This window comes from Natrialba aegyptia DSM 13077, from assembly GCF_000337535.1.
GTDB lineage: Archaea > Halobacteriota > Halobacteria > Halobacteriales > Natrialbaceae > Natrialba > Natrialba aegyptia.
Map to the genome: position 1 here is coordinate 1 of NZ_AOIP01000016.1, position 112,640 is coordinate 112,640.

Annotated in this window: 111 protein-coding genes, 5 tRNA genes, 1 other RNA gene and 3 pseudogenes (1 of these 120 running past the window's edge); 55 read left to right on the forward strand and 65 right to left on the reverse strand. The window is 60.5% G+C overall.

All coding sequences use genetic code 11. The features are described from left to right. Positions 1 to 56: 56 nt before the first annotated feature. Positions 57 to 440, reverse strand: a complete 384-nt coding sequence (locus C480_RS06690) for a nascent polypeptide-associated complex protein (protein ID WP_006664861.1) — start codon at positions 438 to 440, stop codon at positions 57 to 59. Between the two features lie 181 nt (positions 441 to 621). Between C480_RS06690 and C480_RS06695 the strand changes: the two genes are divergently transcribed. Then, positions 622 to 1,236 (forward strand): HD domain-containing protein, encoded by a 615-nt coding sequence (locus tag C480_RS06695; protein ID WP_006664862.1) that lies wholly within the window; start codon positions 622 to 624, stop codon positions 1,234 to 1,236. A 118-nt stretch (positions 1,237 to 1,354) separates the two neighbouring features. Continuing rightward, positions 1,355 to 2,038 (forward strand): TetR/AcrR family transcriptional regulator, encoded by a 684-nt coding sequence (locus C480_RS06700; RefSeq protein ID WP_006664863.1) that lies wholly within the window; start codon positions 1,355 to 1,357, stop codon positions 2,036 to 2,038. Between the two features lie 887 nt (positions 2,039 to 2,925). Here C480_RS06700 and C480_RS06705 read toward each other — a convergent pair. Together C480_RS06705 and C480_RS06710 are read right to left on the reverse strand one after the other, a co-directional pair. Further along, on the reverse strand, positions 2,926 to 3,684 hold the full coding sequence (locus tag C480_RS06705; RefSeq protein ID WP_006664864.1) for a glucose 1-dehydrogenase: 759 nt from the start codon (positions 3,682 to 3,684) through the stop codon (positions 2,926 to 2,928). Between the two features lie 263 nt (positions 3,685 to 3,947). Beyond that, positions 3,948 to 4,436: a PUA domain-containing protein gene (locus C480_RS06710; protein ID WP_006664865.1), complete on the reverse strand. Its 489-nt coding sequence runs from the start codon at positions 4,434 to 4,436 to the stop codon at positions 3,948 to 3,950. Positions 4,437 to 4,556: 120 nt separating this feature from the next. Between C480_RS06710 and C480_RS06715 the strand changes: the two genes are divergently transcribed. Continuing rightward, the gene (locus C480_RS06715) at positions 4,557 to 4,745 is read left to right on the forward strand and encodes a hypothetical protein (protein ID WP_006664866.1); all 189 of its coding nucleotides are present in this window, start codon (positions 4,557 to 4,559) and stop codon (positions 4,743 to 4,745) included. Positions 4,746 to 4,894: 149 nt separating this feature from the next. Here the strand turns inward: C480_RS06715 and C480_RS06720 are convergent, their stop codons facing one another. Continuing rightward, positions 4,895 to 5,392, reverse strand: a complete 498-nt coding sequence (locus C480_RS06720; RefSeq protein ID WP_006664867.1) for a LabA-like NYN domain-containing protein — start codon at positions 5,390 to 5,392, stop codon at positions 4,895 to 4,897. A gap of 96 nt (positions 5,393 to 5,488) precedes the next feature. Further along, on the reverse strand, positions 5,489 to 6,313 hold the full coding sequence (locus C480_RS06725) for a M48 family metallopeptidase (protein WP_006664868.1): 825 nt from the start codon (positions 6,311 to 6,313) through the stop codon (positions 5,489 to 5,491). Positions 6,314 to 6,714: 401 nt separating this feature from the next. On the opposite strand from C480_RS06725, the gene dapA reads away from it, so the two are divergent. From dapA to C480_RS06760, 7 genes are all read left to right on the forward strand, one after another. Continuing rightward, positions 6,715 to 7,677 (forward strand): 4-hydroxy-tetrahydrodipicolinate synthase, encoded by a 963-nt coding sequence (dapA, locus tag C480_RS06730; RefSeq protein ID WP_006664870.1) that lies wholly within the window; start codon positions 6,715 to 6,717, stop codon positions 7,675 to 7,677. Then, positions 7,674 to 8,447 carry a 4-hydroxy-tetrahydrodipicolinate reductase gene (gene dapB / locus C480_RS06735; protein WP_006664871.1) on the forward strand — a complete coding sequence of 258 codons (774 nt, stop codon included), beginning with the start codon at positions 7,674 to 7,676 and terminating at the stop codon, positions 8,445 to 8,447. The genes dapA and dapB overlap by 4 nt, the downstream gene beginning before the upstream one ends. Further along, a complete protein-coding gene (locus tag C480_RS06740) occupies positions 8,444 to 9,280 on the forward strand; it encodes a 2,3,4,5-tetrahydropyridine-2,6-dicarboxylate N-succinyltransferase (protein ID WP_006664872.1) in 837 nt (278 codons plus the stop codon). The genes dapB and C480_RS06740 overlap by 4 nt, the downstream gene beginning before the upstream one ends. Positions 9,281 to 9,370: 90 nt before the next feature. Then, positions 9,371 to 10,147, forward strand: coding sequence for an aldo/keto reductase (locus C480_RS06745; RefSeq protein WP_006664873.1), 777 nt, complete (start codon positions 9,371 to 9,373; stop codon positions 10,145 to 10,147). Positions 10,148 to 10,338: 191 nt separating this feature from the next. Next, a complete protein-coding gene (locus tag C480_RS24175) occupies positions 10,339 to 10,482 on the forward strand; it encodes a hypothetical protein (protein ID WP_241433798.1) in 144 nt (47 codons plus the stop codon). 109 nt (positions 10,483 to 10,591) lie between these two features. After that, complete coding sequence (gene lysA / locus C480_RS06755) at positions 10,592 to 11,830, forward strand: diaminopimelate decarboxylase (protein ID WP_006664874.1); 1,239 nt, start codon at positions 10,592 to 10,594, stop codon at positions 11,828 to 11,830. 1 nt (position 11,831) lies between these two features. Beyond that, positions 11,832 to 12,941, forward strand: a complete 1,110-nt coding sequence (locus C480_RS06760) for a M20 family metallopeptidase (RefSeq protein WP_006664875.1) — start codon at positions 11,832 to 11,834, stop codon at positions 12,939 to 12,941. 328 nt (positions 12,942 to 13,269) lie between these two features. Here C480_RS06760 and C480_RS06765 read toward each other — a convergent pair whose 3' ends face one another. Then, complete coding sequence (locus tag C480_RS06765; RefSeq protein ID WP_006664876.1) at positions 13,270 to 13,692, reverse strand: ester cyclase; 423 nt, start codon at positions 13,690 to 13,692, stop codon at positions 13,270 to 13,272. Between the two features lie 162 nt (positions 13,693 to 13,854). On the opposite strand from C480_RS06765, the gene C480_RS06770 reads away from it, so the two are divergent. The 5 genes from C480_RS06770 (at position 13,855) to C480_RS06790 (ending at position 18,398) form a co-directional block, all read left to right on the forward strand. Beyond that, positions 13,855 to 14,277 (forward strand): DUF5802 family protein, encoded by a 423-nt coding sequence (locus tag C480_RS06770; protein WP_006664877.1) that lies wholly within the window; start codon positions 13,855 to 13,857, stop codon positions 14,275 to 14,277. Between the two features lie 84 nt (positions 14,278 to 14,361). Further along, positions 14,362 to 15,300 (forward strand): Vms1/Ankzf1 family peptidyl-tRNA hydrolase, encoded by a 939-nt coding sequence (locus tag C480_RS06775; RefSeq protein ID WP_006664878.1) that lies wholly within the window; start codon positions 14,362 to 14,364, stop codon positions 15,298 to 15,300. A 61-nt stretch (positions 15,301 to 15,361) separates the two neighbouring features. Next, positions 15,362 to 16,375 carry a DUF1611 domain-containing protein gene (locus tag C480_RS06780; RefSeq protein WP_006664879.1) on the forward strand — a complete coding sequence of 338 codons (1,014 nt, stop codon included), beginning with the start codon at positions 15,362 to 15,364 and terminating at the stop codon, positions 16,373 to 16,375. Further along, positions 16,372 to 17,412 carry a dipeptide epimerase gene (locus C480_RS06785; RefSeq protein ID WP_006664880.1) on the forward strand — a complete coding sequence of 347 codons (1,041 nt, stop codon included), beginning with the start codon at positions 16,372 to 16,374 and terminating at the stop codon, positions 17,410 to 17,412. The genes C480_RS06780 and C480_RS06785 overlap by 4 nt, the downstream gene beginning before the upstream one ends. A 137-nt stretch (positions 17,413 to 17,549) precedes the next feature. Then, complete coding sequence (locus tag C480_RS06790; protein ID WP_006664881.1) at positions 17,550 to 18,398, forward strand: hypothetical protein; 849 nt, start codon at positions 17,550 to 17,552, stop codon at positions 18,396 to 18,398. A 52-nt stretch (positions 18,399 to 18,450) separates the two neighbouring features. Here C480_RS06790 and C480_RS23435 read toward each other — a convergent pair whose 3' ends face one another. Further along, positions 18,451 to 18,915 (reverse strand): ATP-binding protein, encoded by a 465-nt coding sequence (locus tag C480_RS23435; RefSeq protein WP_006664882.1) that lies wholly within the window; start codon positions 18,913 to 18,915, stop codon positions 18,451 to 18,453. A gap of 122 nt (positions 18,916 to 19,037) precedes the next feature. On the opposite strand from C480_RS23435, the gene C480_RS06800 reads away from it, so the two are divergent. Then, positions 19,038 to 19,376, forward strand: a complete 339-nt coding sequence (locus C480_RS06800) for a cupin domain-containing protein (RefSeq protein WP_006664883.1) — start codon at positions 19,038 to 19,040, stop codon at positions 19,374 to 19,376. Positions 19,377 to 19,501: 125 nt separating this feature from the next. Here C480_RS06800 and C480_RS06805 read toward each other — a convergent pair whose 3' ends face one another. The 3 genes from C480_RS06805 to C480_RS06815 form a co-directional block, all read right to left on the reverse strand. Further along, positions 19,502 to 20,560, reverse strand: a complete 1,059-nt coding sequence (locus C480_RS06805; RefSeq protein ID WP_006664884.1) for a hypothetical protein — start codon at positions 20,558 to 20,560, stop codon at positions 19,502 to 19,504. 135 nt (positions 20,561 to 20,695) lie between these two features. After that, positions 20,696 to 21,262: an HPP family protein gene (locus C480_RS06810; protein WP_006664885.1), complete on the reverse strand. Its 567-nt coding sequence runs from the start codon at positions 21,260 to 21,262 to the stop codon at positions 20,696 to 20,698. 72 nt (positions 21,263 to 21,334) lie between these two features. Then, a complete protein-coding gene (locus C480_RS06815; protein WP_006664886.1) occupies positions 21,335 to 22,420 on the reverse strand; it encodes a hypothetical protein in 1,086 nt (361 codons plus the stop codon). A gap of 361 nt (positions 22,421 to 22,781) precedes the next feature. Here C480_RS06815 and C480_RS06820 point away from each other — a divergent pair, with 361 nt between their 5' ends. Further along, positions 22,782 to 23,348, forward strand: a complete 567-nt coding sequence (locus C480_RS06820) for an FxLYD domain-containing protein (RefSeq protein WP_006664887.1) — start codon at positions 22,782 to 22,784, stop codon at positions 23,346 to 23,348. A gap of 79 nt (positions 23,349 to 23,427) precedes the next feature. Here the strand turns inward: C480_RS06820 and C480_RS06825 are convergent, their stop codons facing one another. Then, positions 23,428 to 24,297 (reverse strand): PspA/IM30 family protein, encoded by an 870-nt coding sequence (locus tag C480_RS06825; protein ID WP_006664888.1) that lies wholly within the window; start codon positions 24,295 to 24,297, stop codon positions 23,428 to 23,430. A 119-nt stretch (positions 24,298 to 24,416) separates the two neighbouring features. Here C480_RS06825 and C480_RS06830 point away from each other — a divergent pair, with 119 nt between their 5' ends. Next, positions 24,417 to 25,055 carry an alpha/beta hydrolase gene (locus C480_RS06830; RefSeq protein WP_006664889.1) on the forward strand — a complete coding sequence of 213 codons (639 nt, stop codon included), beginning with the start codon at positions 24,417 to 24,419 and terminating at the stop codon, positions 25,053 to 25,055. Positions 25,056 to 25,137: 82 nt separating this feature from the next. Here the strand turns inward: C480_RS06830 and C480_RS06835 are convergent, their stop codons facing one another. The 3 genes from C480_RS06835 to C480_RS06845 all read right to left on the reverse strand — a co-directional run bounded on the left by C480_RS06835 (position 25,138) and on the right by C480_RS06845 (position 28,619). Continuing rightward, positions 25,138 to 27,021, reverse strand: coding sequence for an ATP-binding protein (locus C480_RS06835; RefSeq protein ID WP_006664890.1), 1,884 nt, complete (start codon positions 27,019 to 27,021; stop codon positions 25,138 to 25,140). 52 nt (positions 27,022 to 27,073) lie between these two features. Then, entirely contained in the window at positions 27,074 to 27,841 is a 768-nt protein-coding gene (locus tag C480_RS06840; RefSeq protein WP_394296350.1) for a hypothetical protein, read from the reverse strand. A gap of 91 nt (positions 27,842 to 27,932) precedes the next feature. After that, a complete protein-coding gene (locus C480_RS06845) occupies positions 27,933 to 28,619 on the reverse strand; it encodes a DUF7344 domain-containing protein (RefSeq protein WP_049903371.1) in 687 nt (228 codons plus the stop codon). 324 nt (positions 28,620 to 28,943) lie between these two features. Here C480_RS06845 and C480_RS06850 point away from each other — a divergent pair, with 324 nt between their 5' ends. After that, entirely contained in the window at positions 28,944 to 29,288 is a 345-nt protein-coding gene (locus C480_RS06850; RefSeq protein WP_006664893.1) for a DUF7113 family protein, read from the forward strand. Positions 29,289 to 29,586: 298 nt separating this feature from the next. Here C480_RS06850 and C480_RS06855 read toward each other — a convergent pair whose 3' ends face one another. After that, positions 29,587 to 30,861, reverse strand: coding sequence for a DNA double-strand break repair nuclease NurA (locus C480_RS06855; protein ID WP_006664894.1), 1,275 nt, complete (start codon positions 30,859 to 30,861; stop codon positions 29,587 to 29,589). Positions 30,862 to 31,034: 173 nt separating this feature from the next. Here C480_RS06855 and C480_RS06860 point away from each other — a divergent pair, with 173 nt between their 5' ends. Next, complete coding sequence (locus tag C480_RS06860) at positions 31,035 to 31,283, forward strand: hypothetical protein (RefSeq protein WP_006664895.1); 249 nt, start codon at positions 31,035 to 31,037, stop codon at positions 31,281 to 31,283. Between the two features lie 44 nt (positions 31,284 to 31,327). On the opposite strand, the pseudogene C480_RS22085 reads toward C480_RS06860, so the two are convergent. Beyond that, positions 31,328 to 31,762 (reverse strand): annotated as a pseudogene (locus C480_RS22085) (DDE-type integrase/transposase/recombinase); the annotation flags it as partial. Positions 31,763 to 31,772: 10 nt separating this feature from the next. Then, a pseudogene (locus tag C480_RS22090) lies at positions 31,773 to 32,670 on the reverse strand (IS630 family transposase). A gap of 275 nt (positions 32,671 to 32,945) precedes the next feature. Here C480_RS22090 and C480_RS06865 point away from each other — a divergent pair. The 4 genes from C480_RS06865 (at position 32,946) to C480_RS24180 (ending at position 36,818) form a co-directional block, all read left to right on the forward strand. Next, complete coding sequence (locus C480_RS06865) at positions 32,946 to 34,064, forward strand: serine hydrolase domain-containing protein (RefSeq protein WP_006664897.1); 1,119 nt, start codon at positions 32,946 to 32,948, stop codon at positions 34,062 to 34,064. Between the two features lie 258 nt (positions 34,065 to 34,322). After that, on the forward strand, positions 34,323 to 35,891 hold the full coding sequence (gene gpmI / locus C480_RS06870) for a 2,3-bisphosphoglycerate-independent phosphoglycerate mutase (protein ID WP_006664898.1): 1,569 nt from the start codon (positions 34,323 to 34,325) through the stop codon (positions 35,889 to 35,891). Positions 35,892 to 36,008: 117 nt separating this feature from the next. Continuing rightward, positions 36,009 to 36,296: an amphi-Trp domain-containing protein gene (locus tag C480_RS06875; RefSeq protein WP_006664899.1), complete on the forward strand. Its 288-nt coding sequence runs from the start codon at positions 36,009 to 36,011 to the stop codon at positions 36,294 to 36,296. Between the two features lie 252 nt (positions 36,297 to 36,548). Then, the gene (locus C480_RS24180) at positions 36,549 to 36,818 is read left to right on the forward strand and encodes a hypothetical protein (RefSeq protein WP_086009645.1); all 270 of its coding nucleotides are present in this window, start codon (positions 36,549 to 36,551) and stop codon (positions 36,816 to 36,818) included. 128 nt (positions 36,819 to 36,946) lie between these two features. Here the strand turns inward: C480_RS24180 and C480_RS06880 are convergent, their stop codons facing one another. From C480_RS06880 to C480_RS06900, 5 genes are all read right to left on the reverse strand, one after another. Then, positions 36,947 to 37,333, reverse strand: a complete 387-nt coding sequence (locus C480_RS06880) for a DUF7522 family protein (RefSeq protein ID WP_006664901.1) — start codon at positions 37,331 to 37,333, stop codon at positions 36,947 to 36,949. 87 nt (positions 37,334 to 37,420) lie between these two features. Continuing rightward, positions 37,421 to 38,758, reverse strand: a complete 1,338-nt coding sequence (locus C480_RS06885) for an O-acetylhomoserine aminocarboxypropyltransferase/cysteine synthase family protein (protein WP_006664902.1) — start codon at positions 38,756 to 38,758, stop codon at positions 37,421 to 37,423. 45 nt (positions 38,759 to 38,803) lie between these two features. Continuing rightward, entirely contained in the window at positions 38,804 to 39,631 is an 828-nt protein-coding gene (locus C480_RS06890; RefSeq protein WP_006664903.1) for a hypothetical protein, read from the reverse strand. Positions 39,632 to 39,635: 4 nt separating this feature from the next. Then, complete coding sequence (locus C480_RS06895; RefSeq protein ID WP_006664904.1) at positions 39,636 to 42,266, reverse strand: alkaline phosphatase PhoX; 2,631 nt, start codon at positions 42,264 to 42,266, stop codon at positions 39,636 to 39,638. Positions 42,267 to 42,585: 319 nt separating this feature from the next. Next, entirely contained in the window at positions 42,586 to 42,993 is a 408-nt protein-coding gene (locus C480_RS06900; RefSeq protein WP_006664905.1) for a hypothetical protein, read from the reverse strand. Between the two features lie 147 nt (positions 42,994 to 43,140). Here C480_RS06900 and C480_RS06905 point away from each other — a divergent pair, with 147 nt between their 5' ends. After that, positions 43,141 to 44,664, forward strand: coding sequence for an NAD(P)H-dependent oxidoreductase (locus tag C480_RS06905; RefSeq protein WP_006664906.1), 1,524 nt, complete (start codon positions 43,141 to 43,143; stop codon positions 44,662 to 44,664). A 254-nt stretch (positions 44,665 to 44,918) separates the two neighbouring features. Here the strand turns inward: C480_RS06905 and C480_RS24745 are convergent, their stop codons facing one another. Continuing rightward, positions 44,919 to 45,239 carry a hypothetical protein gene (locus C480_RS24745; protein WP_006664907.1) on the reverse strand — a complete coding sequence of 107 codons (321 nt, stop codon included), beginning with the start codon at positions 45,237 to 45,239 and terminating at the stop codon, positions 44,919 to 44,921. Between the two features lie 209 nt (positions 45,240 to 45,448). Here C480_RS24745 and C480_RS06915 point away from each other — a divergent pair, with 209 nt between their 5' ends. Then, positions 45,449 to 46,633, forward strand: a complete 1,185-nt coding sequence (locus C480_RS06915) for a trans-sulfuration enzyme family protein (RefSeq protein ID WP_006664908.1) — start codon at positions 45,449 to 45,451, stop codon at positions 46,631 to 46,633. Positions 46,634 to 46,743: 110 nt separating this feature from the next. Here the strand turns inward: C480_RS06915 and C480_RS06920 are convergent, their stop codons facing one another. Next, positions 46,744 to 47,235, reverse strand: a complete 492-nt coding sequence (locus C480_RS06920) for an MOSC domain-containing protein (protein WP_006664909.1) — start codon at positions 47,233 to 47,235, stop codon at positions 46,744 to 46,746. Positions 47,236 to 47,656: 421 nt separating this feature from the next. Between C480_RS06920 and C480_RS06925 the strand changes: the two genes are divergently transcribed. Then, on the forward strand, positions 47,657 to 48,175 hold the full coding sequence (locus C480_RS06925; protein ID WP_006664910.1) for a DUF5813 family protein: 519 nt from the start codon (positions 47,657 to 47,659) through the stop codon (positions 48,173 to 48,175). A 15-nt stretch (positions 48,176 to 48,190) separates the two neighbouring features. Here C480_RS06925 and C480_RS06930 read toward each other — a convergent pair whose 3' ends face one another. From C480_RS06930 to C480_RS06940, 3 genes are all read right to left on the reverse strand, one after another. Next, positions 48,191 to 48,421, reverse strand: coding sequence for an Lrp/AsnC family transcriptional regulator (locus tag C480_RS06930; RefSeq protein WP_006110508.1), 231 nt, complete (start codon positions 48,419 to 48,421; stop codon positions 48,191 to 48,193). Continuing rightward, the gene (locus C480_RS06935) at positions 48,421 to 49,146 is read right to left on the reverse strand and encodes a potassium channel family protein (RefSeq protein WP_006664911.1); all 726 of its coding nucleotides are present in this window, start codon (positions 49,144 to 49,146) and stop codon (positions 48,421 to 48,423) included. Before C480_RS06935 ends, C480_RS06930 begins: the two co-directional genes overlap by 1 nt. A 467-nt stretch (positions 49,147 to 49,613) precedes the next feature. Further along, positions 49,614 to 49,889 (reverse strand): PadR family transcriptional regulator, encoded by a 276-nt coding sequence (locus C480_RS06940; protein ID WP_006664912.1) that lies wholly within the window; start codon positions 49,887 to 49,889, stop codon positions 49,614 to 49,616. Positions 49,890 to 50,211: 322 nt separating this feature from the next. Between C480_RS06940 and C480_RS06945 the strand changes: the two genes are divergently transcribed. The 3 genes from C480_RS06945 (at position 50,212) to C480_RS06955 (ending at position 53,200) form a co-directional block, all read left to right on the forward strand. Next, positions 50,212 to 50,925, forward strand: a complete 714-nt coding sequence (locus C480_RS06945) for a queuosine precursor transporter (RefSeq protein ID WP_006664913.1) — start codon at positions 50,212 to 50,214, stop codon at positions 50,923 to 50,925. Between the two features lie 141 nt (positions 50,926 to 51,066). Continuing rightward, positions 51,067 to 52,176 (forward strand): aminopeptidase, encoded by a 1,110-nt coding sequence (locus C480_RS06950; RefSeq protein WP_006664914.1) that lies wholly within the window; start codon positions 51,067 to 51,069, stop codon positions 52,174 to 52,176. A gap of 409 nt (positions 52,177 to 52,585) precedes the next feature. Further along, on the forward strand, positions 52,586 to 53,200 hold the full coding sequence (locus C480_RS06955; RefSeq protein WP_006664915.1) for a DUF309 domain-containing protein: 615 nt from the start codon (positions 52,586 to 52,588) through the stop codon (positions 53,198 to 53,200). Positions 53,201 to 53,294: 94 nt separating this feature from the next. On the opposite strand, the gene azf is transcribed toward C480_RS06955, so the two are convergent. After that, a complete protein-coding gene (azf, locus tag C480_RS06960) occupies positions 53,295 to 54,038 on the reverse strand; it encodes an NAD-dependent glucose-6-phosphate dehydrogenase Azf (protein ID WP_006664916.1) in 744 nt (247 codons plus the stop codon). A gap of 34 nt (positions 54,039 to 54,072) precedes the next feature. Between azf and C480_RS06965 the strand changes: the two genes are divergently transcribed. After that, on the forward strand, positions 54,073 to 54,573 hold the full coding sequence (locus C480_RS06965) for a dihydroneopterin aldolase family protein (protein WP_006664917.1): 501 nt from the start codon (positions 54,073 to 54,075) through the stop codon (positions 54,571 to 54,573). 144 nt (positions 54,574 to 54,717) lie between these two features. After that, on the forward strand, positions 54,718 to 55,197 hold the full coding sequence (locus tag C480_RS06970; RefSeq protein WP_006664918.1) for a DUF5790 family protein: 480 nt from the start codon (positions 54,718 to 54,720) through the stop codon (positions 55,195 to 55,197). 28 nt (positions 55,198 to 55,225) lie between these two features. On the opposite strand, the gene C480_RS06975 is transcribed toward C480_RS06970, so the two are convergent. Continuing rightward, entirely contained in the window at positions 55,226 to 55,963 is a 738-nt protein-coding gene (locus C480_RS06975; RefSeq protein WP_006664919.1) for a creatininase family protein, read from the reverse strand. Between the two features lie 107 nt (positions 55,964 to 56,070). Between C480_RS06975 and C480_RS06980 the strand changes: the two genes are divergently transcribed. Next, positions 56,071 to 56,415: a DUF5789 family protein gene (locus C480_RS06980; protein ID WP_006664920.1), complete on the forward strand. Its 345-nt coding sequence runs from the start codon at positions 56,071 to 56,073 to the stop codon at positions 56,413 to 56,415. Positions 56,416 to 56,453: 38 nt separating this feature from the next. On the opposite strand, the gene C480_RS06985 is transcribed toward C480_RS06980, so the two are convergent. Both C480_RS06985 and C480_RS06990 read right to left on the reverse strand, forming a co-directional pair. Next, positions 56,454 to 58,376 carry an ABC transporter ATP-binding protein gene (locus tag C480_RS06985; RefSeq protein ID WP_006664921.1) on the reverse strand — a complete coding sequence of 641 codons (1,923 nt, stop codon included), beginning with the start codon at positions 58,374 to 58,376 and terminating at the stop codon, positions 56,454 to 56,456. Positions 58,377 to 58,507: 131 nt separating this feature from the next. Continuing rightward, positions 58,508 to 58,999 carry a DUF192 domain-containing protein gene (locus C480_RS06990; RefSeq protein ID WP_006664922.1) on the reverse strand — a complete coding sequence of 164 codons (492 nt, stop codon included), beginning with the start codon at positions 58,997 to 58,999 and terminating at the stop codon, positions 58,508 to 58,510. A 60-nt stretch (positions 59,000 to 59,059) separates the two neighbouring features. Between C480_RS06990 and C480_RS06995 the strand changes: the two genes are divergently transcribed. Beyond that, positions 59,060 to 59,133 (forward strand) — tRNA-Val (locus C480_RS06995). Positions 59,134 to 59,463: 330 nt separating this feature from the next. Here the strand turns inward: C480_RS06995 and C480_RS07000 are convergent. Further along, a complete protein-coding gene (locus C480_RS07000; protein ID WP_006664923.1) occupies positions 59,464 to 59,910 on the reverse strand; it encodes a DUF7344 domain-containing protein in 447 nt (148 codons plus the stop codon). A gap of 224 nt (positions 59,911 to 60,134) precedes the next feature. Here C480_RS07000 and C480_RS07005 point away from each other — a divergent pair. Further along, positions 60,135 to 60,208, forward strand: a tRNA-Phe gene (locus C480_RS07005). A gap of 317 nt (positions 60,209 to 60,525) precedes the next feature. On the opposite strand, the gene C480_RS24185 is transcribed toward C480_RS07005, so the two are convergent. From C480_RS24185 to C480_RS07040, 8 genes are all read right to left on the reverse strand, one after another. Next, positions 60,526 to 61,176 carry a hypothetical protein gene (locus C480_RS24185; protein ID WP_006664924.1) on the reverse strand — a complete coding sequence of 217 codons (651 nt, stop codon included), beginning with the start codon at positions 61,174 to 61,176 and terminating at the stop codon, positions 60,526 to 60,528. A 324-nt stretch (positions 61,177 to 61,500) separates the two neighbouring features. Beyond that, complete coding sequence (locus tag C480_RS07015; protein ID WP_006664925.1) at positions 61,501 to 62,025, reverse strand: hypothetical protein; 525 nt, start codon at positions 62,023 to 62,025, stop codon at positions 61,501 to 61,503. Then, positions 62,018 to 62,155 (reverse strand): hypothetical protein, encoded by a 138-nt coding sequence (locus C480_RS23440; protein ID WP_161606997.1) that lies wholly within the window; start codon positions 62,153 to 62,155, stop codon positions 62,018 to 62,020. Before C480_RS23440 ends, C480_RS07015 begins: the two co-directional genes overlap by 8 nt. A gap of 221 nt (positions 62,156 to 62,376) precedes the next feature. Continuing rightward, positions 62,377 to 65,118, reverse strand: coding sequence for a phage tail tape measure protein (locus tag C480_RS07020; RefSeq protein WP_006664926.1), 2,742 nt, complete (start codon positions 65,116 to 65,118; stop codon positions 62,377 to 62,379). Continuing rightward, positions 65,118 to 65,576: a hypothetical protein gene (locus C480_RS07025; protein ID WP_006664927.1), complete on the reverse strand. Its 459-nt coding sequence runs from the start codon at positions 65,574 to 65,576 to the stop codon at positions 65,118 to 65,120. The genes C480_RS07020 and C480_RS07025 overlap by 1 nt, the downstream gene beginning before the upstream one ends. Before the next feature lie 2 nt (positions 65,577 to 65,578). Next, complete coding sequence (locus C480_RS07030; protein ID WP_006664928.1) at positions 65,579 to 65,818, reverse strand: hypothetical protein; 240 nt, start codon at positions 65,816 to 65,818, stop codon at positions 65,579 to 65,581. A 2-nt stretch (positions 65,819 to 65,820) separates the two neighbouring features. Continuing rightward, positions 65,821 to 66,015 (reverse strand): hypothetical protein, encoded by a 195-nt coding sequence (locus tag C480_RS07035; RefSeq protein WP_006664929.1) that lies wholly within the window; start codon positions 66,013 to 66,015, stop codon positions 65,821 to 65,823. Beyond that, entirely contained in the window at positions 66,008 to 66,601 is a 594-nt protein-coding gene (locus C480_RS07040; RefSeq protein ID WP_006664930.1) for a hypothetical protein, read from the reverse strand. The genes C480_RS07035 and C480_RS07040 overlap by 8 nt, the downstream gene beginning before the upstream one ends. 820 nt (positions 66,602 to 67,421) lie before the next feature. On the opposite strand from C480_RS07040, the gene C480_RS23445 reads away from it, so the two are divergent. From C480_RS23445 to C480_RS07080, 7 genes are all read left to right on the forward strand, one after another. Then, on the forward strand, positions 67,422 to 67,586 hold the full coding sequence (locus tag C480_RS23445; RefSeq protein WP_161606998.1) for a hypothetical protein: 165 nt from the start codon (positions 67,422 to 67,424) through the stop codon (positions 67,584 to 67,586). A gap of 257 nt (positions 67,587 to 67,843) precedes the next feature. After that, positions 67,844 to 69,472, forward strand: a complete 1,629-nt coding sequence (locus C480_RS07055; RefSeq protein ID WP_152424017.1) for a hypothetical protein — start codon at positions 67,844 to 67,846, stop codon at positions 69,470 to 69,472. 393 nt (positions 69,473 to 69,865) lie between these two features. Then, complete coding sequence (locus tag C480_RS07060; protein WP_006664934.1) at positions 69,866 to 70,183, forward strand: LITAF-like zinc ribbon domain-containing protein; 318 nt, start codon at positions 69,866 to 69,868, stop codon at positions 70,181 to 70,183. After that, positions 70,180 to 70,467 (forward strand): hypothetical protein, encoded by a 288-nt coding sequence (locus tag C480_RS07065; protein ID WP_006664935.1) that lies wholly within the window; start codon positions 70,180 to 70,182, stop codon positions 70,465 to 70,467. Before C480_RS07060 ends, C480_RS07065 begins: the two co-directional genes overlap by 4 nt. A gap of 375 nt (positions 70,468 to 70,842) precedes the next feature. Then, positions 70,843 to 71,148: a BRCT domain-containing protein gene (locus tag C480_RS07070; protein WP_006664936.1), complete on the forward strand. Its 306-nt coding sequence runs from the start codon at positions 70,843 to 70,845 to the stop codon at positions 71,146 to 71,148. A 216-nt stretch (positions 71,149 to 71,364) separates the two neighbouring features. Further along, a complete protein-coding gene (locus C480_RS07075; protein ID WP_006664937.1) occupies positions 71,365 to 74,310 on the forward strand; it encodes an N-6 DNA methylase in 2,946 nt (981 codons plus the stop codon). Then, the gene (locus C480_RS07080; protein ID WP_006664938.1) at positions 74,310 to 74,852 is read left to right on the forward strand and encodes a TATA-box-binding protein; all 543 of its coding nucleotides are present in this window, start codon (positions 74,310 to 74,312) and stop codon (positions 74,850 to 74,852) included. The genes C480_RS07075 and C480_RS07080 overlap by 1 nt, the downstream gene beginning before the upstream one ends. A gap of 149 nt (positions 74,853 to 75,001) precedes the next feature. Here the strand turns inward: C480_RS07080 and C480_RS07085 are convergent, their stop codons facing one another. Then, the gene (locus tag C480_RS07085) at positions 75,002 to 75,241 is read right to left on the reverse strand and encodes a hypothetical protein (protein WP_006664939.1); all 240 of its coding nucleotides are present in this window, start codon (positions 75,239 to 75,241) and stop codon (positions 75,002 to 75,004) included. A gap of 125 nt (positions 75,242 to 75,366) precedes the next feature. On the opposite strand from C480_RS07085, the gene C480_RS07090 reads away from it, so the two are divergent. Next, entirely contained in the window at positions 75,367 to 75,825 is a 459-nt protein-coding gene (locus C480_RS07090) for a hypothetical protein (RefSeq protein WP_006664940.1), read from the forward strand. 156 nt (positions 75,826 to 75,981) lie between these two features. On the opposite strand, the gene C480_RS07095 is transcribed toward C480_RS07090, so the two are convergent. Then, a complete protein-coding gene (locus tag C480_RS07095) occupies positions 75,982 to 77,010 on the reverse strand; it encodes a tyrosine-type recombinase/integrase (RefSeq protein ID WP_006664941.1) in 1,029 nt (342 codons plus the stop codon). A gap of 176 nt (positions 77,011 to 77,186) precedes the next feature. Between C480_RS07095 and C480_RS07100 the strand changes: the two are divergent. Beyond that, positions 77,187 to 78,821: pseudogene (locus C480_RS07100) on the forward strand (DUF7845 domain-containing protein). A 176-nt stretch (positions 78,822 to 78,997) separates the two neighbouring features. Here C480_RS07100 and C480_RS22960 read toward each other — a convergent pair. Then, on the reverse strand, positions 78,998 to 80,287 hold the full coding sequence (locus tag C480_RS22960) for a hypothetical protein (protein WP_152424018.1): 1,290 nt from the start codon (positions 80,285 to 80,287) through the stop codon (positions 78,998 to 79,000). A 455-nt stretch (positions 80,288 to 80,742) separates the two neighbouring features. Here C480_RS22960 and C480_RS07105 point away from each other — a divergent pair, with 455 nt between their 5' ends. From C480_RS07105 to C480_RS24190, 3 genes are all read left to right on the forward strand, one after another. Beyond that, positions 80,743 to 81,282 carry a hypothetical protein gene (locus C480_RS07105; protein ID WP_006664944.1) on the forward strand — a complete coding sequence of 180 codons (540 nt, stop codon included), beginning with the start codon at positions 80,743 to 80,745 and terminating at the stop codon, positions 81,280 to 81,282. Positions 81,283 to 81,406: 124 nt separating this feature from the next. Next, positions 81,407 to 82,015 carry a hypothetical protein gene (locus C480_RS07110; RefSeq protein ID WP_049903378.1) on the forward strand — a complete coding sequence of 203 codons (609 nt, stop codon included), beginning with the start codon at positions 81,407 to 81,409 and terminating at the stop codon, positions 82,013 to 82,015. 7 nt (positions 82,016 to 82,022) lie between these two features. Then, entirely contained in the window at positions 82,023 to 82,451 is a 429-nt protein-coding gene (locus C480_RS24190; protein WP_162832065.1) for a DUF6884 domain-containing protein, read from the forward strand. Between the two features lie 912 nt (positions 82,452 to 83,363). Here the strand turns inward: C480_RS24190 and C480_RS07130 are convergent. The 3 genes from C480_RS07130 to C480_RS07140 form a co-directional block, all read right to left on the reverse strand. After that, a complete protein-coding gene (locus C480_RS07130; protein ID WP_006664947.1) occupies positions 83,364 to 84,695 on the reverse strand; it encodes a hypothetical protein in 1,332 nt (443 codons plus the stop codon). Then, positions 84,676 to 87,639 carry an AAA family ATPase gene (locus C480_RS07135; protein WP_083873348.1) on the reverse strand — a complete coding sequence of 988 codons (2,964 nt, stop codon included), beginning with the start codon at positions 87,637 to 87,639 and terminating at the stop codon, positions 84,676 to 84,678. Before C480_RS07135 ends, C480_RS07130 begins: the two co-directional genes overlap by 20 nt. A 240-nt stretch (positions 87,640 to 87,879) precedes the next feature. Further along, on the reverse strand, positions 87,880 to 90,168 hold the full coding sequence (locus C480_RS07140) for an AAA family ATPase (protein WP_083873349.1): 2,289 nt from the start codon (positions 90,166 to 90,168) through the stop codon (positions 87,880 to 87,882). A 184-nt stretch (positions 90,169 to 90,352) separates the two neighbouring features. Here C480_RS07140 and C480_RS07145 point away from each other — a divergent pair, with 184 nt between their 5' ends. After that, positions 90,353 to 90,688 (forward strand): cupredoxin domain-containing protein, encoded by a 336-nt coding sequence (locus C480_RS07145; protein WP_006664950.1) that lies wholly within the window; start codon positions 90,353 to 90,355, stop codon positions 90,686 to 90,688. A gap of 378 nt (positions 90,689 to 91,066) precedes the next feature. Here the strand turns inward: C480_RS07145 and C480_RS07150 are convergent, their stop codons facing one another. The 3 genes from C480_RS07150 to C480_RS07160 all read right to left on the reverse strand — a co-directional run bounded on the left by C480_RS07150 (position 91,067) and on the right by C480_RS07160 (position 93,637). Beyond that, positions 91,067 to 92,392, reverse strand: a complete 1,326-nt coding sequence (locus C480_RS07150) for a hypothetical protein (protein WP_006664951.1) — start codon at positions 92,390 to 92,392, stop codon at positions 91,067 to 91,069. A gap of 141 nt (positions 92,393 to 92,533) precedes the next feature. Beyond that, positions 92,534 to 92,989, reverse strand: coding sequence for an RDD family protein (locus C480_RS07155; RefSeq protein ID WP_006664952.1), 456 nt, complete (start codon positions 92,987 to 92,989; stop codon positions 92,534 to 92,536). 576 nt (positions 92,990 to 93,565) lie between these two features. Beyond that, a tRNA-His gene (locus tag C480_RS07160) sits at positions 93,566 to 93,637 on the reverse strand. Positions 93,638 to 93,890: 253 nt separating this feature from the next. Here C480_RS07160 and C480_RS07165 point away from each other — a divergent pair. Further along, positions 93,891 to 94,346 carry a DUF5814 domain-containing protein gene (locus C480_RS07165; protein WP_006664953.1) on the forward strand — a complete coding sequence of 152 codons (456 nt, stop codon included), beginning with the start codon at positions 93,891 to 93,893 and terminating at the stop codon, positions 94,344 to 94,346. A 125-nt stretch (positions 94,347 to 94,471) separates the two neighbouring features. On the opposite strand, the gene C480_RS07170 is transcribed toward C480_RS07165, so the two are convergent. The 7 genes from C480_RS07170 to C480_RS07200 all read right to left on the reverse strand — a co-directional run bounded on the left by C480_RS07170 (position 94,472) and on the right by C480_RS07200 (position 99,217). Then, positions 94,472 to 94,921, reverse strand: a complete 450-nt coding sequence (locus C480_RS07170) for a hypothetical protein (RefSeq protein WP_006664954.1) — start codon at positions 94,919 to 94,921, stop codon at positions 94,472 to 94,474. A 132-nt stretch (positions 94,922 to 95,053) separates the two neighbouring features. Further along, a complete protein-coding gene (locus tag C480_RS07175; RefSeq protein WP_006664955.1) occupies positions 95,054 to 95,680 on the reverse strand; it encodes an RPA family protein in 627 nt (208 codons plus the stop codon). 2 nt (positions 95,681 to 95,682) lie between these two features. Then, positions 95,683 to 96,612 (reverse strand): hypothetical protein, encoded by a 930-nt coding sequence (locus C480_RS07180; protein ID WP_006664956.1) that lies wholly within the window; start codon positions 96,610 to 96,612, stop codon positions 95,683 to 95,685. Positions 96,613 to 96,730: 118 nt separating this feature from the next. Continuing rightward, positions 96,731 to 97,318 carry a MogA/MoaB family molybdenum cofactor biosynthesis protein gene (locus C480_RS07185; protein ID WP_049903436.1) on the reverse strand — a complete coding sequence of 196 codons (588 nt, stop codon included), beginning with the start codon at positions 97,316 to 97,318 and terminating at the stop codon, positions 96,731 to 96,733. A 192-nt stretch (positions 97,319 to 97,510) separates the two neighbouring features. Beyond that, the gene (locus tag C480_RS07190; protein ID WP_152424019.1) at positions 97,511 to 97,834 is read right to left on the reverse strand and encodes a hypothetical protein; all 324 of its coding nucleotides are present in this window, start codon (positions 97,832 to 97,834) and stop codon (positions 97,511 to 97,513) included. Positions 97,835 to 98,125: 291 nt separating this feature from the next. Next, on the reverse strand, positions 98,126 to 98,929 hold the full coding sequence (locus tag C480_RS07195) for a hypothetical protein (protein WP_006664959.1): 804 nt from the start codon (positions 98,927 to 98,929) through the stop codon (positions 98,126 to 98,128). A gap of 215 nt (positions 98,930 to 99,144) precedes the next feature. Beyond that, positions 99,145 to 99,217 (reverse strand) — tRNA-Asn (locus C480_RS07200). Between the two features lie 96 nt (positions 99,218 to 99,313). Between C480_RS07200 and cca the strand changes: the two genes are divergently transcribed. Next, the gene (gene cca, locus C480_RS07205) at positions 99,314 to 100,801 is read left to right on the forward strand and encodes a CCA tRNA nucleotidyltransferase (RefSeq protein WP_006664960.1); all 1,488 of its coding nucleotides are present in this window, start codon (positions 99,314 to 99,316) and stop codon (positions 100,799 to 100,801) included. Positions 100,802 to 100,843: 42 nt separating this feature from the next. Here cca and C480_RS07210 read toward each other — a convergent pair whose 3' ends face one another. The 3 genes from C480_RS07210 to C480_RS07220 form a co-directional block, all read right to left on the reverse strand. Then, positions 100,844 to 101,869 carry a histone deacetylase family protein gene (locus C480_RS07210; RefSeq protein ID WP_006664961.1) on the reverse strand — a complete coding sequence of 342 codons (1,026 nt, stop codon included), beginning with the start codon at positions 101,867 to 101,869 and terminating at the stop codon, positions 100,844 to 100,846. 7 nt (positions 101,870 to 101,876) lie between these two features. Next, on the reverse strand, positions 101,877 to 102,308 hold the full coding sequence (locus C480_RS07215; protein WP_006110538.1) for a histone: 432 nt from the start codon (positions 102,306 to 102,308) through the stop codon (positions 101,877 to 101,879). Between the two features lie 63 nt (positions 102,309 to 102,371). Further along, a complete protein-coding gene (locus C480_RS07220) occupies positions 102,372 to 103,856 on the reverse strand; it encodes a single-stranded DNA binding protein (protein WP_006664962.1) in 1,485 nt (494 codons plus the stop codon). A gap of 334 nt (positions 103,857 to 104,190) precedes the next feature. On the opposite strand from C480_RS07220, the gene C480_RS07225 reads away from it, so the two are divergent. Beyond that, a tRNA-Arg gene (locus C480_RS07225) sits at positions 104,191 to 104,263 on the forward strand. Positions 104,264 to 104,721: 458 nt separating this feature from the next. Beyond that, entirely contained in the window at positions 104,722 to 105,036 is a 315-nt protein-coding gene (locus tag C480_RS07230) for a HalOD1 output domain-containing protein (protein ID WP_006664963.1), read from the forward strand. A gap of 150 nt (positions 105,037 to 105,186) precedes the next feature. Here C480_RS07230 and rnpB read toward each other — a convergent pair. Next, an RNA gene (gene rnpB, locus C480_RS08350) (RNase P RNA component) lies at positions 105,187 to 105,612 on the reverse strand. 253 nt (positions 105,613 to 105,865) lie between these two features. Here rnpB and C480_RS07235 point away from each other — a divergent pair. Continuing rightward, positions 105,866 to 106,465, forward strand: a complete 600-nt coding sequence (locus C480_RS07235; protein WP_006664964.1) for a TIGR00296 family protein — start codon at positions 105,866 to 105,868, stop codon at positions 106,463 to 106,465. Positions 106,466 to 106,719: 254 nt separating this feature from the next. Here C480_RS07235 and C480_RS07245 read toward each other — a convergent pair whose 3' ends face one another. From C480_RS07245 to C480_RS07255, 3 genes are read right to left on the reverse strand one after another with little or no spacing between them, the layout of a single operon-like run. Further along, positions 106,720 to 106,995 (reverse strand): hypothetical protein, encoded by a 276-nt coding sequence (locus C480_RS07245; RefSeq protein WP_049903384.1) that lies wholly within the window; start codon positions 106,993 to 106,995, stop codon positions 106,720 to 106,722. A 29-nt stretch (positions 106,996 to 107,024) separates the two neighbouring features. Next, positions 107,025 to 108,185: a nicotinate phosphoribosyltransferase gene (locus C480_RS07250; protein WP_006664967.1), complete on the reverse strand. Its 1,161-nt coding sequence runs from the start codon at positions 108,183 to 108,185 to the stop codon at positions 107,025 to 107,027. A 47-nt stretch (positions 108,186 to 108,232) separates the two neighbouring features. Beyond that, positions 108,233 to 110,071: an Hvo_1808 family surface protein gene (locus C480_RS07255; protein WP_006664968.1), complete on the reverse strand. Its 1,839-nt coding sequence runs from the start codon at positions 110,069 to 110,071 to the stop codon at positions 108,233 to 108,235. A gap of 150 nt (positions 110,072 to 110,221) precedes the next feature. Between C480_RS07255 and C480_RS07260 the strand changes: the two genes are divergently transcribed. Next, positions 110,222 to 110,806 (forward strand): cysteine hydrolase family protein, encoded by a 585-nt coding sequence (locus C480_RS07260; RefSeq protein WP_006664969.1) that lies wholly within the window; start codon positions 110,222 to 110,224, stop codon positions 110,804 to 110,806. Between the two features lie 81 nt (positions 110,807 to 110,887). After that, a complete protein-coding gene (locus C480_RS23765) occupies positions 110,888 to 111,049 on the forward strand; it encodes a hypothetical protein (protein WP_006664970.1) in 162 nt (53 codons plus the stop codon). A gap of 98 nt (positions 111,050 to 111,147) precedes the next feature. Here C480_RS23765 and C480_RS07265 read toward each other — a convergent pair whose 3' ends face one another. Next, entirely contained in the window at positions 111,148 to 111,645 is a 498-nt protein-coding gene (locus C480_RS07265) for a PaaI family thioesterase (RefSeq protein WP_006664971.1), read from the reverse strand. A 115-nt stretch (positions 111,646 to 111,760) separates the two neighbouring features. Further along, positions 111,761 to 112,640 carry the 3' portion of a hypothetical protein gene (locus C480_RS07270; protein ID WP_006664972.1) on the reverse strand. Its footprint extends 122 nt past the window's final position, so the window shows 880 of its 1,002 coding nt (coding positions 123–1,002); its start codon lies off the right edge, out of view; it ends in the stop codon at positions 111,761 to 111,763.

Consider the following 112,640-nt stretch of genomic DNA (forward strand, 5'->3'; position numbering starts at 1 on the left):
CCGCTCAGAGATGTGTATATGAGACAGCGCGTATTCCCCTCGCTGCACGGGTCGGCTCACTCGAGGTCCTCGACCGCCGCGGCGAGGTCGCCGGCGTTGTCCTCGAGTGCGGTTCGGGCCTCGTCCTCGCTGACATCGGCTCGCATCGCGACGATCTCGACGTCGTCGTCCGGGATGGACGAGCCACCGTCGTCGGCGTCGGCATCGCCGCCGGCACCGCCGGCCGAGCCGGACTCGACCTGTTCCGGCGAGCCGATGATCTGGTAGGTCTCCTGGCCGCGAGCATCGATCTTGGTGACTTCGGCGTCGTTGAAGACGAGATCGTACTCGTCGGTGCGAATGATTACCTCCTCGGCGTCGATGTCCTCGGCGTCGATCCCCATCTGCTGCATCATCTGTTCCATCTTGCGCGGATTGAGTCCGCCGCCTCCTCCGAACATACCCGACACGTCGCCACCCGCGACCTTTTACTTTGTCGTTCCACCTGCGAACCGTCCGTTCCCGTCACTGCGCCCGCTCGCGAACCGACGGTGCCGACGATCGATGCCAGTATCGATACCGACCGCCCGTTCGCTCCACCAGAGCGATACGTTCAACCACCGGTATCCCATCAGGAACCCCATGGACGCTGAACTCGGCTCCCTACTTGAACTCCTCGAGTTGAAAGACGAGACGCGGACGGGATGGGACCTTCGCGGCGTCGAATCGCCGGAGTCGGTCGCAGCGCACACGTGGGGCACGGCGATGCTGTGCCTGCTGTACGCCGACCGTGCGGGTGAGGCGGTCGACCGCGAGCGAGCGGTTGCGATGGCCGTCGTCCACGACGCCGCGGAGGCACGAACGGGCGACGTTGCAACCAGAGCGACGGCGGACGACCAACGAATCACCGCGGAGACGAAAGAAACGATGGAGCGGGACGCTATCGCCGACCTTCTTAACCCGTTTCAGGACGACGAACCGCGTCACCTGTGGAAGGAGTACGAAGAACGCGAGACGCCGGTTTCCCGGTTCGTCAAGGACATGGACCTGGTAGATAACTGTCTCCAGGCACTCAAGTACGAGCGCGCGAATCGATATGACGGAAGCGATCCGACCGACGAGTTCAGCGAGTTCGACGATCTCGACGAATTCTTCGCGACGGCCGCGCCGCGACTGCGGACGCCGATCGGCGAATCGCTGTTCGAGGCGATCAAAGAGCGATACGAACGAGAGATCGGGCGGGAGTGCCAGCTCTGACGGGTCGAAGGGGACGGGGGCCACAACCGAACGAAAGGGATTACTCGACCCGGCGGCGGATGGTCTGATACGATCGTGGCGGCGGGAGACCGACGGATCTGCGGCAGGCGGAAATACAATGACACGACAGCGAAACACCACCGACGACAGCGGAGAGCGAACGGGAAGCGGAGACGACCTCGATCCGGTCAAGCGAGAGATCATGGAGGCGACCTACCGGGCGCTTAGCACGCACGGTTACGGCGATCTCACGATACAGGCCATCGCCGACGAGTTCGACAACAGCAAATCGCTGCTGTACTACCACTACGACGGCAAAGACGAGTTACTGCTTGACTTTCTGGACTACGCACTCGGACAGTTCCTCACCGAGATTCAGGTCAGCGACGACGCCCCGGACGAGCAACTCCGGACGCTCATCGACACGCTCGTTCCAGAAACGCTGCCGGACGACCCCTATCGGGTGCAACTCGCGATGTTCGAACTCCGCGTGAACGCACCGCACGACGCTGACGCCCGAACCCAGTACCTGAAAGCCGACCGCGAACTGAAAGCGCTGCTCCGGTCGATCGTCGAGCGCGGCATCACGTCCGGCGAGTTCGTTCCCGTTGATCCCGATCTCGAGGCCGAACTTTTCCTCTCGTTGCTTACCGGCACTCGAACGCGCCGGCTCACGGCGAACGACGAGTTCTCGATCGAGACGGCTCGCGCCGCGCTATTGACTCAGATGCGCCGATTGAAGGTGGACGATGCTGCGCCGGCATCGCCGACGGGAGCGACTCCCGACAGCGACGAGGCCTGAACTCGAGCGGGCCACCGAATCGTTGATGACCGACTTGATCGGGCGTGGACCAGAAGGATGTCATAGAACGATTCGCATAGTGTTTTTACCCCTATCTGAACTGAATTAATAGTTTACTACAGATGCGAACAGAACGGAAGAACACAATTTCCCTCAGCTATTAGTGAGCAAGGTTTGATAAAACGCCTATGGAACGGTTGTACATCTATAACAGCGCTCTTGCAGTAATTGGACTGTCTCTTGGGTTCCCAGCAGTGCGATCGCTCATTTCTGGCGACCACAGTATACCGATACTGCTTATGGCAGTCGGTGGGGGTGGGATGATTGTCAGTGCTGGCTACGAATCACTGCAAACCGACCCTGACGAGTTTAAAATCTCTGTTGCCGCCCTCTTTGCGTTAGTTGGTGCCGCCTGTCTGAGTCTTCTCGGAACTGTTCTCTCCGCAGTGTCTGGTATATGAGCGACCTGTACTTATCGCCCGTCGGGGGGTCGCGGAGAAGGTATGTGAACCGTTCTATATTACCCCCCGGTTGCGGACTATCGCTGTTATCGAGGAGCCTTCTACGACTCGAGTTCGGGACACCGATCGACACCGGTTTGAAAATTCGTTCAATATAAAAACAACCCGGCGCGCTTACGGGACGACGGGCGACTCGAGTTCACCGTCAACGTCGCCACCGGCAACGCCACCACACCGATTACTGAACTCGATGAAGCGCAGTGGGGCCGCGTCGTCGAGACCAAGCAAAAGGCACCCCGCTCGGGTTACAACACGAAACACCGGCAGTTCTCGAGCAGTAGCGGTGCGATTCGCTGGCTATGTTCGACCCATATTGCGTTCGTGACCGGACACGCCCCGCCGTCCGACGGCGAAACGGTGTCGGAGTCACGTCGCGAGCAGTCCGCCGTCGATCGGCAGCGAGTGGCCGTTGATAAACGACGCTTCGTCCGATGCCAACCAGGCGACGGCGTCCGCGACTTCCTCCGGCGTCGCCATTCGGCCGAGCGGTTGGTCGGCGGTCAACTGGTCGATCGCGCCGGGGTGCTCCTCGAGACTTCGTTCGACCATCGGCGTTTTGACCACGCCGGGACAGATCGCGTTCACGCGAACGCCATCGTCAGCGTACTGGATCGCGGCCGACTTGCTCAATCCGACGACGGCGTGCTTGCTCGCGACGTACGGTGCGGTTCCGTCCGCGACGAGTCCGGCGATCGACGACGTGTTCACGATACTTCCGCCGCCGCTCTCGATGAGCGCCGGAATCTCGTGTTTCAATCCCAACCAGACCCCGGTGAGATTGATATCCAGGACCCGGTGCCACTGCGCCGAATCGAGTTCAGTTAGTGGAGCCGTCTCCCCTTCGATGCCGGCGTTGTTGTGCGCGATATCGAGACTCCCGAACTCGTCGATGGCAGTCTCAACCATCGTTTCGACGTCGTCTTCGTCGGTGACATCGACGTCGACAAAGACGGCGTCGCCGCCTACATCTTCGATGCGGTCGACGGTCTCGTGACCGCCGGCAGCGTCAATGTCGGCGACGACGACGGCTGCTCCTGCCGTTGCAAGCCGTTCTGCGGATGCCCGGCCGATACCGGACCCAGAACCGGTGACGATCGCGGTCTTGTTCGTGAAGTCTGCTTCCATTGCGAGACTGAACGTTCAGTTAATACATGAGCCTTTTGGTGTCGTCGACTCGAAATATCGACTGCACTCATCACACGTTCGTCGGGGAGTTCGAATCGCAAGTCTAGGGTCGCTCGAGTTCACTAGCGATGGAGAGCGTACGACGTGCAAGCCAGAGCAGTAACGTGGCTGTTCGGGTCGGGGTCGATACGAGACAGAAGAACTCGTGCGGTCGTGCGTGTGGTCGTGTGTGGTTGTACGCGTCGTCGTTTCGAGGACGGCGGTTATTCCGTGGCCGGTGCGCCCTCCCGGACGTTCACGGCCATTCCGGTTTCGAAGTCCTCGATGGCGGCGGCGGCGAGTTCGGCGCGGCCGACGGCGAGGACCTCGCCGCGTTCGTGGACGACGAGGACTTCGTCGCCGGGTCGAATGTCCGGGCCAGTCTCGCGGACGAACTTGGCGAAGACGTTCTTTTCGTCGCGGACGAACGGTTCGCTCTCGTCGTCGACGACGACGCGATAGGCGGGGTGTTCGAGTGCGCCATCCAGTCGTCGACCGCCCTCGAGACCGAGGGTGAAGCGGCCGTCGATTCCGAAGGAGACGATACGACCGGCTTCGGCGTGGACTTGCTGTGGTCGGCCGGAGGAGGTTCGTTTGACGGTGAGGGATTCGGTGGGTGGAAAGAGAGCCGTGCCTGTGCCCGCGCCGAACTGGTAGTCCGCGATGGTCCGAAGCGTCGAGAGGCCGGCGTTCCCGTCGGCTGGCTCGCTCATTGGAGGGGGGTTTCGTGTGTCGAGTCGAAAGCCCTTCGATCGTCGCTGTCGGGCCGAGGTGAAAGGTGTCCTGACGGTAATCAGGGCTATTATATACGTTGGTTTGGTAGTAGGCCGTGAATGGATGTCGTACAGATCGTTCTCGGAACCGTCCTCCTCGCGGTCAGCGGGTTGGTTCTTGCCGGGCCGTCGATCCTGCAGACGAGCGCCGGCGGGTATCCCGTGGCTCTCTTCGTATCGGGGCTGGCGCTGGTGCTTGGAGCGGTTGCGGTTGCTATCGATCTCGCACGGACGGCGACACCGTCGTAACGATTGCGTGGTGTCCGGTCAGCCGACCTGTCGCTGACGGAGCGAAGCGTCACCTGGATAGCGTGCTACTCGGGCGGACTGCTGGAAGTCAGTTCCGACGCACCTGTAGACGGCCGCGGGTGCGCCCTGAATCGGTACGGCAGACCGTCTCAGAGCAGGAACGTCTCGTGGCGGTCGCCCAGATCGAGGAACGTATCGGCTGCGTCGATCAGTTCGTCGGCCGTGGAGGATTCGAACGCCATGACTTCGACGCGGACGCCCTCGTGACGAAGGTGCGAGCAGAGTCGTGAGAAGTCGCCATCACCGGTACACAGCACTACCGTGTCGACGTGGTTAGCGAGCGTTACGGCGTCGAGGCTCATCCCGACGTCCCAGTCGGCCTTTTTCGTGCCGTCGGAGAACGTCTTGATGTCCTTGATCTTCGTCTCGAAGCCGATATCGACGAGGGCATCGAAGAAGCTCTCCTCCTCCGGTGCGTCCGCACGGATGACGTAGGCGATCGCACGGGTGAGCTGGCGGTCCTGAATGGCCTTCGAGAGGAGCGCAGAGTAGTCGATATTGCGACTGTGAAGGCTCTGTGCGGAGTGATAGAGGTTCTGGGCGTCGACGAGAACGGCGACGCGCTGGTCGGGATGGATATCGGTCACACCTACTGGTGGGCCGTGCAGCCTAAAAAATCGCGTCGTTCGTGGGCCAGCAGACGAGGAAGGACGACGGAGATCCCGAACAGTGTGGCTGAATCGTTACTGACGGAGTTTCTCGAGGCGCTTTTCCATCGGCGGATGCGTCGCAAACAGCCGTTCGAGCAATCCGCGGTCCGCGTTGAAGATACACAGCGCGCTCACGCTGTCGTCGAGCGTCGACTCGCGACCCTCCGAACCCGAGGAAATCTTTTCGAGCGCGCGGGCGAGCGGTTCGCCGCTGCCGATGTACTGTCGGGCGTCCTCGTCGGCGACGTACTCTCGGTACCGCGAGATGGCGAGGACGAAGACCACGACGAACATCTGTGCGATGTTCGAGATGATCATCCCGACGAAGATGCTCCCGAAGCTGCGGTCGTCACCCATCATGTAGACGATGTAGGCGACCCAGCCGACCATCATCCCGATCGACTGTCCGACGACCATCGTCACGACGTCGCGGTTCTTGATGTGGGCGAGTTCGTGTGCGATGACGCCCTCGAGTTCGTCGCGCCGGAGGAGGCTCATGAGTTCGGTCGAGACGACGACGATGCCGTTGCCCTTGCGGCCGGTCGCGAAGGCGTTGGGAACGCCCATCTGCTGGACCATCAGCGTGGGTTTCTCGATGCCCATGTCTCGGCTGAGGGATTCGGTCATCCGATGGATTTCCTGATACTGGCCTTCCTCGGGCATTTCTTCGGCGCGTCTGGTCGCCGACCAGGTGCCGATCTTGTACTGGATGAACGGGAGGACGAGCAGGCCGAGCAGAACGAGCGGCCACGCCTTCGTCCCGAACATCGCCAGGCCGAAGAGGCCGACGACCATGTAAAAGGCGAACAGGATCGAGCCGACGATCGCCATCCGCACCTTCAGACCGAAGTCTGTCATGGTCGCCTGTAAGTAATGCGACGGGATAAGTTTCGCGAAAAAGTATGTCCATCGGTAGCAGAGGTCTATCGCGGCTAATAGGGTCGTGAACACAATCGATAAGGGGTCGCGGGCCAGTCAGTCGTGTATGCGTCTCGTCGCTCGCCCGGTTGTCGCAGCTGCCGTGAGCGACGGCAACGCTCGTTTTTCGACCCTGTCGAAATCGAAACCGAAACCGAAACGCGTGTGAGTGTGCTCGTGGCGGCGTGGCATCCCGTCTCGGGCACGGTTCGACGGCACGCGACGGATCGCGAACCCGGTGATCGAGACGGAGTACGATCGGTTACCACAGTGATTCGAGGCGACGACTCGACACACAAAAAGAGACGACGCAGCGACACCTCACAGCACACACCGAACCCATGTCAACACAGCTCACCCTTTCCGGCGTCTTTCCGGCGATGTGTACGCCGTTCGACGACGACGAACGAATCGATTTCGAAACGCTCCAGCAGGACGCACAGCGACTCGAGGCCGCGGGCGTCGACGGTCTCGTTCCGGTCGGCTCGACCGGCGAATCCGCGACGTTAACCCACGAGGAACACGTCCGCGTCGTCGAAGCCGTCATCGAGGCCGTCGACGACGTGCCCGTCATCGCGGGCTCCGGGTCGAACAACACCCGCGAGGCGCTCGAACTCTCCGAGCGCTCGGCCGACGCCGGCGCGGACGGCTTGCTCCTTATCTCGCCGTACTACAACAAGCCCGAACAGCGCGGCCTGATCGAGCACTACCGTACGATCGCCGACGCAGTCGACCTCCCGCAGATCGTCTACAACGTCCCCTCGCGGACGGGCCGATCGATCGACCCCGACACCGCCGTCTCCCTCGCAAAGCACGAGAACATCGCGGGCTACAAGGCCGCAAGCGGCGACCTCGGACAGATAGGCGAGATCGCAGAGCGCACGCGCGAAGACGAGTTCAGCGTGCTCTCGGGCGACGACGCGCTGACCCTTCCGACCCTCTCGGTCGGCGGCACCGGGACGATCAGCGTCGCCGCGAACATCGAGCCCGAACGGACCTGCGCGATGGTCGGCGCGGCGCTCGACGGCGACTACACGCGCGCACGAGAGATCCACCACGAACTCGGGCCGCTGTTCCGCGACCTGTTCGTCGAGACGAACCCGATTCCGGTCAAGGAGGCGATGCAGATTCGCGGGTACGGCCCCGCACGGATGCGCCCGCCGCTGTCCCGACTCTCCGAGGAGCACCGCGACGAACTCGAAGCGGTGCTCGCCGAACTCGAGCGCGAGACGACGGTAACCGACGCGGAATCTGAATCGGAGTCTGAGTCTGAGTCTGAGTCGGAACCGGGAGGCGATCGATGACGGCCGCGACTCGAATCGGCGTCACCGGCGCGACCGGCCGGATGGGCCGCGAAGTGATCGCCGCCGTCGCGGACCACGGGAGCTGCGAGGTGGCGTTCGCGGTCAATCGCGAACCCGATGGCGAGACGGTCGACGGCGTCGCGGTCGATCCCGCGGCCGAGTTCGGGTCGCTGCTGGCCGCACACGAACCGCAGGCGGTGATCGACTTCACCGGCCCCGAATCGGCGATCGAGTACGCCCGTGCCTGCGCGGACGCCGAAGTCGCGTTCGTCACCGGCACGACCGGCTTCGACGACGACCAGCTCGCCGCGCTCGAAGACGCGGCCGGCGAGATTCCGGTCCTCCACGCGCCGAACTTCGCTCGGGGCGTGCAGGCGCTCGTGAACGTCATCGGCGACGCCGTCAAGAGCCTGCCGGGCTACGACGTCGAACTCGTCGAGACTCACCACAACGCGAAGCGGGACGCCCCGAGCGGGACCGCGAACCGACTGCTCGACGAGATCGAGGCCAACGGCGAGTTCAGTGAGCGCACGCACGGCCGCGAGGGAGAGGCCCCCCGCGAGGCTGGCGAGATCGGCGTTCACGCGCTCCGCGCGGGCGATATTACGGGCGAGCACGAGATTCTGCTCGCGGGGAATCACGAGGAGGTTCGCCTGACCCACCGCGCCGAGGACCGCGGCGTCTTCGCCGCCGGCGCAGTCGACGCGGCGGCCTGGATCGCCGGACAGAAGGCGGGAAGCTACGACTTTGCGGATGTGATCGACGAATGAGTGCACTCGAGACCGAAATCGATGACCTGTGGACACAGTACGACAACGATGAACTCGACGCCGATAGCGCCGGCGAGGACGCGTTCGCGACGCTCGATTCGTTCCTCGATGCGCTGGAGGACGGCGAGATCCGCGCGGCCGAGAAGCACGACGGCGAGTGGGAAGCAAACGCCTGGGTCAAGCAGGGCATCCTGCTTAACTTCGGCCTGCGAGCGACCGAACCCCGCGAATACGGTGGCGTCACGTACAACGACGTGCTCCCGCTTGCGAACTCGAGCGACTACGCCGCACGCGGCAGCCGCAACACGCCCGACGGCACCGTCGTCCGCCGCGGCGCGCACATCGGCTCCGACTGCATCCTGATGAGCCCCGCGTTCGTCAACATCGGCGCGCACGTCGGCGACGGGACGCTCGTCGACTCCTGCGATACGGTAGGCTCCTGCGCTCAGATCGGCGCGAACGTCAAACTCGGCGCGAACACCCTTATCGGGGGAGTGCTGGAACCGGTCGAGAACGCGCCCGTCATCATCGAGGATAACGTCTCGCTCGGGGCCGGCTGTCGCGTCACGAGCGGGTTCGTCGTCGGCGAGAACAGCGTCGTCGGCGAGAACACCCTTCTGACGCCGCGCATCCCGGTTTACGACCTCGTCGAGGAGGAAGTTATCTACGGCGAACTGCCCGCGGACCGGCGCGCGTTCACGCGATTCGTCGAATCGTCGGTCAGCGATCACGACCTGTTCGAGGGCGGCGCGTACAAGCCCGCCGTCGTCGCCACCGACCTGGAGACGGAGACGCTCGAGGCGACCGAGCGCGAGGACGCGCTGCGGGAATAAACTCCCGGGACTCTTCTGAGCGAACTCGACCGCGATCCGCACCGCCCGCGAGACGAGTTCACTTACGTACTGTCGGTCCGTGAACTCGGTATGGCTTCGCCGCTTGATCTCCCGCCCGTCGGCCTGGGGACGATGGGGATCGACGACCCCGCCGTGATTGAAACGGCGCTCGACCTCGGCTACAGACACCTCGATACGGCACAGATCTACGGGAACGAGGCCGTCGTCGGCGAGGGACTGGCCCGGAGTGCCGTCCCACGAGAGGACGTGACGGTCGCGACGAAAGTCTGGGCCGACAGCCTCGCGCCGGCCGACGTGCGCCGGACGACGGCGGAAAGTCTCGACCGCCTGGGGCTCGAGTCGGTCGACCTGCTGTACGTCCACCGCCCCGTCGAGACCTACGACCCCGACGAGACGCTGCCGGCCTTCGACGACCTTCGCGACGCCGGCACCATCCGCGCCGTCGGCGTCAGCAACTTCACCGTTGCTGAACTCGAGACCGCGCGGGCCGTCCTCGACGCGCCGATCGCGGCCCACCAGGTCGAGTTCCACCCGCTGTTTCAGCCGGACGACCTGCTCGCCCACGCCCGCGAGCACGGCTATCCGCTCGTGGCCTACTCGCCGCTCGCGAACGGTCGCGCGGGGGAGATCGACGCGGTCGTCGACATCGCCGAAAATCACGACGCGACGCCCGAAGCGGTCTGTCTCGCCTGGCTGGCCGCGAAGGAGGGCGTCGTGACGATTCCGAAAGCCAGCAGCGCCGCGCATCTCCGGGCGAACCTCGACGCCCAAGACCTCGAACTCGACCCGTCCGAACGCGAGCGCATCGACGCGATCGAGCGGACCGACGAACTCTTTCCGGAGTGATTGCCGATCCTGACGGGAGTCGCGCGGCCGAACTCGAGCCGAGCGTTCAAGTCGCCGTGCGGTCAATCGGGTGACGTGAACTGGGACTCGGCCGTCGTGTTCGGACTGTTCGCCGTCGCCTGCGGTCTCGCCGCCGTCCGGGTGCGGACGGAATCCTGGACCGTCCGCCGCACGATCGGCGTCGGGTCTTTTTGGCGGGTGCGGCCGCCGGGCTATTTCTCGATGAACTCGTACCTATCCCCTCGATTCTCGCCCCGTGGACCGAACCGATCGCCGCCGGCGTGATGGTCGTCGGCCTCGTCGTCGCGTGGACGCACAGACCGAGAACGGGCTGACTGACGCCGGCATGTGGTAGCCAAGGGTAACCGACACCCAGAAGCCGACGTTCGAGACGCGGGCACGAAACCCAAACCCTTGACTCCTCGCGGTCACTTGTGGTGACCAATGACCAGCCATGCGGATTCGCCGCCCGTCCGTCGGCTCGCGGACTGGGACCACGACCGACTCGAGTCCCTCGCCGAGGAGTACGACACGCCGCTTTACGTGACCGATCTCGACCGCATCAAAGAGAACTACACCCGTTTCTCGTCGGCGTTTCCCGACGCCCACGTCATGTACGCCGCGAAGGCTCACACGGGCAAGTCCGTTCTCGAAGCCGTCCTCGAGGCCGGCGGCGACATCGAGTGTGCGGCCTGGGGCGAACTAAAGCGCTCGATCGACGCCGGCGCGGACCCGAACACGCTCCAGTACACCGCGGTCAACCCGCCGGATCGCGACCTCGATTACGCGACCGACCTGGCCGACGACGCGCCGGGACTAACGATCACCATCGGCGCGACGGATACGCTGGACCGGCTGCAAGCGCGCGGCTACGACGGCCGCATCGCCATCCGCATCAACCCCGGGATCGGCACGGGCCACCACGAGAAGGTCGCCACCGGCGCGGACGCGAAATTCGGCGTCCCCTACGAGCGCGTTCCCGATGTCGCCGACCGCGTTCGGCAGGAATTCGAACTCGTCGGCCTGCACGCCCACGCGGGCAGCGGCGTCCTGACCGAGGGCCTCGAAGAGCACTGTCGGGCCATCGAGCGCGTCGGCGAGATGGCCCGCCGCGTCGGCGACGAAAGCCTGGAGTTCGTCGACGTCGGCGGCGGCTACGGCGTTCCCTACCGCGAGAACGACGAGCCGCTGGACCTCGAAAAAACGTCGGCGCTGGTCCGCGACGCCGTCGGTGAACTCGACGCCACGCTCAAGCTCGAACCGGGCCGATACGTCGTCGCCGATGCGTCGCTCATCCTGAGCGAGGTGAACACGATCAAGGAGGCCCCTGACACGACGGTCGTCGGCGTCGACGCCAGCCTGGCGACGCTGATCCGCCCGGCGATGTTCGGCTCCTACCACCCGATGTACAACGTCAGCGCACCCGAGCGCGAGTCCGAACCGGTGACCGTCGGCGGGCCGGTCTGTACCAGCGCGGACGTCTTCGCCCACGACCGGCCGATCGCTCGCCCGGAGCGCGAGGACGTCATCGCCATCGGAAACGCGGGTTCCTACGGCTATGAGCTGGCGAGCCAGTTCCACTCCCAACCCCGGCCGGCGGAGGTCGCACTCGAGGGCGGCGAGGCCCGCGTCGTGCGCCGACGGGAGACGCTCGAGGACGTGACCCGCGTCGAACAGGATTGAGATGGGATTCGATATCACCTCGTTCCACGCCGATGCGGTTCGGATTCCGTCCCACGAGGACGTATCCGAGATGCGCGAGTTCGTGCTCGAAACGCTGCGGGAGGCCGGTCACGAGCCGACGGTGGACGACCTCGGGAACGTGCTCGCGACGCGAGGCGGCGAGCGTGACGCCGCCGGCAATGGGCCCCACATCGTCCTCAACACGCACATCGACACGGTGCCGCCGCACGTTCCTTACGAGCGCGACGGCGACGTGGTCCGCGGCCGCGGAGCCTGCGACGCCAAGGGGCCGCTCGCCGCGCTGGTCGCAGCGTTCCTGCGCGTCGAACCGGCCGCCGGGACGCTGACGCTGGCGATCACGACCGACGAGGAAACGCTGATGACCGGTGCCGAGGGCCTGCGGGAGCGGCTCTCGGCGGACGGGTACATCGTCGGCGAACCGACGGGCCTCGACGTCTGCATCGCCGCCCGCGGACAGTGCGAGGGTGTCGTGACGATCGCGGGCGAGAGCGGCCACGCCGCAAGCGTGCCCGCTGACCGTAATCCGATCGCCGCGCTCTCGCACGTGCTCGACGCGCTTCGAGACTACGACGAAGTGGCGGGACCGAGCGAGGACGCGGTGCTCGGGGAACCGAAACTGACGCCGACCGTTCTCTGTGGCGGCGATGCCTCGAACCGCGTCCCCGAGCGCTGCCGACTCACGTTCGACCGGCGCAGCGTCCCCCCGGAGACGAGTTCATCGTTCCGCGATGACCTGGCCGAGCGTCTCGCGGACCGGGTGCAAGCGGAGTTCGATGTCGAGATTTCGGTCGAACTCATCCGACCCGACACGCCGTTCCCGCGGGCGTTCGTGACCGACGAGGACGCCGATCTGGTCGGCACCCTGGCGGCGGCAAGCGGCAGCGCGGTCCGGCCGTTCGGGGCGGCCACCGAGGCCGGCTTCTTCGCGGCCGATGCACCGACGGTCGTCTTCGGACCGGGCGTGCTCGCCGACGAGGAGGGGGCCGTCGCCCACGCCGAGCGCGAGTACGTCCGCCTCCCGGACATCGAAGCCGCGGCGGACGCACTCGAAGCGACGCTCGCCGAACTCGTCGGCGAGAGGTGCCGCTGAAAGCCAGTGCACACCTGATCGCACAGCCGTCGTGCGAGCGGTGTGTAATTACTGCTTCGCGAGGAGGTACAGCAGCCCGATGAGACAGACGACCGTAATGAGAACGAGACCCGCAGTTGCGATTTCGGGGAACAGTCGCTCGACCATACGCCCGCTTGGGAAGCGACCGGCAAAGGAGTATTGATTCCGCGGATACAACCCGGACGAGTTCACGGTCGGAACGCAACGACGGCCGTCACGTACTCTCTCAGCCGAACTGCTGTCGGGCAGTGCCGGCGCACCCGCGACCATCTACGAGTGTGCCGGGGACTCGGTGCAGCAGACCGTCTCAGGCCAGCGGATCGTGTCCGATCTGTTGGAGGAGCCCGAAGAGGTCCACGTTCGCCCACCGTTCCGCGATTTTTCCGTCCGCGATACGAACGACGTGGATGCCCATGATCTCGACGGATTCGCCCGTCGGTTCGATACCCATGAACGGCCCCTCGTGGGTCCCCGTTATCCGCCCCCAGAACGCGACGTAGTCCCCGTCCCGCATGTAGCGTTCGACCTCGAAGTGCAGGTCCGGAAACGTCTCGTGGTAGTTCGAAACGAACGACTCGAACTCGGAGAGCGGTTCCTCTCCGGACCCCGTCGGATCGTGGTACACCTGCTGGTCGGTGAGCACGTCGTCCATCGCATCGACGTCCCCGTCGTTCCAGACGACATCGACGTACCGCTTTGCGATCGCTTTGTGCTCGTCGTCTGCGGACATGAGGGACGGTCATCGGCCACGGCCAAATAGGTAATAGGTTCCCCCCCCGTCGATACGGCGGCGGATACCCACCCGCTTGCGATCGACATCGTCCGTGATTGCGGTGCGGTATAAGGGTGTTCGCCAATAGTTATGGTACTCTGGAACATGGGTATAACTAGCATGTTCGAGGAGTTCTCCCGAAGCTACTACCTCGGCCGACTCTACGTGACTCCGACCGATGCCGACCGCGCGCTAATGGACAGCGAGCAACACGAGCGGATCAACGAGGCGGTGTACGCGACCGGAGAGGGTCTCGAATCGCTCGAAACGCCACTCGTGATGAAACTCGACTCGCAGCACTTCTCGGTCCACGGCGACAGCGCCGTCCCGACGAACACGCTCGCGCTGCCCGAAACGCTCCTCGACGGCATGGATGTTCGAAACCCGCCATCCCTGCGCGAGGTCCTGCTCGCCCGTCGCGAGTGCGCCTCGCAGTTACTCTCGTTCGTCGACGGCTGGGACCCGTCCGTATCCTGGGCACGGGCTACCGATGGCGACGACACCCCCGCCGACGATGACGAGTTCAGGAACGCGGGCATGTGAGCGGTCGCGATCGGAGCCGCTGACGGTCCCAACGCGAACGGAGACCGGGAGCTAGAAGTACATTCGTCGCACCTGTTCGGTCAGATGCTCGATGAGTTGCTCGGACGCGCGTCGCTCAAGGAGCGCATCGCCGAACTCGAGGACGAAACCGAGCGGCTACGGGCGCGCTACGAGGCCGAAACCGACCGCCGAGCCGAGGCCACGACCGCCAGACAGGACGCCGAGGAGCGAGTCAACCGGCTCGAGGACCGAATCGCCCAACTCGAAGGCGAACTCGAGCGCGTCGACGCCGACGAGGACGACTCGCTCGCGTTCAGGCGGCGCGAGACGCTTCGCGGTGGCCGCCTCGCCGACGTGCTCGACAGGCTCCGGTCGGTTCGGACGGGTCCGGAGGGAGCGGTGACAACGGTCGTGGAATCCGGGTCCGACGAGTTCGCTCCGGACGACGAACTCGCGGCCGTGCTCGGCGATCGGGCGGCCCTCGTCGACGCCGCTGCGCCCTGCCTGCTCTGTGTCGACGACGCCGGCCTCGTCTCCGTCGCGCTCGATCCGCCGGTCCTTCCGAACGAGGGCGACGTGCCCGCGGGGTGGACGGACCGGTTCGCACTCGATCGCGAGTGGTTCCTGCCGACGGGACGCGACGCGCTCGCGGTCGTCAGGGCCGACCTGTTTGCAGTCGGCGTCTACGAGGACGACGATCGCATCGAATACCGGGGCTTCGAGAGCGACGTGAAGGGCAGCCACTCCAAGGGCGGGTTTTCCCAGGCGCGCTTCGAGCGGATTCGCGACGATCAGATCGACGCCCACCTCGACCGATGCCGGGAAACGCTGGCCGACGTGTACGACGACACCGAGATCGATCGCCTCTTTCTCACCGGGCAACGCGGCGTCATCGAGACGCTCGCCGAGGAGACGGCCGTCGAGCCGGCGGCAACTGCGGCGGTTGATGCGACCGGCGATCCGAAATCGGCTCTCGAGGACGCCTACGGCACCTTCTGGACGACGACACTGTTCGTCCTGTAGCCGGACTGGTACTCCCCTCGCCGAACTCTATCGTTAAGTGCCCCCTCGGACATTCCTCGATATGCGCGTCGCAATCCTCGCACACGAGCAGTTTCCCGACCGCGCCAAAACCGCACTCGGCATCCTCCGGTACGCCGATTACGACGTAGCCGCCGTTCTCGACCGGGAGACCGCAGGCGGACAGGTCAACGACTACGTCCCCGACGTTCAGGACGCCCCCATCGTCGCCGGCATGGACGCCCTCGCCGACGACCTCGACGCCCTGATCATCGGCATCGCCCCCATCGGCGGCGGACTCGAAGACAGTTGGCGCGAAGACATCCGCGTCGCCCTCGAACGCGGCTGTGACGTGATCTCGGGTCTGCACCACTTCCTCGAAGACGACGACGAGTTCAGTCGGCTGGCGGCCGAACACGGCGGCGAGTTGCGGGACGTTCGCAAGCCGCCCGAGGACCTGACGGTAAGCGAGGGCCTCGCCGGCGAAGTCGACGCCGAGGTCATCCTGACCGTCGGCACCGACTGCTCGGTCGGGAAGATGACGACGACGATGGAACTCGCCCGCGACGCCCGCGCGGCCGGCCACGACGCCGCCGTGATTCCGACGGGCCAGACCGGGATCATGATCGAGGGCTGGGGGAACCCGATCGACCGGGTCGTCTCGGACTTCACCGCCGGCGCAGTCGAGGAGATGATCCGTGAGAAGGGCGACGAGCACGACTACCTCTTCGTCGAGGGCCAGGGGAGCATCGTCCACCCCGCCTACTCGGCGGTCACCTGCGGCATCCTGCACGGCTCGATGCCGGACGAACTCGTCCTCTGTCACACCGCCGGCAAAGAGGTTATCCACGGCTACGAGTCGTTCTCGCTGCCCTCGATTCAGACCTACGTCGATCTCTACGAAAGCCTCGCCGCGCCCGTCTCCGACGCCGATGTCGTCGCCGGCGCGCTCAACACGGCCGGACTCGAGGACGACGCCGCGGCGCAGGCGATCGACGAGTTCGCAACTGAACTCGGTGCTCCTGCGACGGACGTGATCCGCGAGGACACCGACGACGTGCTCGAGAGCCTGCTATGACGCTCGAAACCTCGTTTCAACGCCGGTCGCTGCCGCTCGAGTTCCCGTTTACGATCTCGCGGGGGACGACGACCGAGACCGAGGTCGTGACGGTCCACATCGAGGACGACGAGGGGAACGTCGGCATCGGCGGTGCCGGCCCGTCGTCTCACTACGGCGAGACCGCCGCGACGGTCGAAGCGGTCCTGCCCGATCTGCTCGCAGTCGTCGAGGACGTGGACGACCCCCACCAGCTCGCGCGCATCGAGCGCCGGCTGCGCGAAACCGTCGAGCGCAACCCGGCTGCCCGCTGTGCGGTCAGCATCGCGGTGCACGACCTCGCGGCGACGCAACTCGACGTGCCGCTGTATCGCTACTGGGGACTCGATCCGCGGGAGACCCTCGAAACCTCCTACACGATCGGCATCGACGACGTCGAGACGATGCGCGAGAAGACCGAAACCGCCCTCGAACGCGGCTACGATACGTTAAAGGTCAAGCTCGGCACGGACCGTGATATCGAGAGTATTCGGACGATCCGGGAGGTCGCACCCGACGTTCGACTCTTCGTCGACGCCAACGAGGCCTGGACGCCCCGCGAGGCGGTCTCGAAGATCGACCGGCTCGCCGAGTTCGACCTCGCGTTCGTCGAGCAGCCGATCCCCGCCGAGAACTCGGCGGGCCAGCGGTTCGTCTACGAGAACGCGGCGCTGCCGATCGCGGCCGACGAATCCTGTATCACGGTCGACGATATTCCGCGGATCGCGGACCGCTACGACATCGCGAACCTGAAGCTGATGAAGTGCGGCGGCCTCCGGGAGGCCAAACGGATCATCCACGTCGCTCGCGCTCACGGACTGCAGGTGATGTGTGGCTGCATGAACGAGTCCAACGCCTCGATCGCGGCCGCCTGCCACCTCGCGCCGCTGCTCGATTACGTCGATCTCGACGGCTCGCTCCTGCTCGATGCGGACCCCTACGACGGCGTCCCGATGCCGAACGGTCGGCTGGCGCTCGCCGAACTCGAGCGGCCGGGTACGGGTGCGCGACTCGAATAACACCGACTCCAACCGCTCTCGCTTATCCACGGCTACGAGTCGTTCGCTTCGTTGTTGACGCGTGCTTTTGCTCCGAAACACAGTCTCTCGAATCGCCACCATCGTTTACAACGGCGGTCGCCGTGGCACCCACTGGCATGACCGACGGTGAGCGGACAGGAATCTCTCGACGAACGGTACTGCGAGCGTCGGGGACTGCGGCCGCGGTGCCGATCCTCGGCGCGAACCGAACGAGCGCGGACGAAACCGCAGCCCCCGCGCCGTCGCCGGCACTGCCCGGCGATTGTCCCGACGCGACCGTTGAGCCGAGTATGACCCACTGCGAGGGGACGACCACGGAAGGGTGTGCCGACGACCATCCGGCGACGACCGAACTCCAGTCGGCGGTCCGGGAAACGCTCGCGGAAACGTATCCGACCGTCGGCGCGTTGCTCGACGCGGGATTCAAGCCGTACTTCGACACGCTCGACGTGACCGAGGAAAACGGCTACGCGCACTGGCTCTCCCCGGAGTTCATCGGCGACGAAACCGTACTGGACCCCGAGCGACCGGAATCGGTACTGGTCGATACCGGGTCCTGGCGCGCGATCGGGGTCATGTTCATCGCGACCCATGACGGCGAGGCTGTCGAACCGATGGCGGTGTACGACGACAGTGAGGGTCGCTGCTCGCCCTGGCACGCCCACACCGGACTTCCCGGACGCTTCGCCTGGTGGTACTACCAGCACGTCTACGAGGGGACCGATGACATCGAGTTCAGCCTGCCGTGTCGAACGCCCTGTATGCTCCACGTCTGGGCCGTCGACCATCCCGAGGGCGTCTACGCCCACGACGCCCCGCCCGACTCGGCCCGCGACCGGGAGCCCGCGGCCGACGCCGGGTTCGAGACCGACGCCGATCCCGGGGCGGACGAACTCGGCTGGGAGGTCCTCCCGGACGCGGTAACCCCCGACCGCCTCCCGGACGAGATTCCCCTGTTGAACTGACTCAGGCCCCGATCGCTGACACACCGGTCGCCGCACCGATCGCGCCTCCGCGTCACTCCTCTCGAACCTCGAACCATCCCCACGATTCCATCGCGGCCAGAATCCGGGCAACCGCCTCGTCCGCCAGGCAGTCGTCCGTATCGATCCGAACGTCCGCCTCCGGCTCGCTGAACTCGCGGTAAACGACGTGGACGCCCTGCTCGTCGATCGGATCGTCGCGCTCGCGATTCCGTTCGAGACACGTCTCGAGGCTCGCGGTGACGTGGACGAACCGCACAGTCGAGAGAGTGCGAAACTGCGTCTGCCACGACCGCCGGTAGAAGGTTCCGTCGACGATCGCAATCGTGCCCGCCGGCACGTCGCGAACGCGCTCGTAGAGTCGATCGTAGGTGCGCCGCGAGTAGTCGTCCGAGTGAACGAGTTCAGTCGGCTGCCCGCGGGCGGCGAGCGTGTCCCGGAGTCGGGTAGCGAGAGTCGTTTTGCCGGCACCGGGCGGGCCGCAGATGACGACGATCACGGGTGGCAGTTCTAGGAGCGGCCGTGTGGAGTATATAGGTGGTGGCACGCGGTCGAACGAGCGATCGTCTACACACCCGCTTCCCGTATCGATTTAGGAACTGCGAACGCAAGGACGCATGCATGAGCTACGATACGGCAACGAAGACCGATCCGGAATCGATCATTCCCGAAGAGTACGGCGGCATGTGGTTCCTCAAGGACGAACTCGGGACCGACCACCTCGGGTTCTCGGTCCTCGAACTCGAACCCGGCGCGGAGGGAAAAGCACACGACGAATCCGAGACCGGCCAGGAGGAGATCTACTACGTCGTCTCCGGAACCGTCGAGGTGGAATTGGACGACGAGACGCTCACGCTCGAGACGGACGAACTCGTGCGGCTCGATCCGGACGAGCGCCGGAAGGTTTTCAATCGCGGCGACGAGCGGGCGAAGCTCGTGCTGGTCGGCGCACCGCTGTAATCCGTCGGACTGAGACGGTCTGCTGGACCGATTTCCGGCGCACTCGCAGCCGGTCGCGGCTGCGACGGCATTGTCCGACAGCAGTCCGTCTAAGGCGGGCTGATGACGGTCGCGCGGTGTCGACCCTAGCCGAGATCCTCGTCCCGCTCGCTTTCGCGCAGGATGAACGGCCCCATCGCGAGCGTTCGCTTCGCGACCGTTACGATCCGGAGGATGTACGTCGTGAACAGCACGAACGGCGAGAGCCCGACGACGAACCCCACGCTAGAGACCCAGACGAGGTTGTCGACGCCGAGTGTCACTCCGGGAAACGAACTCGCGTCAACGTACATGAGCAGGACCCCCATGACTGTGAGCGCCGAAATTGCGACATAGAGGAGTACCCGCGAGAGGTTGATCAGTTCCCACTGGAAGTAAAGCGTCTTGAAGTGCTCTCGGGCCGGCGCAAAGAGCCGCAGCGTCGCAATCACGTCTTCGAGGTTCTCCTCCGCCTCGTCCGAGAGCGAGTCCGCGTGGTCGACCTGAATAGAGCGGGCATCGTAGATCTTTCGCGAGTAATTATACTGCAGCGCGCCCCAGAGCACCTCGAACGTGCCGAACTGAGCGTCCTCGAGATCGTCCTTGACGGTCTCGGCGTTTTGACGAATGTCGTCCGTGTACTCATCGACGGTCGACCGCAGCTCCTCGTCCCGGCTCTCCGAGACGGCCGACTCGAGTTCACCGGCGCGTTCTTGCACGCCGTCGACGAGTTCGTAGAGGAAGGCACCGGGTTCCGGCGGGCTGATGTCCTCGCTGATGGTGTCTTCGGTGTCCTCGCGGAAGGTAGTCGCTTCCTCCATCCGGCTGCGCTGGCTGCCGATCGCACCGAGTTCCTGTGAGAGCACGAGTTGGTTGATCGTAACGACGATGGACGTGCCGGTGATGATCGCACCGATGAACGACGAGAAGATGAAGGCGATACTGCCCTGCGTATCGACGATCCATCGGTGGGGAGCGAAGCCGAGTTGACCGGCGCCGATCAGGATGACGAAAATGAGTGCGAGAATCGCGCCGGTCAGAGCGAGTCGATTGACCCGAAGTAAGAGCCACATCCGGAATCCGCCGAGTCTGTCACCCCCGTTCTCGTCGGTGATCGAGGGACCATCCGAGGCCTCATCTGTCGCATCCGAACTCGCGATGTGCATCGACTGTGGTGGAGCGACCACGCGGGTGGATAAAAGCCATTGGTTGGAAGACGACGGGTGACGGGTGGACGACAGCTGACCGGTAGCGGCTGATAACTAGTGGCCGGGAACTGGTGATCGGCGGAGCCGTTTCTGTCAACGAGGGGCTTCCGGTTCGACCCCGTAGAGATCCTGCACACGGTCGACGATTGTATTGTGGAAGCCGACGAGCAGTGCAACTGCGAGGACGATAATGACGACCTCGAGTACGGTCGACATGAGTCCGAGAGCGACGATCAAGGCCGTCGCACAGGCGGCCGGGTGGTTCGTGTTCGACCAGAGCATGCCGACCGTCGTGAGCGCCATCGAGACGATACCGCTAATGACGAGTCGACCGACCTCGGGCGAGAAGGGCCGGGCCTGTTGGAAGGCGTCGACGACGACGACGCCGTTTGCGAACAGAACGTAGGCGATCAACCCGCAGACGGCGGCGACGGCGTGGCCGCCGATAACGTGATACGCCCCTTCTGCGCGGTCTTTCTCGCCGGTTGCGAGAAGGTACGCCGAGGGGCCGAGACTTGGAAAGAGAAACGGCTGGCCGGAGACCCATGCAATCGCGCCGAGAAAGAGAAAGTGAAGCGTGACGTTGGTGCCGGCGCTCAGGTCGTCGCGGACGTTGATCGACTCGCTGGTGGTAACACGGAGCTTGCTCCAGAACCCCATCGGTTGTGGGTAATCACGACCGATCGTATAAACTCCGGGCCGGATCGATAAACTGGACGGCTCCGACGGGCCCTACTCCAGCGTCTCGTTGTCCGAACTCGTAAATGGACCCTCATCGGGATCCTTCTGTGGCATCATCGGACCGACCGATGCGGTCCGGCGCGTGACGGCCGCCGTCCGGAGGATGTACGATGCCAACAGCGCGAGCGGCGAGAGGGCGATCGTTACGAGCACACAGACGATGTACGGCAAGACAGCTATCGTCACGTTCGCGCCGGTGATATCCGCATAGAGAAACCCGATCAGCAGCGACGATAGAATCGCCGGAACGCCGGTAAGGATCGTCAACTGTGAAAATCGCGTCAACTCACGCTGCAGGTATGTCGTCTTGAAATGCTCCCGAACGGTCGAAAACAACACCAGATCATCGATCAGCGAATCGAGCGCATCGCTGCCTTCCGCCGGCAACGAGTCGCCGTAGCGCCCGCGTATCTGGCGCGCGACGTACAGTTGCCAGGGAGCATCGTACTCGATCGCCGCCGAGAGTGCCCCGAAGGTATCGAGTTGGGAACGCTCTAGGGTCTCGTCCATCCGTTGGCTGCTCTCGGAGGTGTCGTTTGCAAACTGGGTAATCAAGCGCGTCTCCACGTCGCCCTGACCGCCGTCTTGCGTCTCGTCAGCGCCCGACTCCGGATCAACGGCCTCGGCAAGCGTAACTGCGCTCCCGTGAATCGACTCCGCGAGCAACTCGAGCAACCGCGTCGGCGACGCCGGAGCAGCCGGGACGGCAGCGGTCTCCGCAATCTCGTCGCGAAACGAGAGGACGCCCTCGAGTTGATCGTGCGCGCTCGCCGCCGAGACGAACTCCTGTGACAGGATCAACTGGTTAATCGAGACGACGAGCGTAACGAGCGAAAACGTCCCCGCGATCATTCCGCTTGCGACCCGCGTCACCGAATTGGCGTTCGTAAACGAAATCAGCCCCACCTCGAACAACCCCACGAACAGCACGAAGACACCGCCGGAGATGAGCGCAGCCACCGCCAGCCGATCCCCCTCAACCACCAACCACTCCAGCACCCGCATCAGCGAGTTCGGCTGCTGATCCGTATCGGACCGGTACGACTCGACCGTCTCGTTTGCCTCCGGAGCTGCCATACCACATCGCTCGTCGGATATGACAATAAGCGCTCACGTTGCATATCCCGTTGCTGTCCCACTACTGACGGGCGCGTGCTTCGTTCGAGACGCCGAACGGGTACGGAACGGTATAGGGTAGCCGGACACTACAAGACACCGAGAGATCCCGAGCAAAAGACGAGATCACAGGAACACAGAAACGAGTTCACATCCACCACGAACCAACCACCCACCACGAACCAACAGCAGCGACGGTTCAGGGCCCACACTGAAATATATCGGCGGTGATGTCGCAACCAGACATGCCCGGGCACGGTCACGACGAACAGCTGGCAAACCACCGGTTTCGACGGAGGAACACACGGAGGACCACAACTCGATGACCCGACCACCGAACTCGTCTCAAGGGCCGTCCCGATCCACGCGGCCGGACCGAACTCGGCGAGACGGGCGGTATCGTCGGCACTTCCTCGCGTCACTGGGCCTCGGAGCCACCGCAGCACTCGCCGGTTGTACGAGCGGCGAATCCACCCTCGGCGTCGAAACCGGGCCGAGCTACGAACGGGGACAGATCGACCCACCCAGCGACGCCGGAAATCGGTCGGCTGAACAGTTGACCGCCGCAGCAGCCCTCGCAGAACAGGAACCACAGGAAGGCGTCACACCGCTCAACCGCCTCGAGATAACGACCCACGAGTTCACGTTCGAAAGCGGATTCAAGGGGTCGACGATTCAGGGAACCATCGAGAATACGGGGCCGGAGCGGGTTCGGCGTGCGGAGGTGCGCGTTCGGGTGTACAACGAGATGGGAGAGCAACTGGGCCGCTATCTGTCGACGAACGGTGATCTCGACAGCGGTGACGTGTGGGCGTTTACGGTGGTCATCCTCAAGTCGCCGTCCGTCCTCGACGAATACGATATTACGGTGCTCGGAACGCCGTCGTAGGTGGCGCTGTGCGGACGGCAGCGGTTCGGTGCGAGAAGTGTGTAGTGTGTAGTGCCGTAGTGGCGTGAACCGTCCGGCGTTAGGCGTTTTCCTCGTCCTGTAGCTCCGCGAGTTCGGAGTCGATTTCGGCGTCGTCGATATCGGAGTCGACATCGACATCAGCGTCGTTCGCGGGCTCGGGTTCGCTACCGGTCTCGGCTTCAGTCTCGGATTCGGACTCGGTTGCAGCCTCCGCCTCCGTTGTACTCTCGCCCTCGCCCATCTCGGACTTGAGCGTATCGAGTTCGGCCTCGACGCCGCTGCCCGTCGAGAGGTCCTCGAGTTCGCGGTCGATCTGGTCCTTGTCAGATAGTACGTCGTCGAACGCACCCGTCTCGTGGAGTTCGTCGAGGGCGGCTGAACGGGCCTCCATGTCTTCGGTCTGTTCCTCGGCGCGCTCGATGGCGCGGCCGACATCCTCGAACTCCTCGCCGGTTGCGGTCATCGCCTCGGAGACGGTCGAACTCGCTTCCGCGGCCTCGTATCGGGCCTTCATCGTCTCCTTCTTGGTGCGGAACTCTTCGATACGGGTCTGGAGTTCGTTCTTCTGGTCGATCAGGCTGTCCTGTTGGCTCTGGAGCTCCGAGACTTGCCGTTCCAGATCCTCGATCTGGTTCATCTTCGTCTTCTTCTTCTCGAGTGCGCGTCGAGCCAGGTCCTCCCGGTCCTGTCGGACCGCCGTGCGAGCCTGGTCGTTGTGTTTCTCGACGTTTTCCTCGAGTCGGCGCTTTTGCATCTCGAGGCGCTTTTTCTGGGTGGTAAGATCGGCGATACCGCGTTTGACCTCCTGCAGCTGGTCGCGCATCTGCTCGTAGGAGTAATCGAGGGTTTCGGTCGGGTCCTCTGTACGGTTGAGCAGAGAGTTGATTTTCGACCGGATGACGTAGGAGGTCCGAGAGAGGATGCCCATACTCGTACCTAACGCTCGTCACCCTTAAAAACATCACATCAACGACAGACGACGTGAGAATCGACGGACGATCGGCGTTGCTCGCCGTTTTGATTACGTCCCAGTCCAAACGGATGGGTATGACCGACGTACTCGTTCCGGGCGGTCGCGACGTACGCGCCACGCTTACGGAACCGGACGCTGAGACGGATGCCATCGTCGTCGCTTGTCCGCCCCATCCCCAGCAGGGCGGCTCGCGAACCGATAGCCGACTCGTCGCCGTCGCAGATCGACTCCGCGAAAACGGGGTCGCCTGCCTGCGCTTTGACTACGGGGAATGGGACGAAGGCTACGGCGAGCGCGAGGACGTACGAAACGCGATCCGGTGGGCCACGGAGCGCTACGACCGCGTCGGCCTCTTTGGCTTCAGTTTCGGCGCGAGTCTGAGCCTGCTCGCGCCGGCCGATCTCGACGCCGCCGAGCCGCCGGTTGCGGCCGTCGCCGCGCTCGCGCCGACCGCGAGGCTCGCGGCCGATCTCGATGCAGTCCGCGCACTCGAATCCCTCGACTGCCCGGCCCGAATCGTCGTCGGGGAGCGGGATACGACCGCGGACTGGAAGCCGGTCGTCGAACGCGCGGCTGAACTCGGCGACGAGAACGAAAACGAAAACGAGTTCGAGGTCGTCACCCTCTCCGCGGACCACTTCTTCGTCGGCCAGACCGACACGGTCGCCGAGACTATCGGGCCATTCCTCGAGTCGGCCCTCTGCGAGGAGTGAGACGGTCTGCTGTACCGAGTTCCCGGCGCGACCACGGGTCGCGGGTGTGCCCGAACTGACTACCAGCAGTCCGTGCGAGCGGTCAGTCCCGTCCGTGACGGGTCAGGCACTTCGAGAGCCCGATCAGTTCCACGGGTTCCGAATTGTCCGGCGAGTAGACGACCATCTGTCCCTTCTCCATGTAGGGCACCTTTGATTCGAGGTTGCTCGGAATGTTCACGCTCTTGATCGCGTCCTCGTCGCCCAGATTCAGGACGATGGTCGTGTTGATCTGCTTGAAGACCGCGTCGTGGATGTCCTGGGGGTCCTGCGTGATGAGAAAGAGTCCGAGTCGCTCCTTGCGTCCCTGTTTAGCGGCCTCGGTGAACTTTTTGATGACCTTCCCCGCCTGCACCGAATCCGCGTCGGTGAGGAAGTTGTGCGCCTCGTCCATCCCGAGGACGAGCGGCGTCTCCTTGATCCGGTCGTAGGTCGGGTCGTTCGAGAGCTTCTGGTCGATCAGCAGCGAGGATAGCGCCAGCACGATCGTCTCCGTCGCCCGGGTATCGTTGATGTGGTAGGTCGGCACCACGGTCAACCCGCCGGGGCGAACGAACTCGTGTACCAGGTCGGTGATCGGCCGCGCGTCCTGATCGAAGACGTGCCCGAAGCCGAGCACGCGCCGCCGAACCGCGTCGAAGGTCGCCTCGTGGACCCGCCCCGACTCGTCTAACTCCTCGCGCAGCGCGGGGTCGTCGAGAAAGCGCGTGAACTCGTCGTAGGTCGCGTCGGCCCCGTACTGCTCCCGAAAACGCGGCAGGAGGACGCTGACCAGCGCGCCGTACTGGTTGTCGTTCAACCCGCTGCCCGCGACCAGCCACGGGTTCTCGTGAACCATCGAAAACGGAATCGTGAACTCGACCTGCTCCGCGCGGTGGTGGCCCGCGGCGTAGGACGAGGAGCCCACCTTGGGGATGAACGCCGTCGTATCGTCCCCCCCGCCGTAGGCGATCCTCTCCCGCTCGAGTCGGCGGGCGAACTCGTCGTCCAAGTCGGGGTTGTCGTCGTGCATCTGGGCGTACTCGTCCTGCGGGTCGAACTGGACGACGGCGGGACCGACCTCGCGGCCGTCTTCCATGGGATACCGCCGCTCGTCGGCGAGGTACTGCCGGAGGACGTTCTTCGCGCCGTGGGTCTTCCCCGACCCGGTGCCGCCGGCGACGAGCGTGTGCCGGAAAACGAGCGGGTCGCCGGCCTCGTAGTCGTCTTTCAGCCGGTAGTCGATCGTCGGCGGCGAGGCGGCGGTTCGAACCTTCTCGCCGCCGACCGAGAGGTGCCCGAGGAAGACGCCGTCGTCGGGCATCTTGAGGCCGGTCTTGATCGCCTCGGTGTCGTCGGCCTCCCGAATCACCGTCTGGGGTTTGGGGACGCGGTCGGTCATCCGGCGCTCGAGTTCGCCGTCATCATCGTAGAGGATGGCTACCGGTTCGAGGTTCGCGACGAACTTGTAATCGGCCTCCTCGATGCCGTCCGTGCGCATCGCCCGCCGCGCGTGGATCTCCGTCGCGTCGTCGGCGTGGTACTGCTGGGCGTACTCCAGGCCCGTAATGCGACAGAACAGCGTCTCGCCGGTCGACGCTCCGCGGCCGCCGTCCGGATACGGGGCGAGCAGGTAGCTCCCGATGCGGATCGACGATCGGTTGCCGCGGGTGATATAGGCTCGGAGCGTCGTGTCGTCGCTATCCTCGGCGATTCGCAGGCCCTGGGAGACGCAGATCGCTCCGATACCGACGTCCTCGCCGCGCGGTTCGGCGGCGGTCGACTCGAAGGAGTCCTCAGCAGTCCCGGTTCCGGCCTCCGCGTCGCCCGCAGACTCGCTCGCGCGCGCCCGGTCTGCCCGCGCTGTGTCGGCCGTACCGCCGTCCGACACCCCGGAATCGCCGTCGCCGTCGGCGCTGAACTCGCCGAAATCTCCCAGATCGGTCATACTCATCCCATCTGACCGGTTCCTAAAACGCGTTTCCCTCCTCGGGTGACTATCAGTCCGACCGCACGGTTCGAACAGCGAGAACGACGAGTCCGAATGCGATGACGAAGCCGACGCCGAGTTCAGGAACGGAATTCGAGAGCGCATCGAGCGGACCGGTGGTCGTGTCCGCATCCGAATTCTCGTCCGCAGTCGTCGCGTTGGCATCCGCCGACAGCGAATCCACGGGGGGATGATCGAACGACTCGAGTTCAGTCTCGCCGCCGTCGATCACGACGGTCGCCGACTCGCCGACGACCGGCATGGGCCAGTCGGTCGCGAGTTCGATCTCGCTCTCGCCGAACGCGATCGCGGTTTCGCCGGGCGGGGCGTCCGGCGCGACCGAGACGGTCAGCGTCGCGATCCGCGCCATTCCCGTCGCGCCGCCGGCGACCGGGTCGCGCCACTGCGTCGAGAGCGCCGTCCCCTGCTCGTGAGCGAGCGTCTGGGTCGCGTACACGTCGGTCTCCTCGTCCTGTTCGATCCACGGCCCGCGTTCGACGTCGGTGATCTCGAGATACTCGGGATGGTACTGCGCGGCGAGGGTAACGCTGGAAGCGCCGCTGCCGTCGTGGCTCCCCTCGCCGTAGAGGACGACGTCGACGGTGAACTCGTCGCCGGGCTGGGCCGTAATCGTCGCGGGCTCGGTCGAGATGATCGCGACGCGGTCGCCGGCAGCGACGGATCCAATCCCGCCGAGCGTCAGTGCGCCGACCAGCACAACGACGAATATGGCGGTTCCCAGTCGTCGTGCGTGTCGGCCTGGAGGGGGCACGGACATGCGTCTCGTCGGCACCGTTCGTGGGCCATTCGTATATGATTCTCGGGAGTGGTTGAATCAGGGGAAGCGAACGCGGTAATCGGAAAACAGTCTATAGAAACGACTCCATCTCCGTCGACTGCGAAACTTGGCTTGCTCGTCGATCGTACGCGATCGCGTCGATGTCGGCGAGCGCGGGCAGATGGTTGTGGTGCAGTTCGATCGTCGCCTCGCACCGCTCCGTCGGACCGACCTCCAGCCGCGTCGCAAGCACTGTCGCGAGTTCATCGACCGAAACCGGCCCGTCCTGTGTCCCGATGAACTCGAGCAGGCGGAGTCGGACGGGGTGGACGAGCCGGTCGAGGAGGGTGGCACCGGCGTCGGCGTCGGTCTCGAGAAGTAGGGAGAGGATTGCGGGGGAAAGCGGCGGTTCGTCGATGAGGGAGACGGTGAGTGCTGTCGGCTCGGTGTCGGTGTCGATGTCGGTGTCGGTATCGCTTGCAGCGGTAGCGGCGGCCTCCCTGTCGAGTTCGACCAGTCCGTGATCAGCGAGTCGCGGCAGGTGAGCGTGAACGAGGCTGAGACGAACCTCGTGGCGGGCCTGGCCGTCCGAGACGGATGTGTCTTCCCGTTGTAAGAGTTCCGTCGTCAGTTCGGACAGCGAGAGGAAGTGTTCGTCCATGAGAACAGAGAGAATGCGGAGACGGCGAGGGTGTCGAAGTACGTCGTAGCGTTCGATAGGAACGGTTACTACCGGATTCCGGTCCCCTATATCTCCGAGATGAACGTCCGAACCCATTACCGAACACAACTGCCAGAGCGGGGATAAGGCCGTTTCCAAAACGATTTGGTCTCGATATCTGATGGTATTCGGCATATGGGCTCGTTCTCCGACCAGATAGTTGAGAGTCGAACCAAGAACGGGTGAATAGAGAGAAGTGACTCTCAGGAATTGTTGATTGTGGATTTAGAAGGAACGTATTAATAACAGGTAAGATTAGCAGTAGAGCCGTAGTATTAGGTGATGGAGCGCAGATGGTCGGACCCGTTCCAGTTGTGAATCAAGTTTTTGGTTCTCGGATCGTGCACGATATTTTTGCGGCTACGGAACATAGTTGGACGTATGCTCATGGTATGCGGGTGTGCAGGAGACACCGAACTTACCGGGACGCTGTACGAACGCGGCGAGCGCGCCCCGTCCTTCGAGGGTGCGCCGAACGAGGACGCTGCATACGTTTGGGTCTGCGACGAGTTCTACGAGGTTGATAGCGGCGGAACCAGTCAACAGGTCGACGGCAGAGATATCAATCTCGCGTTCGAGTCGCCGATGCCGCGCGGCTTCGATACGCGGGATCAGGCGGTCGAGAACGCCCGCGAGCACGTCCGAACGCAGTTCGCCAGGATCGGCGTCGATCCGTCGACGGTCGAGTTCGACATCGAGAAAGTGGAGTTAGATACGGACCTGTAGCACGGCACCCGTCAACGAAATCGTAGGTTCAGGCGTTCGGGGGCAAAGCCCACGGCGGCGGGCGAAACACAGCCGAGTACGATGAGTGCCGTCAAAGCACGGAAGTCCGGAACGGCATCCGAATCGGAACGAGATGTGCCGGCCGACGTGTCGGGAGCAGCGTCGGGGTCGCCGGTACAGTTACAGCGACAGTCACGGGCATCAGCCTCGCTCCCGGTATCCCGACCATAGCGATGATCGGTGATACCGGACACCGATAGAGAAGGGACACGCCGATCGAGGCAGTGTCAGTAGCCGCTCAGTATTCGTCGGCCCAGCGGTGATCGTCGTACGTTCGCTTGCGGGACGTGTCGAACTGCGTCTCGAGCGTCTCTCGAAGCGATTGCTTCTCCGGCGCGCTGATCCGCGCGAGTTCGTCCGCCTTCTCGACGATGGCCGGGGGACCGTGGGCGATCGCCACGTCCTGCAGGAGTTGCATCGTCAACCGCTCGCGGGTGTCCGGATCGCGCGTGAAGGCGTAGGGGGCTTCGATCCGAAAGAGGAGATCCTCGCGCGGGTCGTAGACGACGAAGAACGTGACCTCGTACTGCTCGCGGTCGAGACGGCGCTCGACGCCGAGCGCGTCGCCCTCGGCCGAGAGGGGCCGGTCGACGCCGCCCCGCGAGCGAAACCAGTTCGTGTAGGTGAGCGCGTCGGTATATCGCTCCCAGCGCGTGCCCTCGACGTCCTCGACGAACTCGCCGCGCTCGAGCAGTTGGGTGAACAGCGCGGTGTCGTCGGCCCAGGGGACGCTCACGTCGACATCAGTTTTACCTTTCAGCGTCCGTGTGACGACCCGTGTAGCGGGATTCTTGACGAATCCGACGAGGGGCACGCCGCGGTCGACGAACGACTCGACCAGTCGCACGTAGTTCTCGAGGACCGTCGTCGGCCGCGGGTCCTCGAGCAGGAAGTCGGCCAGATCGGGGTGCTGGTCGGCCCAGCGGAGCAGCCCGCGCGGATAGAGCGGGCCGTCTAAGACGAGCAGGTCAGACACGTCCTCGGCGTGCGCCAGTGCGTGCTTGCTCTCGGCGAGATAGAGCGCGAGCGCGTGAACGACGCCCTCCGCAAAGCGGGGTAGCGGTGGGATCTTCACGGCCCGACTGCGGCTGTAGCCCGCGTCGAACTTGCCCCACTCCTCGTCGACGGTCATCGTCTCGTCGTTCGAGTGGACCGTCATCACCGTCGTCCGCGAGCGGTGGAGATCGAGTTCGCTCGGCGTCGTGCTCATGGCCGCCTGGGCGATGTCGATGACGAGCCCGTTCTTGAACGTCGTCGGGTTGATCGTCCCCGCGTCGAGGCCGTGCTGGGTCGGGAACTCGCGCTCTCGCAGGGCGACGGCCTCGCAGTCGACCAACCGCCGGGACCGCTCGCCGACCGGCTCGAGGATCGTCCGCCCGTCGTCGCGCAGGGGGTCGAGGAACGACTCCCAGACGGTTTCGGCGAACTCGCGGCGGTCGCGTTCGTCGGCACCGTGATCGATCCGCCTCGCGAGTTGCGCGATGCCGTCGAAGTGGACCGGATCGAGTGTCATGCCAGTTGGCTCCCGCCGAACTCGCAAAAAGCCAGTGATCGGAGTTACTGCTCGGCCACCGATTGTGCGCCGATATACACGGAACCTGTTAACTCGAGCGCGGGTAAATTACCATCAGAAAAATTATATAAGATGGTCGCATGGATATCACTGTCCCGATGTCACACCGAGGTATGGAGACAGGCGAGCGCGAGGAACGCGCAGTTAACTGGCGGCAGACGAACGCCGGCGTGACACTCTACGAAGACGAGAATCCGGACGCCTGGATCCGACTCGAATTCGAAGCCGGCATCAACCCAGCGCATCGACTCTACATGATCTGTGACGACTGCGGTGCGGTGTTCGCCCAGCGGTATAAACCTGGGAAGAGCACCATCTGCGGCGACTGTGGGGCGACGTTCGACCACAAGTCCACAGACTGACGAGAACCCACTTATTTTTCGAGAAGTAATTATTGGGTAAATGTCTAGTTCTGCACCTCCTCAACTGGCGTTCGGCCATTGAGTGCTTGATTTGGTCGACCGTAGTTATAGTGATGTCTGAAGCGTCTGAGCTAGCGGCGTGCGCTGGCTGGACTGTCTCTCCAAAAGGAGTGAAAGCGGTCGATCCGCATTGTGACGGTCTGAAACCACTTTTCGACGTAGTTTCGTCGCTGTAGTTGAGCTGACCGCTCAATTCGTGGCGCGAGGGCAGTCAGACCCCTAGCATGGACGAGAAACTCTGCCTCGTCGATATCGTGTTTCTCGGTGAGTCGATGCAAAAACGCCGCCGCGGGGTCAGTCCCGCGCCAGTTGAACACGTCGATTTCGAGCAATAGCTTTGACTCTGTGTCGACCGCGGCGTATAACCACTTTTTCTCACCGTCAACCTCGATCTGGTTCTCATCGACCGCGACTCGCGACGCTTAATAATCAAGATAACTTTTGCAGATATAGACTGAGGAACTGGTCGATCCAGGACTTAGCGAATCCAAGTCGATCAGTGAGGTCGTTGAAGAAACGGCGAGCGAGAGTGCAGAACGCGCTCCGCTCGCCACAACGATTGGTGAAGCACTGCGTTTGAGCACTTTCCAGACCTGCTCAATTGGGTTGAGATGCGGTGAGCCAACCGGAAGAAAGACGAGATCAATAATGTGCGTGCTTGCGCGTGTGTTCATAGATGTGAGACGAAAAGTTATCCAAGACGAGCAGAATTCGGGAACTCAGATTCTGCTCGCGGACCACCTCCAATAAGGCATAGATGTTCTCTCTCGGTTGATCTTCAGGGAACGTCAGGACACCTGTTATGTGCTGTCTCTGTTTTCTTCATCGAACGCGTCTGCGACACGTTCTTCGAGGGTTTCATCTGCACTTTCTGGCCGAGAGGGGCGTTTTGGGCGTGGTTTAGCGTACGACAGTCTGAGATTCCGGAGGAATCGACCAAGATAATCCGGATGGTACTCAATATTGAACTCTTCGTCCATGAGTTGATAAACTTCCTGTGCTTTCCAGGGCTGCCCCTCCCAGAGAAGTTCTATAAGACGCTCTTGTTCCTCGACACCGAGATTCGGGGTCTTCCGCCCCCGAAGTTCAGTGTCAAATGACCAAGTCCGCCATTGTTCCATCGACATGCCCAGCGACTTCCAGTCGATGCGGATTTACCAATGTCGTCGGCCGCTTCCTCGTACGTTGTACCCTTGTAGAGACGTTTGACAAAGGTGAGCCGTTTGATGATATTTGGATCGTCTGCTGGATGAAGCAGACGATCCAGTTCCCTCTCACTAAGATGACGAACGAGAACCTGCAGACCCTCATTCGATTTTCGAACGATCTACATCCGACAGATAGTGGCATATCGATTATAAAACGATATCGGCGCGCGTGTTTGCAGTCGACCGCGACGCGAAAAACGCCTGATCGGGCCCCACGTCGGTGTCGCGGCGGGTGCTGTCAACCAACCTCCAGAGAGGGCTCCACGGCCAGAGGCAATGGCGTCAGGGAGCGTTTTCCTCTATTCCAATTCTTATATTCATTCAAAAAACTTATTATATAGTATGATGGTAACCAATTATGCGAGGCAGAAAAGACGTTTCACGTCGCATAGCTATGAAATCTCTGGCAGCCAGCGTCCCCGCGGTAGCAGGGCTAGGCAGCGTCGCGGGCAGCGTCCGGGCGAACAGCAGTATTGAGTCCGACATCGACGACATCAAACACCGGTACGGCATTCAGGGCGTCTCCGCCGCCGTGCTAGAGAACTCGTCCTTCAACCACAAGTGGGAGTACGCCTCCGGATACTACACCATCCCCAGCGTTGGGAATAGGGTTCTCACCACAGACCACCGACTCAGAATCGCGAGCGTAACCAAGGTGCTGACCGCCTCTGCGGTCCTCAGACTCATAGACCAAGGCCGACTCGGAATGTATGACCAAGTGTTCGGCTCCAACGGTATCCTGTCGGGGTACCGCTGGGAGGATCCAGACTTTGACTGTTCCCTCAGGGTCGATGACCTTCTAAGCCACAAGATCAGGACGAAGAACGTCAGCAGGCCGGTGTACAAGTATCCGGATCAGGAGAACGCAGATGCCGACGACGCGATCAACGAAGTGCTTCAGGCGGACGAGATAACCAGGGTGACGGAGGACGACTGGTGTGTGACTGATGGAGACTACACCAATTGGTCGTACGGCGTGCTCGGCGCGATCGTCGAAGAAGTCGAAGCAGGAATGTTCAGCTACGGCAACACGTTCCGCGACTTCGTCCGAGATGAACTGCTGGCCAATGTCTCGAACGTGGACAAGGACGGGATGGGGACGGTCGCCGACAAGGAATTCGGCGTCGTTGAGGACGAGGCAGGTCACCACGACTACCGCGACAACGAGAGCGTATACGACTCGAAGGCGATGCGGGAACCGGCGTGGGCTTGGGGCTCTTGGGCTGCACGACCGATAGAAATCGCCAGGATAACCAGAGCCGTCTACGAGGACGACCTCTGGGATACCACCTACGACGAGTCCGACGCCTACATGCTGTACGACGATTGGCTGTACCACGGCGGTGCACAGGCCGGAACGCTGGCGTACGCCTACTGCAACGACGACTTTGCCCTATGTATCCTAATCAACACCCGTAGGAGCCCCGACGACCACAGCGAGTGGGACGAGTTCGATTCGCCGCGGACGGAACTGAAGACGATGCTGCGCGACAACTGGTCCGAACTGGTGTGAGAATAGGGTCGCCACTCCGTCGAACGAACGTGGCGCCTAGACACCCGGACGCTTGACCTGTGGACCGCCGAGAGCAAGGCAATCTTCGAGATCCACGCGGACATGCAAACACATGTGAAAACCCACCATCCGATTAATACCACCCAACGGAATCGACCGGAATGCTCCGGACGGATTGGAGTTCGGAATCCCGACCACTATATCTGACTCACGACGGACAACGACAGCTAATTAGGCCACGCTGGAAACCGGATACATATGGAAGCTGCGCTGATCATCCTCGACGGCTGGGGACTCAATAATGGCGGCAGAGACGCGGTTCAGGCGGCCGAGACGCCGGTCTTCGATCGGTTCTCGGAATCGGGATCGTACGGGCGGCTCGAGGTCTCGGGCCGGCGGGTCGGCCTGCCGGACGGCCAGATGGGAAACAGCGAGGTCGGCCACCTAAACATCGGTGCCGGCCGCGTCGTCTACCAGGAGTACACCCGAATCGCCGACTCCATCGCGGACGGTTCCTTCCGGGAAAACGACGCGATCAACACCGCATTCGAGAACGCGCGGGACAACGACGGTCGCGTCCACTTCGTCGGCCTCGTCAGCGACGGTGGCGTCCACTCCGACCAGGAACACCTGCACGCGCTCATCGAACTCGCCGCGGACCGCGAGGTCGAGGCCGTCACGCACGCGATCACCGACGGGCGAGACACCTCGCCGACCGGCGGCCGGGAGTACCTGGAAACGCTCGAGAGCGTCGTCGAGGAGCACGGCACGGGCCATGTCGCGACGGTCTCGGGTCGGTACTACGCGATGGACCGCGACCAGAACTGGGAGCGGACGAAACGAGCGTACGACGCGATCGTCGAGCGCGAGGCCGACCACGAGGCTGCCTCGGCGGTCGCAGCGGTCGAGGAATCCTACGACCGCGGCGACACCGACGAGTTCGTCGAGCCGACGCTGATCGAGAGCGAGGCGCTACCCGCCTCGGAGAGCGAACGGCGACGCCGCGAGCAGGGCGGGCCGGCGCTCGAAGACGGCGATGCGGTCGTCTGGTTCAACTTCCGCTCGGACCGCGCTCGCCAGTTGACGCGCATGCTGGCCGACATCCGTCCGGAAGACTGGTCCGACGAGTTCAGCATCAGTCCGCCGGACGCCGAGGTCGTGATGATGACCCAGTACGACAAGACGTTCGACCTGCCGGTGGCGTACCCGCCGAACCAGCCCGAGAACGTGCTGGGGGAGGTGCTCGCCGACGAGGGGCGGACGCAGCTTCGGATCGCCGAATCGGAGAAGTACGCCCACGTCACCTACTTCTTGAACGGCGGCCGCGAGGTCGAGTTCGACGGCGAGATCCGCGAGATCGTCGAGAGTCCGGACGTGCCGACCTACGATCTACAACCGGAGATGAGCGCGCCCGAGGTGACAGACACCGCGATCGACGTGATAGAGAGCGACGATCCGAACGTGCTCGTGCTCAACTACGCCAACCCGGACATGGTCGGCCACACCGGCGACTACGAGGCCGCGATCGAGGCCGTCGAAACCGTCGACGCGCAACTCGGGCGACTCGTCGCCGAACTCGAGGCGGCCGGGTCGAACGTCCTCATCACCGCGGACCACGGCAACGCGGACGACATGGGAACCCCGGAGAATCCGCACACGGCACACACGTACAACGACGTGCCGCTGGTCTACCTGTCCCCCGACGGCACCGACGGCGGGCGAACGGTCCGCGAGGGCGGCACGCTCGCCGACATCGCGCCGACGATGCTCGAACTGCTCGGCATCGACCAGCCGCCGGAGATGACCGGGGAGTCGCTGCTGGAGTAGCCGACTCGCCGTCTCGAGCGATGCGGCCCTGTTGAACTCGGGCGGTGATAGATCCAGTACGCTCTGCGCTCAATACAGAGGATGTACTTATCGGTGCAGGCAGTGTATTGTCTCTATATGCCCGAAGAAGTCCTGTTCAAATCAGAGAGCGACCAGACCCGAGAAGACATCGCATCGTATCTTCGCAGTGTCGCTAATAAGCTCGAACAAGGGGGTGCAGTCACACTAAAATCCGGTTCCGAGTCCGTGACAATGGAACCGCCAGCCCGTCCGACGTTTGAGGTCAAAGCCGAACGCGAAGGGCCAACGGACGGACCCGGTGAATTGAGTATCGAGTTCGAACTCGAATGGGACGAGAACGGCAGTGAAGGGAACGGCGGGAGCGGCCAGTTAGAAATCGAGTAAGCAATTAGCACACCCACTTATCGGATGGTTCACCGTAGAAGTTGGTGGAATAAATTCCGGGAGAAGGCATCTATGACGCCCTTCTACCCTCGCGTGTTTCCGGAGCGATTCCTCGCGGTGAGTGTCGTCTGTTGGGAACTGTTACAGCACGTAACCGCCAGCGGAAGGCGGGATCGTTTCACGATGGCAGTCCCTGGTTTCCGGGGTAAATGGCGTGCATAACTACAACCGATATCGACGTGTTCCGTTGGCATGGATCTCGATAAACACGCCGCTGAACGCCGCCGGTTCGCGCGATTGCTCGGCACTGATGGTGATCCCGGTTCCGGGCTGCCGATCGGCGCTGGTTCGCGTCGGCATCCCGGGCGTGCGTCCGGGTCTCCCTCCAATCTGGGGACCGATCCCAAGTCGAATTCGAATTCGAGTTCAGATTCGGATTTGGACCCGGATGCAACCACCCATCACGCGGCTTCGACCCCAGCACGGGAAGCGCCGACATCCGGAACGAAACGAGAGGACTAACAGCCGTTCACCGCGGGTATTCGCCACGCAAACTGCTTTTCGGCTCCCGTCCGATCGTCCACTGCTCTCCGCCTCCTCGCGCGTTCGATCACAAACTGAACTCGGAGTGTGAGGTATGGCGTGTAAGTCTACGCCCCGAGTTCGGGAAGCACCGAGTTCAGCGCGGTCGCGACCTCCTCGAAGTCCTTGAGCGTGAGCCCGTCGGTGGTGATGATGACGCCGTCGCTGTCGGTCGTCACGCGGAGTAAGAATCCGTTGTCGAAGACGCGGATGGTGTAGTTGTACTCGCCGAGTTCGGAGCGTTCGTAAGCGGTTTGGACGGTTTTGAAGCCGCGCCACTCGTGTCCGATGAACGTCGAGAGGTCGGCGTCGCGTTCGAGGTCGTCGCGGAGGTAGAGCTGTTCGTAGTCGTCGCGAGTGAAGTAGGTGACAGAGCGGAGACTATCGCCGATGGCGGTTCGGCAGGTTGTAATGATTTTGTCCGTGGCTCCCGGGGTCAGAAGGCTTGTGGCCATAGTGGGTCGTTGGACGCGGAGCCCTTAATCTCTCGTCTCTTGTGCCCCGGTCCCGATCTCGTTGCTCGTCTCTCAGCCCCTGATGGTTCAGATCTGTTCGATCGCCCGGTCGAGATCGGCGACGATGTCGTCGACGTCCTCGATTCCGACCGAGAGCCGGACGAGGTCGTCCGTGGTGCCGCTCGCCAGTTTCTCTTCCTCGGTGAGTTGCTGGTGGGTCGTGCTCGCTGGGTGGATGATCAGCGTCTTCGCGTCGCCGACGTTTGCGAGCAGGCTGGCGAGTTCAACCTCGTTGCAGACGGTTTCGGCGGCGTCGTACCCGCCCTCGAGACCGAAGGTGATCATGCCGCCGTAGCCGACGGCGGACGTCCCGTCCGTCGAGGATCGGCTCGCTTCGCTCGTCTCACCGCCCTCGAGGTACTTCCGGGCGTTCTCGTGGGTTTCGTGGCTCTCGAGGCCGGGATAGTTGACCCACGAGATTGCCGGGTGGTCCGCGAGGTACTCGGCGACGGCCATCGCGTTCTCGCTGTGCTTTTCCATCCGCAGCGGCAGCGATTCGAGTTTCTGCAGCGTTACCCAGGCGTCGAACGGCGACTGTTGATTGCCCAGATCGCGCAGGCCGCGCGTGCGGGCGGCGAGAGCGAAGGCTTGCTCGCCGAAGGTCTCGTAGAAATTGATGCCGTGATACGCCGGGTTCGGCTCCGTTAGCTCGGGATAATCCCCTTCTGGCCAGGGGAACGAGCCGCCGTCGACGAGGACGCCGCCCACGGTCGACCCGGCCCCGTGGAGCCACTTCGTCGTCGAGTTCCAGACCAGATCGGCACCGTGATCGAGGGGTCGACACAGGTACGGCGTCGCGAAGGTGTTGTCGACCAACAGCGGCACGTCGCGCTCGTGAGCGATGTCGGCGACGCGTTCGATATCCGGTGTGACGAGCGCGGGGTTGCCGATCGTTTCCAGGTGGACGAAGGCGGTGTCGTCGTCGATCGCATCCGCGTAGGCGTCGTAATCGAGCGTGTCGACGAACTTCGTTTCGATACCGCGCTTTGCGACGGTGTGGGTGAGGTACGTGTACGTGCCGCCGTACAGCGAGGAGGCCGACACGATGTTGTCGCCCACGTCCGCGAGGATGAAGGTAGCGAGATCGAACGCGGCCATTCCCGACGCGGTGGCGAGCGCGCCGACGCCGCCCTCGAGTTCGGCGATGCGCTCCTCTAACATCGCGTTCGTCGGGTTCATGATCCGCGAGTAGATGTTGCCGAACTCCTCCAAGCCGAACAGGGCGGCGGCGTGATCCGTGTCGTCGAACTCGTAGGAGGTCGTCTGGTACAGCGGCGGTGCGCGCGCCCCCGTCGTCGGATCGGACGCCTGTCCGGCGTGGATGCTGTTCGTGGCGAACCGGTGGTCGGTGGGGTCGTCTCCCATGCCACCACGGTTCAGGGCCGAAGCGCGTAAAGCCACTAGATGGCGTCAATCCCGGCGAGCGGCCGTCCCGATTACGATCGCCACCATAACTGCGACGAGCGCGAGTGTCCCCGTAAAGCCGGGCAGCGACTCGGCGGGGGTATCGGTGAGGAGGCCGCTTTCGCCGGATTCCGCGTCGCCGTCAGCGGATCGATTGTGTCCCGCCTCGGTTCCACCATCACCGACGGTCACGGTCCCGGCCTCGACCGCGGGTTCGACGGGGCTGCCGCCGTCGGCGTCGACCTGCATCGACGCGACGCTCACGTCGGCCGTTCCCGCCTCGACGCCGTCGACCTCGATCCACGCCAGCGTGACGTTCGTCGCACCGGCCGTTATCTCGTCGTTCAGGTCCGCGGCTTCCACGGTGAGCGACTGGCCGTCCGCGCTGACGATGGGATCGCTCGTCAGCCCGAACCGATCGGGGTAGCTAGCGTTTGCGACCGTCGCCACGCCCTCCGAACTGAACTCGAGTTCGAGTTTGTAGCCCGCGAGCCCCTCCGGCGCGTCGGTCAGCGCGATGCGGTGCGTTCCGGTGTCGCCGGGAGCGATCGTCCCGTTGGAGACGACGAGTTCGGGGTCGTCTGCGGCGACGGAGGCCGAAGTCGATGCGTCCGTGGCGGCGATTCCGGACGAGGCGACGCCGGCGGTCGAGCCGGCACCGCTGACCGGGGCGACGACGCCGAGTCCGAGGACGATCCCGATCGCGAGGGCGAGGATGGCGACGACCGCGCGGGAGAGTCGGCGCGACCAGTCCCCGTCCTCGATTCGGGTCCGACTTTGAGTCCGCGACTGGTCTCGCGTCTCGGAAACCGGCTCGCTATCGTGGCGATACATCGACTTACAACTCGTCGTAGAGGGCGACGGTGTCGTCGTAGTCGATCTGGCCGTTCTCGTTGAAGTCGAACGCGTCTTCGTTCAACTGGACCGCGTCGTCGTCGATGTTCTCGAACAGCACGACCACGTCGTCGTAGTCGACCCGGCCGTTGCCGTTGACGTCCTCGAACTTCCCGTCGCCGTCGGGGTCGGTCGGCGAACCGCCGCCCGGTCCGCCACCGATCGGCGGCGGGCCGGTGACGACGACGCCCGGCCGGCGCTGCGGTTCGATCGGCATCCCCGAGTCGTCGTCCAGATCGTGAACCTCGACCGTCGCGTCCGTCGCTCCCGCGCCGACGCCCTCGAGTTCGATCGTCGCCAGCGTCGCCTCCGTCGTCCCCGGCTCGATCTCGTTCTCGATGTCCGCGAACCTGAACTCGACCGCGGAGCCGTCCTCGCTGATCTCCGGCGCTGCGGTGAGTTCGAATCCGTCGCCGTAGGTGGCGTCCGTAATCGACGCGACGTCGGTGTGATCGAGTGTCACGGTGACGCGACCGCCTGCGATGCCGTTCGGCAGCGACGACAGCGTCAGGTCGATCTCGCCGGTCGCCTCCTGGCTGACCGCCAGCGAGTCGACGCGGATCACCGCCGGGGGTTCGTACACCCACATGGCGTCGTTGGGGTAGGAACGGCCGAAGCTTCCCTTGTCCTCACAGAGCAGCACCCGCCCGTCGTCCATCACCATGACGTTGTCGACGTTGATGAGCGAGGCGTCCTGCAGCGACTCCGAATCGCTCGCGTTCGGCCCGACGACGACCGGTTCGAGCCGCGAGACGTTGTACTCCGACTCGAGTTCGGCGCGGTAGACGACGCCGGTGTCGACCTCGTCGAATCGCAGCTCTCCCTCGTCGTCGGTCATGGAGCCGCCGAGCGAGGAGATGCCGAAGTAGATGAAGTCGCCGGGTGCGGCCTCGTCGTGGGAGTCGATCCCCTCGGCCTTGTTGAACTCGATGCTGGCACCGATCTCCTTGGCGGCCGCGCGGGTTTCGAGGAAGGGGACGCGACGGAGGTCTTCGTCGACGCCGTCGGGACCGTCCGCTTCGTACTGGGCGGCCCACTCGACGATTTCCTCGTCGGTGATGTAATCCCGGTTGCCGTTGATGGCGACCTCCTCGTCGGCCTCGGCGAGCGCCGTCTCGAGGTCTTCCTCCCAGTCGGTCTCGGCGTGGGTTTCGAGGTAGTCGACCTGCGTCACGCCGTCGTACTCGGCGATCCAGGACTCGACCTCGGCGTTGCTGGCGGTGCCGAGTTCGAGCCACTCGACGGCGAGGTCGGTTTCGCCGACCGTGCCCTCGCCGATCTCGCTCGCCTTGATCGCGTACAGCGTTCCGCGGACGTCCATCGGGTCGTCGTACGCCGGAATCGGCTCGTCGGCGACGAACTTGTAAATCCCCTTCGCGCCGCCGTCGGAGGCGAGGTAGACGGTGCGCTCGTCGGGCAGGACTTCGGGGCACTCCCAGGCGGACCGACCGAAGACGTGGTGTTTGACGGGCGTCGGTTCGTCGGCGGTCGGCTCGGTGATCTCGACGATCTTCCCGTAGCGGTAGCGGTTGGGGAACACCTCGTCCTCGATGGGCTGGGGCGTGTTCTCGCCGTCGGCGATGTCGACCGGCTCAGCGCCGAGGTGGTAGGCGATCTTCTCGGTCCCCCTGTTGTTGCTCAGCCCCATCGGGTACCAGCTGTCCGCGCCGAAGATCTCCTCGAGCGAGTTCTCGACGTCCAGGATGTTCGGTCGATTCCAGAACTCGCTGCCCCCGCGGAGGCCGACGCCGCTTCCCTGCTCGACGATGTCGCCGACCGTCGCGAGACCGTTCACCCGCGCGTGGCCGTACTCCTCTTCGGCCGACAGCGGCGTCTCCCACGGGCTGAGATCGCCGTAGCAGTTGATCTTCGTGCCGCCGATCGCGCGGAACGCGTCGGTGTTTTCGAGTTCCATCGCGTTCTCGAGGTCGGCCTGCCAGTAGCCGTCCGCGTCGCGGTACAGCGGCGTCCGCGAGATCGCCCCCGGTCGCGTCTCGTTGTTGGTAAAGAGGTAGCCCTCCGTGCCGTCGTCGTTCGTCGCGACGAAGAAGTTCATGTCGGCCTGCTCGCCGATGCCCTCGTAATTCTCCTCGACGATGTCGCCGAGGTCCTCGCCGGCCGGCGTCTGCGGGTGGCCGAAGCGCTCGGTCCCGCCGTTGATCTCGTCTCCCGCCTGAACGAGGAGCCGATACTGGCCGGCGGCGGACTGCACTTCGGCCTGTTCCGCGTTGGTCCGCGGCGCGTCCAGCTCGTCGAACTCGTCGCTCGTCCCGTCGAACGTGAACTGGAAATCGTCGATGACGCCGACGCCGCCGCGGTCGAACGGCGCAGGGTTGTCCTCGCTCGGATGCTGGAGACTGTATAGCAACTCGCCCGTCTCGAAGACGAACGGACCCGTGACCTCGGCACCGCGCGCCGTCGTCGAAAACCGCTTGATGTTCCCGTTGACGTACGGTGCCGTCTTCGTGTCGTGTTCGTCCTCCCCATCGGCCGCGTGGGCCGTCCCGAGTAATCCCGCCCCGAGCGCCGCCGCCGTCGACGATGCCATCAGCGTCCGCCTGGTGTATTCGACCATGCACTCGGTTCAGGAAGCGAGAATGACGTGAAATTTTATAATAGGTGACTAGTGCATTATATCGCGATCCGGACCGGCACCGAGCGCTCTGTCCCCTATTGCACCATATATAGCTTGTGGCCGATTTGTATAGCCGCGCTCGGCCACCTCGAACGAGAACGCACGATGTCACGGCTTCGGCCACCGACGCACATCGGCTCCCGGCGCGCACAGCGCCTGCGCTAGGGCTACTTACTGTCCCGCATGGAGAACTGAACCGCTGGTTCGCCAGTAAAACGATCGCGTTCGAGTCCCGAAGCGAACGGAACTCGCAGCCGGCCTACTCGACGTCCCGGTCTGCGATCTGCGTGCGGATCTCCGTCGCCCGATCGCGAACCCACGAGAGATACCGCTCGATTTCGGTCGGCGTCGCGCCGTAGAAGGAGGCGACCCAGTTAACGTCGGCCCAGGGGAGCGTCACGAGGTAGGTCGCGAGGGTATCCTTCCCGGCCTGCACGACCTCCGGCGGGACGCCGCGCTCGCCGGTCCCCTCCTCGACGAAGCCGTTCACATCGAAGTAGACGTCGGCGTAGCGCCGCGCGTCTTCGGGGCTGTCGAAAACGATCTCGGTGTGTTCGGGGGCCTCGAAGCGATAGCGCTCGCCGGTATCGGTCGCGACGATCCGAACGCCAAGCACGTACTCCTCGACGACGGCCTCGGTCTCGGGTGCAGTATCGGACGTTGCCATGACGGTCTCTCTACCCCCACCGGGACTCGAAATAGTATTAAACGTTGATATGATCTCTATTGTGCACTCGGGAGCACTTCGTACCGACCCCATCAAGCACCGTCTTTTAGGACGGCCGCGTCCCACGGTGAGACGATCACGGCGACGATGAACGTCCTGCTCGTCCTCGGCCACCCCCGGACCGACAGCCTGTGCGGGTCGCTGGCCGCCGCATACCGCGACGGGGCGCTCGAGGCCGGCGTCGACGTTCGCGAACTCGCCGTCGCCGAACTCGCGTTCGATCCGGACGTCCACGAGGTCTCTCCCAGCGACCAGCGACTGGAACCCGACCTCCGCGAGGCCCGGGAATCGATCCGCTGGGCGGACCACCTCGTCTTCGTCTACCCGAACTGGTGGGGGACGATGCCGGCGCGGCTCAAGGGCTTCTTCGACCGCGTCTTCACGCCCGGCTTCGCGTTCGTCGAGTACGACGAGGGGGAGGGCGCGGGCCACGAAGGGCTACTGGACGACACGACCGCCGAATTGCTCGTCACGATGGACATGCCCCCGTGGGTCTACCGCTGGATCTACCGCCAGCCGGGAACCAACGCCGTCAAACGCGCGACGCTCGGCTACGCCGGCATCCGAACCACCCGTGTCACGACGCTCGGGTCGGTCGAGGAGTCGACGCCCGACGAACGCGAGGCGTGGCTCGAAAAAGCAACCCGGCTGGGGCGCAGCCTCGACGACGGCCCCGATTCCCGCTCGACGCGCGTTCGCCGCCGGACGACGGCGTGGCTCAAAGCCCTTCGACTGCAATTCTACCCGATGGCGTGGGCGGCGTACACGATCGGCGCGCTGGCGGCAGCAGGTTCGAGCGATACCGTCTCGTCGCTCCCGTACTGGCTCGGCTTCGCCTTCCTGTTCTTTCTCGAGGCGGCGACGGTACTCTCCAACGAGTTCATCGACTACCCGTCCGACCGCGAAAACACGTTCGCCGGTCCCTTCACCGGCGGTTCGGGGGTGCTCGTCGACGGTGAACTCGACTTCGCGGCGCTGCGCCGCGGAATCGGGGTCGCGCTCCTGTTCGCCGTCGGTGCCGGCGGGGCTGCCCTCGCCGTCAGCCCCGGACCGATCCTCACCACGGCAGCCGTCATGATCGCCCTCGGCGTGCTGGCGCTCGGCTACACGTTCCCGCCGCTCGAGTTCTCCTACCGAACGCTCGGTGAACTCGACGTGGCCCTCACCCACAGCACCGGCGTCTTGCTGTGCGGGTACGTCGTCCAGGGCGGTGCGGCGACCGACTCGCTGCCGTGGTTGCTTTCGATCCCGTTTCTGCTGGCCGTGCTCCCGTCGATCACGCTGGCGGGCGTTCCGGACCGCGCCGCCGATCGGAGCGCCGACAAGGAGACGATCGCCGTCCGCTTCGGAATCGATGGCGCTGCGACCGTCGCGGCGGCGACTGCGCTGCTTGCCAGCCTGACGGGGGTCGTCTGGGCGGCCCTCGGTGTTGGGGGCGGCCTCTACGGGCCGCTGGTCGCCCTCAGCGTGCCCCACGCGCTCGCACTCGTCTGGCTCCTTCGAACTCGATTGGGAAACCGGACGACCCCCGCTCGCATCGACGGGCTGATGGTTGCGTCGCTAAGCTTTCTGGTCTGGTTCGCCACCGTGCCGCTGCTCAATCTCATCTGATACCGGTCGGTTCCGGTTGTCTCTATTGACGCTCTATCTTCGGGGTGGTTTATCGTGAAATATCCGCCCACTACATGTGCGTATTGACCAGTAAGCGTTCTATCAGGCCTGAACGAGGTTTGTCGGTCATACTGAATACAGGGCACGTATCTTCCAGAACAGGAAATTCGATCGGGACTATTGAATTGGCCGATACAGGGAGATACGCGTTATCCACTTACGGACTTCACTAATCAAACCGGTTGGTGATTTCCCTACACGAGTGGGCTCGAATCGTCACCGAACCCACTCCCAGATGTCTCAACGACTTCCGTAACGGTACCCTCATACGCATCGTACCACTCTGTCCACCGCCGTTTCGCGCGTTTGTGGTCCGCATCCGCTCCAAACAACACGAGTGCGTCCGACGACTCCCGATAGTAGCTGACAAGAACCTCCTCACTATCCGGTGCATGCCACGTCTGCTTGCCCGGATATCCTTCTGTGTCCTCAGCAGCCGCTTGTATCGCGCCATTCAACTCGTGAAACTCCGTATCGTACTCACCCGGAGCGAGGCGGAACGTTACCAAATACACCAGGACGATTCACTCGTCCATGCGAACAAGACGCTTTCCCTCGGAGCATACAACGGGTAGCAACCAACGACTCGCTGACCCACGTCCAAGTCGGGTTTGGGATTCTGGCCACCCTCGCCGGAAACTTCACACCTATCCTTCGCAACTGAGAACACTCCTGTGAACACCCCTCTAAATCGGGTCTACGTGGGTCCCGTGGAGAGTATCTGATGACACGACACAATAGCCAATCCGACAGGAATCGATTCGCAACCATCGCAGTCGGCGCAGCTGAAACCGAGATGCATCCTCATAGAGATGGAACGAACGACGTCGTCCCGCCGATTCATCTTTCGACTACGTTCGAGTGGGCCAGCGGGGAGGACGCCAATAAACACGACTATTCGCGCGAGAGCAATCCGACGCGGGCAGCTCTTGAAGAACAGTTAGCCCGCCTCGAAGGCGGCGAGTACGGGTTGGCGTTCGCCTCCGGAATGGCCGCCACATCGACGACGATGCTGTCGCTGGTCCCCCCGGGAGGCCACGTCGTCTCCTCGGATACCATCTATAGCGGAACCGAAAAACTGCTCACGGAACACATGGCCGGACATCTCGGCGTTGACATCGACTTTGTTGACGCCCGTGACCCCGACAACGTCGCCGATGCAGTCAACGCGGACACTGACTTGATCTGGGCAGAAACACCGTCGAACCCCTTGATCAGGTTGTGCGATATCCAAACGATAGCCGACATCGCCGATGACCACGATGCCCTGTTCAGCGTGGATAGTACCTTTGCGAGTCCGTACTGTCAAGCCCCACTCGAACTGGGTGCCGACATCGCTGTCCACAGCACTACCAAGTATCTCAACGGGCACTCCGACTCGATCGGTGGTGCCGTTATCACCGACGATGAGGGAGTTTACGAGCAATTGGCGTTCGCACAGCGGGTTGGGCTTGGGAATATGCTTTCGCCGTTCGACTGCTACCTCGTTGCACGAGGCATCAAGACGCTGCCCGCGCGGATGGAATCTCACGAGCAGAACGCGATGGCAGTTGCCCGGTTCCTCGAAAGCCACGATCGGGTCGCTCGGGTTCACTACCCGGGTCTTGAAAGCCACCCGCAACACGATCTTGCGACTGAGCAGATGTCGGGGTACAGCGGGATGCTGTCCTTCGAGTTCGACGGTACGCTCATCGAACTTGAGGCGTTCATCGAGGGCCTTGAGGTATTCACGCCGGGAGCCAGTCTCGGTGGGGTCGAGAGCCTTGTCGAGGTGCCGTCACTAATGATCCCCGACGAGTTCAGTCGGAGTGAGGATTCAGCGGAGATCCCGGAGACGTTGGTCCGGGTATCCGTTGGCCTCGAAGACGCCGATGACCTCTGCGAGGATCTCCGGAGGGCGCTACCGTAGGCGCACGTTCTTCTCTCCCTCGACGACCCGTACTACAAGCGGGTCGATCGCCCACTAGATATGGTAGCCGCGAGCGGAATACGAACTGTTTCTAAACGAGAGAACGCGGATTATTCGAGCGGTTCGATTACGTCTCCGGGGCGAATCATCCCGTCTTCGAGAATGTCCACTCGGAGCCCACCTCGGTGGGTGAGTGCCTGCAATACGCCGTCCTGAGTGATGCGCTGAAGATGGTTGCAGGGTTCACACAGCCGATCGCCCCGACAGATGGCGTCACCGACTCGGAATCGTTGTCCAACGAGATGATTGAGTGCGACATCACGGGTTTCGATGTTTCGTCGGTGTTCTCCCGGTGCGAGTTCGATTCCCGATTCACGTTCGATTGCTGTTACAGCCTCTTGCTCGATCAACGTGAGGTCGTACCCATCGTGGCGTTCCTCATCTGGCTCCCACTTGACGAAGGTTCCCGTCTCAATCTCGCTAAAGTAGCGATCACCTCGGAGTCCCTTCCCAGCAACTGCTTCAACGTCGGTCTGTTCTTCCATCTCCGCTTCGGCTTCAGGTGCGATAAAAATCCGTTCGACGGTGCCACTCCCGGTCATGTGTTCTATGCGCGTTTAACACAGTATAAACACTCGGATGTGGGTGTTGTTACCAAGGTAACTCAGCGGTATGTCCGCAAATCATACCGAGTAGCTGGGTCATTGGCTACCAAGTGAATAGATGAAGCCGCCGCGCTGAACTCCTCCTCAATATTCAGCAGGTGGTTTTTGGAAAATCTCGGATAGACCGATAGCTGCTTCGGTAACTCCTTCGCCTGTACTTATCGAATCTGGGTACCCACATAGTAGATGTAAGACCTGTTTTATGACCTCCCCGGGAGTGGGCCAGTGACAATCACACCGGAGACGGCTACGTCGGGAACGGGCGTGGAAGTCGAAGAACGCTGCCTCCGAAACGGGAACCAAACGTGCAGCGAACGTAACACCCTTTCCGACGAGACGCGTTTTCTTATCCACGCTCATGACGACACTCCCCGATTCTATCGATCGTGAACTCGCAGCACACGAGGATTTCAAGGCGATCGACGACGATCGCTACGCGCTTACGACGACGGTATTCGACGCAATCGTCACAGCAGCGGATGCAACAGGAAAGCGCGACGGGCGGGTGACGATCACGGTAACCCTGCCGACGCTCGACGCCGCCGTCGCGGGGGAAACCGTCGCGCCAGTCGTCGAGGACGGCTGGTTCGAAACCCTGGAGCGGCGACTCGAGGACGCGTTTACCGTCGCCCGGACGGATACCCACGACGAACCGCAGATCGACCGCGACGCCGATACCGTGACCGTCGTCCTCGAGTTCACCGCCTGGGATGCGCGGGACGGCGTCGAGGATGCCAAGGCACTCATCGAGTTCATCGAGGGGACGTTTGCACAGGGGATCGTGCCCGGCTACGAGTACGGCGGCCCGGCGGCGACGCTCCTCGAGAGTGCACAGGACCGCGGCCAGCAACCGCAAAACAGCGATACGCCGATGTGACCGGTCGGTGCCGCGTTAGTCCATCGCGATGTACGTTTGCGTGTCTTCGACGCCGTCGATGCCCTGTATCTGTGTCGCTGCGATTTCCTTGACTGCGGCGGGCGTCTCGACGCGTGCCTTGGCGATAATATCGACGTCGCCGGCGACGATGTGTGCCGACTGAACGCCGTCGATCGCGGTCATTTCGTTTCGCAGTCGGTCCGCCTCGCCCGTGTTCGCTTTGACCATAACGAATGCTGTAACCATCAGTGGATCCCTCCAGTATCAGCGTCGATGCCGGGATCGGCGTCTGCGTTAGCGGTCGCTTGCTTCGGATCTTCGCCGACCAGCAACTGACGAACCTCGCTCAACACCGCGAAATCAGCCAGGACGATAAGCCGATCCCCGACCGCGAGCGACTCGTCTTCGGACGGGATTCCGAGCGGCTGCTCGTGCTTGCCGAAGGCGAGAACCGTCGCGTCGGCCGGGAGTTCCAGTTCGCTGATCGTGTATCCGTTGACGGGTGCCGCCTCGGTGATCGTTAACTCGACGATCTGCAGGTGCGGGGCGATATCCGCGATCGCGCGAATCGTCCCGCCGAGAAGGGCGTTCTTCGCGCCGATCGCACCCAGTCGCTCGGGGTAGATCACCTCGTCGACCGCATCCGCGTACTTGCGGTAGATACCCTCTCGATAGGCCTCGTCGATGCGCATGACCGTCCGACAGCCGTGGTACTTGGCGATCATACAGGCCGTGAAGTTGACGTTCAGATCGCCGGTCAGGGCACCGAGGACATCCGCTTGCGCGATGCCGGCCTCGTCGAGAACGTCCTCGCGCGACCCGTCACCCTCGACGACGGTGAACTCCTGCGTCCGGGCGCGCCTGATCATCGCCTCATCGTGCTCGATGATCGTCACGTCGTGGTCTTCCTCGCGCAGGACACGCGCCGTCCGAAGGCCAACACGGCCAGCACCGATAATCACGAACCGCATGGACTGGGGTACGTTCGCACCCATCAATAAGGTTGTGCCACAGAATCACACAACTCGGGTCACGACGAGGGTTAACACCGGTCAGTCACACCATCGGATTGATTTGTGTCATTATCAACCGGAGATGGCTGGTTTAATGACTCCTGAGGACGAAATGGATCGTGTCCGGGTTGGCAACTACCTACCACCACAACCACCTATCGACCACCCGGACACACGGTCTCGATACCGTTCTCGACTCGGCGAGGTTCGGCTCTATACAGTGACAGCAGTGACCTCGACCGAACGCTGGCAGACGCCGGAGGGAACAGCGTGGGCGAACGAGGAAGTGATAATCTGTCAGTAGCTTGCCGGTAGCCCGTCACCGTCTTCAGGATACCAAGCAGAGAGCAGTGGAGGAGTACTCGATGGCGAGGACGAGGCAGCTCAGCGAACGAGTCGGCAAGATATTGCCATAGGAGACGCGGTCAGGGTTCGACGTACTGGCGCTCCCACTGCCGACGGTCTTCGATCGCGCGTCGACCATCGTCGCTGATCGCATAGTAGTTCGTTCGTCGATCGAGTTCACCTTTCTCGACGAGTTCCTTATTGACAAGGGTGTCGAGGTTGGGGTACAACCGTCCGTGGTTGATCTCGGCGCTGTAGTAGGTCTCGATCTCGTCCTTTACGTCTTGGCCGGATGGCTGGTCCGCTCCTGCGATGACGTACAGGAGGTCCCGCTGGAACCCGGTCAGATCGTCCATGTTTCACCCATGTGATCACACCACGACACTGACTATTTGTTATCTATCGCGTATCTGGCCCGAGAACGGGGTTTCTGACGGACTACTGCGCGTTTGGAGGCGCTACTCGAGGCACCGGCCACACGGGGATCAAGCGCACGAACGCAATTCGAGCGAGGCGTCCCACGGGCGGCATCCGGATGGCATCCGCGAATTTGACTCGAATATACGGTATCCCTTGCTATCGAATGGCGAGATTAGCACGGCCTTGTGACCGCGTAATCCATCGCATAGCGGCTCCGGATAGTATCGTTTAGGTACGTCGGGCCGAGAGGCGGCGGATATGAACCACCAGCGTGCCACGCCGACGGTCGCCCAGGTCGCACTGATCGGCCTGTTCGTCACGGCGCTCGTCACGGCGCAGGTGACGGCTTCGAAGATCCTCGCGTTCTCGCTCCCGTTTTCACTCCCGATCATCGGCGCGGAACTCGCCCTCCCCGGGGCGGCGCTCGCGTACGCGGTGACCTTTCTCGCCAGCGACTGTTACGCGGAGTTGTACGGTCGGAAAGCCACGCAGATCGTCGTCAACGTCGGATTCGCGCTCAATTTCGTCGTGCTCGCGCTCGTCTGGTCGACCATCGCGGCACCGGCCGCCGATCCGGCCGTCGCAACGGAGTTCGCAACGGTACTCGGGGCGTCGACGAACGTCGTCCTCGGAAGCTTGCTCGCGTACGTCGTCAGCCAGAACTGGGACGTGATCGTGTTCCACCGCATTCGAGCCCACACCGGCCGGGAGAAACTCTGGCTGCGCAATATCGCCTCCACGGCGAGCAGCCAGGCGATCGATACGGTCATCTTCGTCTCCGTGGCCTTCGCGATCGCGCCCGCTATCCTCGGCATCGGCACCGTCAGCGGCGGGAGTGCACTGCTCACGCTGATCGTCGGCCAGTACTTGCTGAAACTTCTGATCGCCGTGCTCGATACGCCCGTCGTCTACGCCGTCGTGTCGATCGTCCGCTCGCGGGATGGGGTTGGGACGGCCGAGACGCCGTCGTAGCTGCTATCGCCGACTCATAGTCCATGGGTCACGGCTCACGGTTCACGGTTCACGGCTCACGGCTCACGAGTTGCGAATTGCGAATTGCGAGCCAGCGCCACAGACGATGACGATTTTATAGACCCGTCCACACGTCCCCGTATGGACGACCGCATTCGCGAACACGCAACCGTACTGGTCGACTGGAGCGCCCGCGTCGAGGCCGGGGACAACGTCGTCCTCTCCGTCGGGCCCGACGCGCACGAACTCGCCGTCGCCGTCGCCGAGCGCCTCGGCGAGCGCGGAGCCAACCTCCTCGCCACCTACAGCTCCGGCGAGATTACGCGCGCCTATCTCCGCGCACACGACGCCCAGGACCGCGAGTTCAGCGAGGATCCGAGTCACGAACGCGCCTTGCTCGAGGAGACGGACGTCTATCTCTCGCTGGGTGGCGGTCGGAATACGAGCGCGACGGCGGACGTGCCGGGCGACGTTCGGAGCGGCTATCGCCGCGCCCGAAGCGAAATCCGCGAGGCGCGCTATGACACGCGCTGGGTGTCGACAGCGCACCCGACGCGCGCGCTCGCCCAGCAGGCCGACATGGCCTACGCGGAGTATCGGGACTTCGCCTACGACGCGATACTTCGGGACTGGGAGTCGCTGGCGGACGAAATGGCGCGCATGAAGGAGTTGCTCGACGACGGCTCGGCGGTCCGACTCGTCTCGGAGGGGACCGACCTGACGATGCGGATCGACGGGCGGACCGCGGTCAACAGCGCCGCCTCGGTCGCCTACGACTCGCACAACCTTCCAAGCGGCGAGGTGTTCACCGCTCCCGCCGGAACCGAGGGCGAGGTCACGTTCGACGTCCCGATGACGCTCCGCGGCGAGACCGTCCGAAACGTCCGCCTCGAGTTCGCGGACGGCGACGTCGTCGACTACGATGCCGACCAGGGTGCGTCCGTGATCGGCGACATTCTCGACGCCGACGACGGCGCTCGTCGCCTAGGTGAACTCGGTATCGGGATGAATCGCGGTATCGACCGCTACACGGACAATATCCTGTTCGACGAGAAGATGGGCGATACCGTCCACCTCGCGCTCGGACGGGCCTACGACGCGTGCCTGCCGGCGGACGAGTCGGGCAACGACTCCGCCGTCCACGTCGACATGATCACCGATGTAAGCGAGAACTCTCGGCTCGAAATCGACGGCGAGGTCGTCCAGCAAAACGGCCGATTCCGCTGGGAGGGTGATTCGGACGCGGAGTAAGCGCGGCCAAATTCGGGACAGGGCCGGCGTACTGAACGTAAGCGAACCGTAGTACGGGCGGGAGAGCGAGACTGGCCCCACAGCACAACGGAACCCACTGCATACTAATACGGACCAGCGTACTCGGATCGAGTACCGCCCCGCCGGTGGCGGCGAGTAACCGGTTGAGAGTGCGCCCGGCGTCCAGTTTCCGTCATGGTTCGTTCGCACTCTCCGTTCGACAGTTGTCTGCCCGCCCCGCCGGAGGCGGCACGTATCCGGCATTCCCCATTTCCGTTCCCCACTTCCCCTCTTTCTGTAGCTCCCATCGCAGTTCGTCGTCAGTCAGCCATCAGTAAACCGGTCGTTGGCCGGCCAGCCACCGACGGTCGACCGACAAACCCTCGACGCTCGACCGCCAACCCCGACCATGCGCGATCAGCTCCGGGCCGGCATCGCCATCTACAACGACGCGTTCTACCACGCCGCTCACGATGTCTGGGAGCCGACCTGGCTCGATCTCGAAACCGGAACCGACGACGAGCAGTTGCTTCACGGCCTGATCCAGACGAGCGCGGCGGTTCACCACGCCCACAGTCACAACTGGGAGGGAGCCGTCGGGCTGGCCGAGCGGGCACACGGCTATCTCCGCGCGTTACCGCCGACGTATCGCAACATCGAGCTTCAGCCGATACGGTCGTTTCTCACGTCGCTCGCCGACGACCCTGAACTCGTCGAACGGCGACCGCCGGTCCGAATCGAGCACGAGGGGACTGTCCCGTCCCTTGCGACGCTCGATCTCGATTCGACGCTGATCGCAGCGCCCGTCCTCGCCGAGGCAACGGGCTACGAGACGGCACCGATCGAGCAAGCCCGCGAGTACGCGGAGAGCGATCTCGAGGCGGGGGGAGACGACAGCCGATTCATCGCGTTGCTGTTCGATTTCGTTCGCGAGGACGACGCTCGCGGTATCGTCTACCAGCGACTGACGAGCCACGTCGAGCGACGACAAACCCGCGAGTCGGACGTAGAAGGTCTCTTCTGAGATCGCTGTCGAAACACGGTTACAACGGTACTTGTGTGCGTAGAACCGCTCCCGGCCGTCGACGCGTCAGTTAGCCCGTCGGCCCGCCGGCCCGTCAGTCGTGTCGTGCAGAATTATCCTGCGGCTCGTACCCCAGCGCCTCCTTCGCCCGCTCGATCGAGTAGTACTTGCGGTCGTTATCCGAAATGCCGTAGACGATTTCGAACTCGTAGTCGGCGCGGATACAGCGGTCGAACAGGTGTGCACAGTCGCGGTAGGACAACCACATCGCCTGCCCGCGCTCGTAATCGATTGGCGGGTGTCCCTCCGTCAGGTTGCCGATACGAACGCAGGCAACCGACAGTCCGAACTCGTCGTGGTAGTACCGGCCGATCGATTCGCCCGCGGCCTTCGAGACGCCGTAGAGATTCCCCGGCCGCGGGAGTTCGGTACCGTCTAACAGGTAGTCGTCGTGGGCTCGGTACAGGTCGGGCGTCCGTTCTTCGGTCTCGTACGCGCCGACGGCGTGATTCGAGGAGGCGAAGACGACCTTCTCGACATCGGCGTCGACGGCAGCCTCGAAGATCGTCTGCGTGCCGTCGATGTTGTTCGTCAGGACGCTGTCCCAGGGCGCGTCCGGTCGCGGGTCGCCTGCGAGGTGGATCACCACGTCGACGCCGTCCATCGCCTCGCGGACGGCCTCCTCGTCGGTGATGTCCGCAACGACGAACTCGCCCGGATGGTCATCAGTCATCGGGTCGCGATCCATCAGCCGCCACTCGTGTTCGTCCGCGAGGTCGGCGAGGATCGCCGTTCCGACGCGCCCCGCAGCCCCGGTAAGCAGGACCGACTGTGCCATTCGTACGATGGGAGGGAAAGCGTCGATAAGAACCATGCGGTTCTGGATCGGTAGCGCCACCGACCTCGCATCGCTCCAGCCGACCACCGCCCCGTTCCGACCGATCGGAACGCCCTTCCTCCCGGCCCGCGAGCACACGGCCATGACCGACGACTCCGAGACCGACGACTCCACGACGCCGACAGCCGCCCAGACCGCCTGCTTCGAGGCCGGCATCAAGTTCGGCTCGCTCTACCACCAGTTCGCCGGCACCCCCGTCTCGCCCGGCAGCGCCCCGAGCCTCGCACGCGCGATGGAGGAATCGATCGAGAACCAGCCCCACTGCAGCGCCGTCACCGTCGACGTTCGCACCGACGAACTCGAACGCGAACTCGCCGACTCGACAGCTGACTACACCGAACTCACCGGTCGCTTTCTCGAAGTCGAAATCGTCGTCGACTACGAGGATCACGAGGTCGTCACCCGAATGGCCATGGAAAACGGCTATCCGCTGATGGAACTCGTCTCCGTCGACGGCCGCGAAACCGACGCGTAGTTCGACGGCGTCCCAACCGACGCACGGCAAACGACCTCCCTTTCGAAACCCGTCTGCCGTTCGGTCGATACCGACTCGCTTCTCCCAAATTTCACTTTCACTTTCGGGCGACCTTTTAACCTCAGTCGGCGTGAACGTGGTGACATGAGCCAAGCGACGCTCGGCGACGACGAGGAACTGTTCGGCGAAGCAGCCAACGAGATGCGCGAGGACGTCGAATCCTCGCTTGCCGACGCCTGGGACGCACTCCCCGACGCGGACGATGTCTGGGAAGCCGACGCCGACAACGTCCTCGGCGTCCTCAACGCCCTCAACTCCGCGCTCGACCCCGGCGACGCCGAGTCCCACCTCCGGGATGCAAAGAAGTGGTTCACCATGGGTCAACGCGCCGACGCCTTCGAAGATGCGGCCGACCTGGAGGAAGAGATCGAGGCGCTCGAGGAAACGATCGCGGACATCGGCGACGCCGGCGAGCAGGTCGGCGACCTCACCTCGACGATCCCGGCACTCCGCGGGACGCTCGAGGACGCGGGACCTGCCGACGAGACTGAGTCCGACGAGGGCGACGAGACGGACGACGAAGCGACTGCCGACGACGAAGAAAGCGGCGACGACGCGGAGTAAGCGCGAAAACGACGCCCGGCCGACGGCGCTATCGGCCGTCCGGACGCGACACGTCCCGTTCAGCCACCGCGTCGAGCAACCGCGCCAACGAATCGGCTGCGAGTTCGAGCAGTTCCTCGCCCCGCTCTTTCTCACCCGCGGCCGGATCGCCGACGACACCGTTCTCGCTGAACTCGGCCGAGTCGTAGGCCAGATTTGCGTGACTCGTCCACTCGCCCCAGCCGTCAGCAGCACCAGCGCGGGCCGTCTCGATCCGCTCTTCGTGGACGAGTTCAGGTGCGACCCGACGCAAGAGTGCAGTCTCGAGCGGCCCGCCGTGGCCCATGTCCGCGGAGTGGTCGCCGACGGCCTCGAACCAGGTGAACGGAACGGTGTAGGCGTCGCGGTCGCGCGTGAGTCGCGCGCCGACTTCCCGGAGGGCATCGACGTTCCCGCCGTGGCCGTTGACGAGGACGACGCGCTCGATCCCGTGGTGAGCCAGGCTCTGGACCGACTCGCGCACGTAGCTCCGAAAGGTGTCCGGCGAGACCCACATCGTCCCGGGGAACTGGCGGTGCTCCTCGGCGATGCCGACCGGAATCGCCGGCGTGCGGATGACCGCTCGATCGACGCGTTCGAGTCCGGCGTCGGCGACGGCCTCGGCGGTGAGAACGTCCGTCCCGAGCGGTGCGTGCGGGCCGTGCTGTTCCGTGCTGCCGACGGGAACGACCGCGAGTTCGGGGTCGCTGTCGCGAACGTCGGTCCACGTGGCGGAAGCGAGGTCCATGCGTGAGTAGGCTTCCCGTTCGACCATGAAACCGTCGGTGGTGTGACCGGCCGTCGCGTGGCGAACGCAAGGTCAACCGGTTTCCGAATCATGGATGAAATGCCACTATGAGCAACGACAACCGCGAACTCGGCGTCGAACTGGGCGACCTGGCCGACGACCTCGAATCCCAGGAGTACCCGATCGGCCACGACGAACTCCTCGAGAAATTCGGCGACGAAGAACTCGAGATGGGCGAGGAGACGACGACGCTCGAGGACGTGATCGGGCCGCTGAACGAAGACGAGTACGAGTCGGCCGACGCGGTCGAGGACGCGATCATGACCATGGTCAGCGACGACGCGATCGGACGGAAAAACTACAGCGACCGGACGCCGCCCGCGACCGGCGAACAGCGACAGGACGAGGGTGCGCCGGATCAGGAGGGACAGAGCGAACAGGAGTCGTTCTAAGAGCGTCCCTCGGAGACGAACCGAGACGGACTACGAACTCAGTCGTCGTTGATCTCCGTCCGCGCGTGTCGCCGCTGGGCCCGCTCGATGAACTCCTGTGGCAGTTCGTCGATCTCGCCGGCCTGTACGCCCCAGAGGTGTGAGTAGAGACCGCCGTTTTCCAGTAGTTCGTCGTGCGTGCCGCGTTCGACGATCCGACCACCCTCGAGAACGAGAATCTGATCCGCGTCCTTGATCGTCGAAAGGCGGTGTGCGATAGCGAACGTCGTTCTGTCCGCCGTCAGCTCGTCGATCGACCGCTGGATGAGCATCTCGGTCTCCGTGTCGACGTCGCTGGTGGCCTCGTCCAGGATCAGAATGTCCGGATCCTTGAGCACGGCCCGCGCAATGGCGACCCGCTGGCGCTGCCCGCCCGAGAGTTTGACGCCGCGTTCACCGACCATGGTGTCGTAGCCGTCCGGAAGGTTCTCGATGAAGTCGTGGGCTTCGGCGGCTTTGGCCGCCGCGACGATTTCCTCGCGGTCTGCGTCGAAGGTGCCGTAGGTGATGTTCTCCTCGACGGTGCCGTAGAAGAGATAGGACTCCTGACCGACGTATCCCATCGATTGGCGGAGACTGGAAAGGGAGACCTCCCGGATGTTCTGTCCGTCGATTCGGATCGCCCCCTCGTCCGTGTCGTGCAGGCGCAACAGCAGTTTCAGTACCGTCGACTTCCCCGCCCCCGTCGGGCCGACGAGTGCGACCGTCTCACCGCCGGGCACGTCGAACGAGATATCGTCGATGATCGTCTCCTCGTCGGTGTAGCCGAAGGTTACGTCGTCGTACTCGACGTGACCCGTTTCGATATCGAGCGGTTCGGCGTCGGCGTCTTGCTCGATACGGCCCGTTTCGTCCATCAGGCCGAAGATGCGCTCGCTCGAGGCCTCCGCGCGCTGGTACATGTTGATCACCTGTCCGAACTGGGCCATCGGCCAGACGAGTTGCTGCGTGAGGAGGATGAACGTGGCGAACTCGCCGACATCGAGCGTGCCGGTAAACGGGCCGGGAGCGCCCTGAAACACCCAATAGCCGCCCACGAAGAAGGTGAGCACGAACCCGATTCCGGAGAGGACCTGGAGCCCGGGGAAGAACTTGATCCGAAGGTTGATCGCTCCCCAGTTGGTGTCGTAGTACTTCCGGGAAACGTCATCGACGCGCTCGGATTCGTACCCCTCGGTGTTGCTCGCCTTGATCACCTGAATACCGCCGAGGTTGTTCTCGAGTCGGGAGTTCACGTTGCCGACAGAGGAACGAACGGCGGCGTACTTGGGCTGGATCTTCTTGACGAAGACGTAGGTGAACGCGGCGATCAACGGCACAGGCGCGATCGAAATGAGCGCGAGCTGGGGATTGATCGTAAAGAGCACCACGCCGACACCGACGACCATCACGCCGAGTCGAAACGCGGAGTTGAGGCCGTCGTTGAGGAATCGCTCGAGCTGATTCACGTCGTTGCTCAGAATGGACATCATCTCGCCGGTCTGCTTGTCGGCGAAAAACTCCATGTCAAGGCGCTGCATCTTGTCGTACGTCTCGGTCCGCACGTCGTGCTGGATATCCTGTGCGAAGGAGTTGAACCCCCAGTTACGGACCCAGTGAAACGCCGCGCCGACGAGAAACGACAGGGCAATGATGACAACCGTGAACGCGAACTGGCCGGTCGAGTCCGTCGGAAGCCACCCGTCCGGCACGAACCGAACGCTAAACGGCTTGTCTTGCAGGAAAATCGCGTCGATCGCGACCCCGAGCAAGATCGGCGGGATCAGATCGAGCAACCGCGCCAGCACGCTCCCGATAATACCGGCAGTCACGGACCCCCAGTACGGCCGACCGTACTCGAAGAGCAACCGCTTCATGGGACTATCGATGTTCTCCCGTTGCTCTTCGAACGGGTCGTCATCGTCCCAGTCGACACCACTCATTACACTCGCTTGAATGGACGGTCAGCAATAAGCATTTCCTACGAATCGAAACACCACGGTCGAGCGGACCGTTCACCGCGGAAACGGATCACGCCACTCGAAACGCACCCACTCCGTGAACTCGTCGAGAATCACTCTTCGTCGATCACCACCCTGTCACCGACCTCGATCCCCGTCTCTGTCGCGTATCCGCGCGGCACTTCGAGGACCCACTTGGCCTGACCGGTGTACTGGATGTCTTCACCGTCTTCCCCCGATTCCGGCGCTCGGGCGTGCTCGATCGACGTGATTTCGCGATCCGCACCGACGAAGACGATATCGATATCGAAGTCCATCTCTCGCATGACGTAGGTCTGCTCGCCTTCACTCGCGTGGACGAACAGCATCCCCTCGCCCGACTCGAGCGAGGTGTGATCACTCAAACCGGTATACCGTTCCGTGGCGCTGTCGGCGATCTCGGCCTCGACCGTCGCCTTGGACTCGCCGTCCGCGTCGAGAACGTGTACCGTCGCCTGATCGGCCGCCCACGGTGCCGACACGATACCGGTCTGCACGACGAGGAAGCCGCCGAGTAAGAGGGCGATAATGACGAGCAACCCCTTCCAGGCGCGCTCGAAAGCCATACCGACAGTGCGGCGTGAGAAAGTAAAGGTTATTCGGACGGGGGGACTTATTCCGGATGCGGGCTCGTGGTCTAGCTGGTCATGACGCGGCCTTTACAAGGCCGAGGTCGGTGGTTCGAACCCGCCCGAGCCCACTTCCTGCTGCGAGCAAATCCGCGAGCAGCAGGTGCGTGGATCGAGGACGGTTCGAACTACAGAACGAGCGAACGATAGTGAGCGAAGTTCAGGTGGTTCGAACCCGCCCGAGCCCATTTCTGGGACGAACGACAGTGAGTTACAGAACTGTTTCCGAGGGCGGGTTCTAATCAGGGAGGAGCTTGCTCCGACCGTGGTTCGAACCCGCCCCGAGTTCAGCGGGTTCAGTGCGGCGATCCACACGGGAATTCACAGTCAGTACTGAACTCGACAAGAGAGAGGAGACGATAGAGCGGTTATTCGACTGCTAGAGAGGGGAAGAAGCGCAGTTACTGTTTGAAGCGAGCGACGTTCTCGCGAATTTGGCTGAAGAATCCCTCACCGGTCTCGGTTTCGAGGGCAGCGTACAGTGTCGAGTTCTCCGGTTCGTCCTTGACGACGATGCGGAGGTACGGTTCGAGTTGGTCGAAACTGTCCGCGAGGACGACGGTGTGGTTCTCTTCGTCGTGGTCAACGACGCCGGCGTCGGCCAGTTTCGGGACGTGGCACTGAACGGAGGAGACGTAGACGCTCTTGTATTCGTTCTTTGCGACCTCTTCAGGGGGAACATCGTGTTCCCAACCGGCGACCCGTTCTGCGAGTGTCGAGAGTTCGATCGGACTATCCTGGCCACGGAGGGCATACAGGAGGTACCGACGGCGACGGTTTGCCAGTAATTCGAGGATAGTGTCCGCCGAGAGGTCGGACTCCGCTTGGCTCGAGGTAAGTGCCCCCATAACATGATATTACCCACGAGTGCGGAAAAACGTGTCTTGAATATCTATATATCCAACAGACGGGCGTTACCCGGAGCCATCGGAGACTGTATTCCGACCATTATAGAGTGTTGGATAGCCTACTAATGATGAGCGTATCAGGACAGAAGTGTCACGAGATGCACGTAATGACTGGATGCGATTCGAAATCCTTTTTTATGCCATGGCCGGAGATGTAAGTGCGAGCCGCCTTAGCTCAGACTGGGAGAGCACTCGACTGAAGATCGAGCTGTCCCCGGTTCAAATCCGGGAGGCGGCATTCCGGTTTTACTCGGACGACATTCGGACGCAGGCGACGCCTTACGCCGATTTTACCGCTGATCTCCCGATTAGATTTGACCATGGTTCCACTCGCGCCCCGACGCCTTCGGGCACTTCGCTCTACATTTGAGCCCATGAGATTATGTACTTACTCGTCGCGCCTCGTCAGCGCGCGCACCGGGACTCTCCAGTTCGAGTTAGAAGGCTGACACTCACTTGCTCGTGAGGCATTCTCACTTGCCGTAGAATCGGATTCGCCCTGCGGGGCAGCGTCATTGGTCTGCTCGAGCAAGAGATGGCATGAGCGGCGTCCTACTAAGTCTCACTCGATTCGCCGTCTTCGACGAACCCACGCCAAGACTCGAGCCGATCTTCTTCATCCGGTTCGGATAGCACTCCTAACTTCTCGAGATCGTCGAAGATGCTCATATCGTACTGACGTAGTTCGTCGAGCAGAGCAGCCGACTCCTCGCGACCAGAGATCGTCTGAACCAGCCCGGACTCGCTCTCGACATAGTCAGACGCCTTCGATACGATGTGGAGTTTCACCGCGACTCGATGGGCCAGTTCATCGTCGAGAGAATCAACATCGCCATATCTCGCTCGGTGACGGTTCAGGATTGTCTCGGAGATGCCATCGACGAACGTCTGTTCCTCCTCGTCGAGCGACTCGTAGTAGTGCTGGGGATTCGACCGGAGCCCGTGAGTCTGCCCGTTCTGATTATGAGCCGGCGCACCAGCACCCTCGATCGCTCCCCCGTGAAGTTTGCACCGTCCCTCCTCGACGTGATCAGTCCCCCAACCAGCCCGAAGCGAGCAATAGCCCTTGAACACTTTCTTACCATCATCCGTACGCCCCGACTGTTTCGAGTTGCAGTAGTAGTCGGGCGCGATCTTCGGAGCCTCATCGACCGGACCGCCCACGAACTGTTCCGTATCGATCGGACGATTACTGTCTCGAGTCATGGATATTGCTCGTCGTATCGAGGGTCGTTCGTACAGACTGATGCTTAGAGCATGGTATCTGGGCTATTCTACTGGGATCGATTCTATCGGGGAACGGGAGGACTTGGGTTCGACTACTAAGTGTACTATTTGGGACTTGGTTGGAGACTATACTACTGGTGACGAACCTACTGGGGGACTCTCTAATCATGGCGATCACCAATTGGTCTCCGACGCTGGATTTACTCTCTTAACTCGTTCGTAGCGTGTCATATAATAGTTCCCACCCACCATTATGCAGAGACTCGACCATGGATAAAACGTGTAACTGTTGAAATCACTGGCTTACAGGTGCGGAATGAGGGCTGTATAATCGATGGATAGCGGGTATGAGACGTATTTTATGACACGCTCTCGTTCGAGCAATTCGCGCTTGCATTCGGGAATCTCTTGTCGGCAATGGTGAGAGGAGTGCTCTCCCCAGTCCATGACCTCGATATTCCCCGGTCGGTTATCCCGAGGGTGATCAGAGCGATGATGACAGACCATCGAGTCATCGAAGACGTCGTAAGGGTCGGCTCCGTCTGCTATTGCAAGTAGTTGATGAACGTAGATCGACTCCTCGCAAATCTGGTCCTTCCACAGCTCGTAGTTGCCTGTCGTGATCTCGTAAGTCGCATACTCGACCCGATTATGACGTCCCCGCCGACGTCGATCGATTCCATGCCTCTCCATCCAGGTGCGAATCGTATATTGAGAACACTCCAACTCGTCGGCGATCTCATAAGTCGTTAGACCCTTCTCAACATACAACCGCCGAAGGGTCTCCTCGTCTCGGTATGACGTTGACTTCTGGGCTGTACTACTCATGGTCGGACTCCTCAAGAAGACGATTGACGACTTCCCCGAAGGGGACTGACTCACTCCCGTAGATCTCTTGGCGGACTTCCTCGAGTCGTTCGTACTCGTCGTCGGAGAGGACAATGTGCTTGTCTCTCATGCTCTTAATAGCCCTTGAGTCCCCATAAGGTGTCTGCCAGTCGACAACTCTAAACTCACGATCTCGTCAGCGGCCATATGAGCCGATTATTTCTCTCCGACCTTGCGCTCCGGTGCTCGACCCTGCTCTATTCGACGATTCTCTCTCACTGGCAATAGAAGCCGTAGAATAGCAGAGAGAATCTCGACAGGCCAGCGCCATCGGGGAAGCGGGTCGAATCATTAGTCTACCCTGTGCGCTTTGAGGGCTTGCGAGAGACCTCGTTTAGTAGCCCGTTCGACTTCATCGGGGTCATCGGCTCCCCGAGCATCGATATCGATCGCACCTTCCTCGACGACGATCTCCGTTCCCGAACTCCCGGAGGGGACATCTGGAGCCGGAAGGTCTCCTGCTGTCAGATCGGGACGGGCGGCTTTGGCGAGTTCATCGACAGCGCCGGAGACCACACCGACGTTCGTACTAATCTTGGACGCCAGCGTCTCCGGGAGCGCCTCGCCTGCGTCATCGAGATCTGAAAGCGGTCCCTCTTTCGCGGGACTGAACGGGAGCATATCCCTCGCTTCACCGACGACGTCCTCAACGGCGTTCTTGACTGCATCGGGGGCGTCTTTGATACCCTCGACGATGGCGTCTACCAGACCCTCACCAGCGGAGAGGAAGTCGCTCACTGCGGAGCCTGTCAACCACTGGTAGGCGTCGTTGAGGATCTCGTAGAACGCATCTTGTACGTCCGTCTCCGTGATCGTCTCGAGGATATCCGACATTAGGTCGTCAATCCAGTCGGTTGCGTCGTCGTAGAGATCCTCGAAGAATCCAATGACGCCCTCGACCAGGTTGTCGATCGTCTCCTCGAAGTCCTCGCGCAGGTCGCTAATGGTACCAAGGACGTCTTCTTTGAGGTCGCCGATCCACTCGGTGACCTTCTCCCAGAGCCATTCAAAGAGGCCGATAACCGCATCGACCATTCGCTCGACGATATCCTCGACGTTCTCGCGAGCCGTCTCCCAGTCGCCACGTAGCAGGGCAAAGAACGCCGAGAGGGCATCGGTGATATTGGCGATCGCTAATTCGATGATGGACTCCAGCGCACCGAATAGCAATTCGACGACCTCCTCGACCGCTTCACCGTGTTCATCCCACCACTCCTCGATTTCGTCGAGTTTCTCCTGAACGTTCTCCTCGAACCAGTCAAGGAACGGTCCGATGATTTCCTCCTCAAGCCAGCCGAGTAGTTCCTCGACCTTTTCGGCCCACACCTCGAACGTCTCTTGGGCCTCCTCGACCGGCTCCTCAAGATGGTCCTCCCAGATCTCCGACGACCACTCGAGGAACGGCTGGATGACGTCTTCCCACGCCGTTTCGATGGCACTGCTGATAATCCCGAATGCCGTCTCGAATGCGTCAGCGGCTTCCTCGATGACGACTATCAGCCCGTCTGCTACGAGGTCAACGACGGTTTCGATGTACGGTTCTGCAAGGTCGACGAACTCGAGGACAGCGTCTTTGATCGTATTGAAGATCTCGACTCCATCGGACTGCAACCATTCGATTGCCGGCTGTAGTGCCTCACGGAAGACTTCAACGACTTCCTCTGTACGAGTTCGTATCCCTGCGAAGTCCGTCGCAAAGGCAGCCGCGAGTAGACCGATAGCACCAACGACGGCCAGTACAGGAGCAGTGATCGCTCCGATAGCAGTTGCGAGGGGGCCGAGTAACGCGGTGACGGTTGACGCTATCCCAGCCAGACCTCCGAGATGAGCGATCAGTCCGCTGGCAGCGACGGCCAGTCCCCCGACAAGACCAGCGAGCAGACTAATTGTACCAGCCCACCCGTCGGTCTCCTCGTTGATGTCTGCGAACCAGTCGATAGCGTCGATGATTAGGTCAACGACGCCCCGGATAGCAGGGAGAAGGTTCTCACCCATCTGGATGAACAGATTATGAACGCGATTCGAGAGCAACTGCTTCTGTCCAGCGAGGGTGTCCGTCTCCGTAGCGAGTTCGCCCGATAGCGACTCACCCTCCTCCATCGCGTCACCCGAGAGTTCCATTGCCTCGCGCATCTCGTCGCCGGCAGCGGCGGTATCTCGGAACGCGTCAGCGGTCTGCTTTCGGAGCTGGTCGTCCATCTCCTCGTACGATAGACGACCCTCATCGACCGCGTCCATCAACTCGAGCATTGTGTCTTCGGGGCTCTCGTCCCGCATCTCCTCGAATTGATCCGAAGTGACCCCTAACGCGTCAGCGAACATATCGACGTTATCAGGGTCCATCATCGCCTCGCCGACGGCCTCCATCCGCGAAGCGGCTACTTCACTCGAGGGTGAGACTTCGTTGAAGGCACCCGCGAGCCCGAGAATGGATTCGCTTTCCATCCCGAGGTTCGAGAGCACCTGTCCCGAACGCTGGGCCGCATCGACGATCTCACTCGAGTCGGTCGCGAAACTGTTCGAGACTTCGTTGATCGAATCACCCAACTCCCCGACGTCCTCGACCGATTCGTTGAGGGCAGAGGATACCTTACCGAGAGCGGTCCCGGCTTCATCCGCCGAGAGTTGAGTTGCGGAACCCATCTGAGCGGCGACCTCGGTGAACTCGGCAATCTCTTCCTCTCCCTCGGCACCCATCCGGCCGGCTTGAGTTGCCAGCGTGGCGAGTTCGTCATGGGCCAGCGGGATCTCCGTCGCCATTTCCATGATCTCGTCACGCATTCCCTCCATCGTGGCCTCATCCGTCACCTTCTCTACGTCCGCCATCGCGTCCTCGAAGTCACCAGCGGCACTGATGGCGTCGGAGAGTTGTTTCCCCGCGAACGCCGCCATCGCACCACCGGCCACGATAGCAGCGTTCTCAAGATTACCCAGACTATCGACCGCATCCGAGACGGCCGACTGTAGACCGGACGAATCACCGCCAACCGCGACCTCGACGTCAGCGGCGGCCGCGCCGCCGCCGAGTGCCATCAGGAGTTCACCTCCGTTCTCGTTGTCGACGCGACTCGTTCGACGTACTCTTTCGGTTCGAGGTCGTCACGGGCGCATTGAGCGGCAAGTTTCCCTCTGATATGCCAGCAGAGGGTTTGGTCCTCTCCGAGATCACCTGCCGCTTCAAGCCGGCCTAACGCGGTTCCACCGGCAAAGAGAGCGGCAAAGTGGATAGCGATTTCCTCGATATCGGCTCCAAGATCTTCAGGAGACTCCCCTCGACTCGTGTAGAAGACGTCGATCTGTCCAGGTTCGGAGACAGCAACTCGATCTACATCGACGTCCGTATCGTCGAGCAGGTCTGCGAACCCTGCCGCCTTCTTGACCATCTTGTCGTCTTTCTGGACCGCCATAGAAACGAGATCCTCGCGGCTTTCGCTTCCGTCGAACTCCGCGAGATAGTCATCGGACGGTTCCGCGTTCTTGAGATTACTCATGGTCAGTAGAACACTCGGATATCTCCGACTGCCTTTGAGTGGATGAACTCTGACTCAGTCAGTTTCTCCCGGGCCTCATCCTCGTCGAGGTCGAACTCTTCGGCGACTTCCTCGACCGAAACGACAGGATGGTCCTTTCCGACGTTCGGTTCCTTGTAGCCGGTGTTCTTCTTGATCCAGACTGCGATCTCATCGCCGTATTTCTCAGCGTTTACCAGGTCGAGATCCTTTTGCGAGACCATTGTCACCACCACACCGAGATTCCGCCGACTTCTTTCTCGTTGACATGCGAGGACGCTTTGAGAGCATCGCAAGCCTCATCCTTGCTGATCCCCAGTTCGTCAGCGACTTCCGAGGTGAAGACGACAGGCTCATAGACCTGATTCGTCTCCATCTTCACGAACTGCCTCGCCTTTTGAACTACGTCTGACTCACTCATCGTTCCCCTCCTCGCGCTGGTACTGACCGGGAACGGGAATGCCGGACTTGTCGTCAGCGTCGACTTCATCGATGTTCGTGTAGCCAGTGGGCATCGGTCGAGATTCCTGCTCCTCACGACGGCGCTTTGCCCGTTTCTTTTGGCGACGTTTCCGTTCGGCCAACATCTGGTGAAATTCCCGCTTGGCCTTCACGCTATCTCCCGCCGAGTTACCAGTATCTTCGTACTCCTTCGTCATCGTCTTCGGCTCCCCTCTCTGACCCGGAGTAGGGATCTCTACCTCTCGAGTGTACGTGTCCGGCGACTCGCGATTGATCTTGACCGACTCTGTCTCGTCGCCTCCCTGACCGGGAACGGGGATCTCGACATTCGTCGTTTCGCTCTCGAACTCCTCGAGAAGTTCTTTCTTGGTCTCGGCACTCATCGAATTGAGGACCGAGGCGCTGTAATCGACGTGCTCCTTGAGTCGCTGGTTGAGCGTCTGCTTCGTGGACTCTCTCTCGAGTTCATCCTCCAGCAGTGCGACTTGCTTTGCGAGTTCGGTTCCGCCGACCTCTTTTGCCCGCTCGACTAACTCCGACGTCATGTCAATAGGAATGAGTCGACAACCCTTGAGGTTACCGCCGAAACTACCGAATATCGCTGAATCGGGACCTCTCGCGCCAGTTCAGAACATAGCGTCTGCGTCCATCTCGAGCGTGGTCGGCTGAAACTCGTTTTGTGAGATCCAGCGATCGTCGCCGTGCACCTGTACGAAATGACTTCGTGCAGAACCTAACTCGAGGAACCGACGTTCGCACTTAGGGCATAGAACGACGGTCGAACGACTGTCTGTTGTACTCATGCTCTCTCATTTCGAGGGACTCATCCTTAAGCAGTCGGCGATTCACTCAGAATCGAGTGAGATGCGATCTGAGCGGATTCATTCTCTCCGAGTGCCCGATCCGATGATTCCCCTTGTGAGTCCTACCAATTGGCATGAGCATCAGTTATGGCCGTCTGACTGGCTGCTGACCTTGAGGGCGAAAATGAAACTGGAACTCGCGGCAGGAGCCCGGTATACCCGGACTCCCGCGAAGCGGGCGAAGACGGAGCATGCGGACCCAAAGTTCGACGATCCGACCGCAGCGGAACTGGTCTGTCTCGACTACGACGCTGACGGACATGGGACATCCCAGTCCGGGCCAGCGGCGCGTCAGGGCGTCTGGGCGTTGACCCAGACAATAGGGTAATCGAGTGACACCCTAAAGGGACTACCGGCGTTTTGATACGACCGACCTCTACGACTCACTGGTAGAGCGATAACTTATTATCTAAAGCCGCAGTACAGCGTCGGATGACCCAACAAAAGTCACTCACGTAGATTGATAGGGTCATGGAAAATAGAATAGACAGAGGACAAACACATGCCCTACGCTGACCTCGACACGATCAAGATCCCACAGGAGACGAAGTACCAGGTCCGGGATACCAAAGACGAACTCGGACTGACATACAAAGAGTTCCTCGAGATCGCTGCTGACGAACTTGACGAGGAAAACATCGAATCGTACAAAGACGACGATGAATAGCGTTGTTCCACTACTGGCAGCGTTCACAACCGTCGCGGCCATCCCGATTTTCGAGGGTCAATTCAAGACGGCTGGTCTGGCCCTGATCGGAGTCGGTTGTATGATCGCCTACCTCACCATCATATCCGAGAATTACCAGACCACGAGGTAAGCAATGATTCAGACCTCGAAGCACGGGAGCGGAGGACTCCCGTACGTCATCCGAGAACTCGTGGAAGTGTGTCGAGCAGGCGGAACTCAGGAGGCAGCCAAGTTCCATGTCAAAAATAGAGAGCCGACCCAATAACGCTACCGGACAGGGCGAATCGAAGGCACTGGCAGAGCACAACAGCCAATATCCACCGAAACCCAGCAGCGCAATTTCTCCGGGAGATGTTGAGGAAACCCATGCAGCGTACGTCCGATATCTCTTTCACCAGAACGGTGAGTTTCAACAGGGCAAACTCGTACTGGCCAGACGTCCAATTCCCGATAATGCAGTAGCAGTCAGTACGGGAGTTTACTTCCTGACTGCCGATCAAGAAGATCGATTGCACGAGGATGTCCCGTCGAAGGTGATTCAGAACGAATGTACCAAAGACGGCCGAGTAGCCCACGCGATTGTCGCCGAGAGTGACGCCTTAGAAGACGGTGTCCCAGTGCAGACGATCGTCGACTGGCTCTCGACCTTCGCCGAGGATTGGGTTGGTGTCGATGAGTACTCGTTCTACTACTCTGGCAATCGATCGATTCACCTACAGACGCAACAATTCGTACCAGGTGACGAGATAGACGATCTTCGGCTGCTGGCAGAGGAGTTCAATGCGATGCACGATGCCAAACTCGATACCAGCATCTACAAAGAGAATGCTCAGTTCCGACTGGTCGGAGCCGAACATCGGAAGACCGGATTTCACAAGGTCCCGATTTCTCCTGACGCCGACCGACAAGAGTGTATCAAGTCCGCGCAGACCCCTCCCGAACAACGACAGTGGCCCTTCGAGCTGCCAGCGCCCAGTCACCACGACGAGTTACCTCGACGGTTCGAGGGGGAAGATTCGCTCTATTCTCCCCCCTTAGCCCATTATCGACCAGGCTTTGCCGGTATAAGTCCGCTACCGTCCGAAATCGGGAAGCAGGTGCTACGGGGGGTATATAAAAGCTCAAACCCGGGCTCAGTTGAATCTGGTCGAAACCGTTCGGGATACGCTCGACCGTTCTCCCCCTACAAGAAGACTGGTGAGGGAGACGCTCGATCGGTGATCGTAATGGAACAGGTAGATGGGCTACGACAAGACCGCTGGAGTCAGGAAACCTACGTCCCGGCCAAGATCGAGTATGCAATCGGTGGCGGTGATGGGTCGTTCACTCGGAGTAATAGTAGGTCGCTGGTCGAACTGTCGCCACGCGACTTCCGCAAATGGGACTTCGAGAAAGGCGATCAGGTCGTCATAATTGGGGGTAACTCTGGTAGTTCTCGTCTCCTGAAGGTCGAAAAGATGACCGCGAGCATGGTCGGGCAGGCTCTCGAAAGCAAGGACCGGCAGAAAGCGTTTGAGATTCTCTCTAACCGAGGTTTTGACGTTGGGTCGTCTGGGTACAACAGTAGTAGGTTCCACCACGAGGTCGGAGACAATGAGGAGTCGGAGGCGGCCAAGATCAAGAGAGGTATTGAAAACGGTACTCGGGAGCGGAGTTACGATAACCTCCTCACCGTTGTCTGTCGTCTACTGCGAATCGATGGATGGGATTCGGCCTATAACTGGTGTCGAGACATCTTCGGGCCAGATTTCGATCCTGAGGAGACCTACGAGTATCTGAAAGGTCCTGCTGAAGCGTACAGCGATTACTCCCACGTTGACGTCCCTGCCTCTGTAGAGGATGCGAAGCGAAGGGGCAAATCCTGAAAAGGCGCAGAGCAGAGTTCTGAGCGACCGAAATGCAACAGAAGGGCAGATCTGACGATTCGTGCCCGAGATACCCCGAAATCGCATGAGCGGCAAATGAGGCGGCTTCACGAGCAGGTCAAGAATCATCGGGTTTCGAGAATAGAGATCGGCCGTCGAACCCACCTTCTGATCGCACTGGGACAAGTGGGAAACACGCTCCTTGGTACACTCAAACGGCCGAAAACAGAAGAATTAACGAACAGAATGATATGGTCTAAGAGTCAAAGAAAGAATGAAAAATGAGAACAATCAATGTGGTCGTCGCAGATGACGACTTCGACGAGTTGAGTCAGGTCAAGGGCGATCGGTCGTGGCGTGAGGCGATTAAGCAAGAGTTCGGGGTCGATACGGATGAGTGAAGCCGATACGGATAGCAGTCAAGAAACGGAGCCAGAGTACAGATGCAAGTCGTGCAAGGAGCCGATCTCACCCGGGCTCGACGACTTCAGCGAATGGGGCAAGTGCCCTCACTGCCATAATCGCCATCCTCAAGCGGTGAAGACTCGAGCAGGCATCTCGAACCTGTTCTGGATACTGTCGATCCTGCTACTGTTCACAGTCGTCGGTGTATTCTTTATCCCGTTCACCCTCGCTATTGGGTACTACTTCTACTGGCGAACGCAGAAAATGCTCGAAAAAGACGAGTACTGCATCGGTGAGGAAGCATGAGCACCATGAGTTCACCCGATCCCGCTGACGATCTCGAGCGAATTAGGCAGGCGAGGGAGGGCGACGACTCGAGTGATGGACTCGACGTCGAGGTATTCATCTGTCCAGTACAGGGATGTTCGCGTACGATTATCGGTGACTCTGCTAACCTCAGACATCATGTACGTCAGGAGTCCGACGACGACCATGCTGGGTTTGAACTCACCGAAGACCTCGAACTCGTCAAACGCTGGGAGCAGATGGAATGGGGACCGGGCGCTCTCGAGAGTGAGGTGATCGAATAATGCCCTCCTGGTCCTGCGGTCTTTGCGAGAGCGAGAAACGATGGCCCTCGAAGCAACAGGCGATAGACCATGTCGAGGAGCGTCATCTCGAGACTCTGCTAAGGGCGTCTATCGAGCGAAGTGACGACGATCCTACGGAAGAACTGCATGTCTCGGAGAGCGAGTAGGCCACGCCTTGAACGGTTTCGCCTACTATGATGAGTTCGGGCGACGACTGCAAACGCTCGCTCATTTTCGACCCCTTCGATGTCTTGCGATTCTCGAAAACTCGTAATCTGTGCTCCCGCTAACCCGTCTAAATATCCCGGAGCAGTCTGGCGATTAGGTCCAAGTCGTACAAATTCGTATGTGGTAACGCCAACGACGCAGTGATGCATGTCGTCGAAAACCTACGCGAACGGCGGAGCAGAACAAGACGCAGGAGGCGAACTCGACGGTCTGACGTTCGTCTTCGACGGTTCAACCTCGAAACGAGACTGGGCAGAACTCGTTGAGCGTCACGGTGATACGGTCGCACGAGAGGTCTCCTCGAGTACAGATTACCTCGTAGTCGGTGACGATCCCGAACAGCCCGAACTCGATGACGCCTGCGAGTACGATGTACCAGTGATAACCGAGTATGAGTTCGGCGATCTACTACAGACAAAGGGCGTTGACTCGCAAATGGCCGGCTTTTCGTAGACGGGCCTCACTTGCCGTCGAGTCCATTTTGTTTCAGAACTGACCTTTCCCGCTGCCTCTGATGGAGAAATTGTTCTCACGGCATTCTCATTCGTCTGACGCGATTCTGACCCTGCTACTTGATGATAGGCGTGCTTGATTCCGGTATTGTTTCTCGGAGGGACACCGACCAGTACATTCGTCACTATTTTGATGGCTGGATATCACCTATGACGTATGTCCGCTAAGGAGGCCAAGTTTCACGGGATTCTCTATACCCGACTTCTCGACTACATCGACGAGAATGAGACGCTATTCGAGGAGCCAGTGTCAGAAAAGACGACCGAATCTGGGTTCGCAGATATCTATATTCCCAGTGCACTGAACGGCGAAGTCGTGATCGAGGTCAAGCGGGACGATATCTATCCTCGAGAGCACGAAGTCGTAAAGCAGGCGCGAGGATACGCAGATGAGTTAGATGCCGAGTTCTACGCCACCTGCAACTCAAACGACCTCTTTCTGTACCACGACCAAGGGGAGATCGAGATGCAAGACGTCGACTTCTACTACTTCAACCTCCGCGAGGTCCAACTCGAGGAGGCTATCCCGCAACTACTTGGCGTCGTCGAGCACGTCCACGAGGAACAGTCGCTACCGGATCAGTCAGAGCGTGAGCGAGTTGTTGGGGTCCTGCGCTCATTCCATTCGTCGATTTGGCCGTCGTATGCAGCACTCGCCGAGAAAAAGCACGGTCGAAACGAACGCTTCACTCAGCAGTTCGACGAATGGGTAGCGGAGAACGACTACGCTAGTCTCGATGAGGATGAGCAGTTCGAGATTGCAGGTAAGCAGTACGCCTATCTACTCACCAACAAGGTCCTGTTCTACGAAGTCGTCAGAGAAAAGACGAAACCCCAGTACGATCCTGAAGTCGGAGATACGGTAGTCGAGATCGAGACAGAGAGTGGTTTTGAACTCGACTCGCTACACGAGCATACGACGCTCTCGAACCTCGAAAACCATCTTCAGAACCAGTTCGAGACCATCGTTGAGGAGATCGACTATGAACCGATCTTCGACAGTGGAAGCAGTCTATTCGCTGATTTCCCGCAGAACAAGAAAACGCTACGGACACTGGAGGACTTCCTCTCGAATATCGAAGCGGAGGAAATCGTTGCGCTGGATGAGGACCTCCTTGGAGAGATTTATGAGGAGCTCATCCCGATCGACGAGAGAAAGGCACTCGGTCAATTCTACACCCATCCCAAGATCGCCGAGACCATTAGCGATTGGTCGATTCAGCCGAAGGAGGATGGTCACCCCCGTGTACTCGATCCAGCGTCAGGGAGCGGAACCTTCACCGTTGAAGCGTACAAGCAAGTCGCGGATATGGCACCAACCGCGTCCCATCAGGAGATTGTCGACCATCTCGTTGCCGTCGATATCAACCGCTTCCCGCTGCACCTGACGGCGCTCAACGTTGCCAGTCAGAACATTTCAGAGCGGACTGACCGGCTTCACCTGTTCCACGATAGTTTCTTCAATATTGACCCAGAGACGGCGTTCTTGGAGACGTCGAGGGTCGACGGTGGAGAGCAGGAGGTACTGGGAACCTTCGACGCTGTAATCGGGAATCCGCCATATATCGATCAGGGGAGCCTCTATCCGACCAAGGAGCATTTCCGAAACCATCTGAAAGAGTTCGGGAACGGCAAATCGCCGTATCACGACGGGAACAAGCGTCTGAGTAAGCGATCTGACGCCTACGTCTACTTCGTGACTCATGGGACTCAGTTCCTCGATGACGGCGGTCGTCTCGGGTTCATTATTCCGACGAAGTGGATGATGACGGGCTACGGTGAGGACTTCCAAGAGTTTGTCTTCAGTGAGTATAAACTCGAGGCAGTCGTCGGCTTTGGCGCTCGTGCATTTGAAGATGCGTTCGTAGACGGCGCGCTAATCCTACTCGAGAAATGTGAGGATGAGGAAGAACGCCGGCAGAACACGACCAAGTTCATCCAGATTCGGGATTCGATGGAAGTCGAGGACATACTCGATACGGTCAACTTCGACTACGGGCTGGATACTGAGCGGGAAATCCTCGTTCAGAACCGAGAGGCCTACCGAACAGTGGCAGTCAATCAGGGGACGCTGATGGATAAGGAGACAAAGAAGGTTCGCTACTATCTGACGGCCCCGAAAGCCTTCATTGAACTTCTGGAGAACCCGAATATGGTACGACTCGACGAACTGTTGTCCGACTGCCGCTATGGTCTGAAATCCGGCGCAAACGGTTTCTTCTATATCGAGGAGGAGAATCTCGAGCAGATCGGAATCGATGATCGATTCGTGACGCCACTGGTGAAATGGATCAAGCAGATGGAGAAGGGGGTCCCACTGACGGAGGAGACGACAGACCTCTACGTTTTCCATCTTCACGACTATATCGAGGAAGTTCGCACGCGTGATGATGTACGCGGTGGTGACCTTGAGCAGCGAGTAAAGAATGCGCTCAAGCAGGATGGATACGAACGAGCGCTCGCTTACATCAAAGAAGGTGAAGCACAAGGATACAACGAGAACCGTACCTGTGCTACACGTGAGGTCTGGTTTGACTTAGGAGACGTCGAACCTGCGGATATCGTTCATCCAAAGGGATTCAAGTATCGGGTCTTCGCCAGCCGGAACGAGGGACTCATCGTCAATGATAGACTGTACTGCCTCGACGTCAAGTCAGAGGTCGATGAGTACGCTCTCCTCGGATACCTAAACTCGACAGTGTATCAGGCAGTCGTAGAGACTTGGGGGCGCAACGAAGGGCGTGGAATGCTGGAGATGATGACCTACGAGACGCAGCAAGTTCCCGCTCTGAATATACCAGAGATGTCAGAGGAGGTCGTCAAAGGATTGCGGGATGCCTACATCGCTTTCGAGAACGGGGAGGAAGGCGCACAAGACCGGCTCGACGAGTTGGTATTAGCAGCAGCCGGGATCGAGACTAGCGTTGAGGACTTCCAAGAGTTGACTATGGGTGTGACGAACCGGAGAAACGAGAAAGGTATGTCGTCCGAGATAATGGTCGAGGACGTAGATACTCTGGAGGAACTCGGAACTCATACATTCGAGATCGGTGGTGGACCCGATGAGCAGGAGGCCAACTCTGAACTCTCCGAGTTTATGTGATGCCAGAGGTCGTCAACGTCGTCGCTGCTGGCAATGTAGGACGGGAACTCGAGATTCGCGCCGTCGGTGAGGATATCGATGCGACGGAGGTCAAGGGTGCGAGTGACGAGTATCAGACGCCAACACTCTACCTACGCGAGCAGGAAGACAGTCCGCTCGTAACTGTCTACGAGTCTGGGTCTTACCATATATCGGGCGCAACGTCCATTGAGGAGGCAGAGAAAGCGCAGAACTGGCTAATAGACTCGTTGGAGTCCCTCGACATTAGAGGTCTAAACCCAACGTTCGAGGTCAAGAATGTCGTCGTAGTAGGCGACCTTGAGCAGAGCGTAGACTTGAACGAGTTAGTAGTACGATTTGGGTTCGAGCAGACCGAGTACGAACCCGAGCAATTTCCGGGACTGGTATACCGTCCGTCCGACATTCAAGCAGTGCTCCTCATCTTCGCATCTGGACGAGTAGTAATTCCCGGCTCACCAGACGTCGAGACTGGATTCGCAGCGTTCGAGATGCTTCGAGATCGACTGAACGAATACGACTAACCCCCGAGTAGTCCCGATCTCGTCAGACCGAGTAGGACGCGATTTGAGGGACGAAAAGTCGGCACTCGGACCGCTCTGATGCTTTCCGCTGCCCTGAGATCGAAATCCATTCTACGAGCATTCTCGAACCGTAGAAAGCAACTCGACGATTAGCGTCCTCCGGAGCCGACCTGAATCAGAAAGATAGCAGCTGCGAGGACGAGAGTTAGACCGATAGCGGGGACTAGTGCCTGTACGATAGACTCCATCCCAGCGCTGAATGCAGCGGTCATGTCGTACTCGGGGTTAGTCATGTTCCGAGTCATCGCGAGGACGATGAACGCTGCAGGGAGGAGTCCGATGAGCGTGATGATTGCGCCAGCGTCCTCGAAGTCCTGTGCGAATCCCATGCTCGAGACTACTACGAGTCAATAGATAAGTCATTCTCCCAACTCGATATCTTGGTGAGAATCAGACCGCTGCTATTGGACGTTCCAACGAGGCAACTATTATCTCTCAATCAAAAAGCGCTGGTATGCTCTCATCCTTCGTGACCCATGCCGCAGTGTTCGTCCTTGGCAGTCTTGTTGGGCTATTTCTGCGAGATATACCCGCCATCAAGTATCGGTTTAAACTGAAGGACCAGAGACGAGTCCAACAGCGGGAGCAGGATTGGGAGGAGAAATCTCTCAAACTCGCTCGTAAGGCACAGAGGAACTACGAGGAGAACTTCGGGAATACGCTTGACGAGAAACGATTACAGAGACGGTCGAGGCGTATCGGGAATAGGATTCAGGATTGCATCGATTCGCCTGTCGCGGACAATGGCAGCGATGAGTTGAATCAACTCTTAGAAGATCTCTATGAGCATTGTATGGAGATCGGAAATCACACTCACCCTACTACTCCAGCAGGTCACGAGGAACTGAGAGAAGCCGGTGAGCAAATAAAGACTACCGCCGATGAGATCGAAGAAGTATCTGAGATGGCCTAAGTGCCCCGAGAAACGTAAGTCGGTGAACCGCTATGAGCCGCTCGTCATGCCGATTAGTTAGCTATCAGACCATTCCCCCAGTGAATCTCGTCGGATCGCAGAGGACGGGAATGAGCGCGCTTAGAATCGCAGTGGAAATGAAGGGGTCGTCTCGAGTTAGATCCCGTTGATATAATCGCGCCTCTGTTCGACCTTCACCGATTCGTCGCGCTTGTCGTAGTGCTTATCGAGTACGTCCTGCCCGACGTTCATGCGATCGCTGACGACCTTCTCCGGGACGTCTTCGGTGAGGAAATGGGTAATCGAACCTCGTCGAATATCGTGAGGCGAGACGTTAACCGGACATTTGCTATAGCCGCCATACTCAGCGGCCTCGCAGTCGTCTGGGTCGCGTCCTTTCGGGCATTCGTCAGTGTAGTAGCAGGGTCGAGTCACCTGGTAGACTGCATCCCGAATACTCGAGCGATTCATTCGGCCGTTTCGACTCGTGAGGAGCGGCTTTCGACCATAGTCGTCCTCGACGTCATGGCGATGGTGGTCGCGCCAGTCTTCGATGACTCGACAGACCTCGGCGCTAAGGGCGATCATTCGCTCCCCTTCTTGGCCGTTCTTGAGCGGCGTCTCTGTCTCCGGTCGATGACGGAGTAAGAGTCGTTCATGCTCCTCGTCGTAGTCCTCGAGATCGAGCGAGTGGAGGGCTCCGAGTCGAATCCCCGTATGCCATAGAATCTCCATGATGACGTGAGGGCGCGAGGCGTGCTCGAATTTCCGCTGATACTCGAGCAATTCCTCCGCTTGAGGCGATTCAAGGATGCTCTCGCTCTGCTCATCGTTCTTGTCGAGTTTCGGCATGAGCGCCTCGAACTTCTCGTGAAGGTCCTGCTCGACGGCGTCAATGGACCCGCACCAGCGAATGAAGATCCGAAGGGCGTCCAGTTGCCCCTCGAGTGAGATCGGCTTTAGGTCGCCGTCGTCTCTCCTCCAGGTCTTGTATCGCTGGAGGTCCCGACCGGAGAGTTCGTTCATATTGTCGATTCGCTCGACGTCTTGGCACCATCGGATGAAGTGCTTGAGCCGATAGTGATAGCCGTCGAGCGTACTCTGCGAGACCTCTTGCTTGCGCGCTTCGAGGTACATGTCCTTCGCCTCAACAGGCGAGATGGGTTCGAGTTCGTCCTTCGTCATTGGCGTTCACCGAAGCGCCGTTGACGCGGGGCAGAGTGGATCAGACCATTTATTTCAATGAGCTGTCCCCGGTTCAAATCCGGGAGGCGGCATGACCTTCTCGGTTTACATGCCGGTACGACAAACCCCCTACTCAGTAGTCTCTGCGCCGGTGTTTGCAAGGGGGGTGAGCGCGGGTGCAACTGATCGAGACCGCGCCCCACGAGTTCGCGGCCCACTTCCTCTTCGCCGCGCACGGTCTCGATCCGTTCTTTGCGTGCGACAGTCGGATCAAGGACGGCGACGGAAGTTAGCACGCTGAGTTCGAATTCGAGGGCGAGCCGTGGCAGGCAACGCTATCCTATCGCGACTCCGGACTCGAGCATCCGGGTGACCAGCTCCCGACCGGAACCGAGTTCCGACTCGAGGAGATGCGCGAATTCGAACTCACCGTTCAGAGCGCGGAAGACGTCGTTGGTGAGCGATCGTTCCACGCCCACATTGCTCCGCGATGGCAGGGGATGCAAAGCAAGAGCGGGAGCGAAATCAGTATTCCCGACGATCTCGAGGAGGGTGTGAACCTCCACGTCCAAGGATCGAACATCGAATTCGATCGCTATCAGCCGCTGATCCAGCATGCGGCGCGCGCAGTCGGAATCAACAGTCGATACTTCGACGAGCTACACGAGTTCTCGACGATTCTCGATGCCGAGCGATACGTGCGCGTCGACAAGAACGAGAGCGGTCCGGTACATGCTCGCGACGGTCCCATCGCACAATTGGGCCACTTGCTCGAGAACGACCGCACAGGCCGACGCAAGCTCGTTCAGTACGACAGTGACGAAGATGCTCGAGATCGTCCAGGCTACTACCACACGGCAACTCTCGGCCCGCGACGAGTCCTCGAGGCGTTCCCATCGCACGAGCTACCGAAGGAGGTGAAGCACTACTACGCGCAGCACACGGTGAGCCTCGACAACAACCGCTCGATTGCTCACCCGAAAGTCGGCACGTCCTACCAGCGTTCGTTTTGGAACGATCAACTCGATGCATCGCCCGCCGATATTGAACGGCTCAATCGAGAACTCGAGGAGACGCTTCTCAGTGTTCTCGCAGAAGCGGGACTTCCGCTTCGCGCTGGCACTGGCACGTACGTCAAAGATGCGTACTTTACACCCACAAACTCCGAGCGTGATCGGGAGATCGTCGAACTGGACTTCACTCGCATCAAGCATCGACAAGAGTCGGTCGTCATCAAGCACCTCGCGGATGGGATCGCACCCACGGCCTGGGAATCGCTCGAGGTTCTGGTAACCGACGGTGGTGAGGTAAGCCCGCAAGACATCGCTGACGAAACGGGACGCCATCCAGGAAGTGTCCGTCGCGCCCTCGATAGAATTCCGGAGCTGGTCGAGCGCGAGTACGAGAAGGTATCGGTCCGGTCCAAGTACATTGCAGATCTGGTTCACGACGCAGTGACGGAAGCCAAGGAAGCAACTAGGCGAGCCGCCGAAGCCGGAGCCAAGGCGATCGAAGCAGCAGAACGTGGCCTCGATCAATCCACAAGCGCGTTCATCGCCTGGGCTGCGAAGCACGATATTGATGTTCGGGATCGTGATGGGGACGAGCTTCGATTAGAGTTCGGCATTGTGGACGATATCAAACGGAAGCTTCGGGAGGGCTACGAACTGTGGACGGCAGCCGATATGCCCGAAGATCGGTACCGGATGGCCAAGGTCCGATACAAGAAGGAGATCGACTCCGGTCTCCGATCGATCGACAAGACGGAGATGAAATCCTTCGCCTCAGTGGCGTGGCATCACCTCGGATGAAGCGGTCTCGGTAGTGGCAACACTATCTAGCGCGGCTATTTCCCAGCAAAATATTCTGCTTCCTGCATAGCTCGACGTTCTCCCCACAGGGATACGGCACGGAGAGGTGGGAATGTGTTTTGATGAAGTCCCCGTTAGGGACACATCTAACAAAGAATCCAACGTTTTCTGTTCAGCTATTGTGTACGCTGTAGTACTACCTCATGATCCGTGAGGTCTTCTGATAACTGTGGGATATAACAACTAACATTAAAATCTGTTTTCGAATTTCCAGCAATCTGGATACGCTGATCCGGTGTAGCAACGAGATAGCCAGAATCAGTATAAACTCGGCCCACAACGAAAAACGCTCGGCTATTTGTATTCGTGTTCTCTATTGTTCCTTTTATTTTTGCCATATTTTGATCACCAAGTTTCTTTACCTCCATTTCCGAACAGAGAATTTGGAAGCCCCGTTGGTCTCCTTGTTCAGGAATTTCATAGTCAACTTCCCACTGGATATCTAAATCAGAATGTGGATGATCTGGATACGGTGGTTCTTGAGGAGAATATTTCAGCGGGATTTGCTTATAAGCATCATATGAGGAATCACAAGCAAGTCTTTGTTTTGCATATTTATTTATGTCTGTCATTAGAATTATGGCATTAGTACCTGGACGAACTGAACATCTTTTCATCTTAATTGCACCAACAGCTTCCTTTTCACCATTGTTTGATATTTTGACTACTCCCTTTACTGTTACAGAATATGCGCTAACATCCTTTTCGTTAGCAGTCCTAACTTCAATAATTGGATTGACCCGCCAATCCCAAAATGATTCTTGAACGGACTCCAATTTTACTGCACTAATCCAGACATTGGGGAGAGTCAATGATACTGGGGAATAAGGTATAATATTCCGAACAATATCCTTAATTCTCTTCCAGTATGCTAAATAGAACCGGGGAGGGCTTGGCACAACTGATACATTATTATACCCCGATTTAACCCACAATTCTCCCTTCCGTTCTCCATGTGATTGACAGCTAATCCGATAGTCAATAGTGTAATCTCTATCTTGTTCTAGTAGTATATCTCCAAAAAATAACTTGTATTTGGACCCTGGGTGGAGAGTATCATCTATTTTGAATCTATGGCGATCGCCAGGCGCGCCGATGTATCCGTGGTTATCATGCTGAAAATCTAAAATTGAATTTTCACCGTCAATATCTGCATCATTAGGAAAGTCCCAAGTATTGCTGTGTATTTCAAGATAAACATCGTTAGCATTCTTCCACCCAGAATTCTCAATATATACAGATAAGTTCCCTGTTATAGTGGATTCTCTTCGCCCATATCCAGTTGTTTCCCCAACAAGCCGTAATCGGGGGCGTCTGATAATGAACTTATGTATTGCAACTAAACCCGCTAAAGCACCGATGATGCTCCCAATTATTGACCAGTGACTGACCACAAATTCGTACACAGAATGTATTATTATACCAGTATTGATCTGTGGTCATAGTTCTCGTGTTATCAGAAACACAGGGTGTCCGGAATCCCTGCTTTCCGGATAATAAGTACTAGAAAACAAGCCTTCTCGGAGGTCTTGAAGAGAATATCAGGGAGATTTTGTCCGACTCTGTTGTCCTTATCGGACATTGATTGTCCGAGACTCCCCGAACTCTCGGACACGATGATTCCGGTAACCACGCCTGCTTATCGACCGCTGGGATCCCTACCAATTAGCGTATTTATTCGAAGAGTCGTGATGAATACAGAACGCAAGTTGGTCACTTGACCTCGCCGTTACAGACATAATTGTCATTTTACTACTAGCTCATATCCTATAGACTCGGATGCGAACACAGGACAGCCTCGGTGGATTGCTCGTTCGAATTGTCCGAACTACTATTAGCTATCGATGGTTTAATTCCTCGTATGAAAGAAATTCCTCGTCAGACTGACTACGACAGTACAACCGAGTGGCTTGAAACAGTTGCTGATGAGACGGATACGGATTTTGAAGTACTGAAAGCCGTTGGTACACAACTCCGTCCTGAGCTCATCTCACTCCCTGAATCCGACAAGCGAGACCAACTACAGCGCCTTCTAAAAGAGCATACAGAATTTATGGCGGAGGTTGAGGGAGATGCAGACGCTTGGATTGATATCTATTTCGAGCGAGACGGAGAGATCGATAACTACTACCAGTACTTGATGATGAGCCACAACCTCACGAGAGTAACCGACGAAGAGGTTGAAGCGATGAAAGAAGTCAATGAGGAAGAGGATATGGATTTAGACGTTCAACCTGAACATGATTTTGTGATGGGGACGCAGTTAGACTGGGAAGGCGTCGAGGAAGAACTCCGCCTCGTTCGGAAGATCCTCAACGAAGTCTACGGGGTCGGTATTGACGATATAGAACGTGCTGAAGAACAGCGGAACGGTAAGATAATTAGTTGGACTGAAGTCTAATTCTTCTAAGTCTCTGTTGTCAGCGAAACATTCCATGTCTAAATATACAAATATCTGTTCGTATTCTCAGACAAGATGAAAATGACGAATCATTTGTAGATGGATTAGACACTAACAGGTAGCTATGAGTGACAAACCTGACATTCTTACTGAACTAGCTGACTCATTTGCGTCTGTAATTCCAGCTGTCGATACAGGTGCTGAACACGACCGATGGAAACCTGGAATCGGGCCATTCGAGGAAGAGAATCAGATCGAAATGATTCTCGAGGCGCTCGAGGACTACCCACTCCGAGAAGCGATCGAGACCGAAGTGTCGTACCTCGAGGGTTCACGACGATGCGATCTCTTTCTTGATCACGACAGGCTTCAACTTCCAGTGGAGGCCAAGCTACTCCGGTTCCGGTACGATAACGGTAACATCGATCCGAATAGCTTCGCGCGGATCTTCACGCCGTTCCCTGAACGCAGTTCCTCGTCCCTACTTACCGACACGAAGAAACTCTACGAGTCGGAGTTTGGATCGAACGGTGGAGTACTCGGTCTCTATTACGAAAAAGTCGACGAGGAGTACGAGCAAATGACTGCCGAAGCAGTTGCCGAGAAGTTCTGTATGGATGTGGATCACTGGTATGATTTCCAAGTAGAAACGAGGAATATCGCCTACTTTGACGGGCTACAGCATCCCGTTCATCAGCAAGGCGCTGTCATCGCATGGGAGATTGTCGAGTAATCGAATAATGACCGAAATAGGACTAGTAAGCTGTACGAAAACGAAACGCGAGCAACCAGCGCCACCGGGTGAACTGTACAGTCCGTCAACGCTGTTCAGCAAGGTACGCCGGTACTGTGAACGTCACCACGACAACTGGTACGTCCTTTCCGCTAAACACCATCTGCTCGAACCGGATGGTCCGCCGATCGAGCCTTACGACGAGACCCTCACTGGCGCTCGAGTAGCACGAAAGCGAGAGTGGTCCCAAACCGTGTATGACGATTTGAAGGCGGCGGATCTGCTCGAATCTGATACCACCCTCGTATTCCATGCGGGGAAAGCGTACTACGAGGAATTGCTTCCCCTCCTCGAAGAACACAACGTCCAGATACGGATTCCGACTGAGGGATTAATGATAGGTGAGCGGCTTGCATGGTACAACGAACAGATATGAACGAACGAGATCTGTATGCAGACGACTTGATGGGGGTGAATTGGAGCGACTGGCTATCTCTTGATCCGACAGATGATGAGTTGACGGCGATCTCGACCGACCCTGGACTCTACCGCGTTCGCCATCGTGACCGTGACGGCCTCGAGTACATCGGTCAAACCGGCCGGAGTACACGCGGTCGGGTAAGCGCACTAGCACGGAATGTCTTTTCCGAAGAGATGCCGTTCCGTGATCCGCACACAGCTGCACCGTGTTTCTGGGCAGTTCGTGATCGAGACGGACCGGCGTTCGAAGTATCGACCGCGACGCCGTCGTTTGCTACCCACGACCAAGACCGGAAGGGTCTCGAGGAAGCACTCATCGCGATCGCACGTCGCGAAATAGGTGAAAGTCCGACCGCGAACTTCGGGCGGATCATCCCCGACTACTCACAGTCGGGATATCGAAGTGATGGGTACGTTGTGGCACCCTCGAGGAGGGAGAGATCGAACCAAACACCGAACCCGGTCGAGGACCAGTTCCGTGGAAAAACGTCGACGATGTGACTGCATCCGATTGAATGGGTCTCGAGTGGAGTGGCCCCTATCAGCTCGGAGATCGACTTGAGCCGGATCTGCCCGAGGTAGGTGTCTACCGGATTTGGTACGAGAATGACGCACCCCCACTGGCGTATATCGGCGAGACGAAAGCGTTCACAAGCCGACTACGACAACACGAGAAAACATTCGGCAGCGAGGCTCTATTTTCAGTATCCATTCCAGACGGAATGGATGCGAAGCACAAACGAACCGAGGTCGAAACCGACCTGATCGGTGCGCACTATCTCGAGACAAAGCGATCACCAACAGCGCAGTTCGGGAACTGAGTCAGTAGGAGCGTTTGCCCGTGACACAGAAAGGATCGCACTGCCGGTTACAGATCGAGGATATCTCCTGGCTCGACTGACTCTGCGATTGACTGGTATGCCAGATGCACGAGGTCATCTCGCGGCCCCTCAGGTTGGTGTCCATCAGTGACTATGACGCCCTCAAAGTCAATCGAGTCCTCATCCACCAAATATTCGTCAGTATCCCATCGACGAGACGCCGCCTCCTCAGGGCGCGCATACTCAAGATACTCGAAGATCTCTTGGACAGCATCCGAAAACACACTCTCACTTGACGAGTGCTTGAACTCCCCGAGCAGGATCTTCCTCGGTGTCTTGTCAGCGTCTTTCCGTTCATTGACGACCATTATGAGGTCAGGTCGCCCTTGATAAAGGGGACGATGACTTTTACGTCCCAGAAAGTTCCTGTGCCGATCGAGCACCCGCTCATACCTGCGGAGATACTCATCCATCGGGTCCTCCGGCAGCCGCTCGTTGAAAGTCAGTGGTCCCGTCTCATCGTGGTACACTTCGATCTGCCAGCGGTCGGTCCGAAGTTCCGCGATCGCACCGCTCCCGGCCTCGATCGTATGCAGGGCGACCTCGTATTCATCCTCCAAGGAGCGAAGCAGCCTGAAAACGCAGGCAAGCTCAAACAGCGTTGCGGTGTCGGGAACGAACAATGTTTCGAACAGAATCTCCCGAACACGCGGCTCATCGAACTCGTTGTTCAGGAGCCTATCGTACAGCTGATAGAGCTCGTAGGCCTCGTAGTACAACGGCTGTCTAGACCGACGGGCAGCCTCTAGGTGTGACGCCTCGATTGGGGTGTCCTCGTCAGCATTGATACGATCTAAGTGAATATTCTGCGAAATGCGTCGAACAAACGCCTCCGCGTTAGCATCCGACCATACATCGCGTCGCCACGATTGGTCGATGGCCGAGATATCTGTCTTGACTGTCTCAGCGAGTATGCTCAGGAGTGTCTTCAGAAGGACGTTCTCCGGGAGTTGATACTCGGTATACGGCGACCGCGTGACGAACTTCGAGCGATCGTCCGGATTCTCGGCGTAGCGAGCCCGGTACGTCTGGCCCCAGTCCACTGCTCCGCGAACCTCGCCGCGAACTTGCTCACGTTCGACGTTGCTCGCGGTCCGCACCCGACGCAGTCGTTCCGGAAGTTCATCGAGGTAGTCCCGCACTGGCTCCGAGAGCGTGAAGTGGATCCGCTTTAGCCGATCGAAGTCGCTGATCGAGAGGCCGGTTGAGTCCAACCGTTCAGTCACTGCCTGCTGATTGATCGTCCGGCCACTGCGGAGGTATGCGATCAGATCGCGCTGGACCGTCTCTGCGAGAGCGCTACGACTCGTCTTGCTCATCGGTCAGGTCAATGCTGAACATATCTTCCGCTGTTCGATACAGGCGCTTCGTTTCTAGTCCTGGGGCACGCCCGGCAGCGATCGAATCCTCGTCGCCATCGGGATCGAGCAGCCGTTCACGGGAGGTGTCGAGCCCTCGAAGGAGTGCCTTCCGCTCATCGGGACGCCTTCCTTCGAGCTGGGGCAGTACAAGCGCGATGACTGCGTCGGTGAGTGCTGCACCTGTCGAACTTCCCTCAATATCGTAGGCATCGACGTAGGTGACCATGTCGTGGAGTATTGCGGGACCGATTGGTTGCTCCTCGGAGATGTTCGACCACAGTACTGCGAGCGGTGCGGCAACGTCCTCAAGCGTCTTCCGAAGGCCTTCGCGTTTGTCGTCGTCGGCCACTGCGAGCCATGCTGCGGCGTAGTTGCTCGGGTTATGATCGGATTCGTATTCAGGGTCAAACAGCCATTGCTTCGCGTAACCCTCATCTGTCCGTGCGTGAGGGATCCCAACGTGAATGAAAGCGAACCGGCGCATAAACGCATAGGACATCTCGTACAGCGACGCCTTGTCGGCGGTGTTCATCGTCCCAATGAGACGCCAGGACGGTGTCATCGGGTATCGGTCTGCATTCCTCACGATACGTGACCGCTCGTCCGCATCAATGCCGTCGTCAACCCACTCGACACGGACTGGCCCCTCGTCCTCACCGGACCCTGAGTACGGTAATTCAACGGAGTCGCCCGTCAGAACCGAAAAGAGTTGGCCGAACGCTTTGTCGATGTCCGAGCGATTGAGTTCATCGATCACTAGCCAACGGTTCACGATCTCGTCATCACGTGAGCGGAAGCAGCGCAGGAACTGTCCTGAGGAGAATTCGAGACCGTCACCTGCCCCGTCCTGTGCAGGCATATATCCGCCGACCGTGTCGTATGCGGTCCACTCGGACGTTGCCGTCGTGAAAACCCAGTCGTCGACGGCAGCGTTCGTGACGGCGTGTTCGCAAATCGCCTCAGCGATCTCGGATTTCCCAGTTCCCGGTGGGCCGGTGAAAATAATATTTTTGCCTGAATTTATCGCCGCACGCATCTGAGAAGTTAGTTGCGACGCCTGATCCGGCGGGTAATAGAGGTCCGAGGGAATATCGGGATCGAACCTCGGGCTGGAAAGCAGATCCTCGAGTCGATCATCGTCTACACGAGTGTTCCCCTGCTCGAGCAGATACTGTCCAGTGCGGTCCGGGAGAGGGAACAGGTAATCCTGATTCACTCCTTGCGGATTCACTGGATTGTGCCTCTCGAATCGGTAGTTGTCTTCCAGCAGTTGCTCAAAAACAGAAGCGAAGCTGACAGGTGACTCGAATGGGTCGAAGTTGACGTCGATTCGTTGGTACTCGGTATCGTCTTCGATTCGGCGGTACGCTGGTGTCGTAACAGTCGATGAACCGATCAGCTCACCCTCTCTGTAGTGGATGATCGTATCACCCGGTTCCAGCTTTCGCAAGTCATGGGCCCAGTATTGGTCAAGCTCCGCCTCGAGATATTCATCTTCGATTTCATCGGGGTTGTTGTTCTGTTTGACCCAGTAGTAGTCTGCGACCCGAGAGATTGAGTCCTCGTCGATCCAGTCTTTTTGACTCCCATCGGCCCCGTTACGGATGTCCAGACTCCGGCGTTCGAGTTCGATCAGGTCGTTTCCGAGGTCCGGTTCAAGGTTTGCGAGCGCCCACCGGAGTTCCTCGAACGCGTTCGTTCGATCGAGTGTCGGCCGTGGGGAGAGACCAGTCCCTGTATCCCACTGTTGGGTGCGCGGGTGGTCTCCGGACGGAATGGCGATCCATTCGACAGATCGGTAGTAAGGGTGACTCACCGACACGTCGTCGATGCGTTCGTCGAGATAAGTTTGGTCGTACCAGTAGCCACCTGCGTCGAGTACACCAATTCCGAGCAGGTCCCCACCATCCTTGGCAATGATAATATCGCCAGCGGAGAGTTCATTATAAAAGCGACTAAGATAGTTTTCTACGCGCTCGCTGCCGTGTTCCGACGCTCGGTCGCGAAGCTCAGCGGACGACAGTTCTGAGAGATCGCCAACGTCCCAGCCGATCGAGCAAACGCCATATTCTTTCCAAGCGGGCCACAAATGATCCGGCCCGCCGTCCGACTGATGGCCGGCATTAAGTTGCCAGACTGTACGATTGGGGATGTCATTTGCCGCATACCAGTCGGTCGTATCCGTGTCGCCGTTTGCCCAGTAACAGAAGTTATCCAGATGTCGGTAGTGGTTACGGAACCCGAAGTCACTCCGCACATCCTCGAAGATCTCGATAGCATCGAAATATTGCTTCGAATTTTCAGGAATCTCGAGGCTGAGACAGATCTCCAGAGTGCTGGTGGTCTGGTCGTTAACAATCGGATACCGTTCCGGATGGAGCAGGGAGAATATCGGCGATAACGTTCCAAGACCTACGTTCTCAAGGTCAAGATCGAGCACTGTCACAACCGCTTTGTCCAGTTCCTCACCTGTGGCCGAATCTTCGAGTAGCGTTTCGAAGGACTTCAAAAGTACCGATTCGGTTTCGCCGTCTGGCACGGTCGTAGGATAGGCGGTTCCGCCGACGATTCCGCTCTCCTTGCGGTTCTGAATCTTCTCGATGACGGTTTCCACTCGGGGAGACTCAATACCGGTGTCTCGAATACGTTCGATTGTGCTTTCAGCGCCGATCGTTCTCGACACTTGAACGACTGATTTGAGGGCTGTTAATTCCTCATCACTGAATGATTGTGCCTCGAGAAACGCGTGCAGCAGTTCTCTCGTAATCTCGGCAGTGTGATCGTGGGCATCTCTAATTATTTCCCATTCTTTGACCCGATCGTACTGATCAACCAGAAAGTAGGTACAGTACCACCGTTCCTTTGCCACATCGAGAGTGCCATCATCGTATTTGCCGGGCATTAGTAGGTGGTTGGATGTCACAGTTAAGAAGATACTCTTCGATAGACAACTATGATGTCCTCAATCCTCAGTTTCATGCCTACAGATCATTATGAATAAGAAGATCTGCATACGGACCAGTCCTATTTTGGTCCAAAATGTCCTCGAAGACAGGCTGCGCGGACATCCGATCTGCTCCCTAAGTATGATGGAAGAAGTAACTTAGAAAGAGAGAATCAGTATAAGTGGTTCTGAGATCGCTCATTTTTCCCCACGTTTAGGATCATGGGCTGAGATGCCTTTGAAAGCCCCCAGAACCTTGATAATTGTGGCGACTGGCTCATGATCAGGTGTCTCTAAGGCTTCGAAGTCGATTGAGTTCATCAAAATTATCCCCACCTCTGGCTTAGTCGCATTCTCTGGAATCGAATTTAGGATTGTCTGTTGTATATCTCGACAGAGAGCAGCGAGGAATTGTAATTCACCCTTGTCAAACCGTGCTTCAAGTTCAGACCATCTTTTTGAGAGTTCTTGAAGTTCCTCTGTAGTCGGTACTTGGAGGGCGCGGTACGCACTAAACAAGGGAGAACTGAAGTTCTTTTGAAGGCTTTTTTCAATACCGTCTTCTTCAATTGAAGCAGTATCTTTCAGTTTAGAACTGGCAGTGGCCGGGTTATCGCCATTTTTCTCCATAATCTCAGACACTACGGAGAGATCAAATAAGCAATCGACGGTATCCATTGCTGCACTTATTAGCACTTCATAGTCATCCTGTGTAATTTCGTACTCGTGTTCAATTGTAGCCCAAGCATTGTCAAGTTCTCCTTCAGAGATCATCGCACCGAATAAATCAAATACAACACGGCTGATCCTGCATAGTTCGGAAGCGTCTGGAAATTCCTCTGTTGTTAACCGATTGCGTCGTGCATTGAGCTGCTCCAGGATTTCTTCTTGGCTGTGAGTGCCATCGTTGGCTAACTTCAAGTAGACTGCTCCCTCAGCGATGAGAAGAGCAACCTCTGTTTGGTCGTTATTTAGGGTATCATCTGCTTGTAGGCCACGAGCCACCGATTCAAGCCCTGCACGCCGGTTTTCAATGTTGATAAAATCATCATTTAACGCCGCTTGGATACTTTCAGCATCGACAGCAGGTGTCACTCCAAGAGATTCTGCAGCGATAGAGTACTCACGGAGTCCCCGAAAGTAATCGAAAGCTGCTTTTCTCGGAGATGGTTCTTGATCTGGGACTAACTCGAAAATCCTATTGACACGTTCTTTAGCATCAAAATGTGACGGGAATTGCTGCAGATGATACTCAAACATGACTCCCGCAGTCATGTATTCTCTTTGTCTCTCTACTCCTCTCTTTGTAAGCAACTCTTTCTGGTTGCCGGTTCCAGTACTCGCTAACTCGATCGCGAAATAACCAGCTGCTTGGGCATGCTGTCTTGCCCTATTCTCTGCAGAGAGACGTTCCCGCAGGAAATCGCGGTTAAGTCCGTGGAGTCGATATACTGGGTTTCCCTTACTATACCCGAGTCGAGTCAAAATCGATCTCCGTTCCAGATCGCGAAGTGTTTCTTCAACATCCGTAACGTCCTCCCCAAGTATGTGGGCGACTGGTTGCGGTCTTAACTCTGGCAAGAAGCATGTTTCACGCAATAGACGCTGTGAAAAGTTATCGAGCGTATCTAGGAAGCGTTCTTCAAGCATACGTCTTCTCTCTTTCTCGACTTCTGAGAGGTTCGCTAAAACCGAGTTCACGCTTCCTGTTTCGGCAGCAATCTGCCCGATTCGCTCGATGAAGTATGGTGATCCCAAAGCGGCCTCATGTACTTGCTCGGCGGCACCTGTTTCTAAATCTAAAGCATCGAGATACGCTTGAACATCCTCGATTTCGAAGGGGTGAAGCTCTATCTCACTGACGTTAGAGTTTGAGAATTCGTAGAAGCGTTCACGGGTTCCGACACAACAAACAACGCCGCGTGGTGCGTCAGTTGCAATCTCTCGGAGAAGCGCAGCGATTTTGCTGTGTACTTCTTTGTCAATTCTTGATTCGTCAAACTGGTCAATAACAAGCACAAATTGGTCTTCTGGAGACTTGTTACGCGTTTCAACGGCGAACTCCAAGAGCGTCGATGTAATATCGGTTTCTTTATCTTCATTATTCTTACCAGCGAATGCAGTTAGAATTCCCCCGAACAAACTACTCTTAACTCCTGACGACTGGGAGAGTGAGTGGCCAAGATTCTTCATAAAGTCTTGCCCCGCTGTTTGAGAGGATTTGGGAACAACGCTTGGATGGATATCTTGCCAATGATCAAGAAGACGAGATAAGAACTGCTCCACAGATGGTGGCTCATTTAATTCATAGTGAAGGACCCGATAGCCTCGATCTCGACACTGGCCTGCAAACTGCGAAAGCAGGGTTGATTTACCTACACCAGTTGCGCCGACTACGGGAACCAGAGATGATGACTTATTGCTAGAAATAGTCTTTGTCAGAGTCTCTATTTCGTCCTCACGACCAACAAATGGTGAGTCACTCATTGATTCGGTCTTTTTCTCATAGAGTATAAAATATAGCCTCTTGAAAAGAGTCCGCCACCTATGAAGGGGTTGTTATCTCTGGTAATCATATATGAGGACTAAGATTTCCTAGTTGAGTGACTGCTACTATTCAATCACTCTTTTCGCAGACGACAGAGCGTAGTTCCTTGAGGAGGTCCGGGTGATGTTCTTGGAGAATTTCGATATCTTCTGTGAGCTCATCTTCAATCCGTCCTCGAACACGCGATGTCGCTTGGTAGCGTCGATATTCAGCATTGCAACGTTTGGTGCTGAGACGTCATCCATTGCCGCACTCCTGGTCGACGGCGAAGCTGTAGAAACTCGCGACGGAACGGTTGACAGTGGTCCAGACTGTCAACATGCCAGCGGCCCGGAGTACGAGTTCAGTTACACCTTCGAGGAACCGGGAGAGTACGAACTGGCGGGCAGAATTACCGTCGACGGTTCCTCAAGGGGAGGTCACACTAGGTCGATTGGAACGGTGATCGTGACCCAGTGAGCCAAGACACATAGGTTCAACACCGGGGGACGGCACTTCTCACGGCGACCAACTTTGGGAGCCGTTCGAAAGCGATCCGAGTGGGTTTGAACTGGACCGAGGTTCTGCGAGCAAGCGAGTTCACTGGAGTAGTTCACAATCCGGGAGGTGGCATCCGTTTGCAACGAGTTCGCTCGCGAGTTCAGGGACGGAACGCGAACGGATCTGAGGGCGAGAACGCCGAGCAGTGGCGAGAGTTCGCAGAGTTCACGGGGGCGGCGGGTTTCCACACGATCGAGATTCGAAACGTACGGCATTCGATGAGCCAACGGTTCCAGCCAGTGCGTGAGTCTATGGACGATCAAATTTGAGAGCAACACTCCAGATAGTGGCCCACAATTACTCGTCGAAGCGTGACACGAGACGATGAGAGACATCGGTAAGGTATACCGAGCCCCAGATTGCGACGACAATGGCACCGACGAGATCGTAGAAGAGATCACCGATCGTATCGGTGATGCCGTGCTGAGCGAGGACGACCTCGGAGCCGAACCAGTCGGCAAAGAAACCGAGGGCGAACTCCATGAGTTCCCAGATGACGCCGAAGGCCAGCACGAACAGCAGGATGAAGACGAACAGCATTCTCGGGGGAAGGTAAATATCGTCGGTGTACAGGTCGATGGCTCGAACGACCGTATACCCCGTTCCGGCGACGATCGATGCGGAGACGGCGTGAGTCAGACTGTCCCATGGCCCGAGGAAGCCGTACAGCCCCGCTGAACCGAGTGCGTGGAGAAAGACCGCACCGGTGATCCAGAGGACGAGTTCAGGTTCGAGCGGGAGGCGGAGGTCGCGTTCGAGAAGTGCCGGAAGACCCGTGATGGCGAGTGCGATGCCGGCATTGGTGATGGTCGTCGCGTCGAGAGTGAGGAGGCCGTAGAGAAACAGGAAGCCGAGAGCGAGCTGAAGAAGTCGGGAGAGTCGCCTGATGGTTTGGTCGGAGGCGTCGAGGCGGCTGCGGAGAAACGGTGGGGCGGTATCGCTTTCGGAGGGCGAGTCGGGCGCGTTTTGTGGGGCCGATTCGGATGGGGAATGGTCGTCGACGGAGTCGACGGAACGTGAAGGCGGAAATCCGCCGTCGGAGGGTGTCGATCGCATCGCGTATCGGTTGAAGACGATACCGGCGAGGAAGCCGGCGATCGTGGCGTACACGAAGTCCATCATCATCGCGTGGTTGGCTGCGTCCGCCGAACGGCCGGCGTCGATGGAGGGCGTTCCGAACGCGAGGGCGGACGTCCACTGGGCGACGTTCCACGTTGCGGCGACTGCAAGGGTCGTAATTACGACGAGCGCAATCGCAAACGAGTGGGTCATTCGAACGGCGGTAAATCGGTGGATCTCGGTGACGGCGACGAGTGCAACGGCAGCGACGGCGATGTAAACGGCGATCGATGTCAGAAACGCCTCTCCCAGTATCGTCGCATCGACGACTGGAACCGCAACGAGCACGAGCAGTTCCCAGGGTGGCATCACACGCGGGTCGCGGTGGGAAGCTGCAGGGAGGAGAACAATCGCGACGGCGAGCCCCGTAAAGACGAACCACCGGAAGGACGACTCGAACGCGTGGATCGCCGCGAGTATGCAGAGGACGACGACGATGATCCATCCGACGGTAGCATTGCGATGGGTCTCATCGAACAGGCCGTCGAGTCGGTCCGTTTGCATGCACAGACGTATGTGATGACGCATCAAAACGTGCTGTCCGGAATAATACGCCGCGTCAGTAGCGGCTGGCAGACTGCTGTTCGAACCGTCGACAAGCGTCGCGAACTATCGAGAGCAAGCCGTTCAGTTTGAGACGGAACGTTACTCGTCGGTCGAGACGACGATTGTCTGGGCTGCGAGATCTCCGACTCGCTGGTGTTTCGAGGAGAGATATGCGGTTCCGATACCGATGAGATAGAAGAGCGGAAGAATATCCACGACCCGCAGCAGGTTTCGGAGGGTTGCCGCGACCCACGTACAGCGAGACCCGTCATCTTTGACGACGACGATTCCCCGGGCTCGCTTGCCGATCGTCTGGCCATAGTAGCCCTCAAAGAGGATCTGGTAGACGAAAAGAACGACCGGGGCGACGAATTGGAGCCCCAGAATGAGTCCGCCGAGACCACCCAGGGAACTGCCGAGGATAATCGTCCCGCCGCCGTATCCGAGGATGCCGCAGACGAGAGCGACTATTAATGCATCGATCAGCAGTGCTTCTGCACGACTATCGAGGATGCCTGCAGGACTGTCTTCGTTAGGAACAGGATATCGATCCATACCATACAGTCACGATATATTGTATATCAAACTTCCCAATAGTATCCATTTATATCTATTGTCTAATAATATCAAATTTAAAGAGTTTTCGAGAGGGTCTCTCTGGAATCAGGAGTCTAATCGATGGAAATACAACTAGGAGGACGGATATCACCGAGTCCACCGCTATCTCTCGACTCATTCCTGTTGATCCACGGTGACAACACGCTTCACCAAGAAACCGATCAGAATTACATCAAATGGTAAAGAAGACCAGAAAGCATTACCAATAGTGACAACAATTTATAGCGGTCGAAGGGCACAACGAAGAGGGCCTGCTTACTGTGTCCTATGGCTTCTCATAGGGGCTGTAGCAAGTCAGTTCCGGCACACCCGCGCCCGTCCTGCGGGTGCGCCGAGAAATCGGTACCGCAGACCGTGTCAGCACGACCGTATCAACACTCGAGTGCAGTAGCGCCAGAGACGGCGAAGGTACATCCAACGTGGCAAACTCCGCGTCGAAGGTACCCAAGTCGCGGTATCACACAGGCTCGGCCTGCGAGCTGAACTCGACTGCGAGTGAGACGCGATGAAAAAGTCCGGGTGCGAGAATCGAACCCGCGTCTCAGCCTCCACAAGGCTGAAGGATAACCACTACCCCAACCCGGACACGCTTGTACACTGATATAGGTCCGGTTGGCCTGAAATACGTTACGACTCACGTCCGGGATCATGGTAGTAGCTACCGCGAGAGAACCGCTCACAACGCTCAGCTCTCAGTGAATAGTGCTCAGCGACAGAGACGAGAAACACCCAGGAGCTGCGATGGGAGCAAGTCCTCCGATCCAGACGCGTGGCCGATGCCGTCCGGGGAACGCGACCGAGACGCTTTTCGGCCATGCACCCATAGGAAGGTCAACGCGTGGCCATCACCGACAAAATATACGTCAAGAACCATCGCCAGCTCAGTTCGCAACTCGAGACGAATATTCCCAAAGGGGCGTTCAAGGGGGCAACACTCGATATGCTCTTTCAGGGAGAGGGGCTCGAGAAGCTCGACGACGCCACCCGTGATCGAGTTCTCGAGTTCACCGAGGATTTCCTCGACTGTGAGTGTGACAACAATCCCTACTGTGGGTGTCCGGAGCGAAAGTTCATCCAGTACCTGCTCGATCTGCGCGCGCAGGGTCTGGGTCCCGACGCCATCGTCGACGTGATGACCGACGATTACATGGTCTATGCCTATCCTGGAGACGTGCTCTCGTTTCTCGATAGCGGGGTTCGAACGCTGGAGGCTGCCGAACACCTCGCGAACGTCGATGGGGCTGTGGACAAACGTGACGAGATTCGGCAGGAAAAGCAAGACCTGTCACGGTAGGAATCGAACCGTCGTAGTCCGTATACGGGCGTAAAACCGGCTATTGGCCACGTTGCTTCCGTGGTCTGTGCTCCGTGCGGATTGCAGTTCAAGAGGCAGAGACGAGCGTTGTCAGCCCGCTTTTCTCACCGGAACTGATACGTGTTGGTATCGTCTGACTGCTCTCCCGTCTCGAAGTCGTCGAGATCATCGAGCAGGAGCACCTCGTCTTGCTCGTCGTCGAGTCGGTCCTGCAGATCGGTGACGTACGCTTTGTACTCGTCTAACTGCTCTCGCAAGTGCTCGGCCTCGAGTTCAAGTCGTTCGTGCTCGCGGATGAATCGCTTCGGTACTTCGACGGTTGGCGGGAACGAGAGATCGGCCTGGTCGCCGGCGTCGCCGTTTTCGCTGGCCGACCGGACGGCGAGTTCGTGCTCGGGGACGACCGTGATCTGGCCGTCGTGGTCGACGAGTTGGTCGACGTAGTCCCGGAAGACGGCCGACAACGAGATATCGCGTTCTTCGGCGATATCCTGCAGGGATTCGAACGCATCCTCGTTGACGCGAAACGAGATCGTCTTGTTCTTATTACCCATGCGTGTTCGTTAGTACGTCACGGGGCGGTCCACTTAACGGTTCGTCAGACGACAGTACGTGCCGTGCCGTATTGTGGTGTGTTGTGGCTGGCTGGAAGCAAGCAGGAAAAGAGTGAAAACCGAGGGCCGTGGTCAGGCGGTCGCCTCGTTTTCCTCGAGTTGTTCGAGGGCCTGAATCACGTCGTTCCGGTAGTTGACGACCGGCGAGTCGTACTGATCGCGAGCCATCTGGGCGTACTCGTTCGTCGGTGCGGTCGAGCCGCTTTCGGGTGCTTCCTGTTCGGCTTCCCACGCCTCGACGGCTTCGATGCGGTCGAGCGTTCGTTCTGCGGTCTCGACGACCCAGCGGTCGCGGGTGGCGGCGTCGACGACGGCGATCGATTCGGGTCGCAGAGAGACGTTGACTGTGCCGTCGTCAGTCTGGTAGGTCCGCGGTTTCCCGACGACCGAGACGTAAGCTGGTGGTTCGGTCTCGCGCAGCGTCGAAGCTGCTTCGGGCTGGTACTGGCCGGCGTAGACGAAGAACGTCCCGGTCGGGTCGACGACCCGGCCGCGCCAGTACTCGCTGTCCTCGCCGACGTCCTCGGTTTCGGTGAGCGTTCCGACGACGAAGACGCGGTTCGCGCGATCGCCCGTCGGCAGCAGGGCGAAGTTCGGCGCGCGCTCGTCGTCCGATTCTTTGAACGTGTACGTCGAGTCGTTGAATTCCGATGCGAAGACGCGACGGGCGACTTCGCGGGTGAGTTCTGCCTGGCTCATGGTTACATCGACCTCGCTTTGATCAGCAGTTCCTCCGCATCCGCCGGCCCGTCGAGTTCAGTCACGTCGTCGGCCAGGACGTAGCGGCCGAAGGTCGGGCCCTCGATACGGTAGTAGGTGCCGACGATATCGGCTGCGATTTCGTCGGCGACGACGGTCGTATCGAGGGCGTCCATCGCCATGTCCTTGGCCTCTTCGAGGGAGAGCCCGGTCAGGTTCTCCGTGGCGTCCTTGTCGAAGATGACTTCGTGGGCGTCGAGGCCGTCGTCGACGACGGCCTTGATTCGGAGATCGAACTCGCCTTCGACCTCGCCGTGTTCGTTACAGCGGCCGTTCTGAAGGACTCGGGTGCAGTCGTCCTCGGGGCAGCGCTTGATGAGGCCGCTCCCGTTTTGCATGTCGACGAGTGCGCCCTCTATCTCGCTAGTGTCGTCGCCGACTTCGATATCCTCGTCGCGTTCTTCGATGACGGTCGTGCTGTTGAGTTTGACCGAGTACCGGCCCTGGTACTCGTCGGTGACGACGTTCTGGAGGGAGTAGACGCCGCCTTCCTCGAGTGCCGGCAGGTCGGATTTGGCCCACTTGGTGAACTTGATCGTTCCCGTCGGGTCGCCGAGCAGGCCGACCTGGGCGACGGAGTCGCTCCGTGGGTCCCAGAGTTCGATGACCTTCGCCGTGAGATCGACCCACTCCTCGGGTTCCTCGATGTCTTCGACGTTCACCGCCTCGCTGGAGCCGCTCGAGAGGTCGTCGCGCTCGAGGCCGGCCTCCTCTAAGTAGTGGTTGGTGACGCTCCGGCGCGCCTCGTCCATCGGCACTTTGTACTCGTCGACGAGCGTGGCCAGGCGCTCCTCGACGTCCTCGACGCTCACGTCGAGGTGGTCCGAAAACTGGTCGTGGATGTCGTCCGCGTGCTGTCGTACGTCGCTCATTGTGTCACGCCTCCTCCTTGGTTTCACTGGGAGGCATACGTCCATTCGCGCCCGATGGTATTTAAAGTGCCGCCACCGGAGTGAAAGTGAACGGCGATCGGATTCGTCTCGCCGGTACTCACTCCACGCGGTGTCGCGTGGCAAGCCCCGCGAGGTGGGGTGCTTCGGGAACGATCAGGTCCTCGCAGGCGGTTCGACAGGCGCTTTGGCTCCCGGGCAAGCAGAACACCGGCGTATCGACCGCGATCCCCGCCGTCGCGCGCGATGCCATCGCCCGCGTGCCGACCTCGTCCCACGAGAGCGACCGGAAGAGTTCGCCAAAGCCGGGCAACTCGCGCTCGAACAGCGATGCCGTCGCCTCCGGCGAGACGTCGTCCGCGGTGACGCCCGTCCCGCCGGTGGTGAGCACGACGTCGATATCGCCGCGCGCGACAAGCCCGCGAACCGCCGTCCGGATCGCGGCGTAATCGTCCCGAACCAGCAGCCGTTCTCGCACCTCGTGGCCCGCGTTCTCGAAACACTCCTGTACGGTGTCGCCGCCCGGATCGTCCGGCGCAGCGTTCGAGTCATCGGCCGCCTCGGCGCGCGAACTCGAGACCGTCACGATCGCGGCATATAGCGGGTCAATAGTATCGTGCCCGTGGTCGTCGGTCTGGCGGCGAGCTGTCGTCTCGGCGGTATCGGCGTGGCGTTCACTGGGTGGCATAGTCGTGTCCATCTGTCTCGCCGGAGTGCGATAATTGCTGTCTTCCGAACGGCGGGCGAGACCGGTGTCGGTAGCGCGACCGGACCGAGCTATCCGAGCAGTAGAATCCGCTTCGAAAGCACAGTGGGGAGAGATATCCTCAGTTACTATCGGAACTCGCCTCGCAGCGGCTGGGAGGTCTGTCCCGAGCCGTCAGTCCTGTTCCGACTCACCGGAGCAGTCGTAGCTGAACTCTTGCCATGCGAGGACGGCGTCGCCGTCCGTGACTTCGACCCGGAACCGGCCGCCGACTGGCACGGCACCGATCGCCTGCTCTTTGTACACGACCGCGCCGTCTTCACCGGGGTTCGTCGGTCCGGTTTCGCCCACGCTAAGCGGAATCGCGCACTCAGGGTTCGATGCATCCATCTTGGGCTCGTACACGTTGATCCACTTCGCACCCGTTTCTTCTAACTCTGCGGCGACAAGCGTCACCCGGAGTGTTGCTCTCTCTCTCTCTCTCTCTCTCCGTCCCATGGCACTATCTTCGTGTTCCGTAGTGGGGGGTTTTCTCGCCGTCCTGATCGAACATCGTACAGATCGGTCCGCTATCGTCGCTCGTCGACCCGATCGTTGATCCAAGACAGCCGCTTAATCCGGCGATTGAGGCTATCGGAGCGGCTTTCAGGATCTTCCGTCTCGGGACCGCGGTGCTCATCGATAATTTAGCACACGACGGACACTTATTGTATCTATCTCCATCGACGGAAACCTCCCAATCCCACGTTACGGTTCCACCTGATGGGTCCATCTTGCCCACACACATGCCTAGCAGTTCACACGTGGCCTCGGTCTGCCCTTCGAACGCCGGACAGAACGTGTCCGCACCCGTATCCATCTTCGATCTGTGAGGACGGACGGTCCCACCCCCGATCGTGAACGAACCCGAGAGCGTGGCTGAACCGCCGACACCGACGGGTTCTCCGGAGACTTCCATCGACATGTCCATTTCGTAGTCGTGTCGGTCTCAGTCACCGCGGGTTTGTACCGGACCATGTCACCGTTATCCGACGTGAGTTCGATCTCGACTCGCGCGTTTTCCAGGTTGCCGGTCCAGGCAGCGCGGTCCTGCGGTCGGAGCCCGCCCCAGGCGTACCACATGAGATAGCGGTTGCCATCCTCGTCATAGATGGCCGGTTTGTAACAGGTCATGTAGTAGTCCGCATCGACCAGCGACGCGCCCGTGACGGTCGTATCCGAGACGCTCGTCGATTCGCTCCAGACCTGATTTTCGGGATCATCCGTCGGGTCTTCCTGGAGGATATCGACCGTCTCCGACTCCATCGAGGACGCTTCGTCGGACGTCTTCCGAGAGCGTTGCAGAGTCTGCGTGGAATCTCCGTCCCCGATCTCCGTCATGAGCGTTCGGATCCGTTCTCGTTCTTCCTTCGAGATGGTATCACCCGTCGTCTCTCCCGACCCCCTCGCCGAAAGGGAATACCCGGAGACGTCCCGCTTTCGCTCCGTCTCTCCCTCGCTGGCGATCGCTGTACCGACCAGTGGAACCGTGGCGGACCCGACGGCCGCTGTTTTCAGAAAGTACCGCCTCGTACCGCTATTTCCATTCGACATTGCGCCCAGGTGTTTATATTATATGATGAGTATGTTTCGATAATCAGAGCAATCATTTGATATGTGGGCGTACAGAGATCCGAGACGGATTGTAACCGGAAGAAGAACGTCAACTCACGGAGCCACGGCAATCTATCTCGTCAAAACTCGCGAGTAACAGGTGAAAACGGCACAAATAGCCCGTTATGCGTTCCAAGTAGCTCGAAAAATTCGAACGCCGAAGCCAGGACTCGAACCTGGGACAACCTCGTTAACAGCGAGGTGCTCTACCATCTGAGCTACTTCGGCTCAACTCGTGATTGGTGGGTTCTTTTGATAGGGCTTTCGTTTTCGCTTCCGGCGGTTCGACACCCTTTCACGCACCGCACGAGTAGTTGCGCGCAAATGAGCGACGACGATGCAGTCGACGAATCCAAAATGGATTCGGGGCCCAACTCAGATCCAGACGCAGGTTCAGGCTCAGACGCAGCCCCCGACGAACGCGACACTGGAACCGACAGGCACGACGAAACCAGCAAACGGGACGAGTTCAGTCGCGTCGTCGCCGCCGTTCGGGATCGCGTCGACCCCGACGAGGCGGAGCGCGAACGGCTACAAGAAGTCGCGAACCGCCTCGCCACCCGCGCCGCCGACGCGGCGACTGACCGCTGCCCCGACGCCGATGTGATACGGGTCGGCTCGACGGCCAGGGACACCTGGATCAGCGGCGACCGCGACATCGATATCTTCGTCCGCTTTCCGCCCGAACTCGACCGGGAGACGCTCGAGGAGTACGGCCTCGACGTCGGTCACGCCACCCTCCCCGAGGGTCACGAGGAGTACGCCGAGCACCCCTACGTCACGGGCACCGTCGACGAGTTCGATATCGACGTGGTCCCGTGTTTTCGCCTCGAATCCGCGACCGAAATCCGCTCGGCCGTCGATCGAACGCCCTTCCACACGCAGTATCTGGAGCGGCGACTCGACGACGCCCTTGCAGCCGACGTGCGCGTCGCAAAACAGTTCCTGAAAGGGATCGGAGCCTACGGCAGCGACCTCCGAACCCGCGGCTTCAGCGGCTACCTGACGGAACTGCTCGTCTGGGAGTACGGCGGCTTCCGACCGCTCCTTGCGGCCGCCGCCGACTGGCAGCCGCCGGTCGAACTCGACCCCGAGGATCACGGCCGGGAAACGTTCGCCGACCCCCTCGTCGTCATCGATCCCACGGACCCCGAGCGAAACGTCGCCGCCGTCTGTTCCCCCGAGAACGTCGCTCGCCTCCAGCACTACGCCCGCGAGTTCATCGAGGCGCCGGCCCTCGCGTTCTTCGAGACCGACGACCCCGACCCGCTGACCGAAACCGAACTCTGCGAGCACCTGAGGGCGCGGCAAACGACGCCGGTCGCCGTTCGGTTCGACGCGCCCGACCTGGTCGCGGATCAGCTCTATCCGCAGCTCCGGAAGTCCCGTGACGGCATCACGCAGGGGCTCGACGACCGCGGGTTCGACGTCTTCCGGACGACGACGTTCGCGGATGATACCGCCGTGGTGTTCGGCGAACTCGAGGTCGCGGAGCGGCCGGCGGTCGAGCGCCACGACGGCCCGCCGGTTCACGTGCGGGCCCACGCCGAAGGATTCTACGAGACCTACGCAGACGATCCGACTGCGTACGGACCGTTCATCGACGGCGACCGGTACGTCACCGAGCGCGAGCGCGAGTTCACGAGCGCGCGGGCGTTCCTCGAGAGCGAGCGGCTGTTCGACGTGGGACTCGGCGCACACGTCGAGACTGAACTCGAATCGGGGTACGAGGTGCTGGTCGGTGACGAGGTGACGGTGTTACTCGGCGAGTTCGGACGCGAACTGCGGGCGTATTTCGAGCCGGAGCCCTGAGCGCGACTGGTTGCTGGTGCGGCGGCGACGAAACGCGACGACTTACAGGTCGATAGCTACGTCGTGGGCCGCGAGAACGTCTTCGAGCACCGAGACGACCTGGTCGTCGAGTTCGGCGTCGTCGGGTTGGATCGGGTCGCGGCCGTCGAACGTCTCGTGGACGATCGAGACGCTGTCCGCGAGGACATCGAGTCCGTAGCCGCCTTCGAGGACGAACGCGAGGGACGCGTCGGTGTCGGCGGCGAGCGTTCGGAGTCGATCGGCCAGCAAGGCGTAGGCTTCAGTCGAGAGGCGGATGCGCGAGATGGGGTCGTGACGGTGGGCGTCGAACCCGGCGCTGACGAGCAAGAGGTCGGGATCGAACGATTCGAGTGCGGCCGCGATCGGGCCGTCGACCGCCGCGAGGTAGCCGGCGTCGTCCGTTCCGGCCGGCATCGGGATGTTCATCGTCGTCCCGGTGGCGTCGCCGGCACCGGTTTCGTCGATATCCCCGGTACCGGGATAGAGCCCCTGTTCGTGGATCGAAACGAAGAACACGTCGTCGCGGTCGTAGAAGATATCTTGCGTGCCGTTGCCGTGGTGGACGTCCCAGTCGACGATCGCGACGCGGTCGACATCGTAGTCGTCGTGATCGAGGGCGTGCTGGGCGGCGACGGCGACGTTGTTCACGAAGCAAAAGCCCATCGCGTCGTCCTCGACGGCGTGGTGGCCCGGCGGGCGACCGATAGAGAACGGCGTTTGACGCCCCGTTTCGCCCGATAGCGCAGCGTCCACGGCCCAACAGGCCTGGCCGGCGCTGTACCGAATTGCATCCCAAGTATCCTCGACGGCCGTCGTGTCGGGATCCCAGTTCCCGCCGCCGTCGGCACAGAACGACTCGACCGATTCGACGTACGCGCGATCGTGGACGGCCGCAATCTCGTCGAGCGAACAGGGATCGCCCTCGACGTACGCGACGCCGTGTTTTTTCTTCAGACGCTCTCTGATCGCTCTGAGCCGGTCCGAGGACTCCGGGTGGCGCGGGCCGGGATCGTGTGCGAGGCAGACCTCGCTGTAGCCAAATTGCATCTCACACTCACTCGAACAGCGAGAAGTACGTCTCGATGTCGTCGTCGATAATCGTTCGCCGATCCGCGTGGCGGGCGAGGATGGCCGATGCTCCTGCGACGTTATCCGCGTAATCCTCGAGAATGTCTGCCAGCGCGACGCGAGCGTCCATCGAGACCCGATAGCGGTCGTCGATCTCCAGTCTCGCGATTCGGTCGACCGGCGCGACCGGCAACTCGAGTTCGTCCTTTTCGACGACGGTTTCGACCTCGAAATCCGACGCCATCAGCGTCTTCCGTCCGTCCGCAGTGGCGCGGTCGGCAGCGTCGATCGCGAGGTCGCTCCCGCGGTCCTGAATCCGGGCTGCGAGTTCGGCCGACGCGTCGGCGCTCACCCGAAGATCACCCGCGTTCCGCCGGATAATCGTATCCACCGGCGCGAACGGGAGTTCGACGTTCATATCATGCTAGGCGAAGCTAACTCCCTTAACGCTTTTCCTCGCCGATCGCGAGGCGAGGACTGCCTAGAACACGTCGTTTGCGTCGAGTCGCCCCTCTCGAACGACGCCCCGCGCGGTGACCTCCTCGCCGAGGCCGACATCGGCCTCGGTCTCGACGCTCATCGTCGTCTCGCCGTCGTCGAGCACGACCGGGCTGCCGGCCTGCACCACGACGCCGGTGAACTCGAGTTCGTCGCCGTCCGACGGCTCGCCGGCGTCGGTGGCTCCGGCCTCGTCCGCGGTCGCGCGGCCGTTCTCTTCTTCAGCGGTGTCGGCTGCGGATTCATCACCGGTCGCCCCGGCGTCGTCGGCAGCCGCGTCACCCGCGAACGCGGAGAGTCCCGCGTTTTCGTCGCTCGTCGAACTCTCGTCGCCAGCTGTGCTCGACGCGCCGGCGCTGTCGGACTCCGATTCGAGGATCGTGATCGTCGACTGCCAGCCGGCGGAGGCCTCGAGATCGTCCTGCCAGCCGTCTTGAATCTCGACGTCGCCGAGTGCGACCTCGTCGCCCGGGCCGATATCGAGATCCGCCTTCTCACCCCAGAGTGCGACGCGAATGTCGCCGGTGGCGTCCTGGACGCGGACGTTCTTGACCTGGCCCTCGGAGCCGTCGTCGCGGTCGAACGTCCGCTTCGGGTCCGTCGATCGAACGACGCCAGCGAGGTCGACCGTCTGGCCGATCTCGAGGTTCTCGATCGGCGTGCTTTCCGGGACGTACTCGATATCGGCGTCGACCGTCTCGACTGCCCCCCGGTTGCCGACGTGGAGTTCGAGCGAGCCGTCGCGCTCGCGAACGTAGCCGTCGACGACCTCGACGGTCTCGTCGGCCTCGAGTTCGGTCGCGAGGTCCGCCTGGTCGTCCCAGAGCGTGACGCGGACGCGGCCGGTCGAGTCGCCGAGGACGAGATTCGAGACCTTCCCCTCGGAGCCGTCGTCGCGGTCGAACGTGCGAACGGTGTCGGTGTCGAGGACGAGTCCGACGAGATTGACGTTCGAAAGACCGAGCGAGAGGTTCTCGACGGTGTAGGTATCCGAAATCTGTACGTCGATCTCGGTGTCCGGGTCCGGTTCGACCTCGTCGACGCTGACTTCGACGCCGCTGAAGCCGTCCTTCGGGCGACCCTTGATCCGCAGGACCTGGCCTTCTTCGAGTTCGTCGATAGCGGCGTCGGCGTGCTCGTCCCAGAAGGCCGCGCGGACGGAGCCGGTCTCGTCGGCGACCTCGACGTTGACGACCTGGCCGTCCTCGTCCTCGCCGTCGCGTTCGAAGGTGCGGCGCTCGCCGACCGAGAGCACCTTGGCGACGAACTTCGCTTCTTCCATGCCAGGCTCGATATCGGCGATGCCCCCGACCTCGCTCTCGCCGACCTCGTGAGCGATCAGCATCGCCGCCGTCTCCTCGTCCGCGAGTCCCCCCATCTGCTCGACTTTTTCCTCGACGGCCTCGCGAAACTCCTCCAGAGAGATGTCGGCCTCGAGGTCTTCATAGACGCCCTCGATGTCGCTCATTCTATGCTCGTGCATGAGTAGCCCGCGCATAAGCGTTGTCCATTCGTCGTGTGCGCGCTCGATACTCCCCGGTCGTGAACCGGAATCGATATCGATACCCCCGGACTGTGATGGTCTCCATCTGTACCCGTCTCTGGGCTCGCCCCCGTACTTGAACTCGCGGTCCGATCTCTCCCACTCCTTGGTGGTACTGAGTGCAGTCTATAACGTGAACTCGAAGCCACCAGCGACCCTGAATCATGGGTGAGTAAATCAGGCATAATCGGCCGAACCAGGCCCGTTTTCCGGTCACTTTCGAAAGGGCTTTAATGGTCACCGGGTTACGAAGAGATGAGTCCTGATAGGGTAGTGGACTATCCTCTTGGCTTGCGGAGCCAGGGACCGGAGTTCAAATCTCCGTCAGGACGCTTCTCTTCAGTACAATATCGCGAGCGTAGCGGGCAGCACGTAGCGAAAATCGAGACGCGGAATCGGTACGTGGAGCTCAGTAGCTACGATCGAATCCGGAAACGAACGACGCGAGCGGTCGGAACGGCTCTGATAGGGACTGTTGGCAGTCAGTTCCGGCGCAACCGCAGGACGAGGCGCGGCTGCGCCGGGAAATCGGTACAGTAGACCGTCTGCAATTCCACCACACCGGGACGCAGCCCTGTGTTGCCCGACATATCTATAGTTCATCACGTTCACCCGATACCGACGGGGCAGTTTTCGGAGCCGATAGCGCCGATTTCGGGTTTCCATTGGAGAGAAGAGGTATGTTGTTTGAATAGGTGATTCCCAATAGTGATTAGTAGAACGGAGAGAAATCGGACGAGATTTAGACAGACTTTTATAAGATGGTGTGGCCGTTCTTCCAAGAAGTGGGATGGACTCGGAACTGGGACAGCAGAAAAATGCACGTACCGCATCGTCGACCACCGTCCGTCGCGAGTTCGAACTCTCACGGTCCGCATCGCTTGCCGCCATCGAGACCGTGTCGACGGCTGCCGACTGTGACCCGACCGAACTCGTGCCGCTCTACGAGGTGATCGATCCTGACGCACTCGATGCGCTCTTTGGTTCACAAAGCGACCTAGCGGATCCGGAGACGCGGGTTTCGTTCGGATACGAGGGCTTTACTGTGATCATTACTCGTCACGGGCAGAAGTTGACAGTAAAAGCGAACCACCAGGCGGAGTGAGACGGATACTGTCAGAACCGCAAAACGCCAAGCCGCGAGCCTCGGCTCTAGTATCCGAATCTGACGCGTGATAGAGGAGTGACATCGCCGTTGCGATGGCTGCTGTAGACTCTCACTCAAGACAGGCGGTGCTGTGCGGTGAAAAGCGGTGAGAGGAGTAAGCCCCCTTCTGTTCGTCCCGGCATTCGGCTGAGCATCCGTGCCGTTGCGGCGCGGCCGCGTTGTTCGGGCTACCACGGCACGGACTTGCACCGGTGAGGATTCGCCGTTCCATCGGTCCTCGGTCGTCTGAGCGCAGCCGGTCGCGTCGTTTGCGGTCGACGGCACGAGCCGTCTGCCGTGTGATCTCCCGATAGGACATCACGAACCGTCGCGACCCGTGGGTTCGAACCACGGCCAGACTGCACACCCTCTGCGGGTCAACTGCCCTTCCTCGCGGTCGGGGTCGCACGCATCATCGGTCGGACCGAGACGTGTCGTTTCTGTTCCAGAGCCAGCGGTCTCCCGCTCTGGACTTGCGTCCAGTCACCTGCCCGAACAGGTGGGGGGACTTTCCTCGCGGGCGTGGCCCCTCCCGACGGGAGGAGTCACGTTCGTCGCGGGTCACCGATCGGTGCCCGCAGTCAACGGGCGAATCGTTACCGACTCACCCGCCGCGGCAGCCAGGCTCTCTCTCCACCGATTGTAGGTCCCGCTGGTGAATAAGTCCCTCGGTTGGAATCGTCCCGATTCCCGCCGATACGACGCCGTTCTCGCGGGTCACAGCCCTGGTCTGACTCTCGAAACGGAATGGAAGCGTTTTAGGACGGCTATCCCCATGTACATCTGTATGTCCCAGGGACAGGGCGTCAACCTCTCCTACGAAGACGGTGCACGTGCAGTTGAACTCGCGCGTGAATCCGTCGAATCCTACGTCGAACACGGGCAACGAGAACAACCGGGCAGTATGCGAGAAAGCTTCTACGAGCGAACTGGTGCGTTCGTTCGACTCGAGTCCACGCGAGGCCGCGGAAGCCTGCGTGGCTGTGCCGGTGGCTACCGTTCGGGTGAACAGCTCGGCCACGTCATCGTCGACGCGGCCATCGAAGCAGCCAGCGAAGATTCGTGCGGCTCCGAGATTAGCCCCTCGGAACTACCGAACCTCACCGTCTCGGTCTGTGCGGTGAGAAACGTCATCCTCACCGACGATCCGCTCGCCGATCTCGAACTCGGCACGCACGGCGTCGCCATCGACGGCGGCGAAGGCGGCTGGCTCTACCCGACGGTGCCGGTCGAACACGGCTGGAGCGCACGCGAATATCTCGACCGGACCTGTCGAAAGGCCAAGCTCGCCCCCAACTCCTGGCAGGACGACGACGTAGTCGTCACCCTCTTCGAGGGCCAGGTCTTCCGCGAGCGCGAGGCCGACGGCAGCATCGAAGAGCTCTGAGCAGGCGTCGTCTTCGTGGAAGAACTCGCACCCGAACAGCGACGCATCGCGAACGCATCTCGTGCAGAGGTCGCCGCCGTACCGACGATCATACTGACGGTCTCGAACGGCCACGGCAGTCCGTCGTGCAACGGCACCGACGAGAGTTCAGTTCACCGAAGCCGCCGAGACGATGAGCGCGGCCGCTGCGAGTTCAGTTGTGAAATCGGCGTCGAGTTCGATCGAAACCGTCCCTCCGGGTACGCCTCGCAACGCTACTCGCTGTGCTCCGCGGATGATCGCACCGGAGGGTGACGGTTCGCCTTGAGCAGTTCGTCGATCGCCGCGAAGAAGGCGTGTAACACGAGCCAGAGAACGGGGGTATTCACGAGCAAGAGGAAAATGAAAGCGAGCGGGCCGAACGGGCCGATCTGCCCGGCAAGAAGCAAGGCGAATCCGTTAAAGAAGGCGGCACCGAAACCGATGATGGCGAGTTTGAAGAAGAGTTTGTTCGTGATTTCGATGTGCGGCGGGGAGGACTGTTCCATCATTATACTAACCAATTTCCGAGAGCGCGTGATTACGCTTCCGATTCTTCGAATCCGACCGCGTCCGCGTCCGCCAGACAGCGCTCGCTCGCCTCGTCGAGGTCGAACTCGCGAACGAGTTCACCGTCGCGGACGAGCGGTTCGAGCAGCGGGTCGGCGTCGTCCGGCGCGTCGCCGTCGGCGAGGGCGACGTGATGACCGCCGTCGGCGGTCCGATAGACTTCTTTCACGCCCGAGAGCTTGCCCCGCTTGGAGATCGGTTCGCCCTCTATCTCGACGATGTCGAGACTGAAGTCCAGCGACGCTGCCTCCGTGATGTGACTCCCGACGCCGAAGCCGTCCGCAACGTCTCGCAGTTCGCGGATCGAGTTCGGGCCGAGCCCGCCGCTACAGAAGATGTCGACGTCCTCGTAGCCGTGGGCGTCGAGTTCCCAGCGCACCTCACGGACGATGTGGCGAAAGTCGCCGCGACGCGAACTCGTAGTGTCGATGCGCACGCCGTCTAAGTCCTCTCCGAGCGTCTCGGCGGCCAACAGGCTCTCGCTCGTTTCGTCCCAGAACGTATCGACCAGCGCGATTCGGGGCACGTCCTCGGGGACGGCCTCGTCGAAGGCCTCCCAGGCCGCGGCCTGGTTGCCCTCGCCGAAGCAGAACATGAGCGCATGGGGCATCGTGCCGCTCGCCTCACGATCGAGGATGTCTCCCGCTGCGACGTGTGAGAATCCGTCGAGCCCGGCGAGCAGCGCCGCGCGTTCGACCGTCGATGCGATCGAGGGATGGACGTGACGAGCGCCGAACGAGAGGACGGACGACTCCGGCGCGGCCAATCGCGCCTCGAGTGCGGCCGTCGCGAATCCGCTCGGTTGCGACAGAAAGCCGAGCAGCGAGGTTTCGAGTTCGGCGAACTCGCGGTACGGACCCTCGATGCGGAGAACGGGACCGCCGTCGAACAGTTGCCCGTCAAGAAGAGCGTCGACGTCGACGGCACAACCCTCGAAGAGCGTCGCAACATCTTTGATGCCGGTAAAGACGTCGAACTCGCCGGTCGGGAACTGGTCTGCGGTCACTTCGGCGACGACGTGCGGGTTCTTGCCCGCGTGCTCGAGAGTCGTGTGGGTACGCTCGAAGTAGGCGTCCGTCGCGGTCCCCTCGAGAATCGCAGCAGTGGGAATGGTTCCGAACGGGTTTGACATAGCGTCGATTTCCGCCGGGGAGCAAAAAAGCTACCCGTCTCCGGCGCTCACGGCGGCGAGGCGGGACGCCGAATCGACGGCTCGATCGGAAGCGAGAGCCCGAACGGAAGCGAAAGCAGGAGCGAGGACACGGTAGCGGAGACGGCGTGGGTTCGACGCAGAACGATCCAGCCGCCAGTCGCGAGGATGAGAACCGACCCGAGAGCGACAGCTCTGATACCGACTCCGCTATCCGGGATCAGCGCGCCGATGAGCGACTGGTCGTCCTCCGAGTCGTCCGAAGCGGTAGAGCCGTCATCCCCGGTACCACCGGCGCTAGCTGTGATCGTATCATCGCCAGCGGGTGCGGCCCCGTCCTCGACGGCGTCGAGTTCAGCGACCGACGGCGCGCGCACGATCGACACCGTCTCGCCGCTCACGTCGAGATAGTACGCTCCCGGGTAGTCCGATTCGATCTCGTAGGTGTTCCGGCGGTCGTCGACCGGTTCGGCATTGTGGTTGTCAAGCAGTTCGAGGTAGGCACCGGCGAACGCCTCGGCGTCGTCTGTCGTCGTCCACTCGGTCCGCCAGACGTATCCCGTTTCGGTGACCGCGTCGTCGACCGTCTCGTTCGAGCCGCCGGCGACGGCATCGGCGGCGTCGTCGGTCGCGTACGTCACGAGTTCGTCGCCGGCCCAGCCGTCGGTCTCGGGCTGGTCGAAGTCGTAGCCCATGCTTGACTCGAGGAACTCGGACTGCTCGATCACGGGCTGGCGGCCCCACTCGAACGCGTCGGCGGTGAACATCGAAACCATGCCGGCTTCGCCGACGGTCTCGTTGGCGACTGCGCCGTCGACTTCGAGTTGCTGCCACCCCTCGGACGATCGGTCCGCGACCTCGACGGAGGCGGGATCGCGTTCCTCGCCCGGTCGAATCGTCTCCGCCGAACTCGCCGGTGGGTCGTCGTAGGCCGCGTTGACGGCCTCCCAGTCGTACTCGCCCGCGTCCCACGCCGCCTCGTCCGTAGCTTGCTCCAGCAAGAACTCGACGTAGTCGGGGCCGTCGTCGTAGGGCTGATAGATCGTCAGGTAGAGCCCCCAGTTGAGATCGGATTGGCCGGGCGTGCCGCGTTCGGGCTGGAGACAGGCCCACGCCTCGCCGCAGCGGCGTTCGTACTCGGCGTCGACCCAGGAGGCGTCGCCCTCGATGAGTCCGTTCACGGCGTTGTCCTGGTCGATCGTCTCGCGCTCGTAGCCGCTCAGTCCGAACTGCTGGTCCTGCAGCGCGTGGACGAGTTCGTGACCGAGCACGGGTTCGTTGGGCGTCGGCGTTCCCGAACTCTCGGAGACGATGACGATCTGTTCGGTTTCGGGGTCGTAGTAGCCGTTGACGGACCCGCCGTAGAGCGATTCGGCGGCGTCCGCAGCATCGGTGTTCCGATCCACCATGAACAGCGCCTCGTAGTTGACGTTCTGCTGCAGTCGCACGGCACCGGTGGCGTTCGTGAAGACGCTGCCGTTTTCGGTCTGTTCGTCCTGGTATTCCTCGCGGGAGACGACGTCGACCGAGACGTCCTCCTCGAAGGTCAGGTTTCGAATGACCTCGACGCGAGCCATCGACCGCGAGATGACGGCGTCGAGTTCACCCTCGGCGAGGGTCTGGTTGTCGCGGGTGTCGACGGGGAGTTCGTCGTCGTACCAGTAGCCGTCGACGTAGCCGATCGTGTCGTTGGTCGATGGATCGGCCGGTCGGTCGTCCGTCGCCGGGGAGTTCGGTTGCCCGTCCTCATCCGAGTCGGACGGGGGGCCGACGGCGAACGGCAGGAAGCCACCGGCACCGGCGACCACGAGGACGAGAAGTGCGAAAACAGCCAGACCACCCAGAAGCCGTGTGCGCGTCGAGTTCATCGGGATAGGATAGTCAGTCGTACGAAAGCAACCGGCAAAAGGACGACGGTCGGTGGCCGACCCGTTTCATCGGAAGAACACACTCATCCGGCGTCGATCACGGGCGCAACCGTCGCGAACGTTTTTGCGAGCGCGTTCGTAGGGACACCCATGACTCTCGACCTCGATCCAACGCGCACGGCGGTCGTCGTCGTCGACATGCAAAACGGATTCTGCCATCCAGACGGCACGCTGTACGCTCCCGGTAGCGAGAGCGTCATCGAGCCCATCGCCGAACTCGTCGCCCGCGCCCGTGACGCCGGCGCGCGGATCGTCTACACCCGGGACGTGCACCCGCCAGAACAGTTCGCGGACGCCCACTACTACGACGAGTTCGCCCAGTGGGGCGAGCACGTCCTTGAGGACTCCTGGGAGGCCGAGATCGTTGACGGGCTCACCGTCGGTCCCGACGACCACGTCGTCGAAAAGCACACCTACGACGCCTTCTACAACACCGAACTCGAGGGTTGGCTGAACGCCCGCGGCATCGACGATCTGGTCATCTGCGGCACGCTCGCGAACGTCTGCGTGCTCCATACCGGCGGCAGCGCCGGCCTGCGCGACTTCCGCCCGCTCATGATCGAAGACTGCATTGGCGCGATCGAAGACGACCACCACGAGTACGCCCTCGAACACGCCGACTGGCTGTTCGGCGAGGTACTGAGCCGGGACGACGTATCGTTCGACGCGGCCTAACGCAGTGGGCATCCGCTCGTCGATCCAGCGAGACAGCGCCGGAGCAACGAGCGTTTTATCCCTGCGTCCGAACCCCTCCGCATGGAACTGAACTCGCGTCGCCTGCAGTCGATGTACGTCCTCGGGATACTCCTCAACGCAGTCGCGCTGGTGGCCTCGGCGACGAGCGGTGAACTCCTCTACGCCGGCACGTTCGGGCTCATTATGTGCTATCTGGGGCTTCGGCTGTGGATGATAGCCTAACGCAACCAGGAGCCACAACGAGCCACACTCGGCTGTTCTCTCTACGGTCGAGTCCGGAGACACTCACGAGAAACAGTCGATGAGCGAAATCGGCACACTCAGTCCGATCCCTGACGGAACACGCGATAGGATCCCTGGCCCGTCGCAACCTCTCTAGTTTCGCCATCCGGCGTCGTACTCTCGACGGTCACTTCGCTGACGCCGACCGTCCCGCCGACGCGAACCACGTTTGCCGTCGCCGTCAGATCGCCGGTCGCCGGCCGGAGGTAGTTCACGTTGAGATTGATCGTCGCGATCGAGGCGTCAACGGGCTGTTCGAGTTCGGTTCGGAGCGCGAGGCCGCCGGCGGTATCGATGAGCGTGGCAGCGATGCCGCCGTGGATGTCCGGGCGCTGGTCGGAATCGGTCGCGGGTGCCGGGCGGACGTTCGTCAGTTTTTGGTCGTAGGGAATGGAGATGGTCATCGAGCCCGGACCGACTCCGTTGATGGTCGTGCCGATCCACGAGAGGAAGTCCTGATGGTCGTCGATGTACTGCTGGAGAAACTGTGCGATCGCGTCGTAGTCGCCCGTCGCACCTGCGGTGTCGTCGGTCATGCCCTGTTCTCTGTCACCAACTGTCTTGATGACTGCGCTTCGGTGTTTCTCTCGTGGCGAATATTTCGATCGCTCGGCGGCGAACCGCTTCCGCGGGAAACGAACGATCCGTCGCTTACCGTTCCGGTCGAACGCGAACCTGCACTGCGTCGCCGATTTCGAACGCTCGTTCTGGACAGATGAGTTTCACACCGAAGTCCGAATCGCGCGCACAGAACAGCGACAGCCCCGTTATCGGCTCCCCGTTCGCCGTGACGGTCACGTCGTCCCACGCGATTGAGCGTCCATCGTCAGCAGAGCGGACGCCGAGCCGGTCCCCGTTCAGCGAGACGAGTTCAGCGGCGGCCGAACCGGCGCCTGCACTTGCACCCGTCTCTGCACCCGATCCTGATACTGATACTGATACTGATCCTGAACTCGCGAGGAGTCCGCCGCCGTCGTAGTGCGGCAGGCCACCGTCGAGAACGCCGCCGTTGGAGTGGTACTCTGATGAGGACCGGCTCACGCTGGTCGGCCCACCGGTGTCGGCGCGGACGCCGACGAACTCGGCACCCGGATTCGGGTGTGCCGGGGCATCGAGGATAGCGTAGGTGTCGCCGGTTGCGACGACCGTCCCCGTGCCGTCCCAGTCGAGCGGTTTCGGATCGACGCCGAGTTCGAGCGGCAGCGACCCGGATGCGCGATAGGGGTTCTGTTCGGGGTCGCGAAAGCCGACGTGGAGGTGGTTGTCGACCCACGGGGCGAAGAACCCGGCGCGGACGAGTTCGCCGAGCGAGTCGCCGCGGTCGACGCGGTCGCCGGCCGCGACCGTCGGGTCGACGTGGAGAACGCGAGCGGTCAGGCCGGCGCAGTCGGCGGGGCCGTCGCAGTCGATCAGAACGAGGTGGTCGTGCTCGACGGCGTAGGGTTGCTGCGGTGCGCGGACGGTTCGCGTCTCGCGGACGGTCCCGGAGACGGGACTCGGCGCGATGGTTGTCCGGCCATCGCGGGGTGGC

Coding starts and splice junctions, on each gene's coding strand:
- C480_RS06975 (WP_006664919.1), bottom strand. CDS start 55,963: ATGGACCTCGCTTCCGCCACGTGGACCGACGTTCGCGACAGCGACCCC.
- C480_RS06925 (WP_006664910.1), top strand. CDS start 47,657: ATGACGACACTCCCCGATTCTATCGATCGTGAACTCGCAGCACACGAG.
- C480_RS06900 (WP_006664905.1), bottom strand. CDS start 42,993: ATGGCAACGTCCGATACTGCACCCGAGACCGAGGCCGTCGTCGAGGAG.
- C480_RS06815 (WP_006664886.1), bottom strand. CDS start 22,420: ATGGCAGCTCCGGAGGCAAACGAGACGGTCGAGTCGTACCGGTCCGAT.
- C480_RS23440 (WP_161606997.1), bottom strand. CDS start 62,155: ATGAGAGACAAGCACATTGTCCTCTCCGACGACGAGTACGAACGACTC.
- C480_RS07175 (WP_006664955.1), bottom strand. CDS start 95,680: ATGAGCCAGGCAGAACTCACCCGCGAAGTCGCCCGTCGCGTCTTCGCA.
- C480_RS07255 (WP_006664968.1), bottom strand. CDS start 110,071: ATGAACTCGACGCGCACACGGCTTCTGGGTGGTCTGGCTGTTTTCGCA.
- C480_RS06875 (WP_006664899.1), top strand. CDS start 36,009: ATGCCCGAAGAAGTCCTGTTCAAATCAGAGAGCGACCAGACCCGAGAA.
- C480_RS06785 (WP_006664880.1), top strand. CDS start 16,372: ATGACGCTCGAAACCTCGTTTCAACGCCGGTCGCTGCCGCTCGAGTTC.
- C480_RS06700 (WP_006664863.1), top strand. CDS start 1,355: ATGACACGACAGCGAAACACCACCGACGACAGCGGAGAGCGAACGGGA.
- C480_RS07000 (WP_006664923.1), bottom strand. CDS start 59,910: ATGGGGGCACTTACCTCGAGCCAAGCGGAGTCCGACCTCTCGGCGGAC.
- C480_RS06765 (WP_006664876.1), bottom strand. CDS start 13,692: ATGTCCGCAGACGACGAGCACAAAGCGATCGCAAAGCGGTACGTCGAT.
- C480_RS07075 (WP_006664937.1), top strand. CDS start 71,365: ATGTCCGCTAAGGAGGCCAAGTTTCACGGGATTCTCTATACCCGACTT.
- C480_RS24185 (WP_006664924.1), bottom strand. CDS start 61,176: ATGACTCGAGACAGTAATCGTCCGATCGATACGGAACAGTTCGTGGGC.
- C480_RS07145 (WP_006664950.1), top strand. CDS start 90,353: ATGTTCTTGGAGAATTTCGATATCTTCTGTGAGCTCATCTTCAATCCG.
- C480_RS06865 (WP_006664897.1), top strand. CDS start 32,946: ATGAAATCTCTGGCAGCCAGCGTCCCCGCGGTAGCAGGGCTAGGCAGC.
- C480_RS07060 (WP_006664934.1), top strand. CDS start 69,866: ATGAGTGAAGCCGATACGGATAGCAGTCAAGAAACGGAGCCAGAGTAC.
- C480_RS07095 (WP_006664941.1), bottom strand. CDS start 77,010: ATGACGAAGGACGAACTCGAACCCATCTCGCCTGTTGAGGCGAAGGAC.
- C480_RS06775 (WP_006664878.1), top strand. CDS start 14,362: ATGCTCGATGAGTTGCTCGGACGCGCGTCGCTCAAGGAGCGCATCGCC.
- C480_RS07025 (WP_006664927.1), bottom strand. CDS start 65,576: ATGAGTAATCTCAAGAACGCGGAACCGTCCGATGACTATCTCGCGGAG.
- C480_RS07040 (WP_006664930.1), bottom strand. CDS start 66,601: ATGACGTCGGAGTTAGTCGAGCGGGCAAAAGAGGTCGGCGGAACCGAA.
- C480_RS06690 (WP_006664861.1), bottom strand. CDS start 440: ATGTTCGGAGGAGGCGGCGGACTCAATCCGCGCAAGATGGAACAGATG.
- lysA (WP_006664874.1), top strand. CDS start 10,592: ATGACCAGCCATGCGGATTCGCCGCCCGTCCGTCGGCTCGCGGACTGG.
- C480_RS07155 (WP_006664952.1), bottom strand. CDS start 92,989: ATGGATCGATATCCTGTTCCTAACGAAGACAGTCCTGCAGGCATCCTC.
- C480_RS07195 (WP_006664959.1), bottom strand. CDS start 98,929: ATGTCGAATGGAAATAGCGGTACGAGGCGGTACTTTCTGAAAACAGCG.
- C480_RS07085 (WP_006664939.1), bottom strand. CDS start 75,241: ATGGGATTCGCACAGGACTTCGAGGACGCTGGCGCAATCATCACGCTC.
- C480_RS06705 (WP_006664864.1), bottom strand. CDS start 3,684: ATGGAAGCAGACTTCACGAACAAGACCGCGATCGTCACCGGTTCTGGG.
- C480_RS07055 (WP_152424017.1), top strand. CDS start 67,844: ATGTCAAAAATAGAGAGCCGACCCAATAACGCTACCGGACAGGGCGAA.
- C480_RS06760 (WP_006664875.1), top strand. CDS start 11,832: ATGGGATTCGATATCACCTCGTTCCACGCCGATGCGGTTCGGATTCCG.
- C480_RS07220 (WP_006664962.1), bottom strand. CDS start 103,856: ATGAGCGACATCGAGGGCGTCTATGAAGACCTCGAGGCCGACATCTCT.
- C480_RS06885 (WP_006664902.1), bottom strand. CDS start 38,758: ATGGGAGACGACCCCACCGACCACCGGTTCGCCACGAACAGCATCCAC.
- C480_RS06890 (WP_006664903.1), bottom strand. CDS start 39,631: ATGTATCGCCACGATAGCGAGCCGGTTTCCGAGACGCGAGACCAGTCG.
- C480_RS07090 (WP_006664940.1), top strand. CDS start 75,367: ATGCTCTCATCCTTCGTGACCCATGCCGCAGTGTTCGTCCTTGGCAGT.
- C480_RS06920 (WP_006664909.1), bottom strand. CDS start 47,235: ATGACCGGGAGTGGCACCGTCGAACGGATTTTTATCGCACCTGAAGCC.
- C480_RS06965 (WP_006664917.1), top strand. CDS start 54,073: ATGCGGTTCTGGATCGGTAGCGCCACCGACCTCGCATCGCTCCAGCCG.
- C480_RS06845 (WP_049903371.1), bottom strand. CDS start 28,619: ATGGGTTCGGACGTTCATCTCGGAGATATAGGGGACCGGAATCCGGTA.
- C480_RS06940 (WP_006664912.1), bottom strand. CDS start 49,889: ATGGACGATCTGACCGGGTTCCAGCGGGACCTCCTGTACGTCATCGCA.
- C480_RS06780 (WP_006664879.1), top strand. CDS start 15,362: ATGCGCGTCGCAATCCTCGCACACGAGCAGTTTCCCGACCGCGCCAAA.
- C480_RS06790 (WP_006664881.1), top strand. CDS start 17,550: ATGACCGACGGTGAGCGGACAGGAATCTCTCGACGAACGGTACTGCGA.
- C480_RS06835 (WP_006664890.1), bottom strand. CDS start 27,021: ATGACCGATCTGGGAGATTTCGGCGAGTTCAGCGCCGACGGCGACGGC.
- C480_RS06950 (WP_006664914.1), top strand. CDS start 51,067: ATGGACGACCGCATTCGCGAACACGCAACCGTACTGGTCGACTGGAGC.
- C480_RS07020 (WP_006664926.1), bottom strand. CDS start 65,118: ATGGCACTCGGCGGCGGCGCGGCCGCCGCTGACGTCGAGGTCGCGGTT.
- C480_RS07210 (WP_006664961.1), bottom strand. CDS start 101,869: ATGCAATTTGGCTACAGCGAGGTCTGCCTCGCACACGATCCCGGCCCG.
- C480_RS06990 (WP_006664922.1), bottom strand. CDS start 58,999: ATGGCTTTCGAGCGCGCCTGGAAGGGGTTGCTCGTCATTATCGCCCTC.
- C480_RS07015 (WP_006664925.1), bottom strand. CDS start 62,025: ATGAGTAGTACAGCCCAGAAGTCAACGTCATACCGAGACGAGGAGACC.
- C480_RS06725 (WP_006664868.1), bottom strand. CDS start 6,313: ATGACAGACTTCGGTCTGAAGGTGCGGATGGCGATCGTCGGCTCGATC.
- C480_RS06740 (WP_006664872.1), top strand. CDS start 8,444: ATGAGTGCACTCGAGACCGAAATCGATGACCTGTGGACACAGTACGAC.
- C480_RS07130 (WP_006664947.1), bottom strand. CDS start 84,695: ATGAGCAAGACGAGTCGTAGCGCTCTCGCAGAGACGGTCCAGCGCGAT.
- C480_RS07245 (WP_049903384.1), bottom strand. CDS start 106,995: ATGATGGAACAGTCCTCCCCGCCGCACATCGAAATCACGAACAAACTC.
- C480_RS06745 (WP_006664873.1), top strand. CDS start 9,371: ATGGCTTCGCCGCTTGATCTCCCGCCCGTCGGCCTGGGGACGATGGGG.
- C480_RS06800 (WP_006664883.1), top strand. CDS start 19,038: ATGAGCTACGATACGGCAACGAAGACCGATCCGGAATCGATCATTCCC.
- C480_RS23765 (WP_006664970.1), top strand. CDS start 110,888: ATGGAACTGAACTCGCGTCGCCTGCAGTCGATGTACGTCCTCGGGATA.
- C480_RS06715 (WP_006664866.1), top strand. CDS start 4,557: ATGGATGTCGTACAGATCGTTCTCGGAACCGTCCTCCTCGCGGTCAGC.
- C480_RS07135 (WP_083873348.1), bottom strand. CDS start 87,639: ATGCCCGGCAAATACGATGATGGCACTCTCGATGTGGCAAAGGAACGG.
- C480_RS06840 (WP_394296350.1), bottom strand. CDS start 27,841: ATGTCCGTGCCCCCTCCAGGCCGACACGCACGACGACTGGGAACCGCC.
- C480_RS24190 (WP_162832065.1), top strand. CDS start 82,023: ATGACCGAAATAGGACTAGTAAGCTGTACGAAAACGAAACGCGAGCAA.
- C480_RS07150 (WP_006664951.1), bottom strand. CDS start 92,392: ATGCAAACGGACCGACTCGACGGCCTGTTCGATGAGACCCATCGCAAT.
- C480_RS07260 (WP_006664969.1), top strand. CDS start 110,222: ATGACTCTCGACCTCGATCCAACGCGCACGGCGGTCGTCGTCGTCGAC.
- C480_RS06935 (WP_006664911.1), bottom strand. CDS start 49,146: ATGCGGTTCGTGATTATCGGTGCTGGCCGTGTTGGCCTTCGGACGGCG.
- C480_RS06880 (WP_006664901.1), bottom strand. CDS start 37,333: ATGGCCACAAGCCTTCTGACCCCGGGAGCCACGGACAAAATCATTACA.
- C480_RS07180 (WP_006664956.1), bottom strand. CDS start 96,612: ATGAGCGACGTACGACAGCACGCGGACGACATCCACGACCAGTTTTCG.
- C480_RS06810 (WP_006664885.1), bottom strand. CDS start 21,262: ATGGGGTTCTGGAGCAAGCTCCGTGTTACCACCAGCGAGTCGATCAAC.
- C480_RS07230 (WP_006664963.1), top strand. CDS start 104,722: ATGGACTCGGAACTGGGACAGCAGAAAAATGCACGTACCGCATCGTCG.
- C480_RS06820 (WP_006664887.1), top strand. CDS start 22,782: ATGACCCGACCACCGAACTCGTCTCAAGGGCCGTCCCGATCCACGCGG.
- C480_RS06895 (WP_006664904.1), bottom strand. CDS start 42,266: ATGGTCGAATACACCAGGCGGACGCTGATGGCATCGTCGACGGCGGCG.
- cca (WP_006664960.1), top strand. CDS start 99,314: ATGAGCGACGACGATGCAGTCGACGAATCCAAAATGGATTCGGGGCCC.
- C480_RS07215 (WP_006110538.1), bottom strand. CDS start 102,308: ATGAACGTCGAACTCCCGTTCGCGCCGGTGGATACGATTATCCGGCGG.
- C480_RS07170 (WP_006664954.1), bottom strand. CDS start 94,921: ATGGGTAATAAGAACAAGACGATCTCGTTTCGCGTCAACGAGGATGCG.
- dapB (WP_006664871.1), top strand. CDS start 7,674: ATGACGGCCGCGACTCGAATCGGCGTCACCGGCGCGACCGGCCGGATG.
- C480_RS06915 (WP_006664908.1), top strand. CDS start 45,449: ATGACACGACACAATAGCCAATCCGACAGGAATCGATTCGCAACCATC.
- C480_RS07030 (WP_006664928.1), bottom strand. CDS start 65,818: ATGGTCTCGCAAAAGGATCTCGACCTGGTAAACGCTGAGAAATACGGC.
- C480_RS06805 (WP_006664884.1), bottom strand. CDS start 20,560: ATGCACATCGCGAGTTCGGATGCGACAGATGAGGCCTCGGATGGTCCC.
- C480_RS07140 (WP_083873349.1), bottom strand. CDS start 90,168: ATGAGTGACTCACCATTTGTTGGTCGTGAGGACGAAATAGAGACTCTG.
- C480_RS06955 (WP_006664915.1), top strand. CDS start 52,586: ATGCGCGATCAGCTCCGGGCCGGCATCGCCATCTACAACGACGCGTTC.
- C480_RS06710 (WP_006664865.1), bottom strand. CDS start 4,436: ATGAGCGAGCCAGCCGACGGGAACGCCGGCCTCTCGACGCTTCGGACC.
- C480_RS07190 (WP_152424019.1), bottom strand. CDS start 97,834: ATGGGACGGAGAGAGAGAGAGAGAGAGAGAGCAACACTCCGGGTGACG.
- gpmI (WP_006664898.1), top strand. CDS start 34,323: ATGGAAGCTGCGCTGATCATCCTCGACGGCTGGGGACTCAATAATGGC.
- C480_RS07070 (WP_006664936.1), top strand. CDS start 70,843: ATGTCGTCGAAAACCTACGCGAACGGCGGAGCAGAACAAGACGCAGGA.
- C480_RS06970 (WP_006664918.1), top strand. CDS start 54,718: ATGAGCCAAGCGACGCTCGGCGACGACGAGGAACTGTTCGGCGAAGCA.
- C480_RS06855 (WP_006664894.1), bottom strand. CDS start 30,861: ATGACACTCGATCCGGTCCACTTCGACGGCATCGCGCAACTCGCGAGG.
- C480_RS07105 (WP_006664944.1), top strand. CDS start 80,743: ATGAAAGAAATTCCTCGTCAGACTGACTACGACAGTACAACCGAGTGG.
- C480_RS24180 (WP_086009645.1), top strand. CDS start 36,549: ATGGATCTCGATAAACACGCCGCTGAACGCCGCCGGTTCGCGCGATTG.
- C480_RS07065 (WP_006664935.1), top strand. CDS start 70,180: ATGAGCACCATGAGTTCACCCGATCCCGCTGACGATCTCGAGCGAATT.
- C480_RS23445 (WP_161606998.1), top strand. CDS start 67,422: ATGCCCTACGCTGACCTCGACACGATCAAGATCCCACAGGAGACGAAG.
- C480_RS06905 (WP_006664906.1), top strand. CDS start 43,141: ATGAACGTCCTGCTCGTCCTCGGCCACCCCCGGACCGACAGCCTGTGC.
- C480_RS07110 (WP_049903378.1), top strand. CDS start 81,407: ATGAGTGACAAACCTGACATTCTTACTGAACTAGCTGACTCATTTGCG.
- C480_RS07235 (WP_006664964.1), top strand. CDS start 105,866: ATGTCCCAGGGACAGGGCGTCAACCTCTCCTACGAAGACGGTGCACGT.
- C480_RS06695 (WP_006664862.1), top strand. CDS start 622: ATGGACGCTGAACTCGGCTCCCTACTTGAACTCCTCGAGTTGAAAGAC.
- C480_RS06825 (WP_006664888.1), bottom strand. CDS start 24,297: ATGGGCATCCTCTCTCGGACCTCCTACGTCATCCGGTCGAAAATCAAC.
- C480_RS07250 (WP_006664967.1), bottom strand. CDS start 108,185: ATGTCAAACCCGTTCGGAACCATTCCCACTGCTGCGATTCTCGAGGGG.
- C480_RS06930 (WP_006110508.1), bottom strand. CDS start 48,421: ATGGTTACAGCATTCGTTATGGTCAAAGCGAACACGGGCGAGGCGGAC.
- C480_RS06945 (WP_006664913.1), top strand. CDS start 50,212: ATGAACCACCAGCGTGCCACGCCGACGGTCGCCCAGGTCGCACTGATC.
- C480_RS07185 (WP_049903436.1), bottom strand. CDS start 97,318: ATGCCACCCAGTGAACGCCACGCCGATACCGCCGAGACGACAGCTCGC.
- C480_RS07035 (WP_006664929.1), bottom strand. CDS start 66,015: ATGAGTGAGTCAGACGTAGTTCAAAAGGCGAGGCAGTTCGTGAAGATG.
- dapA (WP_006664870.1), top strand. CDS start 6,715: ATGTCAACACAGCTCACCCTTTCCGGCGTCTTTCCGGCGATGTGTACG.
- C480_RS06860 (WP_006664895.1), top strand. CDS start 31,035: ATGGAGACAGGCGAGCGCGAGGAACGCGCAGTTAACTGGCGGCAGACG.
- C480_RS06770 (WP_006664877.1), top strand. CDS start 13,855: ATGTTCGAGGAGTTCTCCCGAAGCTACTACCTCGGCCGACTCTACGTG.
- C480_RS06980 (WP_006664920.1), top strand. CDS start 56,071: ATGAGCAACGACAACCGCGAACTCGGCGTCGAACTGGGCGACCTGGCC.
- C480_RS07080 (WP_006664938.1), top strand. CDS start 74,310: ATGCCAGAGGTCGTCAACGTCGTCGCTGCTGGCAATGTAGGACGGGAA.
- C480_RS07265 (WP_006664971.1), bottom strand. CDS start 111,645: ATGACCGACGACACCGCAGGTGCGACGGGCGACTACGACGCGATCGCA.
- C480_RS06985 (WP_006664921.1), bottom strand. CDS start 58,376: ATGAGTGGTGTCGACTGGGACGATGACGACCCGTTCGAAGAGCAACGG.
- C480_RS06830 (WP_006664889.1), top strand. CDS start 24,417: ATGACCGACGTACTCGTTCCGGGCGGTCGCGACGTACGCGCCACGCTT.
- azf (WP_006664916.1), bottom strand. CDS start 54,038: ATGGCACAGTCGGTCCTGCTTACCGGGGCTGCGGGGCGCGTCGGAACG.
- C480_RS06850 (WP_006664893.1), top strand. CDS start 28,944: ATGCTCATGGTATGCGGGTGTGCAGGAGACACCGAACTTACCGGGACG.